Origin of the sequence: Nostoc sp. DedQUE04, from assembly GCF_034530995.1 — a bacterium.
Classification (GTDB): domain Bacteria; phylum Cyanobacteriota; class Cyanobacteriia; order Cyanobacteriales; family Nostocaceae; genus Nostoc.
Map to the genome: position 1 here is coordinate 1 of NZ_JAVRCA010000037.1, position 83756 is coordinate 83756.

37 protein-coding genes and 2 pseudogenes are annotated in these 83756 nt (G+C 40.3%); 18 read left to right on the forward strand and 21 right to left on the reverse strand.

The features are described 5' to 3' along the window. Nucleotides 1-130: 130 nt before the first annotated feature. The 3 genes and pseudogenes from RM049_RS22885 to RM049_RS22895 all read left to right on the forward strand — a co-directional run bounded on the left by RM049_RS22885 (nt 131) and on the right by RM049_RS22895 (nt 2083). Nucleotides 131-545, forward strand: a pseudogene (locus RM049_RS22885) (XisH family protein). After that, nucleotides 533-871, forward strand: coding sequence for a XisI protein (locus tag RM049_RS22890; protein ID WP_322705795.1), 339 nt, complete (start codon nt 533-535; stop codon nt 869-871). The pseudogene RM049_RS22885 and the gene RM049_RS22890 overlap by 13 nt, the downstream one beginning before the upstream one ends. 27 nt (nt 872-898) lie before the next feature. After that, nucleotides 899-2083, forward strand: coding sequence for an ARPP-2 domain-containing protein (locus RM049_RS22895; RefSeq protein WP_322705796.1), 1185 nt, complete (start codon nt 899-901; stop codon nt 2081-2083). Between the two features lie 204 nt (nt 2084-2287). On the opposite strand, the pseudogene RM049_RS22900 reads toward RM049_RS22895, so the two are convergent. From RM049_RS22900 to RM049_RS22945, 10 genes and pseudogenes are all read right to left on the reverse strand, one after another. Then, nucleotides 2288-2794, reverse strand: a pseudogene (locus RM049_RS22900) (transposase); the annotation flags it as partial. Between the two features lie 5 nt (nt 2795-2799). Continuing rightward, on the reverse strand, nt 2800-4143 hold the full coding sequence (locus RM049_RS22905) for a glutamate-cysteine ligase family protein (RefSeq protein ID WP_322705797.1): 1344 nt from the start codon (nt 4141-4143) through the stop codon (nt 2800-2802). A gap of 104 nt (nt 4144-4247) precedes the next feature. Next, entirely contained in the window at nt 4248-4409 is a 162-nt protein-coding gene (locus RM049_RS22910) for a hypothetical protein (RefSeq protein ID WP_322705798.1), read from the reverse strand. A gap of 210 nt (nt 4410-4619) precedes the next feature. After that, nucleotides 4620-6452: an ABC transporter ATP-binding protein/permease gene (locus tag RM049_RS22915; RefSeq protein ID WP_322705799.1), complete on the reverse strand. Its 1833-nt coding sequence runs from the start codon at nt 6450-6452 to the stop codon at nt 4620-4622. 275 nt (nt 6453-6727) lie between these two features. Next, nucleotides 6728-7750 (reverse strand): hydroxyacid dehydrogenase, encoded by a 1023-nt coding sequence (locus RM049_RS22920; RefSeq protein WP_322690671.1) that lies wholly within the window; start codon nt 7748-7750, stop codon nt 6728-6730. 25 nt (nt 7751-7775) lie between these two features. Then, nucleotides 7776-8561, reverse strand: coding sequence for an aspartate/glutamate racemase family protein (locus RM049_RS22925; RefSeq protein WP_322705800.1), 786 nt, complete (start codon nt 8559-8561; stop codon nt 7776-7778). 47 nt (nt 8562-8608) lie between these two features. Beyond that, the gene (locus RM049_RS22930; RefSeq protein WP_322705801.1) at nt 8609-19057 is read right to left on the reverse strand and encodes a non-ribosomal peptide synthetase/type I polyketide synthase; all 10449 of its coding nucleotides are present in this window, start codon (nt 19055-19057) and stop codon (nt 8609-8611) included. Nucleotides 19058-19094: 37 nt separating this feature from the next. Continuing rightward, nucleotides 19095-20024: an SAM-dependent methyltransferase gene (locus RM049_RS22935; RefSeq protein WP_322705802.1), complete on the reverse strand. Its 930-nt coding sequence runs from the start codon at nt 20022-20024 to the stop codon at nt 19095-19097. Nucleotides 20025-20104: 80 nt separating this feature from the next. Next, on the reverse strand, nt 20105-31777 hold the full coding sequence (locus tag RM049_RS22940) for an SDR family NAD(P)-dependent oxidoreductase (RefSeq protein WP_322705803.1): 11673 nt from the start codon (nt 31775-31777) through the stop codon (nt 20105-20107). Nucleotides 31778-31800: 23 nt separating this feature from the next. Next, the gene (locus tag RM049_RS22945; protein WP_322705804.1) at nt 31801-39717 is read right to left on the reverse strand and encodes a type I polyketide synthase; all 7917 of its coding nucleotides are present in this window, start codon (nt 39715-39717) and stop codon (nt 31801-31803) included. Nucleotides 39718-40878: 1161 nt separating this feature from the next. On the opposite strand from RM049_RS22945, the gene RM049_RS22950 reads away from it, so the two are divergent. The 6 genes from RM049_RS22950 (at nt 40879) to RM049_RS22975 (ending at nt 56882) form a co-directional block, all read left to right on the forward strand. Continuing rightward, nucleotides 40879-41715 (forward strand): hypothetical protein, encoded by an 837-nt coding sequence (locus RM049_RS22950; RefSeq protein WP_322705805.1) that lies wholly within the window; start codon nt 40879-40881, stop codon nt 41713-41715. A 160-nt stretch (nt 41716-41875) separates the two neighbouring features. Beyond that, nucleotides 41876-49792 carry a non-ribosomal peptide synthetase gene (locus RM049_RS22955; RefSeq protein ID WP_322705806.1) on the forward strand — a complete coding sequence of 2639 codons (7917 nt, stop codon included), beginning with the start codon at nt 41876-41878 and terminating at the stop codon, nt 49790-49792. Continuing rightward, entirely contained in the window at nt 49789-53625 is a 3837-nt protein-coding gene (locus tag RM049_RS22960) for an amino acid adenylation domain-containing protein (RefSeq protein ID WP_322705807.1), read from the forward strand. The genes RM049_RS22955 and RM049_RS22960 overlap by 4 nt, the downstream gene beginning before the upstream one ends. A gap of 177 nt (nt 53626-53802) precedes the next feature. Then, nucleotides 53803-54846, forward strand: coding sequence for an inosamine-phosphate amidinotransferase 1 (locus RM049_RS22965; RefSeq protein ID WP_322705808.1), 1044 nt, complete (start codon nt 53803-53805; stop codon nt 54844-54846). A 104-nt stretch (nt 54847-54950) separates the two neighbouring features. Next, nucleotides 54951-55613, forward strand: a complete 663-nt coding sequence (locus tag RM049_RS22970; RefSeq protein WP_322672386.1) for a CatB-related O-acetyltransferase — start codon at nt 54951-54953, stop codon at nt 55611-55613. Nucleotides 55614-56216: 603 nt separating this feature from the next. Then, nucleotides 56217-56882, forward strand: coding sequence for a glutathione S-transferase family protein (locus RM049_RS22975; RefSeq protein WP_322705809.1), 666 nt, complete (start codon nt 56217-56219; stop codon nt 56880-56882). Nucleotides 56883-57114: 232 nt separating this feature from the next. Here the strand turns inward: RM049_RS22975 and RM049_RS22980 are convergent, their stop codons facing one another. The 6 genes from RM049_RS22980 to RM049_RS23005 all read right to left on the reverse strand — a co-directional run bounded on the left by RM049_RS22980 (nt 57115) and on the right by RM049_RS23005 (nt 62043). After that, nucleotides 57115-57279, reverse strand: a complete 165-nt coding sequence (locus RM049_RS22980; protein WP_322705810.1) for a hypothetical protein — start codon at nt 57277-57279, stop codon at nt 57115-57117. 109 nt (nt 57280-57388) lie between these two features. After that, nucleotides 57389-57712, reverse strand: a complete 324-nt coding sequence (locus RM049_RS22985) for a helix-turn-helix transcriptional regulator (RefSeq protein ID WP_322705811.1) — start codon at nt 57710-57712, stop codon at nt 57389-57391. A 217-nt stretch (nt 57713-57929) separates the two neighbouring features. Then, the gene (locus RM049_RS22990) at nt 57930-59567 is read right to left on the reverse strand and encodes an S-layer family protein (protein ID WP_322705812.1); all 1638 of its coding nucleotides are present in this window, start codon (nt 59565-59567) and stop codon (nt 57930-57932) included. Continuing rightward, a complete protein-coding gene (locus RM049_RS22995; RefSeq protein ID WP_322705813.1) occupies nt 59564-60310 on the reverse strand; it encodes a hypothetical protein in 747 nt (248 codons plus the stop codon). Before RM049_RS22995 ends, RM049_RS22990 begins: the two co-directional genes overlap by 4 nt. A gap of 60 nt (nt 60311-60370) precedes the next feature. Further along, complete coding sequence (locus tag RM049_RS23000) at nt 60371-61534, reverse strand: filamentous hemagglutinin N-terminal domain-containing protein (RefSeq protein ID WP_322705814.1); 1164 nt, start codon at nt 61532-61534, stop codon at nt 60371-60373. A gap of 320 nt (nt 61535-61854) precedes the next feature. Next, nucleotides 61855-62043, reverse strand: a complete 189-nt coding sequence (locus RM049_RS23005) for a hypothetical protein (RefSeq protein WP_322705815.1) — start codon at nt 62041-62043, stop codon at nt 61855-61857. A 74-nt stretch (nt 62044-62117) separates the two neighbouring features. Here RM049_RS23005 and RM049_RS23010 point away from each other — a divergent pair, with 74 nt between their 5' ends. Next, nucleotides 62118-62357, forward strand: a complete 240-nt coding sequence (locus RM049_RS23010; protein WP_099068207.1) for a hypothetical protein — start codon at nt 62118-62120, stop codon at nt 62355-62357. A gap of 8 nt (nt 62358-62365) precedes the next feature. Continuing rightward, nucleotides 62366-62809: a type II toxin-antitoxin system VapC family toxin gene (locus tag RM049_RS23015; protein ID WP_322705816.1), complete on the forward strand. Its 444-nt coding sequence runs from the start codon at nt 62366-62368 to the stop codon at nt 62807-62809. A gap of 226 nt (nt 62810-63035) precedes the next feature. Here RM049_RS23015 and RM049_RS23020 read toward each other — a convergent pair whose 3' ends face one another. The 5 genes from RM049_RS23020 to RM049_RS23040 form a co-directional block, all read right to left on the reverse strand. Further along, nucleotides 63036-65648, reverse strand: coding sequence for a type 2 lanthipeptide synthetase LanM family protein (locus tag RM049_RS23020; RefSeq protein ID WP_322705817.1), 2613 nt, complete (start codon nt 65646-65648; stop codon nt 63036-63038). Nucleotides 65649-65659: 11 nt separating this feature from the next. After that, the gene (locus tag RM049_RS23025; protein ID WP_322705818.1) at nt 65660-67783 is read right to left on the reverse strand and encodes a prenyltransferase/squalene oxidase repeat-containing protein; all 2124 of its coding nucleotides are present in this window, start codon (nt 67781-67783) and stop codon (nt 65660-65662) included. Between the two features lie 90 nt (nt 67784-67873). Beyond that, nucleotides 67874-68854 carry a phytanoyl-CoA dioxygenase family protein gene (locus RM049_RS23030; protein WP_322705819.1) on the reverse strand — a complete coding sequence of 327 codons (981 nt, stop codon included), beginning with the start codon at nt 68852-68854 and terminating at the stop codon, nt 67874-67876. Between the two features lie 208 nt (nt 68855-69062). Beyond that, the gene (locus RM049_RS23035) at nt 69063-69677 is read right to left on the reverse strand and encodes an NHLP leader peptide family RiPP precursor (RefSeq protein WP_322705820.1); all 615 of its coding nucleotides are present in this window, start codon (nt 69675-69677) and stop codon (nt 69063-69065) included. Nucleotides 69678-70009: 332 nt separating this feature from the next. Further along, nucleotides 70010-70621 (reverse strand): NHLP leader peptide family RiPP precursor, encoded by a 612-nt coding sequence (locus RM049_RS23040; protein ID WP_322705821.1) that lies wholly within the window; start codon nt 70619-70621, stop codon nt 70010-70012. A 441-nt stretch (nt 70622-71062) separates the two neighbouring features. On the opposite strand from RM049_RS23040, the gene RM049_RS23045 reads away from it, so the two are divergent. From RM049_RS23045 to RM049_RS23075, 7 genes are all read left to right on the forward strand, one after another. Then, nucleotides 71063-72502, forward strand: coding sequence for an NHLP bacteriocin system secretion protein (locus RM049_RS23045; protein WP_322705822.1), 1440 nt, complete (start codon nt 71063-71065; stop codon nt 72500-72502). A gap of 129 nt (nt 72503-72631) precedes the next feature. After that, nucleotides 72632-74782: an NHLP family bacteriocin export ABC transporter peptidase/permease/ATPase subunit gene (locus RM049_RS23050; protein WP_416212656.1), complete on the forward strand. Its 2151-nt coding sequence runs from the start codon at nt 72632-72634 to the stop codon at nt 74780-74782. A 118-nt stretch (nt 74783-74900) separates the two neighbouring features. Then, entirely contained in the window at nt 74901-77033 is a 2133-nt protein-coding gene (locus RM049_RS23055) for a CHAT domain-containing protein (protein ID WP_322705824.1), read from the forward strand. 59 nt (nt 77034-77092) lie between these two features. Then, nucleotides 77093-78430 carry a sigma-70 family RNA polymerase sigma factor gene (locus RM049_RS23060; protein WP_322705825.1) on the forward strand — a complete coding sequence of 446 codons (1338 nt, stop codon included), beginning with the start codon at nt 77093-77095 and terminating at the stop codon, nt 78428-78430. Between the two features lie 19 nt (nt 78431-78449). Continuing rightward, the gene (locus RM049_RS23065) at nt 78450-79697 is read left to right on the forward strand and encodes a DUF1822 family protein (RefSeq protein WP_322705826.1); all 1248 of its coding nucleotides are present in this window, start codon (nt 78450-78452) and stop codon (nt 79695-79697) included. A gap of 35 nt (nt 79698-79732) precedes the next feature. Continuing rightward, nucleotides 79733-82057, forward strand: coding sequence for a CHASE2 domain-containing protein (locus tag RM049_RS23070; RefSeq protein ID WP_322705827.1), 2325 nt, complete (start codon nt 79733-79735; stop codon nt 82055-82057). An 11-nt stretch (nt 82058-82068) separates the two neighbouring features. Further along, entirely contained in the window at nt 82069-82947 is an 879-nt protein-coding gene (locus tag RM049_RS23075; protein ID WP_322705828.1) for a DUF928 domain-containing protein, read from the forward strand. The last annotated feature ends 809 nt before the right edge of the window (nt 82948-83756 follow it).

The window sequence follows — 83756 nt, forward strand, 5'->3', positions numbered from 1 at the left end:
GCTGAAGGTTCTGCATCTTTAGCCGAATTGGAATCATATTTAGCAGAGCGAGTTAAGCAAATGTTAGGGGGGTAGGGTGTGGGGTATAGGTGTACCTCATATAGTTGAAAACCGTTGTAAATATTTCACTATGGCCAAAGACCTATTCCACCAAGCCGTCAAGCAAGCCTTAATCAAAGACGGATGGACAATTACTAGCGATCCATTAATCATTCGCATCGAGCGCGTTAAACTAGAGATTGATCTTGCTGCTGAAAAAGTATTTGCTGCTGAAAAAGATGAGCAGAAAATTGCTGTAGAAGTTAAAAGCTTTATCAATCCCTCCGTCATTACTGACTTTCATAATGCACGCTTGCCAGTTTCTCAACTATCGCCTTGCCTTAGAAATGACTGAACCCGATCGCATCCTCTATTTAGCTGTTCCTATTGATATTTTTAATACTTTTTTTCAGGAGCGTTTTACTCAAGCGGCAATATCACATTATGCCTTAAAAATAATAGTATATAAACCGAATACAGAGGAGATAATCGAATGGAAAAACTAGCCAAATATCGCCAAATTGTGCGCGAATTATTAATCGCCCATGCCACCCCAAACCCCCCAAACGAACCAAATATTGAATGTCAACTCATTTTTGATACAGAACACGATCGCTATCAAATTCTAGATATTGGTTGGCAAGAGTTTAATCGGATTTATGCCTGTTACATTCATTTAGACATTAAAGATAATAAAATTTGGATTCAGCACAACATGACAGAAGCCGATATTGCTCAAGAGCTAGTGGAAAGAGGAGTTCCAGCTTCAGATATTGTTTTAGGCTTGCATCCCCCATACAAACGTCCTTATACCAAATACGGTGTTGCTTAAAGTTAGTAAAAATAGACCCACCATCCTATGGCATCCAAAAGCAATCTGTTAGCAGACATATCACTTAAAGGACTAGAAATTGCTCCTTCTCAAATACGGGGAGCAGTGCGGATTGTGCCATTATTGCGCCATCAAGTACGTAACGATTTGCGTTTGCTGCGTCGTAGCTACGATGAAGATTTAGCAGTTGTTTCCTTAGCAGGAGAAATGACAGCACCAGGAATGAAATATTTTTCTTATGTTCCTCACGGTCTAGTGTTGTCTTGGACTAATGACGGCAGTCCTGTAGGGGCTTTTGGGGGACAGCTTTTTCAAAGAGATGGTAAACAGCTAAACTATGGTTGCGCCAGTGTCCGGTTAATGCACCGGATGGTGAAGCGGGAATCTACTAATCAACTGAGATTTTTGCCACTGCACTTGGCAATGGAAGGCTTTTTATCAATGTTTTTCTCTGGCCCTGATATCGCCTGGAGTGAATATTCTAAGTATGCCCTTTCTCATGGGCTGGGTAGCCGAATGAAAAGCTCTTTTAGTGGACGTTACATTGCTGGACTTGAAGATGCTTTGCGGGTATTTGAAATTCACTCTCGACAGGTTGGGGTATTAGTATTTGTTGCCGAAGCATTAGCATCAGCTTTTGTAGTACCGACACCAGAGGACTATCGACTTTTACACAATAGCTTGTTAGAAGATTTCTATGGTGAGTTATTGTACCAATACGCGTTGCTGCACGATACAACTTTTCCCATCAGTGTATCTTTAGATGAGTCAAAAATTAATGATTTAAAAGCGTTGAGAGCAGCAGTACAAAATATGCGTTCAAATTGGGCATCGTTTCAGGGTTTCATGGCAGAGGGACTGTTAGGACGCAAGTTAATTTCCCAAAAAGTCTATACTGCTGGTTCGTTTGTGTTACAACGATTTATTACTGACCTCAACCCCAACGAAGAAAATCATATTGGGGAAGCGATTATTCGAGAGAATGGTGAATTGGAGTATTTGAAGACTTACTGCTTATCAGGAATGCAGACTCGCCGAGTTTATTTGCTGAGTCAGTTAGCAGAGCATAATTGGAATTTGGATGCTACAGCTAGTAAATTGGGCAATACACGAGAGGAATTTGTGCTGCGTTTAGAAAAGGTGGGTTTTGGTTATTTGCTTAATGCAGAAATAAGACAAGCAGCATTGAAAAAAGTCAAGGGTAAAAGGTGATATTGTCTTGCTAAGATTCAGCATTATTTTTTTACAAATTAATTTCAATACATTCGTCAATTTCCGAAAAAGTAAGCTGTTGTGCGTATAATTTGGACTTTTTCGGGTCTGCCACCATTGGTAACTCTGTAATGCTCTGGAAAATTACAGATGCGACAGCTTATAACACTGAGTCAAACAGGGTGAATACAAATCCTAAATGATTCATGAGAAAACACCATATTCATGCAGCTTTGGAAAGTCAAAAATTTGACAATCAATCGCTAACTCAAATAACCCCTTGACCACAGAGAACGAATGGCAAAAAAAGTAAACTTCTCGAATCAATCTTTTTGCTTGTAACCAAATGTCTTCTACAGGATTCTGTTGTGGAGCATTCGGGGCAAAACGCTCACAAGTTATCAACCATTGTTCTGTTTATAATTCTGCATTGAGCGAGTCTAAATACTCTTTAATTTGCCCGGAACGGTGGTAACTAGCACCGTCCCAAATAATTAAAATTTTTGCATCTCTTTCGTTGTGACTGAAGATATTCTAAAAAACTATTGTCGTGTGAGAATTAGCTTTTTTTGCTTTGGAAATCAAAAATTCTTTTGTTTTATAGTCTAATGCCCCGAAATAAGTTTGTTTACAACGAGCGTTGGCTACAGGAACTGATACTCGTTCGCTCGTTTTGCCCCAAACATAACCGTTTACGTCTCCCCATAACAAGTCCCTTAATGCTGTAGCAACAATCGTTCATCAGTATCCAAGGTTGCTAGGGGATTTTCTATATCTATCCATGAAACCTGTTCTTCTAGCTTGTCACAACAAGAACGTACTAAACGCAAACCGACATCTAACGAAAGTTGAGCATTTGTTGGGGTAAACTCTTGCAAGATGCTGGCTTCTATCGTCTGATACCGATCGAGGTGCCTGCTGAGTTTTAGGAGAAAATTTGCTCCTTCACCACCATCTTTGATAGCAAACTGCAAAATGGAATCGACGTAAGCTCTAACTTTGGGGTTTTTAATTCCCTCGGTAGCTGATGTATAGAGCAATTCCCCATTAAGATATTCAAAATCTGGTACATACAGGCGATCGCCAACTAGTTCAAATATCTGCATCCCTTGAGCTGGTCTGACTGTTAACTTTTCGCACCTGACTCGATGAGCCGCTTTTTCAAGCAATGTAATCACTGCTAATATTACTGATGGATAGTTACTATCTATACATCTTATTTCTACCGTGCCGAGTTTGTTGAGTCTAACTGGATTCCAAGCTGACTTGAGTAAGTCCCCTCCGGCTTCTTTGAACAGATTCGGTTCAATTGAGGCTTTTTCCATTGCTTGTAACCAAGCATAGTAACGAGCAAATTGCTGTTCAACTAAACCTTCGACACTTTCGGCATAAGACATAAGGGAGCCAACAGGCTGTAAATGAGTGTAAACTCCTTCCCAACCAAAGATTTCGCTACCCCGATAACGAATTGTGTGCGCGGCTAGACCAATCGCTTGTCCCTCATAAAAGGGACACGCCCGCGTCAGGGAAATCAGTGCAGAGTCACAAGCTGTAGCTAAATTAAAGATATTTAATAGTTCTTCTCGCTCTGCCAATGTTGAGTTGTAGGATATTGCAACACGAGGGTCAATTACCCCAGGCGGAACTTCTAAATGCAGATGCGTACCTGTACATTTTCCGGCGTGTAAAAATTGTTCATAGCCCACAGTCCGCGCTTGGATATGGTAATTAGGCTGATCCCGCATAACTGGCATAGTATGCAAAGGATAGCTAGACAAAGGATAAAGGCGTAAACCAATCTGTTGCGCTGCACAGAGTGCTAATTTGAGATTTGTAAGATAAACTCTTCCTAATTCTTTGGCAGTGTCCGCAGGCGGCGTGTTAATTTCTACCATACTTTTGACGAACTCTGCCACAAAGTATTTTGGGTTTAAACCTTGTGCTTGAGCCATTAACTGGCAACTTGTTAAAAACTCATCGGCGCGATCGCTCAAATGACCAGCTTCATCTACCAGAAAAAATTCTTGCTCAAGACCAATACGACGCTTTACTAGATCCATTTAGGCCTCCGTAAGAGTAATCCCGCCACAGCCCCAATACTTTATATGTAGCTTAAAGGATAAAGTGACGAATAGTACGTTTGTAAAGCTGAAACACAAGAGGATTAAGCAGTACTGTCACTAGCAGGCGCAGCGATGGCGATTACGCGATCGCAAAGGATACTGAACAAAAGCGGCGATCGCACATTGAGGTGAAAGATTTCTTCGTCAACGCCACTGCCTTGCCATTCAGTTAAATGCTGGTTTTCTGAACTAATTGTAGCCATATTCCCTCCATATTCTAGAAATATTGGAACGATGTTTCTGTGCAAGTTTTTTGAGTTGTGTAAGCACAAGATAGTATGCTAATAACAAGCAACTAACCATTCTGTTCGGTTGAGATAGTCAAGCGATCGCTTTTTTCCTAGCGATCGCTTTTAATTTTTCACTAATTGGCACAATTGACCGTAAAGCTTATACCTTCTGACCGCTTACTGCTATTGGGGTTTATCCTTAGAAGACTCATTTATTTGGATTTGAGTATTTGTGGCGGGTTTAGTAATGCTTGCTTTTTGATTTCGATAATCTTGCACGGTTAGAAGTTGCCAACTAGAATCTTGTGAAAGTTCCAAAACCCATTGATGATAATCATATAGACTTTCTCTATGCCCAACACTGATAAACGTTGTTTTTGTCTCTTGTAACTGTTGATACAAGTTTCCTTCGTTTTTCAAATCTAAAGCGCTGGTTGCTTCGTCTAATATAGTAAAGCTAGGACGGGTAACTAATAGTCTTGCAAAAGCTAGGCGTTGTTGTTCTCCCAGCGATAAGATATTTTCCCAAGGAACTTCTGTATCAAAGTTGTCTACTCGACTAAGCAAGTTTTGCAAGTTAACTTGTTGCAATACTTCTTTAAGTTCTGCGTCGGTCATCTGGTGGTTTGTATTAGGATAGAGTAACTGTTCGCGCAAAGTTCCCAAGATGATGTAAGGACGTTGAGGCAAAAACAACAATTCTTTTAGGGGAGGTCGCACCAGACGACCGGTTCCTGCGTTCCACAAACCAGCGATCGCTCTTAACAGAGAACTTTTACCTCGACCACTAGGGCCAACAATTAATAAACCTTCTCCTGCTTGAACAGTCAGCGACAAATCTTCGACAATCACCTGTTCGTAATCCGGTGTTTGTAAAGTGACATCATCAAAAGCGAGATGATTTTCTTCGATTGTTTTGATGGTACTGACATTTTCTGGTTGTTTAGTTACTGTTTCTAAAGCATCTGAAAAATCAGCTAAACGCTCAACATAACTGGAAAATCGTCCAGAAGTTCCAAATTCATCTATTAATGTTGCCAGCCCATTAGCAAACATACTGCAAGCTACAACTGCTTGGCTAACTTGTCCGAAATCAATTTCACCTCGAATATATACAGGTGCAAATATTAAATAAGGAAATATTTGGATAATAGACCGATATCCTCTGTTAAAAATGTCTTTATTTCTTTCCCAATCAATCTTACTTTCAGAATTTTTAAAAAGATGATTAAATCTCCGCTGAATGATATTTAATTCTTGGTTTTCTCCCCGGAAAAAAGCTATCGATTCAGCATGGTTACGAACATGAGTTAAGCTATATGTATAATCAGCTTTAGATTCAAGTTCTTCTTGAGTAATCTTATCTAATTCTTGACTCAAATAAACAGCAATCAAATTGCCTATAATCGTATAAGTAAGCAGAAATGCTACAGCAAATTGGGAAATTGACCAAAGAATTATTAAAAAAGTCGTCATTTCCAGGATTTTTTCAAACAAAGTAGCTGAAAAATTTAGAGCAGTCCTGGCAATAGGTTCGATTTCTTGGGATAGACGTTGATCTGGGTTATCGATATCGGAGCTAAAATTGATTTTATAATAAGCGCGATCGCTAAAATATTTTTCTAAAATCTGCTGATTCAGCCATTGATACCAATCAAGGGCAATTTTTTTTCTGACAAATTTAGTCAATCCTGTCAAGAACGTGATTAAGAGCAGTCCAAGACCGTAAAGTGATAACGTACTAAAAAATTTAGAAGTATCTTTATCTTGAATAATGACATCGATTAAATAGCGATCGACGAAGCTATTAAAGGCAGTTACGCCCACAAGTCCAATTATTAATAAGATTAGGAGAACGAGCATTCCCCATGCCTGAATCACATCTGAAAATGCTCTTCCGTTGAGATTTGTGGGATACCAGTAAGGCCCGGCGATCGCTTTGACATTTTCCCAAAATCGAGTAAAACCGGAAGAAGTATTTGTTAATGATTGATTTTGAATAACTTGGGTTGACATGTTTTATCAATAAACGGAAATCTTGTTTGAGTGAATAAAGCAGGAGGCAGGAGGCTGCAATTAGTGTAGGCTCTAAACTTACATTGATTGCAGATGGGGCTTAAATCCTTGCTTGCAAGCGATCGTGGCAAGCTATACAAGGACAGTATTCCTTCTGTCTTTCTTGCTAAACTTAGTAATTTTTAGTGCTGAGTAATAAGTGAAGTTTATCACTCATGACTCAGCACTTGGAACTATTTTTCCATTTAGATTACGGCAGTTTGCAAGTAATACCATTACAAGTTTTGAAACTTGTTCCAAACTTCAGGATTGACGATGTGAAGCGGCTTTTCACCTTGAAGCACTTGAAGTATTTGATTAGCTGCGGAAAGTGCAGCAGCCATACCAGCTTCAGGTGTAACTCCAGCTAGATGAGGTGAGTAAATTACATTGTCAAAGTTATATAAAGGATTATCTATAGATGGGGGTTCAGGCTCAAACACATCTAGTGCAGCTCCAGCTATCCATTTTTCGCGTAGAGCTACAACCAAATCTTTTTCACGAACTATCTTCCCACGAGAGGTATTGATCAAAAAAGCAGTAGATTTCATCTTCTTAAAAGCTTCCAGAGCAAACATTTCATGAGTTTCATCGGTTAGCTCAGGATGTAAAGATACAAAATCAGATTCAGCCAGAAGATAATCTAAATCTTTGACTAGAGTTGCACCTACTGTTTCGGCTTTATTGGATGGAACATAAGGATCGTAGGCTAAAACTCGCATTTGAAATGCTGTACTACAAATTTTAGCAACAGCACTACCAATTCTTCCCAAACCAACAATACCAAGTGTTTTTCCTTCTACTTGAATTGGTTGTATCTGATTACGAATTAAATAGTTTCCTGTTTTCACACACTGATTGAGGAAACTCAAATTTTTTGCAAGAGATAAAATCATGCAAATCGTGTGTTCTGTAACAGCAGTTGTCGACAACCCTGGGTTGTTGACTACGACAATTCCCTGTTCTGTTGCAGCAGCAATATCGATGGCATCAGTTCCAAATCCAGATGTACTGATGACTTTTAATTTTTTTGCCAATTGAATTGATTGGGCATCTAATTTAGTAGGATAACGGACAAATACGCCAGATGCGTCTTGAATAGCATCATTGATATTATTCTTAGTTGGTTCTTTGATAATTTCGATATTAGTGTGTTCCTCAAGGAGTTTTTCACCTGTTTCGTCATACATTCTCCCGATTAAAAGAACTTTGTGAGTTTTAGTATTCGTTGCTGAAATTTGGGGGAAAATAGCTGTCATACAATTTCTCCTAGATTAAATTATTTCACACAAAAGAGTTTATGGGCGATGGATATAATTGTTGAGGTAGTTTCATACTTTCTAGAATTAAATTAGAATTATTAGAATTAGATGCGGTTGGCTCTAATAGCTGAGACAAGTTTTGAGCAATGGTAATTAAAGGGTCGATCGCTTGAATAGAATCAATGCCATTTAACTTGAGATATTTGGCGAGGATATGGAATTCTGTACAACCAGAAATAAAGGAACGAGTATTATATTTATTTAACAATTTTTGAATGTCTTCAAGAATTGTTAATGGGTTTTGTCCTCGTTTTAATACTTTAAAAATCATCTCGTGAATCAAGGGATAATCTTTTTCATCTGGAGAAATAATTTGATTCGCAGCAGTACAACCTCGCTCAAACAATTTTTTTTTGTAAGTACCTGTACCTGCAAGCAAAAGGGCAGGTTCATCATGTTCTTGCAGTTGTTGGTCTGCAATTTTAATTAAGGAGATTACTTTATTAGTCTGATGCTCTGGAAGATGAGCCAAAGCATAATGAGCAGTACAACAACCAATCACTATGCGATCGACTAATTGATTAAGTTTTTCTAAATGTATTTGCACAAAATCAATGAATTCTCTTTCATTTCCGCTATGAACTGAAGTCGTGCGATCTGGTGCGGAAGGAAGTGAGAAAACAATAACGTTGGGTGCTTCTTGTTCGTTGTCGATATACTGGTTGTATTCATAAATGGTTTTAAGAAATTCAACAGTAATTACAGGCCCCATTCCGCCTAAAACTCCAAGAACTGGTAGTTTATTCATAAATATCCTCAAAATTTGTGATTACTATGGTTGAACTGTGTAGATGACTAAAAATTAAAATTGGTAGCGAAAAGGTTGTTATCTTGTGGTTCGGGGTTATCTATGCGATCGCATAGCTTTAATAATGGTGTATTAGGAGATTTTACTACTTCTTCTAGAAGACCTTCTAACAACTTGAGAATCAAGGAAATACGTTCGCTGGCAAATATATCTGTGTTGTAAATTAATTTCAGATATAGTTCTCCTTCGTCTACAAAAGTGAATTCTAAATCAAATTTAGCAGTGACAATTTCTTGAGCAATAGAGTTAACAGTAATTCCATCTAAAGCTAAATCTACATTTTGATTGTTTTGCAGTACAACTGCAATATCAAATAGGGGATTACGGCTAGGATCGCGTTTGAAATTTAAATCTGATACTAGTTTGTCAAAGGGATATTCTTGGTTGTCATACGCCTCTATTGTTGTTATTTTCACTTTTGCAAGTAAAGTAGCAAAACTCTCGTCTGCTGCTATTTGGTCGCGTAAAACTAAAGTATTAACATAAAAGCCTATTTGTTCTTCTAAATCGGGATGATTTCGTCCAGCGATGGGAGAGCCGACTGTAATCTCATTTTGTTCGGTATAGCGAAAGAGAAAACTTTTGACTAAAGTCAGTAAGCCCATAAATAAACTGGCTTCTTGAGTTTTGATTAATAACTCAAAATCCTTGATTAATTCTGGCTTTGGCTTCCAAATCGTCGCAGTTCCTGAGAAACTTTGCACTGCTGGCCGAATACGATCTAAAGGTAAGTCAAGACGCGCCGGAGTAGGAGTTAATTTAGCTAACCAGTAATCGCGTTGTGCTTGTAGTTTTGACGTTTGCAACTGCTGGTCTTGCCAGTAGCTATAGTCTTTATAATGAATCCTCAAAGGTGGCGGTAATTCTACATTTTGTTGTCCGTAGGCATGATAATGTGCGAGGAAATCTTTAATTAAAACGCCTGCTGACCACCCATCTGAAATGATATGGTGCATATTAAACAGAACTATATAACTCTCTTCACTGAGTTTTAGGAAGTTAACCTTGAGTAAAGGCCCTGTTTCCAAATTAAAAGTAGTTTTGGCGTTGTTGCAAATAGCTTCAACAATGATATTTTCTTGTTTTTCATATTCCATTAAGTCTATCTGTTTAATTGCAAAATCCATTTGCTCGTGTACTACTTGACGCGGTTCATTATTTATTAAGGTAAACGTAGTACGCAAAATTTCATGGCGTTGAATCAAATGTTGAAAAGCATTTTCAAAAGCAGCAATATTTAAATTTCCGTTGAATTGATAAGCACTAGGCATTCCGTAGGCATTATGGTTGCGATCGAGAAATTCTAAAGCCCAAAGGCGGCGTTGCCCATAAGACATAGGATAAGATGTTTGCTGAGTTATTGCTGGTATGGGTTTTTGATAATCGTATTGGGTTTTAGAGATTAAATCTGCTAATCCGACGATTGTGGGAACTTTAAAGAAGTCAGCCAATTTGACCAGTACATTTAATTCTTTATGAACGTGGTTTACTACTCTCGAAAGTAACAGAGAGTGTCCACCAATTTCAAAGAAGTTATCAAAAATACTGATGGGATGTTTAGTGAGAATCTTTTCCCAGATATTGACTAGCTTTGACTCTAAAGTATTACGCGGTGCGGCGTAAGCTATTTTGGTTAATTTACCTGTTTCCTTGATTTCGACAAGCGATCGCAAGTCAATTTTGCCATGTCTAGTTAAAGGAAATTGCTTTAAAAAGACAAAGTAAGTAGGAATCATGTAAACTGGCAGAAAATTCGAGAGGAATTCTCTGATTTCTGAAATTTCTATCTGTTTATCAGTTTGACAATAGGCAGATAACTGAGTTTGATTATTTAATGTCGGTAACACAATTGCTCTCTCAATCTGGGCATAACGGCTAAGTTGGTATTCAATTTCACCTGGATCTATACGATAGCCATTTACCTTAACTTGATTATCTTTTCGCCCCATAAATTCAATCACACCTGGGGCAATTTGTTTACCTAAATCTCCTGTTCTAAAGAGAATTTTTTCTGAACTAAGAAAGCTGGATTTAAATTTTTCCTTGGTGATTTGGAGAAGATTACGATAACCAGCGGCTAATGCTGCACCTTCTACGCAAATTTCACCTACTATATGCAGAGGTACGGTGTTATTGAATTCATCCAGGACAAATAATCGATTGTTATGGAAAACCTGACCAAGAGGTACGTCTGTATTTAAATTTTCATCGATTGTATATTGAGATACGCCAACACAAGTTTCTGTGGAACCGTAGACATTGCTGATAATTTTCGCTGGGAAGCGTTTTCGTAAAGCGATCGCAGTTGCTTTATCTAATTTCTCTCCCCCTGAAGAGATATATTTTAAGCTAGGGATAGTTTCTTCAGGTTCGAGTACATTTAAGATTTCTCGATAGATAGATGGCGTTGTGTGCAGTGCATTAATTTGGTTTTCTTGTAAAAAGGAAACTAAATGCCCTATATGCTGTACCTCGTACATATATAAAGCAGCACCTATTGTCAAAGGTAAAAAGATATTACGAAAAGATGGATCGTGGGTGACAGGTGCAGTGAAAATATAGCGCCATTCAGGATGTTTATCTAAGTCAAATGTGAGTCGTAAACTCCGAATTACATTCAAAATAGAGATGTGACGACCCATAACTCCTTTAGGATTTCCTGTTGAGCCAGAAGTGTATAAAATATAAGCAATTTGGCTAGTATCTGGTTTAACTTTAGGCTCAGTGATATCAAAATCTGCCAAAATATTATCGATTCGATCCAAACAAATTGCTTCGATTTCTTGAGGTAATTGGGAGACAAAATTACTCTCCGTGAGACAAATATCACAGCCGCTATCTTTTAAAATAAAATCGATGCGACTACTAGGATATTGGGGGTCTATCGGCACATAAGTTGCCCCAGTTTTAAAAGTAGCCAGAATGCCGATAATTAAGTTTTGATTGCGTCCGAGTGCTAGTGCGATCGCTTTCCCAGAAGTAATGTGATATATCTCATGTAAATAATTAGACAAACAATTTACTTTATCATTCAATTCTCGATATGTAAGAGTCGTTTCTCCAACGATTAATGCTGGTGCATTTGGCGTAAATTTGACTTGAGCAATGAAGTCATCAACGATGGTATAATTTTCAGGTAATTCTATTGTTGGGCCGATTAATTCTGCCAATAATTGTTTCTGTTGCACTTGTGTTAATAAAGGCAACTCAGAAAGCAAACCATTGGCATTTTTAATTATCCCCTCCATTAAAATTTCAAAACTTTCTAGAAACTGTTTGATAGTTTCCGGTTTAAAAAGTTCTGTATTATAGTTGCAGTAGATAATGAGTGCATCATTGACTTCAATTAAATTAAAGCCTAAATCAAAAGGAGTGTAGCCAATTGGCTCTGGTGGGAGCGATACTTTTAATCCCTCAAACTCAGGTAGAGTTAAACTAGGATCCATATTGAAAGAGACTGAAATCAGAGGAGAACGAGAAAAATCCCGTTGTAATTGCAAGGCTGCTAATAACTCTTCTAAAGCGTGACTTTGGTGTTTAAAAGCGGCTATGAGTGTTTCTTTTGTATGACGAAGATGTGCAACAAAAGAAGTAGTAATATCTGTCTGAATACGAACTGGTAAAAATTGCGAACAAAAGCCAACTAATGTTTCGCTGCCTTCAAATTGTCGTCCAGAAATGGGAATACCAATTACTAAATCATCATGACCGGAAATTCGACGCAGAAAAGCTGTGTAAGCAGCGAACATTGTCATAAATAATGTCGCTTGATTTTTGCGTCCTACAATTTGCAAATTTTGCCACAGTTGAGGAGCAATAATTTTACTTTCTCTACCCCCTGTATAAGTTTTGACAGCAGGACGAGGAAAGTCAGTAGTCAGCTCAAATACAGGGATTTCTCCCTCATAAGTTTTTAACCAAAAATCACGATGCTCTTGCATTTGTGAACTTTGTGCTTCTTGCTGTCGCAAAGCTAAATATTGGCGAAACTGCATTGGTGGCGCTAAAGAGTCTGTAACAACACCAATTTTTGCTGAATAAAGTTTGCCAATTTCATTCAAAATTAGCCCTAATGACCAACCATCTGCAACGATATGATGAGTTTTTAAAGATAGCAGATAATGTTCGGGTGCTAAACGCATCAGTACAGCTGCAAATAAAGGAGCGATACTCAAACCAAAAGGTTTTTGAGACAACTGAGTTCTTAATTCTAAAGCACTTGCTTCAGGGTTATCTTCATCTATTAAATTAATTAACGGTAGGTCAATTTTGACACTATTGATAACTTCTTGGAGTTCGCCTTGTTCTAAGATTTGGGTTCGCAATGCCTCGTGGCGGTTGACTACTTCATTAATCGCTTGCTGCAAAGATGAAATATCTAAATCACCACGCAATTCTAAAGAAGTAGTAACGTTATATGATGCTGAAGCGGTTGTGTCTAATTCTGCCAATAACCAAAGCTGACGTTGCGCTTCATTGGTAGAAAATTTCTGGGTTAAATTATTCCTACCATCTTCATCGTCAGAGCGATCGCTTTCTTCTCTTTTCTTTGCTTGCGGTGGTTTAGCATTTTCAAAAAAACCCGCTTGTCGCAGTTCTATAATTGCTTCTTTGACAGCAGTTACTACTTTATCTATATCTTTATTGGTATGGTAAGTGGAGAGAAAACAAACTCGTTTTTCCCATGTATAAATACCTTTGACATTCAGTAAGTAGTAAAAGAGTGGTAATTCGATAGGTTGTAAGAAAAGACTATAAGCTCCAAAAGGTTCAAAGCGAAATAAAGAGCCGAAATTAACAATGCGGATAGGAATTCCTGTTTCTTGAAAGAACTGATTAACTTCAGTAGCTAATCGATTAGTTAATTGGTTTACCCTTTCTTGAAGCGTTGCACCTTGTTCGCGTAAATGTAGCATTACTGCGCGACAAGCTGCCAAAGCTAAAGGATGACGACAGAAAGTTCCACCATAAGCAGTTAATTCTGTTTGCGGATGGGAATTATCTCCATAACTCCAGAAACCGCCATCAATTGTATCTAAAAAATCTGCTTTGCCACAGATCGTGCTGATAGGCAAACCACCACCAATAGCCTTACCGTAAACTATGATATCTGCGTCAATATCAAACCATTCTTGCGCTCCTCCTAGAGCTATCCGAAATCCAGTAATAATTTCATCAAAAATTAGCGCAATTTCTTTTTCATGAGTCAATTTTCGTAATTTTTGCAGAAACTCTTTAGGTTGCAAATCGGGTTTACGGCTTTGAACAGGTTCTACTAAAACTGCTGCTAAATTATCAGCTTGAGCAGCAATTATTTCTAGACTTTCTTCGGCTCCGTAAGTAAGAACTATTACGTCTTCAACCATTCCTAATGGTGTACCGAGACTTAATGGTTGAGCGGTTCCTGGCTCCTCTCTAACTCTTGCTAAAATGCCATCAAAAGTACCGTGATAAGAACCAGAAAATAAAGCAATTTTTTGGCGTTTTGTCCGCGAACGAGCAATACGAACTGCTGCCATAATTGCTTCTGTACCAGTATTACTAAAAGCGACTCGCTCCACACCTGTCATTTCACAAATTAAAGCAGCCGTTTCTGCTGCAATATTAGACTGCATTCCTAATCCGATTCCGTGTTGCATTTGCTGCTGAACTGCTTCTATAACGAAATCAGGACTGTGCCCAAAAAAGTTAACACCAAACCCCATTGCTAAGTCGATGTAATCATTGCCATCGATATCACGAAAATATGCACCTTGGGCTGATTCTGAGACAATGGGATACTGAAATTCTTTTAAAGCCATGCGGAAATCAATGGTAGGTTTAACATCAACCATTGTCTTTCGGCTGTTTTGCGAATATGCCTTAGATTTTGCTGTTTTTTGATTATAAATAGTCTCTAGTTTTTGGATAAAAGCTTGCTGTTGTTCTGTTAAAGATTTCTTCTCAGTCAGCTTTAAGGCTAATGGGTTTAAACTAGGAGAACTAGTTTTTTGAGGCGAATCAGTTTTAATTTTTTGAGGCAAAGGTGTAGTTTCTATTTTGCTTGTTTTAGAAACTGTTTGGTTAATTAAAACTTCTGATGTATTGCTTGGTGCGACAGATCCAGATTGGAGTATTTCTAATTGCTTGAGAATGGTTTTTTCATGTACATCTTTGAGGTCTTTTAAAGATTGTAGTTGAGCCATCATCAAAGCTTCTTTGCCAGAGGTTTGTGTTGATAATAGTACTGTTTTAACTTGGCTAACAATAGCGCTTTCAGCAGAGGTAGAAGCAATAATTAACTCTTGTCCATTGTAGATGCTGGTATTATTCTGTTGAGAAAAACTATCCGCAGTGGCAAAACCGCAGCGTTTTAAAACAGCACACCAACTTTCTCCACTTAACAATGGAGTATCTATACGTAACTCTTTGTCTTGAAAGCGCCACCATCCGGGTGTAAGTCCAAAGGTTAAATCAAGCCAGGAATTATTTTCTACTGTTTCTAGTAGTACTAAATAACCACCAGGTAGTAGTAATTCTCGAATATTATTTAGTGTTTCTGTAATATTTCGGGTACTATGAAGTACATTAGCAGCGACAGCTATGTGATAAGAATGTGCTGTTAGTCCCTGAGAAACTGGTGATTTCTCTATATCTAATTGATGGAAGTTGAGATTATCTCTGTGTTTAAACTTTTGTCGTGCTTTATTCAGGAGAACAGGAGAAAGTTCGGTAAAAGAATAAGTTGCATAATTGAGATTTAAATCATTAAGAATTGCTTCTGAAGTCGCACCTGTACCACCTCCTACTTCGATAATTTTGTAAGGGCGATCGCTACTAGAAAAACTCTTTAAAATGAAGTTAATTTCTTGAGCTACTCGTTGATTCATTAAACGAGATACCGGAGAATTACCATATATGCTTTCCGCATGAATCACGGAACCTGCTGGGAAAATTAACTCTAGAGGATCTATATTTCCTTTCAATACTTCTGCTAGATTTTCTCCACAGCGTTGCAGCATTTCTAACTCAGGTTTTGCTGCTGGACAAGTAGTTTGCAGATTTTCTATAGCTTCCGGTAAAGAAAAAGGCGTAGGTAGGTTTTGTACTATCCAGATGTTACCTTGATTTTGAATAATTTCAGCTTGCTCTAAAGTTTTTAAATAACGAGTAATTAAAACATGATATTTTGGGGCAATAGGCAAAGTTTGTAATAAGTTTTCTGTTGTCCAACTTTCTGCTATCTTTAGTTTTTTACCTAATACTTTTAAAGCTTTCAAGATATAGGCAATACTAATCGGTTGTAATTGGGAAATTACCCAGAGATAATTATTTAATTCTGACTCAGAATTAGATACTTTATTAGAGGTTTCATTTAATATAGTAGCTACTGAAGATATTTCTAATGGTTTTGGTTCAATATAATCAGATAGATAATTAGCTATGTCAGCAATTGTTTGCAAATCGGTAAATAATCGATCTATCTTAACTTTTACGCCAAACTTTTCTTCAACTTTACGAGCAAAGTCAGTCAAAATAATTGAATCTGCTCCTAGATTTAATAAAGTTTCATCATCTCTAATATCATTTTCATCTTCTTTTAGAAGCAGAGCCAAGATAGACTTTAACTGATTGCCGATTTCTTGCTGATGTTTTTGGATATTTGAAACTTTTGCTACAGTCATCTTGGTCTCCATTAGCTCGTTTTCTACAGACACTTCTTTAATTGAACTTGATTCGACTGAAATAGCAGATTTAAATTGAAATCTTTTTCGTTGAAAAGGATAGTTTGGTAATTGAATATTTCTGTAACCGTAATCTTCATTGAATTTTTCGGCGTTAAAATTTACTCCATGAATGTAGAGTTGGGCTAGTGTTGATAACATAGTCTGCCAGTTATCCAAACCTCTATTGAGAGAACTCAGCCAGATAACTTCATCGTTATAACGGCGACCTTGTTCTGCAAGTATTGGTCTTGGGCCGACTTCTAAAAACAGGTTATATCCTTTGTTTAACGCCGTAATCAGACTTTGCAAAAATTGCACGGGTTGACGGCATTGTTGTCTCCAGTAACTTGCATCGGGCGTATTTGCTATAGTTTGTCCGTTAATTCCTGAAAGTATTGGAATTTGGGGCTGCTCGTAAGAAATACTACGAGCAGCAGTTTCAAAATCATCTAAAATTGACTCTATTAATGGAGAGTGAAAAGCACCGTCAACTGATAGTAATTGAACAGCTATTTTTTGGTTTTTGCAGTTGGCTACAATTTCATCAACGCTATTAATTTCTCCAGAAATTACAATTTGTTGAGGATGGTTAATAGCCGCAATTGAAACTGTATTACTATAGTTTTGAATTAGATAAAGTACCGTAGCTTCATCTGCAAAAATTGAAGCCATTTTTCCTGTAGGCGCAGTTTGCATTAATTGCCCACGTTTAACAATTAATTCTAAACCTGCTTCTAAACTAAATACTTTTGCAATACAAGCTGCGACATATTCACCAACGCTATGACCAATTAGTAAACTTGGTGTGATTCCCCAAGATTGCCACAGCATGGCAACTGAATATTCTAGAGCAAATATAGCTGGTTGAGCGTATGCAGTTTGATTGAGTAAATCTGTGCGATCGCCAAATAATATATCTTGTAGTGGATACTCTAAATAATTCGCTAAAATATCTGCACATTTGTCAATATATTTACGGAATGTAGGTTGGGTTTGGTAAAGTTGATGACCCATACCTGCATAACAAGCTCCTTGACCAGTGAAGAGAAAGACAATTTTCGGTTGTTTTTCTCCTGCGAAACGTTGATAAAAAGTAAAATTATCAATAGTTTTTTCGTCAGCAAAATTCGCTAATTTTTGTTGCAATTTTGGTAATGTATCTGCAACGATCGCCAATCGTTCAGCTAGAGGCGATCTACCCATTGCCGCACTATGGCAGATATCTCCGATTTCTAGATGAGATTCTAAGTGGGTGTAAAAACGTCGTGCTAGTTCTTTTAAAGCTGTTTCGTTATGAGCGGAAATCGTCAACAGATGACTCGGACGTTGCAGCTTAATTTCTGGTGTGTTGCCAACAGGTGCTTGTTCGACAATTACATGAGCATTTGTTCCAGAAAAACCGAAGGAACTCACCCCAGCAATGCGGAGTTCACCATTGTTAGACCAGGGTATTGTTTGACCGGGAATTTTAATTGGATACCCTTGCCAATTAATCAGGGGATTAGGTTCTTGAAAGTGAAGATGAGGCGGAATTTCACCATGCTGGAGGGCGAGAATTGTCTTGATCGTGCCTGCTATCCCTGCGGCGGCTTCGAGATGTCCGATATTAGTCTTAACTGAACCGACGTAAAGAGGTTGCGATCGCTCTCCATAAACAGCAGCGATGGCGTTCATCTCAATAGGATCGCCTAAAGAAGTTCCCGTCCCATGTGCTTCTATATACCCTACCTCCTGGGGTTTGACTCTGGCATCAGCTAAGGCTTGGCGAAGTAAATCTTGTTGGGCGGGGCCGCTAGGAACTGTCAACCCGGCGGCGGCACCGTTATGATTGACCGCAGATCCTCGGAGGAGGGCGAGAATGCGATCGCCATTTTTCTGGGCGACAGACAAGCGTTTCAAGACTAAAACCCCACACCCTTCTCCCCGCACATAACCGTTTGCAGCTGCATCAAAAGTCTTGCAGCGACCATCGGGAGACATCATCCCCGACTGGGAAAGGTTAATCGTAATTGCCGGATTTAAGATCAGATTTACTCCAGCTACTAAAGCTAGTTCGCATTCATGATTTCTTAAGCTGCGAATAGCTTGGTGAATGGCAACCAGTGAAGAAGCACAGGCTGCATCAATAGACATACAAGGGCCGCGGAGGTTTAAAAAATAAGATAGCCGTCCTGCTGCGGCACTTAGGGCGTTTCCTGTACCAAAAAAAGAATCGATTTCATCATAGTTGCTTTTGTAGACTGTCATCGCGTGGTCAACACTAGTTATACCGACAAACACACCCACGCGATCGCTTACTAAATTGGTTGGTGGTAAATTGGCGTTTTCTAAAGCTTCCCATGTCACTTCCAGGAGTAACCTTTGTTGAGGGTCCATTGAGGTTGCTTCGCGGGAAGATATGGAGAAGAAACGGGCATCAAATTCTGTAATATCCTGTTGTAAAAATCCTCCATAACGAGTGTTCATTTTGCCGGGAGTAGGTTCTGGAGCATAAAATTTTGAGATATCCCAACGGCTTTTAGGAACTTCTACAATTGCGTCAAGTCCGGCTTTACAGGAATTCCAATAACCTTCAGGGGAATTTATGCCTCCAGGGAAACGACAACCCATCCCAATAACAGCAATTGACTCGCTTTGTCTGGTTTCTAATTCGGTAATGCGAGCTTGCATTGCCTCCATTTTTGTTAAGGTTGATGCTATGAGTTTTTTATAATCTGTAGTTTGAGCCATGCTTCTATCCGCAAGTTTTTGTATTTTCTAGAAATATCTAATCGGGTTTTTCTCCTGAAAATAAAAGATAGTCATCAAAAGCCATAAACCATCCCCTATCTCTCGACCAAGCTTCAAGTCCTGGATTATCTTTCTGAAGATCGATCGCTAGCTCGTGCTTACTAATTCCTTTACCTACCTCGGCAAAGTAACGAACAGCAGCCGGCCAAACATATTCGTTAATTGATCTAGCTTGGATATTTACAAATCCATGCTTTTTGAGCTTTTCAACATAAGTATGTCGGTCATATTGGTTAGCGAAAGGAATACACATTTTCTTGCTATTAACGCGAAGCCAAAAGTCAATATCTCGTCCCATTCTAGGCAAACAATCTGCTAATGCCAGTTTCCCCCCTGGGCGCAAAACTCGAAATGCTTCAGCAAAAAAATCCTCACGAGTATTGAAATGAAAAGCACATTCTAAAGCTGTAACTTTATCAAAAGAATTGTCTTCACAAGGAATTTCCGTTGCCGAGCCTACCTGAAGATTTATTCGTTCGGTTAGTCCTGCTCTAGCTACTCGTTCTTGAGCAATTTCTACTTGTAGCTCTGTAGTATTTATCCCAGTAATTGCATCTACATTGTTTTCACGCACCCAAAGGATATCTTGTTCGGCAAAACCGAAGCCGACATCTAAAACTTTGTCTCCAGGGCTAAGTTCGGCAATTTCTCCTAATTTACGGGCTAAAGCGGCACAAGCTCCGTCATAAGTAGTTTCTTCTTTCCAATAGCCAAAGTTGAGCCATTGAGGAATATTTGGATCGTGCAGATCGCGATCTCGTTTGGCTATTCTGGTATAAAGTTCAGATACCTCAAATTTATCTCGTAAAAACCAGATTTCCTGAAATGGATTGCGGATAAAATCTTGGATGATTATCCAACGGTTGCGCCATTCATAGTTGAAAGGGATTTTGCCAATATTTTCCAAAGTTATAATCTCCTATTTATAAAATCAAACTTTTCGGTCAACTGAAATTTTGCTACCCTATGAATGATTAGCTTCAATATTTACTCACCATATTCCTCAAGCTCTGCTAACTTTTGATTAAGTAGGACAGCCAATTCATCCTCATTGAGACTTTCATAAGGATTTAAACTATCGCTATATTTATTGATATCCAACTCAAAATCAATCTTATCAGCTAATATTTCCTCTTGTATATAATTAGTTAGAGTTAGGATATTAGGGTAATCAAATATTACAGATGATGGTAAAGTGCAAGCTAAGTTAATTTCTAGCCGATTTTTAAATTCTAGTACCATTAACGAATTTAAACCTAACTCTAAAAATGAGGTTTTTTGAGGAATAACAGTACTTGGGGCTAATCCGGTAACTTCGCGTAAAACTTGCTCAATTCCTTGAGCTAAAGTTGTTGTTCGCTCATCTACAGCTACAGATTTTAATTGTTTTAACAATTTTGCTTCTTTGCTATTTTCTTTGATTGCGATCGCTTCGGCAAAGAATGGTTGATTAATCTGAAAAGCTTGATAAAAAGTAGACCAATCAATATCAATAATAGCTCCTTGAGAAACGTTAGCCAGAATCAACTGGCTGAGATATTTGAGGGCGGTATCAGAAGACATACTTTGAATACCCCAATTAGCAAAACGTTGTTTGTCAATTTCATTTCCTGTATCCCATGCTCCCCAATTGATACTGATACTTGGTAATCCTAAACTTTGTCGTTGCTGCATTAAAGCATCCATAAAAGCATTCGCAGCAGCGTAACTACTTTGACCGGGCGAACCGAGAATTACAGCAGCAGAAGAAAAGGCAACAAAAAAGTCTAAAGATAGATTGCGGGTGTAGCGGTCTAATAATAAAGTACCTTCTACTTTGGGACGCATGACATTTTGATATCTTTGCCAATTTTGATTGCTCAAAAGCCCATCATCTAAGACAGCCGCCGCGTGAATTACTCCACGTAAAGAAGGTAAATCTGTGCCAAAACGGGAGAAAAGTTGTTCCATATCTGCTGCTGAGGTAATATCAGCGCTGATAATTGTAATCTGTGTACCATTTTTAGTTAACGAGGCGATCGCTTCTGGTTGAGATTTAACATTGCGGCTACACAAAACTAAATGTTTAGCTCCCATTTCTGATAACCACTCAGCCATTAGCAAGCCCAGTTTACCTAAACCACCAGTAATTAAATAAGTTCCTTCTTTGCTAACTAGCTGCTGTTTTTGGGCTGTAGGAATTGTTGCAGATACTAACCTTGCTCCATAGCGGTTTCCTTGGCGTAAAGCTAGGCGTGACTCGCTGCTAGAAGCGTGGAATTCGTTGAATAAAAATTCAGCTTCATTCAGTTCTACCGTGGGTGATAAATCTAAACATACACAACGAATTTGCGGATATTCATTATTAATTACTGCGCTTAATCCCCAAAGGGAAGATTGTTGAGGTTGCAAATCAGTCTCGGCTAGCACTCGATTTGCACCGCGAGTTATTAACCATAAATCAGGTAGTTTTTTCCAACTAGTAGTAAGAGTTTGAATTAAGTGCAATGCAGCATGACAACTCTTGTAAACTGTATCCGAACATTCTTCATCAGGTACATTTTCCCAAGCAAAAATCACACCTGTAGGAAATTCTCCCGATGGATATACTTCTTGATATAAGCGTTGAAAATCAGATTTTTGAGATGGATTGATGATAAATTCATTTTGAGAATGGCATTTATATTCATCACCAAATTCTACAGTGATGACTCGTTCTCCAGCTTTTTTAAATAAATCGCTCGACTGATTCAATGCTGTTCCAGGATGGACAAACACTAACCAAGAATTTTGAGAGTTTCCTGTAAAAATTGGAAGTGTATCAAGCTTTTGCCATTCAATTTGGTAAAACCAATTATTTTCATTTTCCTGCCATAAACGTTGTAAAATTGCCGGATTAGTACGCCGTGCTGTTAAGTCTGTAAACCGAGCGCAAAGCTGTTCTTGCTCATCGTAAACATCTACGTTTACGCATATTTCACCGTTAGTATTAGATTTAACATCAATGTGCGTCCAAGCTTGAGTACCAGGATTGCCAAATAATTCTAATGAAGAGAAACCATAAGGTAAATGTAATTCTTGGCCGTGAATTTCTGGGAAAGCCGCACCAACACTTTGCAAGCAAGCATCTAAAAGCACGGGATGCAGACAATATCGCCGATCTGTCAAACTGCGATCGATACTAATCTTAGCTTGAGAACCATTGCTTAAATAATTTAGTTCTTGAATAGCTTGAAAACGCTTACCATAGCTGATTCCCATCTGCTGATAAAGCTGATAAAATTTGGAAATCTCAACAGATTCTCCTTTGTTATCAGACCAATTACTAACAGATGTGGGTATTTTTTGATTGTTGGGTTTAATTTCACCAGTTACATGGAGAATCCAGTTATCTTTTGCCGAATCACTACTAAATATTTCAAAACCATAGCCAAATGGCTTATTAGGCTTAAAAATCATTTGTAATCTGGTTGGAGATTGAGATAAAAGTAATCCCTGATGAATAGACACATTTTGAATAATCGTCAAATTATCAGTAAATATTTTCTGGCTAGCTACTAAAATTGCTTCAATAAAACCCGTAGCCGGAAATAATATTTTTCCAAATACCTTGTGTTCTTCCAGATATTCTGGATTATCAGCACTTATCTCTCCTTCAAAAATAAATTCTCCCGTAGCTAGTTTTTTCACATCGCTAATAAAAGGATGCAACTTAGTTTTGATATCGGCTACAGAAAATTGTGAATTTTTTAGCCAGTAACGTTCTCGCTGAAATGGATAAGTAGGTAAAGGAATCCGCTTTCCTTGCTTAAATACCTCTGTCCATTCTACAGAATAACCATTAACAAAAAGTGTCGCTAAACTTCTGTACATCTGAGTTTGTTCATCTTGTCCGGGTACGATACTGGGTAGCCATGATATTTCTTTGATTTGATAAGTTAGCCGTGCTATACCCAGTAACACAGGCTTCGGCCCTAACTCTAAAAAATGGCGATAACCACTGTCAATTAAGAATTTAAATCCTTGACCAAAATGCACAGTGTTGCGAAGATGGCGCAGCCAATAATCAGGAGTAGTAATTTCTTGACCAATTGGTTTACCTGTGATATTGCTAATAATAGTCAAGCTTGGTTCATGAAAAGAAATTTTATTTAAAACCTTGGCGAATTCATCAAGAATTGGCTCCATTAACAGAGAATGAAAAGCATGAGATACTGCCAAGCGTTTAGTTTTATAACCCTGTTCTATAAAAGTTTTCTCTAGTCGATCAACAATTTCACTCAAGCCAGAAATGACATTAATTGCACCATTATCTGCGGCAATATTTACTTGATTTTTGTATGGAATAAGATAATTTGCTACTGTTTGATAATCAGCATAAATTGCTGCCATTGCCCCATTATGCGGTAATTCTCCCATCAAGCGACCGCGTTGGACGACTAATTGCAAGGCATCTTCTAAAGAAAAGACTCCTGCTAAACAAGCGGCGACATATTCACCAATGCTGTGTCCTAAAAGTGCAGAAGGTTGTATTCCCCAAGATTGCCATAATTTAGCAAGTGCATATTCAAGTGCAAAAAGTGCTGGCTGTGTGATTTGAGTCTGTTCGAGCAACTCGCTATTTGGCAATTGAAAGATTAAATCTAACAGCGATTTTCCTAAAATAGGTTCTAAGATTTTGTTACAAAGAGCCAAAGTATTTCTAAAGACAGGTTCTTGGTTGTAAAGAGTTTGTCCCATCCCTGAATATTGAGAACCTTGTCCTGAAAATATAAAAGCTACATTTGGTTGAGTTTCTGATGAAATTGGCGTAATTACATTATGAGAATCTTCACCTGTTTGGAAATCAGCAAGTGCTGTCTGTGCTGTAGTAATTGAGTCGGCTAAAACACACAATCGATGTTGGAAAACAGCCCGCCCTGTACTGGCAGTAAAACAAGCATCTGCTAAATTAACAGACTCATTCAAAGCGTACTGATAATTTTTGGCTAACTCTTTGAGAGATTTTTCAGAACGAGCCGAAAGCGGCAGTAGGTAAAATTTATTCTCGGATTTTTGCGGAGAGTTAGATGCAATTTCTCCAACAATAATATGAGCATTAGTACCACTAAATCCAAAAGAACTTACTCCCGCGATGCGTTCTCGTTCGCTAGAATGCCAGTCTTTTCCATGTACTGGAACTTCAAAAATATGAGAACTCCAATCAAAACGGGGGTTGGGTTGTTGAAAGTGAAGATGGGGAGGAATTTTATGGTGTTGTAAAGCTAAAACAGTTTTGATTAACCCAGCAATTCCGGCTGCTCCTTCTAAATGTCCTAAATTAGTTTTGACAGAACCAATAATTAAAGGTCGATTTTGAGGACGATCGCCAAATACCGCAGCCATACTTTCTAATTCTATCGGATCGCCGATCGCAGTCCCAGTACCATGAGCTTCGATAAAATCTATTTGCTCTGGTTTGAGTTTCGCTGTCTTCAGTGCTTGCTGTAATAATTTTTCTTGAGCATCGCCATTAGGTACAGTCAGCCCACTACTCGGGCCATCATGATTCACGGCTGTACCATGAACTCTAGCTAAAATGCGATCGCCATTTTTAATTGCTTGACTTAACCGCTTCAAAACAATCATCCCGCAACCTTCGCCGCGCACCATACCATTAGCACTCGCATCAAAAGTCTTGCAACGTCCATCAGGTGCAAGCATCTGAGCGCGACTTTCAATTAAGGAAATTACCGGGGTTAACATGATGTTGACACCACCCGCCAAGGCAAGATCGCACTCACCATTACGCAACGCATTGCAAGCTAAATGTACTGCTACTAAGGAAGAAGAACAAGCAGTATCAACCGTCATTGATGGCCCTTGCAAGCCCAGTACATAAGAAAGACGACCGGCGGCTACACTTACAGAAGTTCCAGAACCGGTATAGGCGTTGATTGCTTCTGGTGCATAACTCAACTGGGCATAGTCTTGAGTCATCGCCCCCACAAAAACACCAGTTTGACTGTTGCGTAACTGCTGCGGATTTTGTCCGGCTGATTCTAAAGCTTGCCAAGTAGTTTCTAGTAGCAAGCGTTGCTGAGGATCTATAGCGACAGCCTCGCGGGGGATAATACCAAAAAATTCCGCATCAAATCGATCTATTTGTTCTAGAAATGCTCCGTAAGGAGAATATATTTTTCCTGGTGTATCTGGATCGGGATGATACCACTCTTGAATGTCCCAGCGATCGCCTGGAACTTCTCTGACTGCATCTTTCCCTTGTTCTAAAAGTTGCCAGAATGATTCCAAATCATCCGCACCCCCAGGAAATCGGCAAGCCATCCCCACAATCACAATTGGATCTTCTGCTTGCTGTGGTTTTTCTGAGAGGATGTTTGAAAAATCATCAAGTTTACCGTATAACCCCTCGCCAAACCTCTCCCCCACTGGGAGAGAGGCTTTGAAACTGCCATTCTCTACAAGGAAAGGGGGGTTAGGTTGATTAGGATTGAGTTTTTGTACAGGAGTTTGTATTTCCGAAATATTTAAAACTTCTCGCAGGAGATAATCTGCTAAAGTTTCCACATTGGGAAACCGAAAAGTAATTGTTGTGGGTAAAGAGCAGTTGAAATCTATTTGTAGAAGATTGCGAAGTTCTGTAGAGGTGAGTGAGTCCATCCCCATATCAAAAAAGCCTTGTTGGGGAGATATTTCCTTAGTTGACAATCCTAATACAGTGGAAACTCGCAAACTAATCTGGCGGATAAGTAAATCGCGGCGCTGTTTTACAGGTACGGTTTGCCATTGCTCTAAAATATTTGATGCAGTTTGAGATTTAGCTTTTCCTTGGGGTAAAAAGTTTTGATAAAAACTTTGATTAATGTATGGAAAACGCTTCCAGTCAATAGTAATTACACCAGCACGCACAATCTTATTTAACAAGATTTTTTCTAAAGTATTGAGTGCTAAATCGGGTGCGATCGCATCATAACCTTTGGCTGCTAATCTTTCTAAAACATTGCGATCGACTGCTGCACCAATTTCGCTCCACGGCCCCCAATTGACGACTGTTGCAGGCAGATTGCGTGCATGACGATAATAGGTAAAGGCATCCTCAAAAGCATTGGCAGCCGCAGCATTAGCTTGTCCCGCCGAGCCAATTAGCGACACCGCAGAGGTATAACAAACAAAGAAATCTAAAGGATCGTTCAGAGTTAGTTGATGCAATAGCCAAGTTCCTTTCACCTTGGGCGCGAGAACATGGTTAAAACGTTCTGGTGTCAGTCGCAGTAATGTTGTATCGTCTAAAGTGCCAGCTATGTGGAAAATTCCCCGCACTGGATATTGCGATCGGCATTCTTCTAGTAGGGCGTACAGTTTCTTTGCATCTGTGACATCAACATCTTTAATTTGGATATCTGTGTTAGTTGATTGCAGGCTTTCCAGAATTTCAGGAGTGAGAGCTTTTGCACCACTGCGACTGCATAATACTAAATGACGAGCGCCACGTTCTATCATCCATCGGGTTGTAGCTAAACCCAACCCGCCTGTACCACCAGAAATTAGATAAAAGCCATCTTGACGGAAATTGATGTTACCATCTGCTAGTTTGCGCTCTACCAAACGCGGAGAAAAGCGTTGTTCGCCCCGCAAAGCGATGCGGTTTTCTTGGGTGTTGCTGTAAATTTCTCTAAATAATTTTTCTCCTAAATCTTGGGCGTGAGGATCTAAATCAATTGCTCTAAAATTTAGTTCGGGATGCTCTAGAACTAAGCTCAAAGCGATTCCCAATAACGAAGATTGGGCTGGAGAAGTTAAGGTGGTGATTTCTTTTGCTGGGACAGAACCTTGAGTGATAAGAATAAGTGCAGGTGGATTTTCTTGTTGTAATAATGCCTGAAGTAAAAATAGGAAACGTCTACAATGAATTTCTACTGCTTGATAAATTTCGCCTTCTATTTCTTGTAAGGCCCAGAGGTAGATTATTTCACAAGTTTCTGGCGTTAAAAGGTTTTGTAATAGTGATAAATAATCGTCGGCGTTATCAGGATCGATTTCTTCAGGCAAAATGAGAGAACAAGCAACTCCCCTTTGTTGGAATGGGGCGATTAAACTGCGACCAATTTCTTTATTATCGGCAAAGATTAATTCATGAGAAACAGACTTAGGATCGCCATTTTCTTTAGCAATGATGACGCTTTGTCGTAATAGATTGCGTGTCTCTGGTTTGGTTGGTTCGATGACGTTAACTTCTACAAATCCATGATTAGCGAGTAAATTTTGCCAATTTTCTGTATCTACTAAAGGATAACCATTTCGGAGTGGATCTTGACTGCATAACCACCATCCCTCTGTTAAACCAAAGGTTAAATCTACCCAACGACGTGCCCCAGTACTTTCTAATAGTATTAGTAGAGCATCAGGAGCTATTAGAGAACGGACATTTTCAAGTGTTTTGTTAATATCTGTTGTGGCATGAAGAACGTTAGCAGCGATAATAATATCAAAACTTCCTGGGAGAAAACCTTGAGTCAGGGGATTTTTTTCAATATCTAAAGTTTGATATTGAATGAAGGGATAATCACTAAAACTTTCTTTGGCTCTGGTTAAAAAACTAGAAGAAATATCGGTAAATATATATTCAATTTGTGGAGGTAAATGTGGTAAAATTGCTGCGGTAGCAGAACCCGTTCCGCCTCCAATTTCGAGGATTCGTAGCTGACGACTTATTGGTAAATTTGCTACTGCACATTTAATTGTGGCTGCAACTAGTTCATTCATCAACTTAGCACCAGCCGCATCAGAATATACAGATGCGATCGCATTCAAATCGCCTTGAGGAAATAATAATTCTAACGGCTCAATTTGGCGACGCATTACCGCAGCTAAAGCCGAACCACAACGTTCTATTAAATTAATTTCTGCCAGATAATCAGAAAATTCGCTGCGGAGGTTTTGGACTTGCAATTGAGATGCAAGTATCTCTGGTTCTTTGGTGAATAAGCAGTCATTTTTTTGCAGATTAAGAATACCCTCCTCCGCTAGAATATCTAAACACCGCGATAATAAAGGGCGATAAAAATCAACTACTCCACCTCGAACAGCAATTTGTTCTTCTTGATAAATTTGACCTAATTCTGGTTGCCAATTAAGCTCTTTTAAACCTTCCCATATATAACTTACGCTTAAACTTTCCATCTCTTTAAGCAAGCGTTCGTATTGGGACAATTTATTTGCCAATTGCTGTTCTAATTCCTGTGGTTGGACTTGAGTTTTAATGACATCAGGAGTTATTAGAGATTCTCTACCATCAGGTAATAATGGTGCTAAACTAATCCACTCTTCTAGGTAAGATTGTGGTTCGTTTTGATGGTGGATAAGTTCTTGGCGCTGAACAGATTTGAGTTCAAATCCTGTAATTGCTACTAGTAAATCGCCTTGTTCTGAATATATATCAATATCAGAGATAATAAAATTATCAGAACTTTTAGTTAGTCTAGCTGCACTGATAACACGATCGCTTGGAGAGTTGAAGAATTGAAATTTAGCAATGCGGACTGGTACATAAGTTACAGATGATTCTTGCTGAAATAAAATCGCAGCGATCGCCTGAAAACAAGCATCCAACATCGCCGGATGAAAACGATAATTTTTCGCTTCTAAATTCTGACTATTTGTTAATTTTATTTCAGCAAATGCACTATTTTTCCCAGATTTAAGCTGATTGATTATTTGAAAGCTTCTACCGTAATTGACTCCCGATTTTTGGTAGGTTTCATAAAATGAATTAACATCAAGCTGTTCTGGATAATTAGCAGCTAATTGTGCTAAATTTTGGCGACTTATATTTAGTGACTTTAAATCCTCAATTTTTCCGCTAACAAGTTCATCCCAGCTATTATTACTTTGATGATATATCTGAAAGTTATTTCGGCCAATAATTAGTTGTAGTGTATCTTCTTGTTGTTGCAGTAATAATGCTTTTTTAAATCCAATATTTTCTAAACTTACTGCTTGAATTTCTGTCGCCGCTAACGCCATTTCGATAAATGCTGCACCGGGAAATATCGGTTTCTCAAAAACTTGATGTTCTGCTAAAAATGCAGGGCTATTTTGACTAATACTAGCTCGATATTGAATAGAAGATAGAGGAGAGGAGAAGCGATCGCCTAGTAAAGGATGTCCAGAATGAGGGCGATCGGATTTAGTAGCAGAGTCTATCCAGTAGCGTTTGCGAAGAAAAGGAGAATTGGGTAAACTAATTTTCTGCCCTGAGCGAGAACGATGAAATTCTTTCCAATTAATATTTACACCTCGTACATACAGTTCGGCTAAGACTGTTTGTATTTGCTGATAATTACTGCAATCTTTCGCTAAACTACATAAGCAAAGAATTTCATTCGTAGGTAAATTACTACGCTCTATATTAGCTAAAGTAGGCTGATTTCCAATTTCTAGAAATATTTTATAACCCATCTGATGCAGAGTGGCAATTCCTTTATCAATATTGCCTGATTGACGTAGCTGTTGCACCCAGTAAGCGGCAGTTTTAATAGAATTACTCACAACTTCACCATTCAAACTGGAAATTAAAGTGAGTTGCGGATTGTTATAAGAAACTTCTTCAGCTACTTTTTTAAAAGCTAAAAATTTGCTTTCTCCAGATAATTGAGCGCGAGTTGCAACTAACTTAACTGCATCCTCCAGCGAAAAAACTCCAGCTTGTTGAGCAGCAATATACTCGCCCGAACCATAGCCGAAAATTGCCGAAGGGCGAATTCCCCAAGATTTCCAGAGTTCACAAAGAGCATATTGCAGAGTGAATACTGCTGGTTGAACATATAAAGGATCGTCTATATTTTGATTTTTATCGAGTAAGTCTTCTAGAGAGAAATTTAAATAATTTTGAAATAGGCGATCGCATCGAATCAAAGCATCACGAAATACAGGTTCATTGACAAAAACTTCTTTCCCAATCCCAGAGAATATCTTGAGATCATTGCAAACAAAAGCGATTTTTGGATTTGCTTGTACCTCGCTGTGAATAATATTAGTTTCTCGACTATTATCGTTAGCAAAAGCCTGAAGCTGTTCTCGAAAATTGGCAGTGTTGGAAACTAATAAAGATAATCTTTGTTGATGGTGAAAACGACCTGTATTTAGAGAAAAAGCGATATCAGTTAAGTTAACATCACCTTTTTGGTCAATATAATTAACGAAGTTAGTAGCCAACAAACGCAAACGTTCATCATCTTTAGCAGACAGAGTAACCAGTACAGGAAATATATTTGTAGTCGCAGATTGTACTTGTGGAGGTTCGCTCAAGATAACATGAGCATTAGTTCCCGATGCTCCAAATGAACTGACTCCGGCTGCTTTCATCTTGCCATTGTTAACAGTCCAAGGACGAGTTTGTGTCACCACATCTAACGGTAAGCTATCCCAATTAATATGAGGATTTGGTTTTTGCAAATTGAGATGAGCCGGAATTTCAGCATGGTAGATAGATAATACAGTCTTGATCAAACCAGAAATTCCTGCCGCCGCCGCCAGATGACCGAGATTTGTTTTGAGCGAACCGACTAACAAAGGTTGAGATGGAGAGCGATTGATGCACAAAGCATCAGCCATCGCTTTAATTTCAATGGGATCTCCCAAAGATGTACCAGTACCGTGAGCCTCGATATAATCGATAGCATCGGCGCTTAAACGAGCGTCAGCGAGAGCCTCACGAATTAAATCTGTCTGCATCGGGCCGTTAGGAACTGTAAAGCCGCCACTCGCACCATCGTTATTTACGGCTGTTCCCCGAATTAACGCCCAAATGCGATCGCCATCTTCTAAGGCTTCACTCAATCTTTTTAAAACGACAACTCCGCAACCCTCACCAATCCCAAACCCATCAGCGCTTTCGTCAAAGGTTTTGCACCTACCGTCAGCAGCTAACATCTGATTTTTGCACAATGCGATCGGCACTTCCGGCGTGAGAATTAAGTTCACTCCCCCCACCAACGCTTGTCGGCATTCCTGCGCCCGTAAAGAACGGCAAGCCAGATGAACTGCTACCAACGAAGAAGAACACGCCGTATCGATCGCCAGACTGGGGCCATTGAGATTCAAAAGATAAGAAATGCGTCCGGCAGCAGCATTTAGATGGTTGCCAGAGATATGATAAGCACCAACTGTGTTATAATCTCCTCCTGGTGCAATCAGACGAGCATAATCGTTGTTTGTGATGCCAATAAAAACGCCAGTTTTGCCGATTCTGGCGTTAGGCGCAGCCATAGCAGCATCTTCTAACGCCTCATAGGCAACTTCTAAGAGTAATCTTTGCTGGGGATCGATATGCAAAGCTTCTCGCGGTGCAATCCCGAAAAAGTGCGGATCGAACATCGAGACATCATCGAGAAAACCGCCTTGAGATACATAAATTCTGCCAGGTTTACCACGGTCTGAGTCATAAAAATCAGATATATTCCAGCGATCGCCAGGGATATCTCTGAGTGTATTACCACCAGCTTTCAGAAAAGACCAAAATCCTTCAGGAGTAGAAATATTTTTACCAAAACGACAACCCAAACCAACAACTGCGATCGGTTCGCTTTGTTGAGCTTCAACAGCCTTTAATTTCTCCTTCGCTTCATTCAGTGCCTTAAACACTCTCGCTTGGATAGACTTGTCGTTATCTGATATATCCATAAACCTGAATTAATTACGAATAATTACGAATTACCCAAAAAAGCCTCTAAATCTGCAAGCTCTTGTAAAATTAAATCCTCATCAACCTCCTGCTGAATCGGAGCAACATTTGCAGATACATTAACCTGCCAACCAAAAACCTGTTCCATTAAATAATCAACCAATTTTGTAATATTGGGAAAATCAAATATTAGAGAAGTAGGTAAAGAAACCTCCAATCCTTTTTCTAAACGATTCTTTAATTCTATAGAAAGTAAAGAATCAATTCCCATTTCTAAGAATCCTCGATCTGGATTAGGTATCTCCTTTATCCCTAAAATAGTAGCTACTTGTTTCCCAACGTATGTAAATAAATGTTCTCGACGTTCTCCTGGGGGAATCTCTTCTATCAAACGGCGCGAACTACTTGATTCTTTAATTGATTTAACATCAATTTGGGTTTGTCCTAATTTATTTAAAAGAGGTTTATTACCATGAAATTGATAAATGTTTTTGAACTGTACCCAATCTACATCAGCTAGTAAAATTTGCGTTTTTCCAGACCCCATTATCGCGGTCATCGCTGCCAAAGCTTTATTCAGAGGAATTTCTTTCATACCAATTTGTTTGAGCCAATCTTCATATTCTTGAGAAACTATGCCGTTTCCAGCTAATAATGCCCAATTCAAACTAGTAGCAGATAATCCTTGAAGATGACGTAAATGAGCTAATGCATCCATTAGATGATTAGCAGCATCGTATAAACCTTGCTCTTTGGCTCCCCAAATTGCACCTGCGGAAGAGAAAAATACAAAGTAGTCTAATTGCGTTGCTAAAGATAACTCGTGTAAATTCCAAGAACCGCGAACTTTAGCCTGAAAAACCTCTGCGAGATCGTCTAATGTACATTCGCTTAATCTAACTTTGCGTCCTGATACTCCGGCGAGATGGAAAATACCTCGTAGTGGATGAGATGTTTTTTGGATATTGGCAAAGATGCGGGACATTTGCTCAAAATCTCCAACATCTGCCTGACAAACTTCTACAGATGCTCCTCTTTGTTCTAAAGTTCTGAGATTTTGAATAATTTCTGCAAATTCGGTTTGTGACTCCCACTCAGATCGTGATGGAAATTGGCGGCGCGTAGTCAAAATCAAATTTTTTGCACCCAAATCAACTAGATGCTGGGCAAGTTGCAACCCTAGATGACCAATACCTCCTGTAATCAAATAGGTTGCTTGAGCTTGGATAGTGACTGGTTTTGTCGGTAGAGATTCTTGGGGAGAAAGACGCGCAACGTAAGCTTGACTGTTGCGGAAGAGAAGATGATCTTCCGTGACATTTGTCAATCCTGAGAGTAAAGCGGCAAGATTTTGAGCAATATCGGCGTGGGGGTCGAGGTCTATCATTCCCCCCCATAATTCTGGTTCTTCTAGCGCCATCACGCGCCCCAAAGCCCAAAGGGGAGATTGAGTAACAAAAGATGGCCGATCTAATTTAAAAGGTTGACCGCCTTGGGTGACGAGGAATAATTTAGGCGGTAATGGTATTTTTTTAATCGCCTGGAGAAGATTTAAGAAATTGCTACAGCGATTAAATAAAGTAGACTCATATTGCTGGCTCTCATCAGCATTTACAAGATAAATAATCCCACGCAAAGATGGAGATGAAGCTAACCATGATTCTAGCTCAGAGCTATTTCTAGAATTAGCGATCGCACAATCACCACAATCTTTTATTAGTTGCTGTTGAATTGCTACAGCTAGATTGTCGCTTTCATCGGTAAAAATTAGCCAATTACCCGAAATATCGCTAGTTCGAGCGGGATTTTGGGCAACAATAATACTTTGCTGAAATAAAGGACTGCCAATTTTTTCGTCAGGAGAAATAAATTCAGCTTGAGCAAAGCTAGATTCTAAGAGGATAGATTGCCAAGTAGATGCTGTAATGATGGGATGGTCTGGGCGTAAATTGCGCTCGCTAAACCGCCACCAACCTTGAGCCACACCAAATATCAAATCAATCCACCGCGACTGATTAGTAAGTTCTAGGAGTAATAAATGTCCTCCAGGACGCAGCAAACCTCGAATGTGGGGTAAGGTTTCTCTTTGTAAATCCTGCGTAGAATGCAATACATTTGCCGCAATAATCAAATCGTAAGAATTGGGTGAAAAACCTTGAAGTTCGGGGTCTTTTTCTATGTCCAAAACTTTGTATTCGATGAAGGAAAATTGAGCAAAAGTATCTCTAGCAGTTTCTAAAAAGAATGGCGAGATATCAGTAAATGTGTAAGTGATTTTACCAGAAGCGCAAGCTGGGAGGATTTGATGGGTAGTGGCTCCAGTTCCCGCACCAATTTCTATAATTCTGATTGGTTCAAGTTGAGAATACTTGGCTAATAAAAGTTCAACAGTTTTAGAGATACCAAGGTTGAGAACTTCTGCCCAAGATGTATCTTTATAAAACTCTGCGGCTCCAATTTGCCCATCTTGAGAAAATAAAATGGATAAAGGAGAAATTTTACCTGTAAGTATGGCTGCAAGATTGCCAGCAACTCGCCTAAACAGTGTTAATTCTACACGAGCATTTGGGTACTGAACAATCAAATCTTCTACTGTTAGATCGGGATCGGATTGTTGCGGTTCACTGATGATTTTCCAGTTAGAACCCTGTTTTTCTAAAATGCCTGTTTCTGCCAATATATTCAGGCAATGTTGCCACAGCAATCTATGCTCCTCTTTAATGCCAGCTTGACGGAAACTGTTTTCTGAAGAGAAGATAGTATTGATTTGGAATAGTTGCAAATCTTTTAAAGCTTGCACAATAAAGTCTGCACTGAGTTTTTCCATCTCTGAAAAAGCTAGAGAAACTCCTGTAAATTGTGCGGATTTTATTTGTTCTCCCAAATAAGAATCTAAAGCAGTTTGAATTGTTTCTAGATTTTGTAATTTGCTAGCTGATAAAGCATAAGGCAACCATTCCAACTGATAAAGTAAGTTTTCAAAATTAGAATTACCAGTGTCTTGATGATGTAGCTGAATTAATTGTTGAACAATTGTTGATAAAGTTTGTTTTTCACCTTCAGAATAATTGCCAGTTTCTAGTAAAGTCTGCATCAAGCTTTTTGTATCTTTTTGAGACAGCATCTTGACAACAGCAGATTCTTCTGAAATTGATACTTGAGTCTTTAAAGGAATCCAATGTCGGCGTTGCTGGAAAGGATAAGTTGGTAAAGCGCATCTTCGAGGTTGGTAATCTTTATCAATACCAAACCAATCGATATCTGCACCACGTACATAAAGTTTGCCAAGGCTTTCTAGTAGAACTTCCCAATTAGAAAATCCTGAGCGTAAACTCGGTAATATTAGGGGGTCAGATAAAGATATCGATGATTGAATAATTCCTAATAAAATAGGTTGCGGGCCAATTTCAATAAAAGTATCACAACCTAAAGATTGCAGAGACAAAACTCCTTGATGAAATTGCACAGTATGCAACAAATGCTGAATCCAATACTCAGGAGTAACAATGCTGTCATCTGCAATTTCTCCTGTCAAGTTAGAGATGATGGGAATTTGAGGTTTGGCAAAGTCAATTTCTTGCAGAGTATTTTTAAATTCTTCGCATACGGGTGCGATTAGTGGTGAGTGAAAAGCATGAGAAACTTTGATTTGGCGAACTTTAATTCCTTCGTTACTAAAGTGTTCGCAAAGGTGTTGAATAATTTTTTGTTCGCCGGAAATCACTGTATGTTGTTCGGCGTTGATGGCTGCGATCGCAATTTTTATTCCCTGATTTCTGCACAATTGGCGCACAGATTTTTCATCAAGAAAAATGGCTGCCATTGCTCCTTGCTCTGCGGGTAATTCTCCAATTAAATTTGCTCTGCGTACGATTAGTTTTAAACCACTTTCAATATCAAAAACTCCTGCAAAACAAGCAGCAGCATATTCACCCAAACTGTGTCCTAAAACAGCAGTCGGCTGAATGCCCCAAGAACGCCATAATTGAGCCAGTGCTACTTCAACAACAAATAAAGCTGGTTGGGTATAAGATGTACGATTTAAAGCTGCATCGGAATTAGCAAATATCACTTGCAGTAAAGATTTACCAGTGAGTTCTTGATATATCGTTTCACATTGGTCTAAAGTTCGCCGGAAATTTGGTTGAGTTTGATAGAGTTGATGAGCCATTCCCGGATATTGAGAACCTTGTCCTGTAAACAAGAAGGCAATTTTGGGAGGCTGCTTTTCATCAACTTGAGCGTGAATTACTGACTCTATATCTTGTTGTCCAAACTGATGCAATTTAGTGACAAAATCATCAATTTCAGAACCAGTTACCGCCAAACGATTCCTAAATTTAACTCGGCTAGTATTGGCTGTGAATACGACATCACAGATATCGCTTTCGGGATGATTTTCGAGAAATTCTGCATAGCTTTTTGCTAAATCTCCCAAAGCTTGTTCGGTTCTGGCAGAGAGTGTGAGTAAATGCTGGGGACGTTTGATGTCATTGGGCTGGAGATTAATGGCGGGAGCTTCTTCCAACACGACATGAGCATTTACGCCACCAATTCCTAAAGAGTTAACCCCAGCGCGTCGAGGCAATTCTTTACCATCTTGTTGCTTTGCAGTCCAGGGGATGGCTGCGGTATTGACATAAAAAGGAGTCTTGGAAAAATCAATTTGGGGGTTGGGAGTATTGAAGTGTAGAGTCGGGGGAATAATTTGATGTTTGAGAGCTAGAGCAGCTTTGATGAGACCAACAATACCAGAAGCAATTTGCATGTGTCCGATATTTGTCTTCACAGACCCCAAAGCACACTCGCCCTGATGTGCGGCGCTGTATGCTCTAGCCAAGGCATCGATTTCAATGGGGTCTCCGAGTTTTGTACCTGTGCCATGAGCTTCTACAAAGCCAATAGTATCAGCCTCGACTCCGGCAAAGGCTAGTGCTTCGGCTGCGACTGAAGTCTGACCTTCTCCTCCTGGAGCTGCAAATCCCAGTTTTGTGCCACCATCGTTATTGATAGCAGATCCTTTAATCACAGCGTAGATGCGATCGCTATCTGCTAGAGCATCTGTTAATCTCTTGAGTAAAACTACCCCAACGCCACTGCCAAAAATAGTACCATTGGCTTGGGCATCAAAGGCGCGACAATGCCCATCTGGAGAAACAATCAAACCTTCTTGATACAAATAACCGATCTTTTGGGGAGAGTTGACAGAAGCAGCTCCAGCTAAAGCCATGTCACTTTCACCATTGAGCAAACTTTGACAAGCCAGATGCACAACTACTAGTCCGGTGGAACAGGCTGTTTGGACGTTGACGCTAGGGCCGCGCAGATTTAATTTATAAGAAATCCGCGTCGTCACATAGTCTTTATCGTTAGCCACCATTGTTTGGAACCCTCCCATCGAATCTAATGTGAAGGGTTGCAATTTGTCATTGCTATCTAATTGACCGCGATTTGGATAACAGTTATTGATAAAATAAGTGTTCATGCTTGCTCCAGCAAACATTCCGATCGCTCCCTGATATGAGATAGGATTGTAGCCGGCGTTTTCTAAACACTCCCAGCTAGATTGGAGCAGTAAACGTTGCTGTGGGTCGAGCAATTCTGCTTCTCTGTCTGTGTATCCAAAGAAGTCGCTATCAAAACACTCTGCTTTATCAAGAATTGGTCTGGCTTTGACATAATTAGGCTGCTGAAAAAGTTCAGGAGAAACTCCTGACTCTAGTAATTCTTCTTCTGAAAAGAAAGATATTGTTTCGACACCGTTTTTGAGATTTTCCCAGAAACTATCAATGTTGTTAGCTCCAGGAAATCGACCAGCCATGCCAATAATGGCAATATCATGAGTGTCATGATGACGCGAACGGTTTTCGGCACGTTTGCGACTTGTTTCTTCTATAGCTGTTGTGGAATTAGATTCTTCAGTTAAGAAATGAGCTAATGTGGCAACTGTAGAATTTTTAAACATTTCAGCTAGAGGTAGCTGGCGACCAAAAAGTTTTTCTAATTGATTTTGGACGCGAATTAGGTGTAGAGAATGACCTCCCAATTCAAAGAAGTTATCGTGTAAACCGACTGAAAAAAGTTGCAAAACTTCACACCAAACGGCTGCGATTTGGCGTTCATTTTCAGACTGTGGTAAGCTGGGGTTGTTTTGGCGATCGCTAGCTAAAGATTCATTGATTGCTTGGATGCGATCGGCAAATAATCCCTGTTCAAAATCTTTTTTTAATTTAGCTTTTTGAACTTTACCAATAGATGTTTTCGGAACTAACTCAGCCTCCAAGGGTATGACATAAGCAGGCGCAATTCCTACTTTCTGCGTTAAATGGCTGCGAATTTGTCTGACTAATTTTACTGAATGCTCAAGATTATTTGATTCTGGACTAAAAGTAATAACTAATAAATCTGTTTCTTTATTTTGGTCGAAAACTGCAAAAGCAGCCGTATATGAAATAGCTACACCATCTAATTCTTCTATCGTTGTTTCAATTTCATGGGCAAAATAGTTAATGCCGTTAATAATAATTTCTTGTTTTTCTCTACCAGTAATAACTAACTCACCATTGTGCAGATAACCTAAATCACCCGTAGTAAACCAACCTCTATCTTGAAAAACTTCTTGATTTAATTCGGGGTTATTATAATATCCTTCAGTCACAGAAGGGCCTTTAATCTGAAGTCGTCCAATTTCACCTTCTGGCAAAACATTCTTCTCTTGGTCAATAATCCGAATAATAGCTCCAGGAATCGGCTGTCCTAGAGATACAAAACTGTTCTCTTCTATCAGTTCATCTTTGCTTAAACCTGCTGACCAAGTAATTCCAGAACAAGATTCAGTCATCCCAAATGCTGGTTTAATTACTCTATCTCGCAATTGATGTTTTTCTAGAAGTTCTAAAAACAAGCGAATAGTTTTGACCGAAACTTGCTCTCCTGCATTCACTAAAAATTTGATTGAGGAGAGGTCATAGCAAGACTGGTTAAGTTCTTGGGCGTACTGATTAATTAAGGAGAATGCAAAGTTAGGGGCCCAAGAGATACTGACTTGATGCTTTTGAATCAAGTCTAACCATTTGAGTGGTTGACGCAGAATCAATTCAATTGGCACATGGATTTGATGACAAGCCAAATCCACAGCCATAATTCCTAAGAATACTATCGCCCCCACATGGTCTAAGGGCATCCAATTTAACGTAACTTCTTGTTGTGTAAAATTATTCATCCGCACTGTACCGGCGGACATGGATAAAAGGTTACGATGGTGCAACATCACACCCTTGGGTAGACCTGTACTACCAGAAGTAAATAGTAATAATGCCGGATCTAGTGGTGCAAGATGAGGTAATTCATCAGCCGAATGTTGGTTTGATGGAGATTGAAGACTTCGTAAATCATCTATCGATACTACTTGCAATCCTTCTAAATTAGATTGAGTAGTTAGTTTTTCTATTTCGCTAATTAATTCACAATCGGATAATATAATAGGCCGATCTAAAATCTGCCAGACATTCTCAAGTTTTTTAACTGCGGCATTTTTTATATCGTAATTGGGAGCAATGCTCAGAGGTGCAGGAATAATTCCACCTAAAAAACAAGCCCAGAGTGCGGGAATAAAATCTTGACTTCTACCAATTTGCAATATAACTTTATCCCCTAATGTCAGTCCGTGCTGATAAAGTCCATCTAAAATAGTGAGGGCATCGTTATATAAATCTTTATAACTCTGAAAATATTCGGTTTCGTCATTTCTAATATATGTGATTCCTTGATTTTCACACTTGGCAGCATCATTCAATACTTCTGAAAGAGTCCGCCAGCTATCTTCTAATTGCCCACCAAAACTGATTGAATTTTTCAATATTCCTTCTTGCTCAGGTTTCTGAGGCGATTTTTCATGCAAATGAGTTTCGATGAGTTTCTTGGTTTGAGGGATATGCATATACTTTATTTTGGCAAGTGGTAGGTAATTACTTGACTCAATATTTGTGTCTTACTACTTTATATTTTTGTAAAGCTTGCATTCTCATTACTTGAAACTAGATTTTATCTGATTTTATCTATAGAAGTTTGTTTTTATAGGTTTATAAATAATTTGTAGGCAGTTATGGAAATCATCATAGTTATTTAAGTTATGTTACAAAAAATTGTTTATGGCAAAATTACTTATTAACCAAAACAACGGCGCATTCATCCGAGCGACATAAAATCTATGAATTAACTTACAGAATTAGCCGTTTGATACAGAAAAACTTTATAACTTTTATCATTAAATTTTTTAGAGATTTATCTACACAGGCTAACTTCTCATTTTACAACTTATGTAATTCAATAGTACATAAATACTATATATGATTTGGGATTTTTTTGCTATTTAAGTTTAAATATAATCTCATTACCAAGATAAATATGCAATACCAATCAATTGTTTTTCCTTAACTGTCTTAACTGTCTTAACTGTCTTAACTGTCTTAACTGTCTTAACTGTCTTAAATAGTTCGCAGGCAATCGATACAGAAATATCGATCGCAATTATCGTAGTTAAAATAACTGTTGTGTTAAACTTAGCTTGAGTAGAAGCATAGTTAGACTCAAAAGGAAAAACAACATAACTATATATCCTAGAGCGATCGCCAGCAATTTAATTAACCTGGTGTTAGTGGCTATGTAAGCTTTAGTAGATAGAGTATGCATAAATTTGCGATCGCTCGCTACTCAAAAAAAGTTTACAACTAAGCGAACTGTATACAATTCTATTCATACAAGCATTTTGGGTCTCAGCTGAATCCTAGTGTCAAAAATAGATGAAATTTTTCTAAATTACTTATTGTTTCCCAAACGCTTATGGTGTAAATTTAATCTCTATGGTTCTAGTATTTACTAGCTAGTTCTTCAAACACAATAGTTAATTAAGAATTTAATTAATAGGTAAATTCTACTCGACCAAAGAATAAGTTGAGTAATTTTTGCGTTATTAAGACTTAAAGCCAGTTTAGGATCGAAATATTATTACAGATTATTTAACGTATATTTTTTGATATTAATAAAATTAATAATAATCGAAAAAATAATGATTTTTCCCTTTATTAATTCCAGTAAAACAATGACACCTTTTGTATTCAAACTACAAGTTGATATTCTTAACCATCCATATAAAATAGATATAAAGAATAATGAGGTAATACCGACTCTCTCGTATAAAGCAATTAAAAAAGCTATTCAACTTCTTCAGCCTTGGGTAAATCATTTACTTAAACTGTACGGCGTTTCTGAAGCTGATATCGCTGATATCATGCCTCTATTACTATTTGTTGAGGCTACAATCTATCAGATTGACGAAGATAATGAAATTCATGAAGATATTAACAAAAACATTTCAGTATTGCGAAACGTATTAACCCAGCTAAACTTATTTGATGATGCATTAGAAACTCGGCTTCAACAGGGATTAACATACTACGACTTGGAAACGCAGTTTTGTTCGGGAAAGATACCTACACAAGAAAATATTGACTTCGTATGTATAGGCAAACCTTTTGATTTTGGTATTTTACATCGGCTATTTTTTAAGCTAACTAGTCATCCTGATGAAGAAATGTTGGGAATCTACCCCATCACAGACCAAATTGGAGAAATTATATCTGACTTAAAATCATATAAAGAAGATATAGAACGTAATGTGATGAACATCTATCGAATGTTTGTGCGCCTTTACGGTTCAGAAGCACCTCAACAGTTGCAGCAATATCTGGAAAAATTGAATTCACAATTGCAATATCAACTCAAATTCCTCAAACAAACTCGACCAGATATGGCTGGAAAGTTTATTATTTATTGGAATAATATATTTCCTGGAGATTGCCCAATACCTGAAATTCCTGCTCCAATTTTGGAAGAGGGTAATTTAGTTGCAGGCTCAACTGCTGCTTACACAACTTAGAACTTTATTGTTTCTACACTGAACTGAGAAACATGGTGCGTTACGGCTAATTCTTACTCTCTCAAACTCCCAAATCTTTGCATAACCGTAACACACCCTACCTTAATATTTCCTTTATAAATATGCTCTAAATGCGCAACACAAATGTACGGAGAAGTTTATGGAAGTGATGGAATCACATCTTGTTTCAATAGATTACCAAATTAGACAACTGCGAGAAATCCAGCCAGTAACACCTTTAGTTAATGGGGTAATTCATAATACAATAGAATCTAGAAACAAGAAAACTGATTCTATATATAGAGATTTACGCGATAAAATCTACAATTTAACTACTAATTCTCCGGTTAACAAGCTGGCTTTATATCTATCAGCTATTAAAATTTTAATATTTAAATATACTGCTCAAGAAGAGTTTGTTGTGGCAACGGGGGCTTTGAATCTAGACAAGTCTGATAGCTTGATATTCTCCCGATTTTCCAGACAACAGTTTATTTTATTTAAGGATTTACTCAAAATAACTCGTAGTAATCTACAAGAAGGATACCATCATCAAAGCTATGATGTAAACGCTCTTGTGGAAACATTTATTGCCAGAGGCGGAAATCCAGCAGCGATTTTTGATATTGCTCTGATTCAAGAGGGATTGTGTAGCCGCAGTTCTTTATTAAACAACTTTCAACTAGTTTTTGAAATTGATGCTCAAGATACTTCTATTTCTGTAACTTTTCCAAAAGATGCTTTCGGTGGAGATTTTGTGCAGAGAATGCTGGGACATTTTCTCCAAATTCTAACAGTTGTTACGGCAAATCCCGATCGGAAATTATCAGAAATTGACATACTAACAACACAAGAACGCAGTCAATTACTGACATGGAATCATACAGAAATTCAATATCCTCAAGATAAATGTATCCATCAGCTATTTGAAGAGCAAGTAGAGCAAAATCCCGATGCAGTAGCGCTAGTATTTGAAAATCAGCAATTGACCTATCGGCAGTTAAATGAGCAAGCTAATCAGTTAGCACGCTACTTGCAAACACTAGGCGTAAAACCAGAGGTACTGGTAGGTATTTGCATAGAGCGTTCCCTAGAAATGGTAGTAGGACTGTTGGGGATTTTAAAAGCTGGGGGAGCTTATGTGCCATTAGACCCTAGCTATCCAGCAGAACGTCTGGCTTACACGCTTCAAGATGCAGTAGTGCCAGTGTTGCTCGCTCAGAAGTCGCTGTTAACGGCGATACCAAAAAATCAGGCAATTGTGGTGTGTTTAGACACAGATTGGGAAGTAATTAATTCTTGCAGTCGGGAGAATCTAGTTAGTGGTGTCCAGCCAAATAACTTGGCTTATGTAATTTACACTTCTGGGTCTACAGGAAAACCTAAGGGTGTATTAGTTAATCACCAAAATGTGACTCGTTTATTTGCCGCTACTCAGTCTTGGTATCACTTTTGTGCAAGTGATGTGTTTACACTATTCCATTCAATTGCCTTCGACTTTTCGGTTTGGGAACTCTGGAGTGCTTTGCTGTATGGTGGACGTTTGGCGATCGTCCCCTACTGGGTAAGCCGCGATTCCTCAGCTTTTCACAACCTGCTGCGTCAAGAGCAAGTCACGGTTCTCAACCAAACGCCATCTGCTTTTCGCCAACTGATCCGGGTGGAAGAACTGGCAGAAAATCAAGAATCGAAACTCAGCTTACGCCTAGCGATCTTCGGTGGCGAAGCTCTGGAGCCGCAAAGCTTAAAGCCCTGGTTTGAGCGATATGGCGATCGCTCTCCCCAATTAGTAAATATGTACGGGATCACAGAAACAACCGTCCATGTTACCTATCGATCACTGACAATAGCAGATGTTAACAATAGCAAGAGCCTGATTGGTTCCCCGATTCCCGATTTGCAATTGTACATTCTAGATGAACAGCTAAAACCTGTACCTATCGGAATCGGGGGTGAGATGTATGTTGGTGGTGCTGGGTTGGCTCGCGGCTATCTAAATCGTCCAGAACTGACAGCAGAGCGGTTCATTACTAATCCGTTTAGCGACGAACCAGAGGCAAGGTTATACAAAACCGGCGACCTAGCCCGCTATTTAGAAAATGGAGACATTGAATATCTCGATCGCATCGATAATCAAGTTAAAATTCGCGGTTTCCGCATCGAATTGGGAGAAATTGAAGCTGCACTGCTAAAACATCCAGAGGTGCGGGAGGCAGTGGCGATCGCCCGAACTGACCAACCAGGAGACAAGCGCCTAGTAGCTTATATAGTTGCCAAACCCTCAAATCAAGCATTTGAGAACCAATCCCATAGCGAACAAATATCACAATGGCAACAAGTATTTAACGATACTTATCGCCAAAATGCTCCCAGTCAAGACTCAACGTTCAATATTATCGGCTGGAACGACAGCTACACAGGTCTACCCATTCCTCAAGAACAAATGGGTCAATGGTTGGACTCTACTGTTGAGCGGATTCTGGCTTTGCAGCCCAAGCGGGTGCTGGAAATTGGTAGCGGTACGGGGATGCTGCTGTTTAGGATTGCTCCCCAATGTTCGCGCTACTGTGGCACTGACATTTCCGACAATGCTATCCGTTATGTGCAGATGGAAATGCAGAAAACTGGCAGCCCTTGGTCGCAGGTGCAGCTAATCAACAAACCAGCCCACGACTTTGAGGGTTTTGAAGCCAAAACATTTGATGCAGTTATCCTCAACTCAGTTGTTCAGTATTTTCCCAGCATTGATTATCTGGTAAGTGTCTTAGAAGGTGCAGTGAAAATGGTAGCGCCAGGGGGCTTTATCTTTGTGGGGGATGTGCGTAGTCTACCCCTACTGTCAGCTTTCCATGCCGATGTCATCCTGTACCAGACATCCCAAGAGCTACCTACAGAAGATTGGTGGCAGCGCGTACAAAAAAATCTCCAAGAAGACCAAGAACTGGTAATTGACCCGGTCTTCTTTAATGTTCTGGTGCAACATCTGCCGCAAATCAGCCAAGTCCAAATTCAGCTCAAACGAGGTCGCGATCGCAATGAGCTAACACGGTTCCGCTATGATGTGATTCTCCATGTAGGAGACAGGGTTTCTCCCTCAATCGAGCCTCAGTGTTGGGACTGGCAGCAAGATGAGTTGACATTATCCTCGGTTCGCCAACTTTTACTAGAGACACCAGAGATTGCGATCGTCAAAAATGTTCACAATGCACGTCTTTGGCAACAAGTCAAGCTCTTAGAACTACTGGCAAGGGATGAAAAACCAGCCACAGTCGGCGGTCTACTCCAAAACTTAGAAGCTCTCACCCAGCAAGAAGGGATAGAACCTGAAGACTTTTGGAGCTTGAGTGAGGAGTTACCTTACAGCATCGACATTAGCTGGTCGGATACGGGGACAAATGATTGTTATGATGTTGTGTTTAGCAGGCGATCGCTAGGGCTAATATCTCATGGAATACTACCTCTACTTAAGGAAACGCCCCAACTCAAACCTTGGAATCACTATGCTAATAATCCTTTGCAGGGTAAATTAACTCGCCAGCTAGTCCCACGGCTACGCAGTTTCCTCAAACAGTCTCTTCCCGACTACATGATTCCCTCCGCCTTTGTAACGTTGGAGGCACTACCCCTAACATCCAACGGCAAAGTTGACCGCCGCGCTTTACCAGCACCCCAAACAACTAGAGCCGACTTGGAAAAAGCTTTTGTCGCACCTCGAACTCTAGAAGAGCAGGTACTAGCCGACATTTGGGCTGAGATTCTCGGTCTGGAACGAGTTGGTATCCACGACAACTTCTTTGTCTTAGGCGGCGATTCCATCCGCAGTATTCAAGTTTTAGCCCTAGCAAAAGAAAGAGGTTTGCACTTCTCAGTTCAACAGATGTTTTTACATCAGACGATTTACGAACTGACGCAAAATCTCGCCACAGCAAAGACTAGTAATAGAATCACAGAAAAAGTCCAGCCGTTGGCTCTGGTCTCTGAACAAGACCGCCTCAAGTTACCCGACAATATTGAAGATGCTTATCCGCTTGCTAGACTTCAGATGGGGATGTTGTTTCACAGCGAGTACAGTCCTGGTTCTGCTGTCTATCACAACGTCAACAGTTTTCATCTGCGAGTTGTTTTCGACGAATCAAAATGGCGGATAGCTGTACAAGAACTTGTTGCTAATCATTCTGTACTGCGGACTTTCTTCGATGTCAGCAACTTCAGTGAACCGTTGCAGTTAGTTAGGCGCACAGTTCGTGTTCCTTTGGTAGTAGAGGATCTGCGCCATTTATCTGCCCCTGACCAAGAAAGTATTTTGAATGCTTGGTTTGCAGCCGAAAGAAAACAAAATTTTCGTTTAGATAGTCCTCCTCTATTACGCTTTCATATTCATCGCCGCAGCGATGAGACATTTCAGCTAACTTTGATCGAACACCACGCCATTCTCGACGGATGGAGTGTAGGCTTACTATTCACTGAGTTACTGCAAAGATATTTATCCTTATTAGGTGAAGAAATTCTACCTCTCAATCCACCAAGAGCGATCGCATTCCGAGACTTTATTGCTTTGGAGCAAAAAGCTCTCAATTCCCAAGAGTGCCGACAACATTGGTTGGAAAAACTTAACGGTATTACTATTACAAAGTTGCCTCGTTGGCCTCAATCCTACCACTTACATGAACCTGAATTAGGGGCATTGGGTACTCAAGAAGTAACCCTATCTATAACAGATTCTCAAGCTTTAAAACAGGTAGCAAATAAAGCAAAAGTTACCCTCAAAAGCGTACTTTTAGCCGTACATCTGAAAGTGTTAAGTGTGCTTTTCGATCGGTCTGATGTCTTAACAGGTATGGTATCTAATGGTAGACCAGAGGAAGCTGATGGAGAGCGAGTATTGGGACTTTTTCTGAATACTTTGCCATTGCGTTTACAACTCTTGGGAGGCACTTGGATAGACTTGATGCAAGAGACATTCAAGGCTGAACGAGAATCCCTACCTTTCCGACGATATCCCTTAGCTGATTTGCAGTGGAATTTGGGCGGTCAGCCTTTATTTGAAACATCGTTTAACTTTACCCATTTTCACGTTTACCAAAGTATCTTAGGGCTGCCAGGTCTACAGGTATTAGATAGCAAATTTCTCGGAAAAACAAACTTCACTCTGGGAGTCCACTTTACTTTGGATCTCGTCTCGTCCCAGATACATTTAACCCTAAAATACAATGCCAGCGAGTTGTGCCAAGAACAGGCGATCGCCATTAGCAATTATTACACTAGCACCCTGGCGGCAATAGCTAGTGACCCTTCACAACGTTATGAATCATTCACTTTACATCTTCTAGAACAAGACAAAACTGCAATATTTCATGCTCAACAAAGCCAGATTTCACTACAACAAATTGAGTTGAATACTAATGCAGCATGGCAAAGCAATATTTTAGCAAGTCAAGAGCATAAAAAACATCTAGATTACTGGCGACAGCAACTTAACGATGGGCAACTACCCCGCGTTCACTTACCTACAGATTTCCGCCGTCCTCCTATAAAAACATTGAATGTTTCTCGTTTAAACTGGACATTCCAACCAGAAATTGTCTCTGGTTTACGAATGATTTGCAATCAAACAGAAACTACTTTATTTATGGGACTTGTGGCGGCAGTAAAAATATTACTTTATCGCTACAGTGGTCAGCACGATATTGCTATTGGTACAGAAATTATCACTCGCAATAATTATCAACTTGCATCTCCAAGCCAATTTTTGAATACAGTTGTTATCCGTGACGAAATAGAACCAGATCGAGGATATCAAAATCTGCTAATTAAAGTTCGTCAAACTGTTACCGAGGCATTTGAACATTCTGCTTATCCGTTTGATATTTTGGTAAAAGAACTGGCAAATTCCAGTGAAATTAACCGCACACCATTGTTCGATGTGTTGGTACTTCTGCAAAACATTAGTCAACCTGTAGAAGAAGTAGAGATAAAATCCCTGGGTTCGCTCAATTCTCCAAGCAAATTTGACCTCTCTTTTGTTTTTCTTGAACAGAACAACGAACTCAGTTTAGCTCTAATTTACAACACAGATATATTCCAGGCTGAGAGAATACAACAAGCCCTAAGACATTTGGATAAACTACTTCTAGAAATGATAGTGAATCCTAGCCAACCAGTTTGTAAATTTCCTCTTTTGTCAGCCGCAGAAACATCTTTTATCGAAAGCTTTATCAAACCAATTCCTCGTTTAGAAACACGCACAGTTATCCATGATTTTATCGACCAAGTAAAAGCCTTACCAGATAAAACATCAATTATTTATCCGGGTGGAGAATTTAGTTATCTAGAATTAGATATACTTACTAACTCTTGGGCTAACATCTTTAAAGATTTAGGCATTCAAAAGGATATTCTTTGTGGCGTAATGCTTGAAGGAGATTATCGTCAAGTATTAGCAATGCTAGCAGTATTTAAAGCTGGGGGAATTTATTTACCTCTGCGTTTGGATGAACCAGAAGAACGTTATTCACGTATGATGGTTAAAACATCCCCCACTATGATAGTGGTCGATCGCGAAAATTTAGAGACTATCAAACTTCGACTAGCAGTATTACCAAAACCCCCTCATATATTAGTCGCAACTGCCCATGAAATTCAGCAATACTATCAGTGGAATGGCACAATTTATCAATGCTTGCCTGTAGTTGCAAGTAACGATCGAAAAGCTTTAGTTATACCTGATGCTGATGATTCTAACTATATTATGTTCACTTCCGGGTCAACAGGTGAACCCAAAGCTATACTTGGTAGTCATGGCAGTTTACGCCACTTCATCAACTGGGAAAAACTAGAATTTGGGATTAATCAAAACTGGCGCTGTCTGCAAATTGCAAAAATTAACTTTGATGCTTACCTTAGAGAAACTCTTGTCACTTTATGTTCTGGAGGTACTCTCTATATTCCAGATAGCATAGACCGCGAAGATTCGGAGCGTTTATTACTGAGATTGGGAGAATGGCAAATTAACTTACTACATACTGTACCTTCAGTAATGCGCCTATTTTTAAATATTGGTCGCAATTTAGCTAATGCTAACCAATTGCTTAAGAATTTACGAGTTTTGGTGTTGGGAGGAGAACCTTTATTTGTCAAAGAATTGTGCGAATGGCATCAAGTTTTTGGTTCTCAGACAGAATTTGTAAATATTTATGGGGCAAGTGAAACCACTTTTGTCAAACATTTTTATCGAATTCCCGACCCGAATAAAATCACTTATGCCAGAGTTCCTGGAGGGAAAACATTGCCAGAGGCGGCGTTTGCAATCATTGATGGAACTCGTCCCTGTGCTGTCGGAGAAGTAGGAGAAATCTTTGTCAAGTCGCCTTATTTAACAAAAGGCTATTACCAAGATGAAAGTTTAACCAATTCTGTTTTTGTACCCAATCCTTTGAATAACGGCGCTGATGTAGTTTACCGTACAGGAGACTTGGGACGACTGCTACCCGATTTGACGGTGGAGGTGATAGGACGCAGCGATAACCAAGTGAAGTTGAATGGAGTACGGATTGAGTTGGGAGAAATTGAAGATGCACTGGCTGCTGTTGATGGTGTAGAAAAAGCACTGGTAATTGCAGAGAAAAAAGAAGAATCGGTGACAGTCATTGCATTTTATCAAGCAAAAAACGCTGTAAATCATCAACAGATCGGCAGCCAATTGAAACAAGTGTTACCAATTTATATGCAGCCAACTTATTTGATGCAGTTGGCTGACTTTCCATTATTGCCAAATGGCAAAATCAATCGTCTAGCACTACTAAAAACAGAAGCAAATATTCTTCAAACAAACAATCAAATTACTAACCTTAATCAACAAGAGGCTTTATTAGCTTCAATTTGGAGTGAATTATTAGAGGTAGAGGTGAGTGACGCGAATCAGTCATTTTTTGAATTAGGAGGAAATAGTTTAAAAGCAATGCGCTTAGTGTCGCATATCCGCAATCGCTTTGGAGTTGCACTGCGATTACGAGAAATATTTACTCAAAATACTTTAAAAGCTCAAGCTGATTTGATTCAATCACGACAAAAAAAATGATAAAGTCACTACCGAATCAACAATATTACGAAGTATCCCACGCTCAAAGGCGGATGTGGATTCTGCACCATATAGATGAATATTCCAGCGCTTACAATATTAGGCTGGCAATGAGAATCAATGGCAGCTTAGATATTTCGGCATTTACAGAAGCTTTTCAACAACTTGTGAGTCGTCACGAAATTTTGCGAACTAGTTTTACAAGTGTCGCAGGTGACATTCAGCAAATTTTGCATGAAAAATTGCCTACAGAAAAATTAATAAATTTTCAAGATTTAAGAGGGCAAAAAGATGTTGAGGCCGTAGCTGATACCTTAATTCAAGAATCAGCTAACTCGCGCTTTGATTTAGAGAAGTTACCTCTGATGCGAGTTTTATTAGTGCAGATCGAGTCAGAGGAATTTTTGTTTGGTTTGACCATACATCATATTATTGGGGATGCGCGATCGCTCGATATCCTTTTCCAAGAGTTTGTTACTTTATACTCTGCTTACACGCAGCAAAAAACTGCCGTTTTACCTCCATTACCATTGCAATATAAGGATTATGCTGCATGGCAAAATCAGTGGTTAGAAAGTGAGGAGGTAAAAGAACAACATAGTTATTGGTGCGATCGCTTTGCCGAACAACCACCTATACTCAACTTATCTCCCGACTTTCCTAGACCGCAATTTAAATCTTCTCAAGCTGGTGTATATACTTATAATTTCAGTCAAAATATCGGCGATAAATTACGCTCTTTTGCTGCTGGGAATAATACAACTCTATTTATAACTCTCTTAACTTTATTTAAAATATTACTCTACCGTTACACAGGGCAGCACGATTTAGTCATTGGTATACCTATTTCTGGACGCAATCATCCAGACCTAGAAAACCAAATCGGATTTTATGTTAACACCCTAGCTTTAAGAACTTCACTCCCAGAAGCGGGAACTTTTAAACAAGCATTGGCAGAAGTAACAAATACTTGCCTCGATGCTTATGAATATAGTGATTATCCTTTTAATAAATTAGTATCTGCCCTGGATTTAGAACGAGATTTATCACGAAATCCTTTATTCGATGTGATGTTTTCACTGCTTAGTAAAGATAGTAAAACAGTGATGAAAATCCCGGGAATTGAACATAAAGCATACCCCCTGAAACCACGAACGGCTCAATTCGATTTGAGCTGGAGTCTGTTTGAAGATGCCAACGATTTAAGATTGGTCATCGAATACGAAGCCGATCTGTTTCGAGAAGAGACGATCGCCAGAATGAGCGGTCACTTTTTACAAATAATTCAGGCAGTAGTTGAGAATCCCGATTGCCAATTGTCACATATTGATTTACTAACTTTTGAAGAACGCTATCAATTACTAACTCAATGGAATAACACAGAAGTTGCATATCCTCAAGATAAATGTATCCATCAGCTATTTGAAGAACAAGTAAAACTTAATCCTGATACAGTTGCGCTAATATTTGAAGGTCAAAAATTAACCTACCAACAGTTGAATGAGCGAGCAAATAAATTAGCTCATTATTTGCGAGAAAAAGGCGTAGAACCAGAAGTATTGGTTGGAATTTTTGTTGAGCGATCTCTGGAGATGGTAATAGGAATATTAGGGATTTTAAAAGCAGGAGGAGCTTATGTACCTCTAGATCCTAGCTATCCAGCCGAACGTTTAGCTTATATGCTCTCAGATTCGGCAGTTTCTATATTGCTTACCCAGCAGTCCTTAATAGATTCTTTACCAGAAAATCAAGCCGAGGTGCTGTGTTTAGATAGTGATTGGCAGGTAATTGCTAACTATAGTCAGCAGAATCCCATCAGTCAAGTGACATGGGAAAATTTAGTTTATGTCATTTATACCTCTGGCTCGACAGGTAAGCCAAAGGGAGTAATGAATATCCATCAAGGCATTTGTAATAATTTATTGCGAACGATTGATGCTTATCCACTCACAACAAGCGATCGCATCTTACAAATAACTCCCTTTAGTTTTGATGTTTCAGTCTGGGAAATCTTCTGGTCTTTAATAGCTGGGGCTACTTTAGTAGTAGCTAAACCTGAAGGTCATAAAGATACTGCTTATTTGATTAACTTAATTGCCCAAGAACAAGTTAGTCAAATCAATTTTGTTCCCTCAATGCTGCGGGTTTTTCTTCAAGAATCAAATTTAGAAAACTGCCGTTGTTTAAAGCGAGTATTTTGTGGCGGAGAAGCACTATCTTATGAACTAACTCAACGCTTTTTTGAGCAGTTTGATTGTGAATTGTACAATTTTTATGGGCCAACAGAAACAGCAGTTGATGCCACTTTCTGGCAGTGTACGCCACAGTCTAATTATCAAATAGTTCCTATTGGTCGCCCCATTGCCAATACCCAAATTTATATCCTCGATTCTCATCTCCAACCAATTCCTCTTGGCATTCCTGGAGAATTGCATATTGGAGGCGCTTCTTTAGCTAGAGGCTATCTCAACCGACCAGAATTAACTACCCAAAAATTTATTTTTAATCCCTTTGGTAATGGCAAATTGTATAAAACTGGAGATTTAGCTCGTTATTTACCAGATGGAAATATTGAATATCTTGGTCGGATCGATAACCAGGTCAAGCTGCGCGGCTTACGTATTGAATTAGGAGAAATAGAATCGGTTTTAGAAACTAATTCCCAAGTAGAACAAACAGTCGTCATTCTGCATGAAAACCAACGGTTAGTAGCTTATGTAGTTAGAAAAGACCAGTCATTAACCCCTAGCGATCTGCGTCGTTTCTTACAGCATAAATTGCCAGCTTACATGATACCTTCAGCTTTTGTAATGTTGTCAGCTATGCCATTAAACCCGAATGGCAAGATAGACCGTAAAAAATTACCAAAACCCGATGAAACATCGATAGTAGAATCACCATATTTAGCTCCACGCAATCGCTCAGAAAGTATTTTAGCAAACATTTGGCAACAAGTTCTGCAAGTATCAAAGGTAGGAGTAAATGATAACTTCTTTGATATAGGTGGTCATTCATTACAAGCCATGAATCTGATGGCACTAATTTATCAAGAACTGGAAATTGATATTCCTTTGTCAATAATTTATGAAAAACCTACAGTAGCAGAATTGAGCGAGTATATCATCTACCTCAAAGAGATGAATATCCAACCTAAAGAACGTCCTTATGTAGTTTTCAATAAAGCACGAGAAAAAGCGATTTTTATATTTCCCCCAGCCCTTGGTTTTGCAGCAGCTTACGCAAATTTAGCTGATTATTTAACAAATTATGCTATCTATACTTTCAGATATATTGCCGATGAAGCAACTTTAGAAAAATATGCAGAATTAATAGATAGCCTAGCACCAAATCAAGACATAAAATTGATGGGACATTCAGCAGGTGGTTTTTTGGCAATGTTGATGGCTCAAAAGTTAGAAAGTCGCGATCGCATAGTTTCTGATGTGATTTTATTAGATACTTACAGAGACGGTCGTGAAGCTAAACAAGCCCAAATGTCAGAAATCATAGAAGGTGTTGATGGTTTCTTATTAAATCCCAAACGTCAGGAATTAAGACGTTACTTTATGGATAACCAAAAGTTACGCGATCGCACCTACAATCAAGTTTGGGAATACTTTAATTTTCTCTGGCATTCAGACCTAAAATATTTGCAAATTGAGGGAAATATTCATCTTATACGTGCTGAGGGAAACTACAATTACGAAGATGATTGGATACAAGCTACAAGAGGAGAACGAATCAATCATTATGCCTATGGGGTTCATCGAGAGATGATCGATCCTCCTTATCTCAATCAAAACGCCACTATTATTAATGCGATTCTCACTTAAAATTGAGAATTTGGAATTTACAAGATTCAGTGATTCTGGAGTGGTGTTTTAAGCAAAAACCTTAACGCCTGAATTAGGTTTTAATCGGACTTTGCACTTATTTCAATCACCTCACTGCATATATACAGTTTATTGAAAGAGTTTTTCCAACTATAAAATTTAGGACTAAAACAACAGATGAGTAAAGTAAGAGTTAATAACGAATGGGACGCTCTCGAAGAAATTATCGTTGGGCGTGCCACCAATGCACGTATTGCTTGTCGAGATCGAGGTTTGTTTGCAGTCGAATATAGAGATTATGGCAGCATTGAAAACATTCCCTCTGGTCAGTATAGCGATCGCATCATCGAAGAAACTGAAGAAGACCTTGACGAACTCGTGCGTACACTTCAAACCCTCAATGTAGTTGTTCAGCGTCCTGATGTAGTAGATCATTCTATTAAATTTCGTACCCCCGATTGGGAATCAGACGGTCAATACAATTACTGTCCCAGAGACCTATTTGTTACAGTAGGAACATGGATTATCGAAGCGCCAATGACGCTACGAGCAAGATTTTTTGAAACTCTTTCATTTAAATCTATCTTGATGGATTATTTGCAGAGCGGAGCTAGATGGATATCAGCCCCAAAGCCCAGACTCGCTGATGAAATTTATAATATTCACGATCCTAACTGTTCAGCAATCAAAGACCATGAGCCTCTATTCGATGCAGCAAACATATTGCGGTTAGGGAAAGATATTTTCTATCTAATTTCAGATACGGGGAACCGTTCTGGAGCATTCTGGCTGCAAACTATATTAGGCGAAGAGTATAGGGTGCATACTTATGACAACGTTTATAGTGGCAGTCATGTAGACACCACCATCGCTGTAATTCGGCCTGGTTTAGTTGTAGTGAATGCTGAACGAGTTGGCGAACAAAATCTGCCCGAACTGTTCAAGAGTTGGGATGTAATCTACCTGACAGAAGTCGTTGATATTGGTTATACAACAACATCCTATGCTTCTAAATGGATTGGTATCAACCTCCTGATGGTAAATCCAAATCTGGCGATCGTTGATAAATCACAAACTCCACTGATCGAACAGCTTGAGAAACGCGGTGTTGATGTTGTACAGCTTCAACTCAGACACGCAAGAACCTTGGGAGGAGGGTTTCATTGTGTAACGCTGGATGTGCGACGAAAAGGCTCATTGGAAAGCTATTGTAATACTTAAAAATTGCATTATGAACCCGATCTAATGCAATTATTAGTAAAAAACATACCTTAAACAATAGATATATCTATAGAATGCGTAAGTCTAAATAAAGGAGTTTAGCTATGGCTTATCACACCTACAAATCTCCGCTTCTATGGTTAGCATCGATAGTCAAAGACAGCCGAGTGAGTGTTGGAGAATATACCGCCTGTGACAACTCCATTACCTTTGCGTTGTGGTTTCCTGATGAGAGAATTGAGATTGGTAAATATTGCTCTCTAGCAAAAGATATTACTATCTTCGGTGGCGGAGAGCATCACATTACTAGGGCGACTACTTATCCATTTCGTTTGTTCTTCCCTCTCTCTCAAACCCAGTTTGCAGAACGGCGTGACGAAGTACGCCACAAGGGTACTACTTCAATTGGAAATGATGTATGGATTGGTTACGGTGCAACCATTTTGTCAGGAGTTAAGATTGGCAATGGAGCAGTCATCGGCTCTCAGGCAGTTGTTGCCAGTGATATCCCTGATTATACGGTTGCTGTAGGCAACCCAGCTAAGGTTATCCGCTCTCGATTCAGACCTGAAACAGTTGAACGTCTGCTGAAACTGCGTTGGTGGGACTGGGATACTAAGAAAGTTATTGCAAACCTAGAATGGCTTTACCAAAATCCTGACGATTGGCCAGAAGATATCCAGTTTAATGAATCTACAGAAGGTCTGCCAGATTTTCCTGCACCTGAACTTCTAGAGGAAGACATTAAAAACATCAGCAAAGGGTAAGGGAATCCACGTTTTAAGACGTGAGATTTGAAATGAGGACGCAATGCAAGCCGCGCAAAATGTAACACTATTATTAATAGTGTTACATCTGTCTTTTTGCGATAGTTCCGTCGGTGCTTTTAATGCCAGCTTTGACGCTGATATCTAGAGTTGCTGTTCTTGTCGGACAAAACACACACCCGAATGGCACGTTTGTTAACGGCAAACCCATTATATATAAGGCTTTTGGGTGTGGGGTGTGGCTGAGTGGGTGTAGTAAGTCAGAAATTTATTTGTATCCCCACTCATATTTACTAGAAACAGGGTGTGGGGTGTAGGGTGTAGGGTGTAGGGTGTAGGGAAAAATCAAGAAAAGTGAACAGGGTGCAGGTTGTATTGGGTGTGGGGTGTAGGGAAATTAAGACAGACACTCCGGGTGGGGCTTTTACCTGCCTTGCGAAATAAGGATTTTTCGCGCGCGTGGGGCGAGGCTTTAAACCTACACCCTACACCCTACACCCTACACCCTACCCCCAACACCCTGCCCAGACGAGCTTTCAGCTTTACAAGCGTGCCATTCACACACACCCAAAGCAGAAAATTGAACCCAAAAGAGAAATCACTATGACCCTGACAATGACACCCACTATTACTGCCTTTGAACGGTCGCCTGATGGCGGCAAGGGACTGGCGCGTGACATGCGCGTTCGCTGGGCGCTCGAAGAAGTGGGCCAACCTTACAACGTTCGTCTTGTTTCGTTCAGTGAGATGAAGCAACCCGCGCACCGTGCGCTTCATCCTTTCGGGCAAATTCCAACCTATGAGGATGGCGATCTCGCCCTGTTCGAGTCGGGGGCGATCGTGTTCCATATCGCGGAGCGCCATACAGGGCTGTTGCCAGACGATGCCAATAGTCGAGCGCGAGCGATCGCATGGATGTTTGCCGCACTTAACACGATGGAGCCGCCAATCGTTGATCGGGAAATGGCCACGTACTTAGAGCGTGATGAGGCCTGGTACGAGCAGCGCCTGCGTGTCGTCGAAGGTCGCATCCGTAACCGGCTCTTAGAACTTTCCAGTCACCTTGGAGATGCCGACTGGCTCGATGGCGCATTCAGCGCAGGCGACCTGATGATGGTGGAAGTGCTGCTCAGGTTGAAAGACTCGGGTATGCTGGACGACTATCCAAATCTCTCTACCTATGTCGCCCGTGGTGAAGCGCGGCCCGCCTTCAAGCGTGCTTTCGCCGCTCAATTAGCGGTTTTCACTGGCAAGCAACCGACTGGCTGACTAGCGCAAAAGAGAGATTTGACACTATTGCTCCTGCCCCCTGCCCCCTGTCCCCTGCCTCCTATTTGTATCAACTTTAAAGTGAAACGGTATTACATGTAATACCCATTGAGCATTAATGGCATCAGAAGCGGCGATCGCAGATAGGAAGATAATGTAGGTTTGCCCAAAAATTTATCCCTTGATGACCAAACCCCGGCATGAATTACGCAAACAATTGCAAACTGTTTAACTATAAGCATTTCAGCTTTACAAGCGTGCCATTCTCTACATAACTGATGTCGCCACCATTATCAGCAACTTCTAACCGGAGAATGTAGCTATCATTCTGCAACAGCGATGGGTCGAACTGACCCAGTACACTATTAGCGATCGTTAGAAGTTTACTTCCGGCCACTCCGGGTTAGCTTTGGCTACTTTTGCCGCACTGAAGTTTTAATTTAGTTGCTCTCGGATTTCGTGTTTGAGGAAAGTAGGTTGCTCTCCTTGATGCTTTTATGCAATTTTTAGTTACATATATCAACCCCTAATTGCACAATTTTGGTTGATTTCAAGCACAGTAACTCAGCTAATGTACAGCCAAATATTTTACACAAAGCAGTAAGGACTTCTGGAGAAGCGTTTTTGACATCTGTATTTGTCTCCATCCTGTTCAAGTACTGGCGAGAAATATCTACTTCAAATTCAGTAAGCCTTTTGGATAAATTCAACAACGGTATATCGCCACGCAACTCACGCATTTTTTGCCCACGCGCAGCTGTCCATTTTATAGAACCTACTTCTGTCAGTGGTAACATCACGATCTCTTCCATATCTTCTCTACTTGCCATATTATGCAACTTCTAGTTTACAATCAAAATAGTTTATTGCAACTATTTGTAGCATAAATTTAGTCATTGCGATCGCACTGTGCCAGTTGCGTGAGTCCTAGAGATTACTGACCATAGCCCATATCCTTCGGGTGACATCCAAAGGGTAAATTCCTCAAGCTGTGGGGTGTTAGGGTCGGTGCAGCAGCTGTCAATATCACTTCACCTTTAGCATTCACTACCCACCCTGAGCTTCCATAATCTGTGTACTCAGTGCTGAACTTTTCTCAATATTTCCCCTACTGCTGTACTTTTGTGCTTGTCTTGGTACAGCAGTGACTCGCCAATCTTCCCAAACTGTATCATTGTTAAGTACAGTGTTGGGGGAAGGAGGTAAACCACCACGTCCAACGAGCGTGAAGCTACTATTACCTCTTTTGGCACAGAAGTTTTGGTTAATTAATTGTGAGGCATCCACTACTTCTAGTGGCAATTTCTCTAAACCATTTGTGGGATCTTGTTGTGGTGTATTGAGTTGCACTGTACCATTCAACTGCTGATTAGCTCCTGTAGCAGTGATATCGCTATTTGGGGTGGGTACATCACGAAATTGAGTGCCCAATACTCCCTTGGCATTGATTGTCACCTGACCTCCTCGAAAGTCAGTAGAATTTGCACTGATATCACTATTGCCAAATGCAACCAAAAGATCAGTATTAATATTGATATTGCCACCAATGACGTTTTCTCCAGAAGCGTTTGTGGTGATGTTGCTGTTACGAAGCAATAGTAAATCTTGAGAGCGCAGAGTAATAGTAGCTTGTTCTTTACTTGGGTCAGTATTGACAGCTTGGGTATTAGCATCAACAGAGGCGTTGTTGTTCAAACGGATAAAGTCAGCATTAATATTTAAATTCCCTGCAATTCCTTTACCTAAGCTGCTGACAGTTATTATCGCTCCATCTTGAACGAGTAATTTCTCGCTACTAATCTTCAAATCTCCTGCATCCCCAGTTGAGTCAGTAGAAGCGAACAAGCCACTACTAGAGCTACCATCAGCAGACCTACCAATTAATTGCACATCTTTAGCATTGAGAGTTAAAGAACCCCCTTTACCTGCACTCTGTGTTCCTGCGCTTATTTTTGCCCCATCACGTACAAACAATTGTTGGGTATTAATCGTCAAGTCTCCTGCATCCCCAGTTGCCCCTATGTAAGCAGTGGTAAAGAAGCCACTGGGAAACTGACTATCAGCAGTAGTACCAATCAGTTGCACATCTTTAGCATTGAGAGTTAAAGAACCCCCTTTGCCTGCACCCGATGTGGCTGCACCTATCTGTGCCCCATCGCGCACCAGCAACTGTTGAGTATTAATCGTCAAATCTCCTGCATCCCCAGTTGATCCTAACTTAGCAGATGTATTCAAGCCACTGCCAGAACGCCTATCACTAGAGACACCAATCAGTTGCACATCTTTAGCATTAAGAGTTAAAGAACCCGCCTTACCTGTACCTTCAGTGCTGGCATCAACAAATGCACCATCGCGCACAAGCAAATTCTGCGTATTAATTGTCAAGTCTCCTGCATCCCCAGTTATTCCTATGGCAGCAGTAGTAAACAAGCGGCTCTTAAGGGAACCATCACTAGACTCACCAATCAGTTGCACATCGTTAGCAGTGACAGTTAAAGAACCTCCTTTACCTGTACCCGATGTGCTGGTATTTATCAGCGCCCCATCGCGCACAAGCAACTGTTGGGTATCAATTTTTAAGTTTCCTGCATCTCCGGTTGAGTGAGTAGAAGTTAACAAGCCGCTAGGAAAGCGACCATCACTAGAGCTACCAATCAGTTGTATATCTTTAGCAGTGAGATTCAAAAAACCCCTTTACCTGTACCATACGTCTCTGCATCTATTTGTGCGCCATCTAGCACAAGCAAATTTTGGGTATTAATCGTCAAATCTCCTGCATCTCCAGTTATCCCTGAATAAGCTTGAGTAAACAAGCCACTCCTAAAGCGATCGTCAGTAGAAGTACCAATCAGTTGTATATCATTAGCAGTAACAGTTAAAGCACCCCCTTTACCTGTACCGTATATACTGGCATCGACGTATGCCCCATCCCGCACGAGCAAACGTTGGGTATTAATCGTCAAATTTCCTGCATCGCCAGTTGACCCTAAACCAGCTTGAACAGACAAGTCACTGGCAAACTCACCATTTGCACTCCTACCAATTAGTTGTATATCTTCAGCATTGACAGTTATAGAACCCGTCTTACCTGCACCATATGTCTGCGTAGCGACATTTGCCCCATCGCGCACAAGCAAATTTTGGGTATTAATTGTCAAGTCGCCAGCATCCCCGGTTGAGTAAGCATAATTAAACAAACCACTGGGAAACTGACTATTAGCAGTACCAATCATTTGCACATCTTTAGCATTGACTGTTAAAGAACCCGCCTTACCTGCATCCGATGTATATGCAGCTACTTGTGCCCCATCCCGCGCCAGCAAATTTTGGGTATTAATTGTCAAGTCTCCGGCATCTCCTGTTGATTGAGTAGAAGCAAACAAGCCACTGGGAAACAGACCATCGGCAGTAGTGCCAATCAGTTGCACGTCTTGAGCATTGACAGTTAAAGAAGCGCCCTTACCCGTACCAAATGTGGCTGTACTTACTTATGCCCCATCGCGCACGAGCAAATTTTGGCTATTAATTGTCAAGTCTCCGGCATCCCCGGTTGAGTAAGCAGAAGCAAGCAAGCCACTGGAAAAGTAACCATCAGCAGATGTACTAACTAGCTCTAATAATTCAGTAGCATTTACTACTAACTTGCCACCTTTTTCTCCTAACAGAGTACTTGCTTCTATCTGGGAACCATCGGCTATGGTGACACGCCGACCCTGGATTTGGATGTCACCGCTACCTGCGCCACTGGCATCTACCGCTGAAAGTTTTGATAGTTGAATATTGCCAAAGTTTTGCACTCCATCGTAGCTCAAGGCAAAACCTTTAGTTATCGGTGTGAGAGCAACTAGACTGTTATCCCCTACACTGCCTAACTCTATTCTTCCTCCTGCTGTCTTTAGCGTTGCTCCCTCTAAGGAAATATCGCCAGCCACCAAGGCTAAAGTTTGATTGGCTGGCACTCGCAGTGCATTTGTTGTATCAATCAATTCACCTGTGACCCTTGGCCCTTGACCGTCGCCTTTGACCTCAATAGTGCCTGGATTGACTTTATATTGCAAGCCAATAGGTGTATTTATCGTTAGTAAAGGTGTAGATTCAGGAGTTGTAGCACTGAACTCAAAACCATTAACAAATTTGATGCTACTTGCTGTGCTAGCAATAAATGAACCACCAATATCTAAGCGGGCATTTTCTCCAAAAATAATACCGTTAGGATTAATTAAAAATAAATTCGCTGTAGCGTTTGTCCGCAGAATTCCATCTATTTTTGATTGCGAACCACCTGTAACTCGACTAATAATATTTTGAATATCTGGAGCATTATTAAAGTAAGCTGTAGTATCTTTGAGAACAGAAAACTCTTTGAAACTATGAAACAGATTAGTTCCTGCTTGTGTGCCACCAGTAATATTTATAATATTGTTTAGTGTATTTACATTGCTATTATTCGGTAATGTTGTATCTGGGGTAATTTGTCCAATGGCGATATTTGGGTGAAATACGATCGCTATTCCTAATGTAAGTAACCAATCTAAATGTCTGACACTACCCGCAACCATCCCTAGCTTTAAAAACCAGTTTTCACCCATACTTACCCCAGACATTACACCCTCAAAGTAGGTAGCCGTTACTGAATTACAGTTAGTAGACACAAAATTACTGTACAACCTGATTTTCAAGTACCTAGTTTTGGATAAACGAATAGAGCGATCGCTCTTTCCAACGTCATCGGCTGAAAACCTGATTATTTCGTCAAATTCACCAAGTTTTTAATCTAAATAAAGGATTATAAAAGACTACCTGAAACCTCAAAGACATTGATTTATATTGTCATGATTCGTATTACGATTGGGTGAGTGGCATGATTTTTGAATGGTTTCGACTGTTTAAAACATCCTCTGACAAAAGTTTTCGACCTACTGAAATTTTTATCTATTTTGGTGAGAAAACCTCATAGGTAGCGAAGCGGAGTTTAGGTATAAGAGCCAGTTAAATTAGCGATCGCTCTCTTGGCGGTATTTGCTTTTGGTGTCAGCGAAACCGATAACAAACTTGATGACGTTTCGTTCTCAGTTTTCCACAGAACCAGGAAGGCGATCGCACCTTTGGGAAGAGAACTGAGGATCGAGCAAGCGATCGCAGCGAAGAGGGAAGGTTGCAACGTTATCTAAAAGTTACGCCAGAGCAGAAGAGTAAAGACGCTAAAATTTAATTCTGTTGATAAGGGTTAGGTTGATGAGTCCATCACTTGAAAAAGTTTTAAGCGAGATTGAGCAACTGACTCCAGAGGAGCAATTGACAGTGATGGGGCATTTGCTGGAGCGTGTGAAGAAACATATCACTCAGGCGCAACCAAAACGCAAGTGGAGCGATTTGAAGGGTATGGCACCCTATCCATTATTAGGTGAAGATGCTCAAGAATGGGTTTCCCGGACTCGACGGGAAGGAGATGAGCATCGAGAACGGTTGTTGTGAGCAGAAGAATGAAAATTAGTAATGCCTTAGCTGGAGTTTCTCGCTTATTTCTCGACACAGCACCTGTAATTTATTTTGTAGAACGCAATCCGTTGTTTGTGGATTTAGTCGATCCAATTTTTGATCGGTTAGAAGCTGATATTACAGCAGTAGCATCTGGGATAACGTTATCAGAGTGTTTGGTGGCTGCTATCCGTCTGGGGTTAGTGGATTTAGAGCAGGCTTTTGTCGATGTGTTGCAACAAGAACAAGTAGTTTTTGTAGAAATTAATGCTGCTATTGCGCGAGAAGCCGCGAAAATTCGGGTGCGTTATAACCTTCAGTTACCCGATGCGTTGCAGGTGGCGGCGGCGATAATTGCTGGTTGTGAGGCGTTTTTGACCAATGATGCGGCTTTTAAGCGGGTGACGGAGTTGAGGGTTTTGGTGGTGAGTGAGTTGTTGGTGGAGTGAGCAAACTATTTGCAATATTTATTAAAGGGCGCGATCGCTCTAGCTAGAGACGCTGTTAAACAATGTCTTGCCTTGATACAAGAATTGAAACGGCTACAAGCAGCATAAGCACCGTGTCGGTGTAGAGCCGCGTATCTCGGCACGACTCAGTGAGTCAAAATTTCGTGAAGTGGTAGCTTACCGCAACGTAATTCGTAGTATCACATCGCGGTAAATTCAAAAGCTGCTATTCCCATAAAAGAATTGAAGGCAGTTGTTCCAGATGAGTTAGGCGCAGCAAAGTATAACCAATACCAACCTCCCCCCGGAACAAACCAGGAACGTATACGCTTGAGTGTAGGGCAGGTTCGAGATAATACCCTTTGTGTCTTGCTTGCTGCACAATTTGTAAAGCATGGACTCTGGCATTTGTCAATAAATCTGGTTTTCCCAATCGGCTGGCTGCACAAAGCAGCAATTCAATCTGTCCCATCTGACCGCAGCATAGCTGGTTTACTATCCCTCGTTTCTGGGTGAGTTGCTTTTGGGTAGTTTTGATTGCCACTTGAATATCCTGATGAATTGCTTCAGTTGACAACATTGGCAGTCCGCCGAGGCGGGCTAAACCGATACCAGTTGCACCGTGACACCAACTAGACATCAGTGAAGAAGATTCAGATTTAGCAGTTGCTTGGAGAAATTTAGAAAAGTCCCTGAGATCGGGCCAGTTGCCTACCTCTGGTAAAAATATACTTTGTTCGTAGGCGATCGCTTCTGCCGCAGCCGCCCGAAACTCAGCATCATTCGTCACCTGTGCCAGTTTGAGCAGGGCGTAGGCAATTCCGGCTGCTCCGTGGGAAAAGCCCGTTAACAATCGACCATCCAGCGTTTTCCAAGCTCTGCCTTTAGAAGTTATTACACTTTGGGCTAATAAATGACGACCAATCAAGCAGGCAGATTCCAACACAACCGGGTCGCCAACAACCTGGTACAATGCCAATAAACTCAAAAGCGTACCTGCTGTACCGCCAGCGATATCCAAACTGCGATCGCTAGTAATTGCCTCTGGTACTATCGAGTATGCCAAATTCAAAGCATCTGCAAGCAAGCGATCGTCATTGAGAAACTGACCGATTTTAGTCAGGCTGTAAATCCATCCTCCCAGTCCAGCTGATAAGCCAAGATTCAGGTTCGAGAATTCACCTTTTGGCTGTTCAATTTTGGATAATGCCTGACGAAACTCCTGCAACGCTCCCAAACACAGTTCTCGAAACTCTCCATCTTTTTTAATATGCTCTACCGCTGCCAGAAATAATGCAATTCCTAATTTGCCATCAAAAAGGCTGAGTTCAGTGGGTTGAAATTGGAATCGCTGTTGTTGAGCGATAAACTGATGGTCTGTATTTACACTAGACCACTGGAGTCCTTTATAATGCCTAGTTCCTTGATTGTGGCTGCCTAACCCGCTAAAATCAAAGCCTGAGTTACCATTGGATGCTGGATGCCAGACGGGTAATAGAGCAGTACGCATCACGGAATTATCTACGCGATGGAATGCAAGCTGTTGAGCAGTCTGTAGGTTTGCCCATGACTCGTTTTTCGGTCGATGCTGCATCACAGTTTCGGTATCAATCAGAACTGGATGTTCTCCAGAGGCAATGATATTTTCGTAGTGACAATCAGTAGCGTCTAGCACGTAAACCAAACAAAGTAACATCCCTGCCCGTTGGTAATGGCGTTTTATTTGGGCTGTATCTTCACAGGCTTGGGAGGTGACAAACTCCACCCAGCCGTGACTATCGCGGTTAATTACTTGCAAGGTTTTTAGAGGCAGAGGTGAACCCTGTTCGTTTAACCAAGCCAAAAGCTGATTGTACGCCCGTTCAACGCCTAAATGCTTGGGTTTGTAAACTAAGCGCAGATTTGGCTCAATTTTCAGTGTAATTACAGAGCGTCTGCCGTGATGGGGGTCAGATCGGAGAGGCTGCACCGATGTCACCTGACCCAGAGGTAAACCGTTGTTAAATTTCTCTGCAATCTCCGACCAGTCTGCGTCTAAGTGATGGAGAAATTCAAGCTGGGATTCTACCCAAAGCTCGGTTGTCGTAGCCAGTAACCTAGCTAGAGCAGCATATTCTACAAAAAAAGAAATTAGTTTGCCCTGCAACATTTCCCGAACAAACCGGATATAGAGGCTGCGGCTTTGCAGTTCTTGTGTCTGTGTCAGTAGACGGGTAAAAGAGGATTGTTGAGCGACTCGCCAACTGCTAAAAGCTATCTGCAAAGGCTGTGTGGCGATGTCAATTAACTGACCGAGCAAGCTACGCTCAAATACACCATGAACCTCATCGGTTAATCTCTGGTAAGACTCGCCAGTTCTAGCAATCAGTTCTTGTTGGGCAAATAAAACAAATGGGACAAGAATCTCTTCAAAGGGGAGGGGAGATTGGGAAATCAAAAAGCGATGTGAAGTCGTGGGATCGGGATTTGTTGCTGCCTGAGAAAAGGCAAGATTGAGAACAGCTGAGAGCGTCTTTGCCCAGTTGGGTAAGGGAGCATCGTGGCGCAAACATACAGGTGCGATCGCGTTTTTTGCTGTTTCTAAATTCAGCCCATCCCATTGCAAGTATTGTTGAAAATGCTCGAAATTTCCTTTTGCTACTGTCTGACACCAAGTATCCAGACGCGATTGCAAGAGTTTTTCATTCCTTTCAGCGGAGGGTAAGAAAATCTGGCGATCGAGTCGTTCAAACAGGTTGCTAGCGCGGCTAACGATGCTGTGCAACTGGGCTGTGGAAATAACGGGGTTGGCGATCGCGGGCAACTGCTGTGTAGAGATACTAGAAATAACTGCGTTCATCTTAATTTGCCTTATAAACTACGATGTAGAGCTTGTAATACGGTGGCAGTGGTGAAGACGCAATGCTTGTCAAACACTAGACTGCCTTGAATCGTGCCGTGGTAAATCCACTGGTTAAACTGATTGGGATTTAGGTCATCTGTTAATGGAACTTGCAACCGGGCTGAGGAAACCCAAGAACCATTGGGCTGTTGCTGTGCTAGTAACCAATCGGTTGCCTTGGCGATCGCTGCTTGTACTGCGGTATCTTGCCGTCTCAGTATCAGCAGTCGCAAGCACCAAGCTGTGGCAAATGGCGAACCAGAGGGGCGATCGCTAGTTGCAACAAATCCTTGGGAATTGAGGCGGTTCATTCCCCATGCCACGGCGTTGGTAATACAGTCAGAATTTGGATAACAAGCGGCAATTGCCTCAGCCGCTAGAGCCGTTACATATTCGGGGTCTTGCCACCAGTAAGCCAGCCAGCTACCATCATTTTGCTGAGTCGATCGCAAATAATCCTGGAGCTGAAAGCGGTATTCGGGCAAAGCTGCAATTGCCGCACTCACGCAAGTATGCGAACCGCACCAACCCGCAAATCCTATTTCGGGAGAAGCATGAATAAAAGCCCGAATCGATTCCTCACTCTCATAGGTGCAAATGCCTCCATCCGGCCGCTGATGAGCTGCTAGGGATTGCATCGCTTGACGCGCCCGTTCTGAATTACTCTCACCAATAGCGCAAGCAAGCTGGAGTACCCAGCCAGTACTATCTGCATCGCCAGGAGGCAAGCGATTGTAGCCCCATTTGCCATTGGCGCGATGGCGGCGACTATTGAGCAGATTCCAAGCTGTGGAAACAGCTTCAGGTATACGGTTATCGGGTATATTTGCTAACATTGCTCCCACATAACCCGTTACCCATTCATCGCTCAAGCCAGCCGCTAGCTGAAAATCAATCCACCACCCCTCGGAATTTCGTGCAGTTAGCAAAAAAGTAACGGCTGATTCGATAGCGTCTGCGTCGCCACGTTCTTGCTTGGTTGCGTCCTCTGTACTCTTTGCATTTATCGTCTCAGCAGAACGTCCAGGTATTTTACTGAGGGGTTGATGCATTGCACCAAAATAAATTTTGCTTGCTAGGGGTTGCCCTGATTGATAAATGAGTTTGATATGGTTCAATCCTCGGATGTAAATGCGATCGCCCAGACGCTTTACTAGGCTATAGCCAGAGTATTTGAGCAAAGCATCCCTGGTTTCTTTGGCACATAAACCTTGGGAAGTGAGATAATCTAGCAGCGATTCCCATTGTCCGTTTACGCAGGCTTGGTAGCGGGTGAGAAAAATTCCTTCAATGCCAATTCGCGGATAAATCTGTTCACCAATATCAAGGTCGAGGATAATGCCATCAACGCAGCCAGAAAGGGAGTTGACGAGCTTTTCTACCTCTGCAAGCTGTCCTGTCCAGCCTATTTCCTTCAAATATGGCAGCAATTCCGAGGGAGAACCGACAAGGCAGAGTCTTATTGCTTGCACGGTTCGGGAAAACATCAGTCCAACCTGAAAAATGCTCGTTTGGGGAGGCAACCGCTTGATACAGTCGATGAATTTTTTCTCTAAGGCGGGAGGCAAGGGCGTGCCTAATAATAAAGGCATAGCTTGTTCCCAAATCCAAGAGTAGTTGAAGGAGATTCCTGAATTATCTGGTGGGCTAGTCACTCCGAAAAATAACCCAGGTATGGGGATATTATTTGTATTAGTATCGCCATCCGGCTTGGAATCAAACTCTAACCAAAGATCGCCAATGAAGTAATGCAGTAAGGAAGACGGATCTGCCCATTCGGTGCAGAACTTCTGAATTTGTTGCCAAACGGGATGCTTACCAAAGTCCTCTGACAGACGTGTATGGGGGTTTAAGCCTGCTAAAATTTCTCGACCAGTCTCGGTAACTTGAAAAGCAAAGTCAACTACAGAAGCAGAAGGTTGCAGGCGATATTCAAAGCCATAAGTGGAAGCGATCGCATCTGGAAAGTAACTGCTTACAGAATCGAGTTGTTCTATCGCTTCTGGACAGACTAGGGCGGTCAGATGCGGCTTGATGGGTTGCAGAGAGTCTTTTAAAGAGTACAGCCAAGTATGAGTGCGTTGGTAAACCATGACAGAAACAAAGATGATTCAGAATAGGCGTAAGCGATCGGATTAGTTTCGGCGGTTGCTGGTTCGCTAGGTTTGAGATGGGAAAATAATTTAAGTCGTTCTTCGGTAGACGATTGGATTCATTGAAGTTTCAGCCAAGTCTCCGGGTTTCAATCCTGGCAAACAGGTAGATAAGTTGCGTTGGCGAATTACAGCGGCAAACTGCTCCTGCGGTAGAGCATCGGCGGGTACAGGGGGCATCGTTACCCTGGCGCCATCGGCGTAATAAACAATCACTAAGGCTTCGCGGGTGCGATCGCTTGTGTTTTTCCGCGAACTGTGCAGCGTCCAGCCAGAATGGAAACTCGCATCTCCGGCTGCCATTGCTCCATAATTTTTGAGTTGAAACCCCGATTTAATAATGGATTGCTCAAACTCATCCATTGACTCATCTAGCGGCATTGAAGCCCCGATATAGCCCTGTTTGTGGGAACCGCTAGCAAAAGTCATCGGTGCCATTTCTGGGGAAACCTCCGACAGAGCAATCCACATTGTGACTATCTGAGTTGTATCTAGGGGCATAAAGTAACCATCTTGATGCCAGGGTGTATTGCCGCCTCCCGGTTTTTTGAAATAAGATTGGTCGCGGAATAAGCGGACAGTATCAACTCCTAATAAATCGGCAGCAATCTTGCCAAATCGACGAGCTAAAACAAAGCGTTGGGCAACTAAATCTAGTTGGTAAAGGTTTTCAACAAACTGCCATCCTTGACTTTGACCGCTAACAGTCTTTTCCATCGCCTGCTGTTCGCGATCGTAGCGGTCAACCGTTTCTACTAACGCAGGTTTGTACACAGCTATTTCTTTTGCAGAAACTACACCACGCACCAGCAAATGTCCATCCTGCTGAAAGTTATGGATTTGCTCGGTTGCAAGGTCATAATCGCTGTCTAGAGGGAAGTTATTTACCTCAGAAATATCAAACGCTGAACTCGCTTGTGAGTAATTTGCATATTTGTTTGCTGGCTCAGTCTGCGTAGGCGCATATACAGTAGAATTGGTTTTAGTGTCTGTCAAATTTGGGTTAGGCATATACTTTAGGTTTAGATGAGAAATGATGTTTGATTTGGTTTGAGGTAATCGTTTGACTGCCTTCTGTATTACTTCTTGGGAGAACTGAAATCAAAATATGCAACCTTTGAAATTATCAGAACTTACGCACTCAGATCCCCCAACCCCCTTTTTAAGGGGGCTTTAGAATTTCCCCCCTTTTGAAGGGGGGCTAGGGGGGATCTAGGTTTCAGGCTAATGCTGCTGTTACTGCTATAGTTGTTGCCACGGTTGAAGCAGTTTCATCACAGCCTTTAGTGGCAACGCAACCACTTTGCCCAGAAGCACAGCCTGTCCAACTGTGATTTTGCGTATCGCTTCCGCCTGCAACTAATTCCAGTTCTGCATCGGATAATTCTCTGTTAGCTTCTAATTCAGAGAAATCTAATGCTGGCAGCACTAAATAGTAACGATTTGGAGTTTCTTCTAATACACTGACTTGGATATTAGTTGGAAAATTCAATCCCTTTTGTGCCATTACAGTTTTCGGGTCAGCAATCAAACGACCGCGAAAGTCTGCATCTTGGGCTGCTCGTGCAAGTAATTGCACTTCGATTTCTAGCATGTGTGCTGTTGGGCTTACATCAGAATTTTCAGGTGTTTGATTAGTTAAATCTTGAGTGCCTAATACTGGCAGTACTAGATAGTAATGACTTGGCGTTTCCTCAACTACAGTTATTTTTGTTTGAGTGGGAATATTCCATCCATTCTCTGCTGCAACTGTTAGAGGGTCGGCAATCAAACGACTGCGAAAGTGTGAATTTTGTACTGCTTGTGTCAGCATTTGTGCTTTAATTTCAAACATTGTCGCTCTCCTAATAAAGATGTTGTTTGTTTTTGATGTTTGGTTTGGAGGTAATCCTTTGACTGCCTTCTGTATCACTCCTTGGGAGAACTGAAATCAGAATATGCAGCCTTTGAGATTATTAGAAATTTAGAGGTACAGGAGAATGTTCGGATGGGAATTGACACCCCATCTGAACGGAAGCCGCGCAAATTATGATTTTTATAAAGTTGGTTTTTCTGGTAGAAGTTATGAGCTATCAAAATTCCAAGACAAGCTTCTACTCTTTAAAATCAAAACTTGTTTTTGTCTGAGACAATGACTGACAAAAGCATTTTTGCCAGTCTTTATTGTCATAATGCTGCTGTTGCGGCTAAAGTTACTCCCACAGTTGCAGCCGCCGCATCACAGCCTTTAGTAGCAACGCAACCACTTTGCCCAGAAGCACAACCTGTCCAACTGTGATTTTGCGTATCGGTTCCGCCTGCAACTAATTCCAGTTCTGCATCGGATAAATCTCTGTTAGCTTCTAGTTCAGAGAAGTCTAATGCTGGCAACACCAGATAGTAACGATTCGGGGTTTCTTCTAATACGCTGACTTGAATATTAGTTGGAAAATTCAATCCCTTTTGTGCCATCACAGTTTTCGGGTCAGCAATTAAACGACTGCGAAAGTCTGCATCTTGGGCTGCACGTGCAAGCAATTGCACTTCGATTTCTAGTATGTGTGCTGTTGAGCTGACATCAGAATTTTCAGGTGTTTGATTAGCTAAATCTTGAGTACCTAATGCTGGGAGTACTAGATAGTAATGACTTGGCGTTTCCTCAACTACAGTTATTTGTGTTTGAGTCGGAATATTCCATTCATACTCTGCTGCAACTGTTAGAGGGTCAGCAATTAAACGACTGCGAAAGTGTGAATCTTGTACTGCTTGTGTCAGCATTTGTGCTTTAATTTCAAACATTGTCGCTCTCCTAATTAAGATGTTGTTTGTTTTTGATGTTTGGTTTAGAGGTAATCCTTTGACTGCCTTCTGTATCACTCCTTGGGAGAACTGAAATCAAAATATGCAACCTTTGAGATAACTAGGAATATTTCAATTTGATAAAAATGCTTGAAAGACAGTGATATCAAGGTATTGGCGATTTTCCTCAACACCAAAGATTTTCAAAACTGCATAAATCAACTCTGGTGTTGCCAATAAGTTAGGTAAATCGATTTGAACATCATCTACTCAAGTCATAATGGAGGTTTTATTTAAATAACTTGTTAATTGCAATACTGAAGAGCTATATAGCAATTTGAAAAAAAAGGCAAAAAATACACACCTCAAATCTTTGTGATATGTAGTTCTCTTAATTTTGAATTTTGAATTTTGAATTTTGAATTATTAAAAAGGTGTCACATGGTTACACAACAAAATAACCTTTTCCGAAAAAAAGCTTTAGAAAATCTATCTTCCCCTGAACGCTTGGATCGGGTGATGACAGTTATCCAACCGATGCATTGGTTGTCTTTAGCTGCCCTTGGTTCGTTGGTAGCAACGGCAGTTATTTGGAGTATTGTTGGTCGCATACCGATAACGGTTTCAGGACAGGGGGTGTTAGTTTATCCAAGTAAGGTTGTATCGTTGCAAGCGCCGGCTTCGGGACGAATTGTAGCGATGAATGTTAGTGTTGGTGACTATGTAAAAAAAGGACAGGTGTTAGCAATCATCGATCAAGCTGAATTGCAAAGCCAATTACAGCAACAGCGTACCAAGCTAGCCCAATTACAATCGCAAAATTACAGTTCTAACTTACTCCAAGGGCAACGCAAGCTAGAAGAAAAAAGAGCGATCGCCCAGCAACGTCTCAGTCTCCAGCAACGTCTCCAACAAGCAACCAGCTTAACTCCTATTTTGAGAAATAGAGGTCTCAGTTCTCTGCAAGTACAACAGCAAAACTTACTCCAGAGTCGAGCGATCGCCGTCAGTATGATTCCCGCTCAACGCAAGCTATATGAGGGACTCCAAAAGCTGCAAGCAGAAGGAGGAATTTCTCAGCAAAACCTTTTACAGCAACAACAAGCATACCAAGATGCTCTTAAACAAGTATCTGATATTGATGCTCAACTCAAACAACTTGATGTCCAGCAGGTGGAAATAGAAAAAACCTACCGCGAAAACTTCAGCCAAATTAATGATTTTCAATCCCAACTACAAGAACTTGATACCAACGAAAAAACTAAAATTGAGCAAGATTTTGACGCTGCAACCAACCGACAAAATCAAATCCAAGAAGTCAAACGCAATATTGCCCAATTACAAGTCCAATTAAATCAAAACAGTCTAATTATTAGCGAGTACAACGGACGGGTTTTAGAAATTAGTACATCTTTTGGGCAAATTGTTTCTCCAGGAAGCTCCATCGCTGTCATCCAAGCAGAGGAACCATCTGCTAAACTCATGGGTTTGACTTTCTTTTCTGTTGGTGATGGTAAGAAAATTCACGAGGGAATGAAGGTACAAATTACACCTTCTACAGTAGAGCGCGAACGATTTGGCGGTATTGTGGGTACTGTAACCCATGTTTCAGCTTTTCCCGTGACTAAAGAGGGTGCTTTAAATGCGATCGGTAATGCAGAGATTGTGGAAAGCTTAATCTCTCCAGGGCCTCAAATTCAAGTTGACGCCCAGTTGCAGCCAGACAATTCAACTTTTAGCGGCTATAAGTGGTCTTCTTCTAAAGGCGTTGAGATGAAAATTTCTTCTGGAACCACCACTAGCGTCAGAGTTACCACAGAAGAGCGATCGCCTATCAGCTTTATTTTTCCTTTTCTCAAGTCTTTAACTGGTGTAAATTAACCTCACACAACAAAAATGCTGTCACAACTACAAGTAAAATTTACAAAGAAAAATAATCGCCGTTCTGTTTCTAGTGCGATCGCTTCTGGATATAAGAAAATTCGCCGTCGTACCCCAACTGTTTTGCAGATGGAGGCGGTAGAATGTGGTGCTGCTGCTTTGGGAATTATCTTAGGTTATTACGGTCGGATTGTACCCCTACCACAATTGCGTCAAGATTGTGGAGTATCGCGGGATGGCAGCAGAGCTGTAAATATCCTCAAGGCTGCTAGAAGTTACGGGTTGAATGCCAAAGGCATGAAAGCAGACTTAGATGGACTGCGACAGTTGCAATGCCCTTACATCGTTTTTTGGAATTTTAATCATTACTTAGTTGTAGAGGGGTTTAATAACAAGCAAGTTTACATCAATGACCCCGCAACTGGGCCGAGGTCTGTATCCCTAGAAGAATTCGATGCAAGTTTTACAGGTGTTGTACTGCTTTTTACACCTAGTGAAAATTTCAAAAAAGGTGGTAGTAAACCTAATGTTCTTCTAGGTTTGCGGGAACGTTTGCAAGGGTCTGGCCAGGTACTCGCTTTCTGCATTTGTGCTGGATTTTTACTAGTCATTCCTGGAGTGGCATCACCTATATTCTCCCAAATTTTTGTAGATAATGTTTTGGTGCAGAACAGACAAGATTGGCTGCGACCGCTTTTGTTAGGAATGATCCTGACAGCGATCGTCAATGGACTGTTGACATTACTACAGTTAAAGTTTCTGCGCCGGATGAAAATTAAGTTATCTGTGGGTATGTCGAGCCGATTTCTATGGCACATTCTACGCTTACCTGTGAGTTTTTACGATTGCAGATTTGCTGGAGAAATCAGCAGCCGCATCCACCTAAACGACAGATTAGCCAATCTGCTTTCAGGGAAGTTAGCCACAACTGCGATCGCCGCAGTCATGGTAATTTTTTATGCTATTGTGATGCTGCAATATGATGCGGTGTTAACCTCAATTGGCATTATTTTTGTTGCCATTAATCTCCTGACTTTGCACAAAATCTCTCGGTGGCGCGTAGATGCCAACATCAGATTAATACAGGAACAAGGCAAAGTTAACGGAGTAGCTATTTCTGGTCTTCAAAGTATGGAAACCTTGAAAGCATCAGGCTTAGAATCTGATTTCTTTGCTCGCTGGGCGGGTTATTATGCCAAATCGATTAACGCGTACCAGGAAGTAAATATAACTAACCAGACTCTGGGAATTTTGCCTTCGTTCCTGTCAGCAATTACATCAATGCTAGTTTTAGTTATTGGTGGACTGCGGGTTATGGATGGGAACCTGAGTATCGGAATGCTAGTAGCATTTCAAGGATTGATGCAAAGTTTTATGGAACCTGTGAATAATCTCGTTAGTCTTGGTAGCGACCTCCAAGAAGTCGAGGGTAGTTTAAATCGCTTGGATGATGTTTTGCAAAACCCGGTAGTTGCAGAGTTGACAGAGGAAACACAGCAAGCACAGGAGAAAGTTTTTGCTAATTACCTCCAACCCAAATTGCAGGGGTATGTCAAGTTGGAGAATGTGACATTTAGTTACGGCGAAGTAGAAACTCCCTTAATTGAAAACTTCAATTTATCAATTAAACCAGGACAGCGAGTTGCCTTGATTGGTAAGAGTAGTTCCGGTAAGTCTACCATTGCCAAACTGATATGCGGGTTGTACGAACCAACTCAGGGAGAAATTAAGTTTGATGGCATACCTAGAAACCAAATTCCTCGCCAAGTCATAGCCAATTCTATCGCCTTCGTAGAGCAAAATATTTTACTATTTGCTGGTAGCGTCAGGGACAATTTAACCCTTTGGGACACTACTGTATCTGAAAGTTCCTTAGTGCAAGCATGTAAAGATGCAGCGATTCACGATGTTATCCTCTCTTTACCTGGGGGCTATGATAGTAAACTCTCAGAAGGAGCTGCTAATTTAAGCGGCGGTCAAAGACAGCGTTTGGAAATTGCTCGTGCTTTGGTTAACAACCCCTCTATTCTGATTGTGGATGAAGCAACGAGCGCCTTGGATACTGAAACAGAAAAAATTATTGACCAAAAACTACGTCAGCGCGGATGTAGCTGCATTATCGTGGCGCATCGGCTGAGTACTATCCGCGATTGTGATGAAATTATTGTCCTCGATCGCGGAAAAGTCGTGCAACGCGGTACTCATGAAGAATTGCAACAAGTTGAAGGATATTATTTGCAATTAATCCGTAGTGAGGGCTGGGGTGAGAAAATTTTGTAAGGATTCAGGTTTCCGTTTTTTCAACGCAAAGGTACGCAAAGGTTAGCGCAAAGGTACGCAGAGGTTTTAATTCGCTATGTTCCAAAATAATTAGACGCATCTTCATAAGGAACAAAATATGCTAAAAAAAGTGCGTTTATACCTCTATACAAGTCAAATGTGGCGACGCAGGTTGCAAATTGTCCTTTTAGTTATGTTGGGGCTAATTTTCACGTTGAGTTTTCATATCCTTCCGGCTGAATCTAAACTTACTCAATTTTCAGAACAGTCGATTAGAGAAAAAGTTTCAGCACCAACAAATATTGAACAACTAATACAACAAGGTAGAACTTTTTACCAAACAGAAAAATTTACTCAAGCGGCACAAAGCTTGCAGCAGGCTGCACAGATATATGAATCCCAAAAAGATGAGTTGAACCAAGCTTTAGCGTTAAGCTATCTCTCTTTAACACAACAGAAACTAGGACAATGGAACCAAGCAAAGGCAACAATTTCTAGCAGTTTAAAGTTACTTATTCAAACAAAGCCCAGAAGTAAAGAAGCAAAACACATTTTAGCTCTTGCTCTCAATACTCAAGGTATTTTGCAATTAGCGTTAGGACAAGCTGAATTAGCTTTAGAATCATGGCAACAAGCAGCCAAAACCTATACTCAAATCGGCGATACAGCAGGTCATATTGGTAGTTTAATTAACCAAGCTACAGCCTTGGAATCTTTGGGATTTTCTACGCGAATGATGAAAATTTGGCAGCAAGTGGAGCAAAATCTCCAAGCACAGCCAGACTCCCTACTGAAAGTTTTAGGATTACGTAGTTTAGGCAATACCTTAAGAGTGAGGGGCGATTTAGAAAAGTCTCAGCAGCTACTTGAGCAAAGTTTAGCAATGGCTCAAAATATGGAATTGCCTCAAGAGGAAAGTGCTACTTTGTTGAGCTTAGGTAATACTTTATATAGTTTTGGCAACAAAAGTCTACAACGTGATGCAAGTAGTGAGGAAAATCCTTTGCCACTATATTGTAACCACGATGTGATTTCAGAAAATGCTAAAACCTATTATCAAAAAGCCGCAGACTTATACTATAAAAGTGCGATTAAATCTACATCAGCGATCGCTAAAATTCAAGCCCAACTCAATCGCCTAACTGTATTATTATCTCTTGGGCAAAATCTCTCAAATGAAGAGTTAGAATTATTACAATCTAATTTAGCAGAACTTACCCCAAGTCGAGCTGTAGTCTATGCTCAGGTAAACTTTGCCCGGAGTTTAGTATGTCTCAATGAAGCAAGTCAAAAGACAAAAGAAAATTTTACCTTCAATGTAGATAAAATTTCTCAGATATTAACAAAAGCTGTTCAACAAGCCCAAGACCTGCAAGATCGGAGGTCTGAGTCTTACGCATTAGGTAACTTGGGTCAGTTATACGAACAGACTAAACAATTGTCGCTGGCTCGGCAATACACCGAACAAGCCTTGAACCTCGCACAGGTAATTGATGCATCAGATATTGCCTTTCAATGGCAATGGCAGTTGGGCCGTCTACTGTTGGCGCAGGGAAATTCACAAGCAGCAGTGGCAGCTTACACTGAAGCAGTCACCACTCTCAAGTCTTTACGTACTGATTTGGTGTCCCTCAATCCAGATATTCAGTTTGACTTGCGCGATCGCGTAGAACCAGTATATCGGCAGTTAGTTGGTTTATTGTTACAACCTGAGAAACCGAGCCAGAAAAACTTAAAACAAGCTCGTGATGTCATTGAAGCGTTACAGTTAGCTCAACTAGACAACTTTTTTCGAGATGCCTGTTCGATTGTTCAACCAACCTCAATTGATGAAGTGGTTGATAATGCTAATCCTGCCACAGCAGTCATCTACCCAATTATTTTGACAGACCGTGTGGAGGTAATTGTCAAGTTGCCGCATATAGAGCAACTTCATCACTACAGGACTTACAAAGCAAAAAGTGAAGTAGAGACAGTACTAGAACAGTTACAAAAAAAACTTAAGCAACGTTATACATTTAGCGATCGCCAGGCGCTTTCTCAACAAGTATACAATTGGTTAATCGAACCTTTAGAGGCAGACTTGGCTCAAAGCCAAATCAAAACCCTAGTGTTTGTGTTAGATGGTTCCTTGCGGAATATTCCGATGGCAGCCCTCTACAATGGCAAGCAATATCTCATAGAAAACTACAGCGTTGCCCTATCTCCTGGTTTGCAACTGCTAGAACCCAAATCAAAACCAAAACGATAGCTCTTAAAGAATTTCAAAGATTAGCAGAATGGGAACCAGCAAATAAACAACAACTAGCATTGGAGCATCTAGCAAGTTATTTTGAAGAAAAATGCTATTGGGCAGTTAAAAATATCTGTAAATTTCAAAACCAAGAAAATTGGGAAGAATATCTCTGTTTTGCGAGAGTGATAATTTACGATCCCTTGAAATTAGCAGAAATATTGTCTAAATATAATTCGCAGCAATCTAATATTGAGACGTATGTAACAACCGCCTTAGAAAACAGCATTAAAGATGAAATGCGAGTGAAAAAGTTTTCTAAGTGGCGAATGTTATGTAAAAAGAGCGATAAAGAGTTAAGAGAAGCACTGCAAGTATCAGGGCTTGGCGAACCTAATATTTCTCAGATTATTTTTGCTAAAAAATATTTTAAACAAGTTTATTTATTTAACAAAGTTCAAAATCCTGCCAGAAAAAATGGTCAGAAATGGCCCGATCCAGATACAGAAGATTTTGAACAAGCTGCTCAGTGTTACAATGCAGAGAAAGTCTTGTCTTCTGCACCTCATGAAGTATCTGCTGCAAATAATATTACCGCCAAGCAAATTCAATCTTGGATGGAAAATTCTATTGCAGCATTACAAAACTATCCAAAATCTATAGTACCTCAATGGTCTCTTGATGCCTTACAAACTAGTGGATATGAAGCACAATCTGATATCCAAGAAGAGACTTTAGAACTGGAATGGCACGACTCAGCAGAAGAAGTAGGAGAAAGTCAGCAATTTCTTAACAAAAAAACTAGTTCGTCTTTGCGCGAACAACTAGAAGCGATGAAACCTGAATTTCAAAAACTTTTGCTGCTTTACTATGGGTTTGGGCTTAATCAACAACAGTTAGCAGCTAGGTTAGAAATTAATCAAAGTACAATTTCTCGGTATTTGAAAAAGTCTACAATTACGCTGTTAGAAACTTTAGCAGGCATATCCCAATCTCAACAATGGGTCAATGATTATGTGACAAATTGGTTAGAAAAAGATTACACTAATCCCTCACACTCAGATTTGATTCAAGCAGCTTTAGTCTCAGCTATCAAAAAACTATCTGGGGAAGAAAAAGAAATTTTTCAACTTTGTTACGGTCAAAAATTGAGTGAAAGCAAAATTGCCAACCAATTAGGTATCAAACAAACTGAACTAAAGGAAAAACTTTCTCAAACTCAGTATAAGCTACAAGCAAATTTGCTCGAACAGATAAATATTTGGGTGAAAGAGTATGTAGAAAAATGGTTATCAAAGCACTATAAATCTCTAAGTAAATCAATTCTCAAGCAAAGATATAATTCAGGCGAAAAATTAGAAATAGAAGAAACGATTAATATCGTTATCGATGTATATTTTCCCAAATCTAAGTAAATACAAGTAGGTAAAGTCAATGTTTAACTTAATGGAATTAGCAAGTAATAACACAAAGCATCTTTGGTTAAAAATTGCAGAAACAGAACAAAAAAAAGCGTGGCAATATAGCCAGCAACACCACTCTAATCCTATCGCTCGTTACAATTCATATCTGAATCATATTTGCTTGGATAGTTTCATCACTTGGCTTGAAGATTGGCTACAAGAAGAATCCGGCCCGAAACCCTCAGTATGGCCTGGAAAAGATACTCTACCTACTATTTTAGAAGTAGTGAATGGTATAGCTATTCAATTAGGTGAAACACGATTAATACTATTACCAACTGAAACGACAGATTTAGAAGAATTATCTGTACCGCAGGAGTGGGTAGATATCCCCAATTGGATAGCTGACTATTATTTAGCAGTACAGGTAAATTTGGATGATGAAGATGAATGTTGGATGGCGGTACGTGGCTTTGCAACTCATCGTCAATTGAAAAATGAAGCTAGATATAATCAAAGCGATCGCACTTATTCTTTAGCAGTTGATGAGTTAACAGAAAACTTTACCATACTGTTAGCAACATTAGGACTAAATTTCCGAGAAGAAGTGTCACCTTTAACAACTTTATCAACAGATGAAGCTCAAGATTTGTTACGAACTTTAGCTAATCCATCTATTTATTCACCGCGTTTACGTTCAGATGTATCATTTAGCCAATGGGCAGGACTAATTGCTAACGAACAATGGCGACAGCAACTCTACAATCAGCGTTTAGGTTTATTGCAAAGTGAGGTTTCACCTGTTGCTGACATTGTACCCAACAAAATACAAGTAAATTTGAGTCAATGGTTCGACAAAGTTTTTGAGATAGGTTGGCAATCCATTGATACGCTAATCAATACGCCACAGTTGGGAAATTTAGCGTTTGCTACCAGAAGTTTTGATGCTTCTAGGATATCTGGTGTTAATGGGGGTAAACTCATTGATTTGGGAATGCAATTAGGAGAACAATCTGTAGTACTGCTAGTTGCTCTGACTGAAGAAGCACAGGAAAAAATTGGTGTTTTAGTGCAAGCGCATCCTACTGGTAATCAAAAGTATTTGCCACCCTATTTAAAACTAGTACTTTCTAGTTCAGGAGAGACTTTACAAGTAGTTGAATCTAGAACTCAAGATTACTATATTTCACTAAATCGTTTTAAATGTTTGCGTGAAACTAGCTTTAGTATTCAATTGATTTTAGGTAATTTTAGCATTACAGAAGATTTTGTGGTTTGATAAGTAGAAGGTAGGGGAGGGTTTAGTAATTAACGATGGGTAAGTTAGTTGTTATAAATTTAGATAAAGGTAATTTAAACGATGGCTTCTCGGTTGTTAACGCACAATTGTGGGAAACTAACAACTCTCGCCCAATGCAATTTACAGGTAGTTTACCCGCAGCCCCAGAAATTGCTGAACTCTATAAACGCTATCAATTAATATATCAAGCACTGCAACAACGATTTCACGGTCGTGCTTTAATTGAAATAGAACCAGTTGGTTTGACTAATGTTAGTGAAATCGATTTTACTGAAGTTTGTCGGGAGTTGCATCAGCAAATTAATAGTTGGCTCAACTCAAATTCTTTTCGTAAAATTGACCAACAATTACGAGCCAGATTGACTTTAGATGAAGAATTTCAGGTGATTATTGAAACAAGCGATCGCCTGCTACGAAAACTACCTTGGCATCTATGGAACTTTTTTGAAGATTACCAAAAATCAGAAGTAGCTTTAACTCCTCCAAGTTATGAGCTAGTTAGAGTTTTACCTAAAAAAAATGGCAGACTAGTTAGAATTTTGGCGATATTAGGTAATAGTACAGGAATTGATATCCAACAAGACCAAACATTACTAAAGCAATTACCTCATGCATCAACAATATTTTTGGTAGAGCCTTCACGCCAAGAATTAGATAAGTGGTTATGGGATAAACAAGGCTGGGATATTCTATTTTTTGCAGGCCATAGTCAAAGTCAAGAAGATACAGGTTTAATACATATTAACCAAACCAGCAGTTTAACCATACCCGAATTAAAAAATGCTTTGAGATATGCAGTTGCACAAGGTCTAAAACTTGCTATTTTTAACTCCTGCGATGGTTTGGGATTGGCATGGCAGTTAGCCGATTTGCACATTCCCCAAGTTATTATTATGCGAGAAAATGTGCCGGATTTTGTTGCTCAAGAGTTTTTAAAGAATTTTCTCTCAGCTTTAGCAGAAGGTCAATCTTACTATTTAGCAGCACGTTACGCACGAGAAAGATTACAAGGTCTAGAAGATGAATTTCCTACTGCTTCTTGGTTACCAATGATTTACCAAAACCCAGCAGCAGAACCGCTGACATGGAATGGGTTACGCCAGCAAACAGCAGCGATATCTTCTCCTTGGTTCAAAAAAAAGAGACTGCAAACAGCATTTGTGGCAAGTATAGCGATCGCCCTTGCAACAGCAACCCTGCGATCGCTAGGAATAATGCAACAATGGGAACTGTCGGCTTTCGATTCGATGATGCAGCTCAGACCAGATGAAGGCCCAGACCAACGCCTATTAATAGTTAAGATTACAGAAGCAGACATTCAAGCCCAAAAGCAGCGGCAAAAATCCTCGTTATCAGATGAGGTATTGCAACAGTTAATGCAGAAATTGGACTTATACCAACCAAGAGCCATCGGTTTGGATCTCTATCGTGATTTTACAGTAGAACCTCAATACAAAGATTTAGCAACTCGCTTGCATAAAAGTGACAAGTTTTTTGCTATTTGTAAACTCAGTGGAGACAATACACAAGCAACTGGCATTTCACCTCCGCCAGAAATTCCAGGCGATCGCGTTGGCTTTAGTGATGTTGTGCTAGATAGTGACTTTGTAGTTCGTCGTCAGCTATTAGCCGTAACTCCAGACCCAGAATCCCCGTGTAAAACACGCTACTCCTTAAGCTGGCAACTGGCAAGTCACTATCTAGCAAAAGAGGGGATTCAATTTCAAATTAACAATCAAGGATATTTGCAACTTGGCAAAGTTGTCTTTAAACCTATAGATATTCCTACAGGTGGTTATCAACAATTTGACGCACGAGGTCATCAATTACTACTCAATTATCGCTCCTCACGCGAAGTTGCTCGACAAGTTACTCTCGCACAACTTCTCAAAGGTCAATTGAATCCCGATTGGGTGAGAAATCGGATTGTATTAATCGGTGTTGATGCTGACAGTGTTAAAGATTCTTTCTTGACACCTTACAGTACAAAAACTAGGCCCTATCAAGAAATACCAGGTATAGTAATTCACGCTCACATGGTTAGCCAGATACTTAGCGCCGTTATGAATCGCCGACCGCTGTTATGGGTATGGCCTGCATGGGGCGAAGTTCTTTGGCTGTGCGGTTGGTCATTAATAGGAGGAATAATCGCTTTGTATCATTGGTCGCGATCGCAGCTAGTTGCGATAATTGGTGTTGCATTAATTACCTTATACGGCTGCTGCTTTATCCTCTTGCTATTCGGTGGTTGGGTGCCGTTTGTTCCTACTGTTTTTGTCTTAATAACTACTGCTTTTGGAATTCGTCTATATCCCAGAGTTTACCAACAAAATACTTAATTAAACTGATTATGAATAAAATAAATTTTCGATTTCCCCAGATATTAGTGTTTAGTCTTACTTTTATAGTAGTTAGTTTTACACAACCCGCACAACCTCAACAACCACCTAACAATAACTCGAATAGTACTAAAATCCGCTTTATTCAACCAACTTTAGAAAAGGAACCAGAAAACCGGGGTGCGCCTAGCGATCGCCAAGGAGCAGGAACGCGTGGTGATTGTCCAAATGTCAGCAAACCTCTAACTGCATTAGTACCATTGATACCAAGAACTTTGAGTCTAAAGCAACAAACAACTACAGACACATCCTTATCAAAATTTGTTTTAGGGTTAACAACTGCTGAATATCCTACCTTTTGGTTTTACCTTCCTTACCAAATTAAAGATATTGATGTTGTAAAGTTTGTAGTACTAGATGAAAATAATAATTCCATCACCAAAGAGCCTCTGTTAATTAACTTATCAGGAACGCCCGGAGTAATTAGCGTTCGCGTTCCGACAACAGAGAAACCATTAGAAATTGGTAAATATTATCATTGGTACTTCTTAGTTGATTGCAAATCACAAACCTCCTCTGAAGAATCAGAGGATATTGCTGTCGAAGGGTTAGTACAACGAATAGAACCGAACCCCGATTTAGTTCGTCGCTTAGGAACAGCAACACCGCAAGAACGTGTCGCCCTTTATGCTCAAGCGGGCATCTGGCAAGACGCACTGACACTTTTAACCCAACTCCGCCTTGCTAAACCAAAAGATACTATCCTAGCTTCTGACTGGCAAGACCTGTTAGAGTCTGTTGGCTTGCAAGACGTTGCCAGCGAAACTCTTACACAGTGCTGTACTCCAATAGACTTCTTGCAGAAGTCGGGAAAAGGGGAAAAGGTTTAGTATTTTCCTTTCCCCAATAAAGATGCATCCGAATGGCACGAAGACTCATGTGAAATATCGTCAGGGCAGGGTGTTGGGGGTAGGGTGTTGGGTGTAGTGTTAATAAAAATTGAATTTTAGTGCGCCAGACAAAACCAAGTTGTTCGTAATTCCCTACACCCCACACCCCACACCCTACACCCCAAAACCAGTAATACCAAGGGTTAACGCTTATCTTAGTGACATTCAGATGCATCCCTTTTCCCACAAGAGTGCAAAAAACACTTTTGCAAGAGGTCTAATACAGGACTTACGCACTCAGGTTGCTTTTTGAGGCTGGGTGTAATACCGTTTCATATCATATCCGCATAATTAGTTATAATTCCCACAACCATTGCACCCCACCCGCCTTACGGCACCCTCCCCTTGCCAAGGGGAGGGTTGGGGAGGGGTAACGCGAGAACTGCAATCATAACTAATCATCCGAACTTGGTGCAAGGTGATGCATCAAAGGTGCAAGACGATGCAACAAAGGTGCAAGGTGATGCAACAAAGGTGCAAGACGATGCAACAAAGGTGCAGATCGAGAGACTTGTGTGTACACCGTAGGCTTGCGGGGAGGCTTCTGCCAAAGCTGCGCGTTGGCAGAAGCCTCTCGTAGAGAAGGCGGTTCGTTAAAAAATTAAATGCATCTTCATACAGAATTGGTATAAGTAAATAACTAAGCGGTAAATTTTTGCACCTAGCTCAAAAGCATAAATCAACCCAGGTTTTCCCAATAGACTCATCCGCAAATGGCAAATGCTCACGGGGACTGGGTTTGAGAAACT

Coding starts and splice junctions, on each gene's coding strand:
- RM049_RS22890 (WP_322705795.1), top strand. CDS start 533: ATGGAAAAACTAGCCAAATATCGCCAAATTGTGCGCGAATTATTAATC.
- RM049_RS22895 (WP_322705796.1), top strand. CDS start 899: ATGGCATCCAAAAGCAATCTGTTAGCAGACATATCACTTAAAGGACTA.
- RM049_RS22905 (WP_322705797.1), bottom strand. CDS start 4,143: ATGGATCTAGTAAAGCGTCGTATTGGTCTTGAGCAAGAATTTTTTCTG.
- RM049_RS22910 (WP_322705798.1), bottom strand. CDS start 4,409: ATGGCTACAATTAGTTCAGAAAACCAGCATTTAACTGAATGGCAAGGC.
- RM049_RS22915 (WP_322705799.1), bottom strand. CDS start 6,452: ATGTCAACCCAAGTTATTCAAAATCAATCATTAACAAATACTTCTTCC.
- RM049_RS22920 (WP_322690671.1), bottom strand. CDS start 7,750: ATGACAGCTATTTTCCCCCAAATTTCAGCAACGAATACTAAAACTCAC.
- RM049_RS22925 (WP_322705800.1), bottom strand. CDS start 8,561: ATGAATAAACTACCAGTTCTTGGAGTTTTAGGCGGAATGGGGCCTGTA.
- RM049_RS22930 (WP_322705801.1), bottom strand. CDS start 19,057: ATGGCTCAAACTACAGATTATAAAAAACTCATAGCATCAACCTTAACA.
- RM049_RS22940 (WP_322705803.1), bottom strand. CDS start 31,777: ATGGATATATCAGATAACGACAAGTCTATCCAAGCGAGAGTGTTTAAG.
- RM049_RS22945 (WP_322705804.1), bottom strand. CDS start 39,717: ATGCATATCCCTCAAACCAAGAAACTCATCGAAACTCATTTGCATGAA.
- RM049_RS22950 (WP_322705805.1), top strand. CDS start 40,879: ATGACACCTTTTGTATTCAAACTACAAGTTGATATTCTTAACCATCCA.
- RM049_RS22955 (WP_322705806.1), top strand. CDS start 41,876: ATGGAAGTGATGGAATCACATCTTGTTTCAATAGATTACCAAATTAGA.
- RM049_RS22960 (WP_322705807.1), top strand. CDS start 49,789: ATGATAAAGTCACTACCGAATCAACAATATTACGAAGTATCCCACGCT.
- RM049_RS22965 (WP_322705808.1), top strand. CDS start 53,803: ATGAGTAAAGTAAGAGTTAATAACGAATGGGACGCTCTCGAAGAAATT.
- RM049_RS22970 (WP_322672386.1), top strand. CDS start 54,951: ATGGCTTATCACACCTACAAATCTCCGCTTCTATGGTTAGCATCGATA.
- RM049_RS22975 (WP_322705809.1), top strand. CDS start 56,217: ATGACCCTGACAATGACACCCACTATTACTGCCTTTGAACGGTCGCCT.
- RM049_RS22985 (WP_322705811.1), bottom strand. CDS start 57,712: ATGGCAAGTAGAGAAGATATGGAAGAGATCGTGATGTTACCACTGACA.
- RM049_RS23010 (WP_099068207.1), top strand. CDS start 62,118: ATGAGTCCATCACTTGAAAAAGTTTTAAGCGAGATTGAGCAACTGACT.
- RM049_RS23015 (WP_322705816.1), top strand. CDS start 62,366: ATGAAAATTAGTAATGCCTTAGCTGGAGTTTCTCGCTTATTTCTCGAC.
- RM049_RS23020 (WP_322705817.1), bottom strand. CDS start 65,648: ATGAACGCAGTTATTTCTAGTATCTCTACACAGCAGTTGCCCGCGATC.
- RM049_RS23025 (WP_322705818.1), bottom strand. CDS start 67,783: ATGGTTTACCAACGCACTCATACTTGGCTGTACTCTTTAAAAGACTCT.
- RM049_RS23030 (WP_322705819.1), bottom strand. CDS start 68,854: ATGCCTAACCCAAATTTGACAGACACTAAAACCAATTCTACTGTATAT.
- RM049_RS23035 (WP_322705820.1), bottom strand. CDS start 69,677: ATGTTTGAAATTAAAGCACAAATGCTGACACAAGCAGTACAAAATTCA.
- RM049_RS23040 (WP_322705821.1), bottom strand. CDS start 70,621: ATGTTTGAAATTAAAGCACAAATGCTGACACAAGCAGTACAAGATTCA.
- RM049_RS23045 (WP_322705822.1), top strand. CDS start 71,063: ATGGTTACACAACAAAATAACCTTTTCCGAAAAAAAGCTTTAGAAAAT.
- RM049_RS23050 (WP_416212656.1), top strand. CDS start 72,632: ATGGAGGCGGTAGAATGTGGTGCTGCTGCTTTGGGAATTATCTTAGGT.
- RM049_RS23055 (WP_322705824.1), top strand. CDS start 74,901: ATGCTAAAAAAAGTGCGTTTATACCTCTATACAAGTCAAATGTGGCGA.
- RM049_RS23065 (WP_322705826.1), top strand. CDS start 78,450: ATGTTTAACTTAATGGAATTAGCAAGTAATAACACAAAGCATCTTTGG.
- RM049_RS23070 (WP_322705827.1), top strand. CDS start 79,733: ATGGGTAAGTTAGTTGTTATAAATTTAGATAAAGGTAATTTAAACGAT.
- RM049_RS23075 (WP_322705828.1), top strand. CDS start 82,069: ATGAATAAAATAAATTTTCGATTTCCCCAGATATTAGTGTTTAGTCTT.